Genomic DNA, 113603 nt, shown 5'->3' with positions numbered 1-113603 from the left:
GCTGCTGCGCGAGCAGGACGGCACGCCCGTGCGGGTCGCCGTCGGCCTGCCGGACGGCGACCGGCTGAACGCCCAGGTCTGGATCGCGAGCGTCGGCCGCGTGCCGCTGCTCCTCCTCGACTCCAACGTCGAGGAGAACTCCCCCGCGTCGCGCGACGTCACCGACCGGTTGTACGGCGGTGGAACGGACCATCGGCTTTTGCAGGAGATGCTCCTCGGCATCGGCGGCGTCCGCGCGATCCGCCAGTTCTGCCGCGTCACCGGGCACGCCGCCCCCGAGGTCTTCCACACCAACGAGGGCCACGCCGGGTTCCTCGGCCTCGAGCGCATCCGCGAGTACATCGACGAGCAGGGCCTCACCCTCGACGAGGCACTGGAGGCCGCGCGCGGCGGCACGGTGTTCACCACCCACACGCCCGTCCCGGCCGGCATCGACCGGTTCCCCCGTGAGCTGATCAAGAAGTACTTCGGCACCGACAACGAGGCGTCCTCCATCCCCAGCGAGCGCATCCTCGCCCTCGGCGCGGAGACGTACGAGGAGGGCGACCCCGACGTCTTCAACATGGCCGTCATGGGCATGCGCCTCGCGCAGCGCGTGAACGGCGTGTCGGTGCTGCACGGCGCCGTCAGCCGGGAGATGTTCGGCGGGCTGTGGCCGGGCTTCGACACCGAAGAGGTGCCGATCGGCTCCATCACCAACGGCGTGCACGCCGAGACCTGGGTCGCGCCCGAGATGGTGGACCTCGCCCGGCGGCAGCTGACCGGCGTCGTCGAGGACGGCGAGGGCTGGGACGCGGTCGCCCGGGTCCCCGAGGCGGAGATCTGGCGCATCCGCCGGACGCTCCGCGAGCGCCTCGTGCTCGACGCCCGGCGGCGGCTGCGCGAGTCGTGGCTGCAGCGCGGCGCGAGCGACGCCGAGCTCACCTGGATCGACGACGTCCTCGACCCCGACGTGCTGACCTTCGGGTTCGCCCGCCGCGTGCCGTCGTACAAGCGGCTGACCCTGATGCTGCGCGACCCGGAGCGGCTCAAGTCGATCCTGCTCGACCCCGAGCGTCCGGTGCAGATCATCATCGCGGGCAAGGCCCACCCGGCCGACGAGGGCGGCAAGCGGCTCATCCAGGACATCGTCCGGTTCACCGACGACCCGGCCGTACGCCACCGCATCGTGTTCCTGCCCGACTACGACATGGCGCTCGGCCAGTCCCTGGTCCAGGGCTGCGACGTGTGGATGAACAACCCGCTGCGGCCGCTGGAGGCGTGCGGCACGTCGGGTATGAAGGCGGCGCTGAACGGCGGGCTCAACCTGTCGATCCGCGACGGCTGGTGGGATGAGTGGTTCGACGGCAACAACGGCTGGGCCATCCCCTCGGCCGACCGCGCCGCCGACCCGGACCGCCGCGACGACGTCGAGGCGAACGCCCTGTACGAGCTGATCGAGGACCACGTCGCGGCGCTGTTCTACGACCGGACCACCGACGGCCAGCCGCGTCGCTGGCTGGAGATGGTCAAGCACACGCTGACCACGCTCGGCCCGAAGGTCCTCGCCGGGCGCATGCTCCGCGACTACGTCCGGGACCTGTACGCCCCGGCCGCCGTCTCGGGCCGGCTGCTGGCCGCCGACGAGCACGTGGCGGCAAAGTCCGTGGCCGCCTGGAAGCTGCGGGTGGCCAAGCTCTGGCCGGGCGTCACGGTCGAGCACGTGGAGTCCAGCGGCGCGGCGCAGAGCCCGCAGCTGGGCGGCACGCTCACCGTGCGCGCGACGGTGGAGCTCGGCGGCCTGGAGCCGTCGGACGTCGCCGTGGAGGTCGTGTACGGCCGTGTCGGGGAGACCGACACGCTCGTCGACCCGTCGTACGTCGAGCTGACGCAGGTGGAGAACATCGAGGGCGGCCGGCTGCGCTACGCCGGTGACGTCACCCTCGACCGCGCCGGAGCGTTCGGCTACAGCGTGCGAGTGGTGCCCAAGCACGAGCTGTTCGCCTCCCGCGCCGAGATGGGCCTGGTGGCCCTGCCGCCGGCCCCGACCGGGATGACCAACGGCGACCTGCGCTGAAAGAACGCCCGGAACCCTCGGCTGAGGGTTCCGGGCGTTTCTCTGTTCCTCGTCAGCGGCCACGGAAGGCGCCGCCGTTGACGTGGATCACCTGGGCGGTGATGTTGCCGGCCTCCGGCGAGGCCAGGAAGGCGACCGTGTCGGCGACGTCCTCGGGGCGGCCGGGACGGCCGTTGGCCGTCTGGTCGATCAGCCAGGCCCGGCGTTCGGTCCCCGGACCGCCTGCGCCGAAGAACTCGGTGTCCTCGATGTAGCCCGGGGCGATGGCGTTCACCGTGACGCCCCGGCCGCCGAGCTCGAAGGCCAGGTCGCCGGTCCAGGTGTGCAGCGCGGCCTTGGCCGCCCCGTACGCCCCACCGCCGCCGCTACCGCGCGCTCCCGCGATCGAGCCGATCGAGATCACGCGGCCGCCGGCGGCCAGCCGCGGCGTCAGCGCGCTCGTCGTCAGGACCGCGCTGATCAGGTTGCTCTCGAGTTGAGCGGCCCACAGGTCGCGCAGCCCGGCCAGGTCGCCCTCGGCGGGCGCGGGCCGGTGCCGGGCGATGTTACCGCCCGCGTTGTTGACCAGGACGTCCACCTGGCCGGGCAGGTCGGGCAGGGCGGCCTCGATCGCCGCGACGTCGGAGGCGTCGAAGGCGACCGCGCGGACGCCCAGTTCCTCGGCGGTCTGCTCGAGCACCTGCTTGCGCCGCCCGGTGATCACGACGTCCAGTCCGTCGGCGGCGAGCCGCCGCGCGACCGCGCGGCCGATGCCCGTACCGCCCCCGGTGACGATTGCCGTGCGTGGCATGACACTCCTTGTTTAGGTCTAAACAGCGTGCTCTACGCTAGGTCGGCATGACGCCACCACGCAACCCGGACGGAGCGGAGCGGATCCAGCTCGCCTGGACGCGCGAGCGCCCCGGCACGCCGGTCGAGTCGATCGGCGTGATCACCCGGATCTGGCATGCCGGCAAGCTCCTGGCCGACGACCGGCGCCGTACGCTCGCGCGGCTCGGCATCGACGCCGCCACTCTGGACCTGCTGTCCACGCTGCGCCGACACGGCGCGCCGTACCGGATGACGCCGGCGGAGCTCAAGGAGGCCTGCCTGGTCAGCGCGGGGGCGATCAGCCAGCGCGTCGCCCGCGCCGAGACCTCCGGCCTCGTACGGGCCCACCGCAGCAGCGGAGGGCGGACGAGCGCGGTCGAACTGACCGCGGAGGGTCACGCGCTGATCGAGGGGAGCGTCGACGAGCTGCTCCGCCACGAGCAGGCCCTGGTCGAGCACCTGACGCCCGCCCAGCGCGAGCAGCTCGCCGAACTGCTCCGGGCTCTTCTCGACGGCCTGGTCGCACGGCTCGCCGATCCGAGGACGGCGGAGCGCCCGCCGTCCTCGGGGGCCGGCTGACGAGGCTTCATCGCGGAGAGGCTCGACCGGCCCTACTCGTCGGCGTGGGCGTGGTTGGCCCGGTCGATCTCGGCCATGTGCTCCTCGGCCCAGGCCCGGACGGTGGCGAGCGCGACCTCCAGCGACAGGCCCAGGTCGGTGAGCCGGTAGTGGACCCTCGGCGGCACGGTCGGCTCCACCCGCCGGGCCACCAGGCCGTCGCGGGTCAGGCTCTGCAACGTCGCGGACAGCATCTTCTGCGAGACGCCGGGCATCCGCCGCCGGAGTTCGGCGAAGCGCACCTCGTCCGGGGAGGCCTCCGCGAGGACCTTGACGGCCATGGACGTCCACTTCGTGCCGATGCGGTCCAGCAGGCGGCGGGTCGGGCACGCGGGGTCGAAGAGGTCGCCCCGCGCCCCCTTCGCCGTGCGGGCCGGAGAGGTACGGGCGGGTGAGGAGGTCACCTGCGGCTCACCACCTGTCGCGAAAGTGCGGTCTTGGCCACGCGGTAGAGGTTACCTAACCTTTCCTGGTCACCATCGGTTACCACTGCACCAGGGAGACCTCATGCCCGGCACAGCTCATCCGCCCGTCTCCGGCCACCCCGCGATCTCCCTGCGACGGGTGGCGGCCAACGGCATCGAGATCAACGTGGCGGTCGCCGGGAACGGACCCGCCGTCCTGCTGCTCCACGGCTTCCCGCACACCTGGCGGCTGTGGACCGAGGTCCTCCCCGGGCTCGCCCGGCACCACCGCGTCATCGCCCCGGACCTGCGCGGACTCGGCGCGACCACGAGAGCGGCGGACGGCTACGACGCCGGGACCCTGGCCACCGACGCCGAAGAACTCCTCACCGCTCTCGGCGAACCGTCGGCGGCGGTCGTCGGCATCGACGCCGGCGCCCCGCCCGCGTTCCTGCTCGCGATGCGGCGCCCCGAACGCGTACGGCGACTGGTGCTCATGGAGTCGTCGCTGGGCCCGTTGCCCGGCGCCGAGGACTTCCTCGCCGGCGGGCCGCCGTGGTGGTTCGGCTTCCACGCGGTTCCCGGCCTCGCCGAGACGGTCCTGGCCGGGCACGAGGCGGAGTACATCGACTGGTTCCTCACGGCCGGCACCCGCGGCCGCGGTGTGCCACGCGAGATCCGGGACGCCTTCATCGGCGCGTACACCGGGTCCGAGGCCCTGCGCTGCGCCTTCTCCTACTACCGGGCCGCCCCGGCGAACGCACGCCAGATCCAGGACGCCGCCGGCGCCCACCGGCTCACCGTGCCCACGATGGCGATCGGAGCCCACCCCGTCGGCGCCGCCCTCGAACGGCAGCTGCGGCCCGTCGCCGACGACCTCACCGGCCATCTCATCGAGGACTGCGGCCACATCATCCCGCTGGACCGCCCCGACGCCCTGCTACCGCTGCTGACGCCCTTCCTCGGTGCGCGCTGAAGTGACGCATGTCACGCCGGGTGGTGTCTTGTGGGCATGACCGAACACGACACACGCCACAAGCGGAACCGGCGACGCGACGGTCGACTACGGCACGCTGCTCGGCGACGGCATCGCGTTGGTCGTCGACGGCGCCACGCGCATCGACACCTCCGCCAGGACGGTAGAGCTGGCGTCGGGCCGCGCGCTGGACTACGACCACGTCATCTACGCGGTCGGCAGCAGCGCGGCGATACCGTCGTCGGTGTCCGGGGCGGCCGAGTTCGCCCTCCCCATCGCTGAGTTCGAGCCCGCGCAGCGGCTGCGCGCCAGGCTGGGGGAGTCGCCGCTCGATGCTCCGGTCACCGTGGTCGGCGGCGGGCCGACCGGCATCGAGACGGCCGCCGAACTGGCCGAACAAGGACGCACGGTCACGCTGGTGTGCGGCGGCACCCTGATGCCGTCACTGAGCACGCCGGGTCGCCGGTACGTCGCCAAGTGGTTGACCCGGCACGGTGTCACCGTGCGCGAGGGCGACGTGGTGACCGAGGTCCGGCCGGACTCGGTCGTCTTCGCCGATGGTGCGGTGCGTCCCAGCGCACTCACCATCTGGACGACGGGTTTCGGCGTGCCGGACCTGGCGGCGCGAGCGGGCTGCGGACCGACGCGCTCGGCCGGCTGCTCACCGACGAGACGCTGACCAGCGTCGACGACGAACGTATCGTCGCGGCCGGCGACGCCGCCGCACCGTCGGGTCAGGCGGTGCGGATGAGCTGCCAGGCCGCCGGGCCGCTCGGGGCGCAGGCCGCCGACACCGTGCTGAGCCACATCGCGGGGACCGAACCCGCGCCGATCGACCTGGCCCTCACCGGGACGTGCATCAGCCTCGGCCGGCGCGTCGGCGTCCGGCAGCTCGCCCGCAAGGACGACGCCGTGGTGAACCTCTACATCGGCGGCCGCGTGGGCGCGAGGGTCAAGGAGATGACCTGCAGGCTCGGCGTGGTGAAGATCCGCCGCGAGGCCCGCAAGCCGGGTTCCCTGGTCTGGCTCAAGGGCGGCCCGAGGCCCGAGCAGCCGGTCTCCGCCGCGCGGGTGGTCACCTCCGAATGACGGCCGACGAGCACGCCGAACGGTTCACCCTGCTGCGGCCGCTGCTGTTCACGATCGTCTACGAGATCCTCGGCTCGGCGACCGAGTCCGACGACGTGCTGCAGGACAGCTATCTGCGGTGGGCCGGAGTGGACCTCGCGACGGTGCGGGACACCAAGTCGTATCTGGCGCGGCTGGTGACCCGCCAGGCGCTCAACGCGGTGCGGGCCGGCGCGCGCCGTCGCGAGGACTACATCGGCCCCTGGCTGCCCGAGCCGCTGCTGCTCGACGAGCACGACGCGTCGACCGACGTGGTGCTCGCCGAGTCGGTGTCCATGGCGATGCTCGTGCTGCTCGAAACACTCACCCCCGACGAACGAGCGGTGTTCGTGCTGCGCGAGGTGTTCGCCTTCGACCACGACGACATCGCCGCAGCGGTGGGTGAATCCGTGGCCGCAGTGCGCCAGGTGGCGCACCGCGCCCGCGCACACGTGCAGGCGCGCCGTAAACGCTTCGAGCCCGTCGACGCGGCGCAGATCACGCGGCTCACCGAGCAGTTCATGGCGGCCGCGGCCACCGGTGACACGGACGGGCTGCTCTCGCTGCTCGCGCCGGACGCCACCTGGACCGCCGACAGCGGCGGCAAGACCACCGCGTCGCGCCGCCCGGTGGTAGGCGCGGAGAAGGTCGCCGCGCTCCTCATCGACCTCTTCCGCGCGGACCGGAGCATGCCGGACATGCGCATGGAGTTGGTCAACTGCAACAACGCGCCCGCGCTGGCCGCCTACCACGGCGACCACCTCGAAGGCGTCTTCCTGATCGAGATCACCGACGGCGAGATCACCAACTTCTACGCCATCCGCAATCCGGACAAACTCCTCGCGGTGGCGGTCCCGCGTCAGATCAGCCGGTAGGAAGCTCGCGAGTGGCGCTCATTCGGCCTGCTCCGCCTCATCGAGGCCGGACAGGGCCTCGTACGCGGGGCGGAGCACGTCGGTCAGCTCCTTGCGGCGCACCTTGACCTTCGGCGGGTCGAGCAGCTTCAGCAGCAGCCCCGGCGGCATCGGGGGCGCCGGCGGGCGGTCGCGGACCGCGGCCGGGGTCCAGAAGTCGTCCAGGCGCTCGGTGATCGGTGTCTCCTCGATCTCCAGCGGGTCGGCCTCGGCCGCCGCGTCGGCGGAGTCGAGGCGGCGCAGGCTCGCCAGCAGGTCCTCTCGGGTGCGGCCGTTCCACGCGAGGATCAGGAACGGATCGTCGTCGAACGCCTCGGCCAGGAGGTAGAGGACGGCGGCGGTGTGCTTGCAGGGCTCGCCCCAGTCGGGGCAGCTGCACATCAGGTGCATGTCGCCCGAGGCCCCGGGGAACAGCGGGATGCCGAACGCGCCGAAGACGTCCTCGATCTCCGGCGGCATCTCGCCCGCCAGCAGCCGCGCGCGGAAGACCGCCTGCGAGGCCAGCGCCTCCTCGATCGCCGTCCAGGTCGGCTCGTCGATCGCGTCGATGCCGATCGCCACGTCGTACGGCTCGGCCTCCGAGCCCTGCACGCGCGCGGTGACCTCGTACGCGTCCACCTTCAGGTCGATCACCTGGCCCTTGCGGGCGTACGCGCGTCCCCGGCTCAGCCGGCCCTTGTCGGCGAACGACTCCAGCACGTCGATGAAGCGGCGCGACCACCACTCCTCGCCGATCGTGCCGCGTTCGCTGCGGGCGCGCAGCCCGCCCTCGACCGGGCGCGCGGGACCGTACATCGGCATCAGGCGCTCACCGCCTCGGACCCGAGGCGCACGACGTCGCGCAGCTCGGCGACGGACAGCTCGGTGAGCCAGCCCTCGCCGGTGCCGACGATGCGCTCGGCCAGGGCCTTCTTGCGCTCGATCATCTCGTCGACGCGCTCCTCCATGGTGCCCACGCAGATGAACTTGCGGACCTGGACGTTCTTGGTCTGGCCGATGCGGAACGCCCGGTCGGTGGCCTGGTCCTCGACCGCGGGGTTCCACCAGCGGTCGACGTGGATCACGTGGTTGGCGGCGGTGAGGTTCAGCCCGGTGCCGGCGGCCTTGAGCGACAGCAGGAAGACGGAGGGCTCGGCGTCCTGCTGGAACCGGCGGATCAATTCGTCGCGGCGTTTCTTGGTGGTGCCGCCGTGCAGCCACAGCACCGGCCGGTCGAGCCGTGCCTCCAGGTGGGGCTGGAGCATCGCGCCGAACTCGGAGTACTGAGTGAAGACGAGGGCCTTCTCTCCCTGCTCCACGACCTCGGCGCAGATCTCCTCAAGCCGCTCCAGCTTGCCCGAGCGGCCGGGCAGCCTCGAGCCGTCCTTCAGCAGGTGGGCGGGGTGGTTGCAGACCTGTTTGAGCTTGGCCATGGTCGCCAGGACGAGACCGCGCCGCTCCATGCCCTCGCTGTCCGCGATACGGTCGAGCATGTCCTCGACCGTGGCCTGGTAGAGCGAGGCCTGCTCGGGCGTGAGGTTGCACCAGACCTTGATCTCCTGCTTCTCGGGCAGGTCGGTGATGATCGACTTGTCCGTCTTCAGGCGCCGCAGGATGAACGGGCCGGTTGCTCGGGCGAGCGCCGCCGCGGCCTCCTGGTCGCCGTGCGCCTCGATCGGTGCGGCGAACCGCTCACGGAAGGCCTGCCGCGGCCCGAGCAGCCCCGGGTTGGCGAACTCCATGATCGACCACAGCTCGGTCAGGTGGTTCTCGACGGGGGTGCCGGTGAGCGCGAGCCGCCCGCGCGCGGGAATGCCCCGTACCGCCTGCGCCTGCCGGGTGCCGCTGTTCTTCAGCGCCTGCGCCTCGTCGCAGACCACCCGGTCCCAGTCGATGGCCGACAGGGCCTCGCGGTCGCGGGCGGCCGTGCCGTAGGTGGTGAGGACGAGGTCGGCGTCGCGTACGGCGCGCTCCAGATCCTCCCCGCGATGCCGCCCGACACCGTGGTGGACGTAGACGCGCAGCTTGGGCGTGAACCGCGCCGCCTCCCGCTGCCAGTTGCCGATGAGCGACATCGGCCCGACGAGCAGCGTCGCCCCCGCGGCGGCCGACGTGCGACCACGCTCCAGCAACGCCAGCGTCTGCGCGGTGTTGTGGCAGAACATCCCCGCCGCGACGTAGTTGTGGTGCTCGGGCACTTCGAAGTCGTAGACCCAGCCCTCGTAGTCGACGTCCTCCGCCGACACGACGGTCGCGTAGAACGCCTGCCGGTCCACTCGGTCGTTCAACGTTTCGCGGATGGCGATCAACCTGTCGCGGTCCAGTCGCGCGTACGCGGCGAGTGTCGCGGCAGTCCACCTGCTCTTGGGGAGGGCGGAGTACTCGGCCAGAGCCCGGCCGTCGAGGACTCGGTCCATCGCTCCGACGACAGCCTTTGCCGAGTTCTTGGAAAGCTCCTGGCTGCCGTCGAAGTACACCGGCTTCACGCCGAAATGCCGCATCGGAAGCCCGGTGAGGGTGTGAGCTGCGGACAGCAGATCACTTCCGGGTATGCCTTCGACGTTAGTGTTCGCAGGGAGTTCGCAGATCCTGTCGAGCTTTTCCTGCTTTTCTGGATCGGCGATGCCGATGTACTCGCGGAAGAGCCGAGCGCTCGACCCGCCGATAAGTCCGATGGCGTATGGTCGTTTGGTCCTCGTTCCATTGGTGGCACAGTTCATCCTGATTGAGATGCGCAACCATATGCCGAACCGTCTGAGCATCGTTGCCAGTTGCTGCATCAAGAGCGGGGATGCTGAGGCGATCTCTATAAGGCGGGTCCGAGTACCGACTGATCCCTCGGCGGCGAAATAGTGGCGGAGAAAGAGGCGAAGTGTGTCATCGTCCGCTGAGACGATGAAGTCAGGGATCTTCTTGTGGGCCGCCACGCGGCCCCAGCGGTATCCGAGTTCTTCAAGGAAATAGGCGTACGACTTACTGTGCATTCGCAGCGTCGGACAGGAGTGGTGGGTATCCGGCTCCAGTATTCTCGGTGTGTTCAGCTTGAGATCGAACCGGTGTCCCACCCGGAGTAGGCGCTGATGGAGATCGTCAAGTACCTCGCTCTTTTTCTGGGTGATGCGCAGTACCCAGCCGTCGCCTTCGTACCCCTCGCTGATCTGCCAGGCGAGAAGAATCGTTAGATCCGGGTCGACTGATCGGCCGACGTGGAGAAGGCGCGCCGGTACGCATACGCGGTCGCCGGGCTTGAGATCATTCGTCCAGCCGTCGCGTCCCATTAGCCGATGGCGTCGCGTCACCATGATCGAGCTGCCATCGGAAAGGCTGATGCGGCGGACGGGCTCACGAATGTGCTGCCGATATAGTCGGCATATCTCGGTTTCAACGACCTGACCGTTGCCGTCGAGAGAGTTCGTCGTCAACCGCTGTGTAGGCTGGGCCCACTCGCCCTCTCCATCCGGCTCGATCGGACCGGCGAAGCGGGCCCACATGTCCTTCGCTTTGATCAATGCCCCGTTCGACAAAACAGGCGTTTCTGGTAGCAAACACTTTCCGAGTCCCATGTCGTCCGCAAGCACCGCACCTAGCCCCAAGCTGTCCAAAAAGGACAGCCAGGCCAGGCCGCGTTCCTGGTACGGGCGCAGGGTGCCCTCGAAGCCCTCCGGGGTGGGGATCGGCTCCAGGCGGCGGTCGGCCTCGCCGGACAGCAGGTCGCCCAACGCGCCGTCGGCGTCGATCTCCAGCAGCGGCAGTGTGTCGTCGCCCGCGTGGATGGCGGCGCGTACGGCCTGGGCCGCGCTCATCTCTCCCTCGCGGCCCCGGCTGAGGAACTCCAGCGCCGCGCGGAGCTGCGCGTCGTCCAGCTCCACCCAGCGGCCGCGCAGCCGGACCAGCGGCGCCTTGAGCCGGGCCAGCTCGGCCAGCTCCTCCTCGGTGATGTCCTCGCCCTCGACCGCCAGGTCCCACCGGAAGTCGACGAGGTCGCCGAGGCCGAACCCAGAGGAGACGGTGGCGCCCGAGGACTCGGTCTTGGTGCGCGTCGTCAGCTTCATGCCGAGCCGTGCCCGCCCGGCCCACTGGGGCAGCTGCACGCCGAACCCGGCCGCCGACAGCAGCGGCGCGACCTCGCGCAGGAACGCGAACGCGCCCGCGGCGTCCGTGGTGACGCTCGTCGGCGTGGCCATCCGCAGCGCGTCGGCGATGCGGGGATAGAGCCGCAGCGCGCGGCCCAGGCCCGCGAGGAGCGTCTCCTCGGCGTCGGCGACCGAGGTGACCTCGCCGGTCCAGATCGCGGCGGCCGGGACGTAGAGGCTCGGGTCGTCGGTGCCCTGCAGCGCGAACTGCACCGACCACGGCCCGCCGGGATCGTCCTCGGGCGGCTCGGTGAGCCGGAAGCAGACGCGCAGCGGGCCCGACGGACGGCTCGCGGCCGCCGCCCAGTCGTCGAGGGCGGCGCCGAGAGTGGCCGGGTCGTCGCCCGGCTCGCGCGCCACGGACGGATCCGGGCCGGTCAGCGCCGCCGCCCAGCGCTCGGCGAGCGGCAGCCGGTCGGGCACCCGGCCGGTGCGGTCGGCCAGCAGCGGGTGCGGGACGATGCCGCGCACCGCCGCGTCGGCCAGGCCGGTCAGCGCCTCCAGCAGCAGCTCCGCCGCGGGACGGCCGCCGTCGGCGGCGCGGCAGGCGGGCGGCATCGCGCGGGCCAGCTCGCGGAACCGCTCGGCGTCCGCGCCGGTGACCACCGGCCGCCAGCGGGCGGTCAGGTCGCCGTCCTCGCGCAGGAGCGCGGGCAGCACCCGGCCGCGCCCGGCGAGGTGCACCGCCTCGTCGGCGACGAGTGCGAAGAACCGCAGGTCGGAGCCGCGTACGACGTCGTCGGCCTCGCCGGTGGAGGAGAGCAGGGCCATCGCGGCGAACGGGTCGAGGGCCAGCGCCGGCACCCGCCACACGTGGGCGGCGGGACGCTTGGCCGACGGCTCGCGGGCCAGCTCCGGTGAGGGCAGCGGGCCGTCGGCCGAACCGGGCAGGAGCAGGGACAGCGTGACCCGCATGGCCCCGGCGGTGAGCGGCGCGTACGAGGTGCCGGTGAAGTCGGCCGCGGCGAACGGGTGCGGCCGTGGAGTGACGCGGACACGCGTGGTCGCCGGCAGCGCAAGATCCTCCGCCCACAGGCACAGCGCACCACCGTGCCAGGTGGCGTGCGCGACCAGCATCCCCCGTGCCTCCCAACGTGACGGACCCCGGCGAAGCTACCAGCAGCCTCCGACGCCCGCGGTCCGTGACGGCGTACGGGTCAGGTTCCGGACGAGCGGAGGCACTTCTCGTCGCCCGGCATCGGCTGGGACTGGTCGTACGGGTCGTGCGCCGGGCCGGTCCCGGGCGACCGCTCCGGCGCGGAGTCGTGATAGGCCGGATGGATGAACCCGTCACGTACGTCGCACCGGGCCGGGTCGGAGAAGAACTCCCAACGCGACGTGTGGCTGTGCAGGGTGCCGCCGCTCGAATAGAAGAGGACCTCGCCGCTGAGCCGCACCACGAGCCGCTCCAGCGTGGCGGGGGAGCCGGGGCGTTCGATCGGATAGACGAACAGGTAGTCGAACCGCACACCCGCGCCGCGGAGGTGGTTCACGGCCGACGGGTGCGCCGACATGGTGCCGTGCACCTTGATGACCGGGCCGGAGAGCGCGGCGGTGTTCGGCGCGAACGTCACGACCCACGAGCGGGTGCGCTTGTCGAGGTCGGGGTTGTTGAGGTTGGTGACGAAGTACGACCGCTCGTCCGGGCCGACCGCGCGGGCGAAGGCGTCCGGACTGCCGCCGAGCAGCGTCGGCCGGTCCAGCCCCGCCGCGACGAGGCGCTTCCGGGTTCTCGCGTACGCCGCCTCGACGTCGCGCGCGGACAGGCCGCCCGTCGCGGTCGCGGCCGGCGGCGTGATGCCGGCGGCGCCGTCGGCGTACGCGGCGGCGGGCGAGCCCTCGAACGGGTCGGCGGCGCGCAGTGTCGGCACCGCGCCCCGCCGGACCGGCGTCGTCTCCGGGGACAGCCCCCGGCCGCCGCGGACCTTCCAGCCGAGCGCGCCGACCGCGGCGAGCGCGACGAGGACCGCGAGCACCGTGCCGGTCGTCTTCAGCCGGGAGCCGCGCCGCTGCCGTTTCATCGCGCGCCGTCGCCGCCGTTCCGCGCGGGCGAGCCGCCGGCGCTTCCGCCATCCGGGGCGCTTGCCGCGTTCCCGCGCCGAGGGTTCGGTGAACGCTGCGTTCTTGACGAAGTCCTCGTCGAAGAGGAGGTGGTCGGGGTCGCCCGGCATGGCGGTGTTCCATTCAATGATCAAGGATGAGCGGCTGAACCCTAGCGACCACGGACGCCTTGACGGAAGAGGTGACCGCTCGCGGCCGTCGGGGTTGACGTGCCGCTACGCCGAGAGGCGCCGCGCGTTAGGCTCGCGGACGCAGCGCAGTCGATCGTTTGGAGGGGCCGTGGGGGAGTTCGTGCGTCTCGAGGTCGCCGATGGGGTGGCGACGATCCGGCTGGACCGGCCGAAGATGAACGCCATCAACGCCCGGCTGCGCGACGAGCTGGCCGAGGCCGCGCGCGCCGCCGACGCCGACCCGGCCGTGCGCGCCGTGATCCTCTACGGCGGCGAGCGGGTCTTCGCGGCCGGCGCGGACATCAAGGAGATGGCCGAGCTCTCCTACGTCGAGGCGGCCGGGCACTGCCGCGCCCTGCAGGGCGCGCTGGACGCCGTCGCCGGGATCGGCGCGCCCGTCGTGGCCGCGATCACCGGTTACGCGCTCGGCGGCGGGCTCGAACTCGCGCTGTGCGCCGACTTCCGGGTCGCCGGCGAGTCGGCCAAGGTCGGCCAGCCGGAGATCCTGCTCGGCGTCATCCCCGGCGCGGGCGGCACGCAGCGGCTGCCGCGGCTGATCGGCCCGTCCCGCGCCAAGGATCTGATCTTCACCGGCCGCCACGTCCCGGCGGACGAGGCGCTCGACCTCGGGCTCGTGGACAAGGTCGTGCCGGACGACCGGGTGTACGAGGCCGCCAAGGAGCTGGCCGCGCGGTACGCCGGCGGGCCCGCGGCCGCGCTGCGCGCCGCCAAGGAGGCCGTCGACGCGGGCCTGGAGGTCGACCTCGCCACCGGTCTGGAGATCGAGCGGCTGCACTTCTCCGCCCTGTTCGCCACCGAGGACCAGAAGATCGGGATGCGCAGCTTCGTGGAGGAAGGACCGGGAAAGGCGAAGTTCGTCGGCCGCTGACCGGAACCTGCCTCCCGGCCCGTACGTCACACGTCGTGGACCCGTACCGAAGACTCAGGAGGTGAGCGTGGTCCAGCCGCAGTTGCCGCCGGCGGCCATGGCCCGGCTCGGCCAGGCACGGCAGGCCGGCACGTGGACCTCCAGCCTGAGCGTCGGTGAGTTCGCCGGACTGCGCGCCATCGGGTTCGAACCGGTCGGCCAGGTGATGGGCAGCACGGTCCACAACCTCGGCTGGTGGTACGGCGCGAGGGTCGACTGCGGTTACCGCAGCGGGCTGTTCGGGTCGGGCGCCGCCGTCACCGTCACCTCGGGCATGCAGGGGGCCTGGGGCGGATACGGCACCTACGTCGACACGCTCTACCGCGCCCGGCACACCGCGATGAGCCGCATGGCCGCGGAGTGCGCGGCGCTCGGCGGCGACGGCGTCGTCGCGGTCGAGCTGACCATCGCTCCGTTCCAGGGCGCCTCACACCACCTGGAGTTCCAGGCGGTCGGCACGGCCGTGCGCGCGGTCGGTCCCGTACGGCCCGGCCGGGTCTTCCTGTCCCATCTGAGCGGCCAGGACTTCGCCAAGCTCATCCAGGCCGGCTGGGTGCCGGTCGACCTCGTGATGGGCGCCTCGGTGGGCGTACGCCACGACGACTGGCGCACCGGCTGGTCGACCGGGACGTTCGCCCCCGCCCAGGAGGTCATGGGCTGGACCGAGCTCGTCTCGGTCACCCGGCACGAGGCGCGCGGGCACTTCCTGTCCGACACCGCGCGTACGGGCGCCGACGGCGTCGTGGTGTCCGGCATCGACCTGCGCGTACGCGAGCGCGAATGCTCCTACAACGACCACCAGCACGACCACGTCGTCGAGACGACGATCATCGGCACCGCCGTCGCCGAGTTCCGCACCTCCCACCATCCGCCCTCCTCGCTGACGATCATGAGGTTGTAGCCACATGACCGAGCGAAGCGAGGGAACCGGCAAGCACAGCACCGTTGGTCATGAGGCCGACGAAGGAGGTCACATGACCGATCCCATTTCCCAGGGGGTCCCCGCCGACGCGATGGCGCGCCTCGCCGAGCTGCGGCCGGGCGCCCCCGGGTCACTGTTCACCAGCGACCTGTCCGTCAACGAGTTCCTGCTGGTCCGCGAGGCGGGCTTCCGGCCGCTCGGCCTGGTGCTGGGCAGCTCGATCTACCACGTCGGCATCCAGGTCGGCCGGTGGAGCAAGAACATGGAGCTGGACCAGCTCTCCGGCGCGATGTACCACGCGCGTGAGCTGGCGATGACCCGCATGGAGGCCGAGGCCGACCAGCTCGGCGCGGACGGCATCGTCGGGGTGCGCCTGCGCGTGGAGTTCCGTGACTTCGGCAGCGACATCGCCGAGTTCATCGCCATCGGCACCGCGGTCAAGGCCGACGACACCTCGCAGAACTGGCGCAACAACAAGAACCAGCCGTTCACCTCCGACCTGAACGGCCAGGACTTCTGGACCCTCATCCAGGCGGGCTACGCGCCGCTGGGCATGGTCATGGGCACGTGCGTGTACCACGTCGCCCACCGGCGGCTCGGGTCGGTGCTGGGCAGCATGGGGCAGAACGTCGAGATCCCGGAGTTCACCCAGGCCCTGTACGACGCGCGGGAGCTGGCGATGAGCCGCATGCAGGCCGAGGGTCAGGCGCTGCACGCGGAGGGCGTCGTCGGCGTGTACCTGGACCAGTTCCACCACCAGTGGGGCGGCCACACGATGGAGTTCTTCGCCATCGGCACCGCCGTACGCCCGCTGCGCGCCGATCATGTGATCGCCAAGCCGCAGATGGTGCTCGGCCTCGACCGCTGATTCACTGGACGTCGTGACTCCACTCACGCGGGAACGCGCGGGCTTCCTGCGGGTGTGGCTAGGCCGCGTCGCAGAGGGCCAGCCCGGCCCTGTTGAGGATGTTCGTCGCGCCGACGTGGTCCGCGTTGGCGGTGAAGCCGCACGCCGTGCACTGGAACTTGGCTTGGGTGAGGCGGTTGTTCGCGCTGACGTGCCCGCAGCCTCCAGCCGAGGGCGGGCAGGTGCGGGAGGTGTTGCGGGCGTTCACCGGGATCACGAGCCGACCGGCGCTTTCAGCCTTGTCGGCCAGGATTCGGAGGAACTGTCCCCAGCCCGCGTCGAGGATGGTGCGGTTGAGCCCGGCCTTGGCGGCGGCGCCGTTGGGCAGGAACGCGCCATCGTTTTCAGGGTCGGGTTTGGGTTTGGGTGCGCGGGTCATGCCCGCTGTGTTCAGTCGCTCGTGGGCGATCACGTCGTGGTCACGGACCAGCGCGCGGGCGGTCTTGTGGTGGAAGTCGAGTCGCTGTCGCCGGATCTTGGCATGCAGCTTGGCGACCTTCCGGGCGGCGGCGCGCTGGGCCTTGGTGCGTCGCCGGGTGCGTTCGGGGAACGTCGCGAGGTGCCGCTGGGCTTCGGCGAGTTCACCGGCTACCGTCGCAAAGAACTTCGGGTTGGCGACATGGGCGCCGCCGGAGGTGGTCAAAAAGTGCGTCGTCCCCATGTCGATACCGACGAGGGCGCCGGTGGGCGCGAGCGGTTCGGCGGGGACGTCGTCACAGGCCAGGACGATGTACCAGCGTTTGCCCTCACGCTTGACGCTGATCGTTTTCACGCGGCCCCGTACGGGCCGGTGCTGGTGTACGCGCACATGCCCGACACTTTGCAGGCGTACCCGGGCCTGGGTGGCGTGGGGGCTGGAGTCCCAGCGGCAGCCGTCGCCGTCCTTGGGGAAGACGACGGTGTCGAAGTGCCCGGACCCTTTGAACCGTGGGTAGCCCGGCGTCTGCCCGGCCTTGATCCGGCGGAAGAACGCGGCGAACGCCTTGTCCAAGCGACGCAGCGTGGCCTGCTGGGAGGAGAACGACCACCGGCCCTGACCGTCGGGGTCATCCGCACGGATCGCCTTCAGCTCCGCCGACTGCTCGCCGTAGCGGACCGTCACACCCGCCCTGCGGTAGGCCGTACGACGGTGTTCCAAAGCGGCGTTGTACAGCGAACGGTGATCCCGCAGCATCTCACCCAGCACGACCGTCTGACGGGCCGTCGGACGCAAGAGGAACTTATAAGCGCGGATCACGAACCGTCCTCTTTCGTATTCTCCCATCCACGTTCGTCGGCCTTGGCGTGGATCAGCTCCTCTAGACGTGCCGCGGCCTGGCCGTCGAGGACCGGGCGGCGGTACTTCGGACACGACACCATGTGCAGTCCGAGGTCGTACACGGCGCCCGAGAACCGGCGAACCCTCCCGGCCGCAGCCGCACCGCTAACATACAGACATCGCCTGTTCACGAAGCGTGTAATTTCTGAACCGGCCACACCCGGGCGGGGTGGCCGTCCCGGCTACGCCGGGCAGCCCCTAGGGGACCTTCGATTCCCCCACCGGCTAGAGCCGGTAGTCCCTCTCGAAGGAGACCTGATGGAATTCGACACGGTGGCCGCCGCCCTGCGGCAGGACGCGGCGGACGTCGCCACCTACGCGCGCGTGCTCACGGTGACACTGGCCGACGTGCTGCCGCCGGGCAGCGTGACGGTCGAGTACGAGCGCAGCCTCGGTGACCGTCTCAAGGGCCGCGAGGGTCATCCCAGCCGGATCGTGGTCCGGCTGGGCGAGCGCACCCTCTCGCTGACCGGCGGTCACCGGCCGGTCGCCGAGATCCACCACGAGGTACGCGGCGTGGTGCTGTCCCGCGACCAGGTGAGCCTGGACGTGTGGGTCCAGGCTCTGGCCCGCGAACTGGTCGCCCAGGCGGAGGCGGACGCCCGCGCCGCCGAGGCCCTGCGCCGCCTGGTCACCGGCGCCTGACGCGCCCGATCGGCCTCACACGGTGGGCCGCCGTGCGTACACCTCGATCTCGATCTTCATCCGGGGGTCGGCGAGGCCGCACATGAGCATCGTGGCGGCCGGCCGGACCTCGCCGAAGCAACGGCGCAGGACCGGCCAGCAGGGTTCGAAGTCCGCCCGGTCGGGCAACAGATAGCGCACCCGCACCACGTCGGCGAAGGTGCACTTCGCCTCGGCCAGCGCGGCCTCGATGTTGCGGAGGGCCTGCTCGGCCTGTTCCACGACGTCCTCGGAGATCGTCATGGTGGTGTAGTCGAACCCGGTGGTCCCGGACACGTGGACCCAGTCGCCGTCGACCACGGCGCGGGCGTAGCCGATCTGCTCCTCGAAGGTCGAGCCGCTGAGGATCGCGCGTCGCTCTGTCATGCGCCGAACGCTAAGGGGACCAGCACGGATACGTCTAATACCGCCTTCGGCACCGCTTGATATCTCTAGGCGTATGGAGCGCCCCGAACTACCGCTGGCACAGTTGCACGCCTTCGTCGTGCTCGCCGAGGAACTCCACTTCGGCCACGCCGCCGCGCGTCTGGACATCGCCCAGCCGCCGCTGAGCCAGCAGATCCGCCGCCTGGAGGACAAGGTCGGCCATCCGCTGTTCGACCGCGGGCCCAGACGCGTCACGCTGACCCCGGCGGGCCGCGAACTTCTCCCGGCCGCCCGGCGGGCCCTCGCCGACCTCACGGCCGGCCTGGCCGCGGCGCGGGCCGTCGGCAGCGGGGAGGCGGGCCGCCTGCGGATCGGCTTCGCCGCCTCCCTCGCCCTGACGGTCCTGCCCGGCCTGCTGCGCACCTTCAGGCAGCGGTTTCCCGAGGTGCACCTGGACATCCACGAGATGACCACCGCGCCGCAGATCGCCGCCCTGCACGACGAGACCATCGACATCGGACTGCTGCGCGAACCCCCTGCCGACGAGACGGAACTCCGCTTCGAGACGGTACTCAGCGAACCCTTCGTGGCGGTGCTGCCATCCGCCCACCCACTGTCCGCCGGGCGCACCGTGAGGCTCTCGCAGCTGGCGGACTCGCCGTTCGTGCTGCTGCCCCGCGAGGCCGGCCCGCGACTCCACGACCAGATCACGGGCCTGTGCGCCGCCGCGGGCTTCTCACCCCGGATAGCCCAGCACGCAGTGGAATGGCAGACCGTGTGCGCGCTCGTGAGAAGCGGACTGGGCGTCTCCCTGGCCCCGGCGAGCATCCGGCACATCCGCCTGAAAGGCGTCGCCTTCCGCCGGATCGAGCCCGGCACCGCCCGCACGGGAGTCGCCGTCGCCTGGCGCGAGGGCGACCAGAATCCCCTGGTCGCGCACCTGCTGGCGGCCGTCGGCCACGATCCGGCGGAGGAGCCACCCGCTCGTCGGCCGTCGGGCCGTGCGAGCCGGTGCTCGCCTCGATCCCGGTGACCGGGCCGTCGTCGCTCGCGGCGGGTGCGAAGGCGACGCTCACCGGGACCGGCGCGGCCGTCAGTGGTGACAACCTGCCGACGCTCACCCTGCCGATCGCCGACCCTGCTTCGCCCGTGTGGACCTCCAGCGACTCGCGAGTGGTCTCGGTCGACCGGGCCACCGGCGGGCTCACCGCGCACCGGCCGGGCACGGCGACCGTTTCGGTCACCAGCGGAGGCGTGACCGGAAAGCTCATCTCGACCGTGACCGGGTGAACCATCCACCCCCCGCGCGGTACGGTCGTGCTTGCCGTATCGCGAGGGGGGTTCTCCACCATGAGGGTTTTCGTTTCGGTCGACATGGAGGGCGTCTCCGGGCTCACCGATCCGGACGAGATGCGCGCCGAGGGCCGAGGCTACGAGCGCGGCTGCGAGCTGATGACCGCGGACGCGAACGCCGCGGTCGCCGGGGCGTACGAGGCCGGCGCGGTCGACGTCGTCGTCACCGACGCGCACGGCAGCACCAAGAACATCCGCGCCGACCTCATCGACGAGCGGTGCACGCTGATCCGCGGGCCGTACCGCCCGCTGCGGATGGGCCAGGGCATCGGCCCGTCGCACGACGCGGCCATGTTCGTCGGCTACCACGCCCGCGCCGGCGTGCCCCACGGCGTGCTCAATCACACCTGGATGGGCTATGAGATCCAGAACCTCTACCTCAACGGCGAGGTCTGCGGCGAGATCGGGCTGATCGCCGGGCTGGCCGGCTCGATGGGCGTGCCGGTCGTGCTGGTCACCGGCGACGAGGCGGCCTGCGCCGAGGCCCGCGTACTGCTCGGCGACGTGGAGACGGTCGAGGTGAAGAAGGGCATCGACCGTTACTCCGCCGAGGTGCTGCCGCCCGCGCGGGCCCAGTCGCTGATCCGCGCCGCGGCCGCCCGCGCGCTGCGCGACCTCGACCGGTTCCGCCCCCACGTGGTCGAGCCGCCGTACACCCTCGGCATCGACTGGGCGTCGACGTCGATGGCCGAGTCGTGCGCGATGATCCCCGGCGTCAAGCGCGCGGGCACCCGCTCGGTGGAGTTCACCAGCGACGACTACGGTCAGATCATGTCGGTGCTCGGCATCCTGGCGACCATCGGCGGCAGCGTCGGCTGCAGCGGGCAGCAGTACGGCTGACCCGGCGTCTGGCACGGAGACGGAGCATGACGGACATCCGAGATCTCTTCCTCACGGCGGCCGACGGGGCGGCCGGCCTGCTGGCCGCCCCGGAGGTGGCCGACGCGTGGGACGAGCCGAGCGCGCTCGACCGGCTCAGCGTGCGGGGCCTGGCCGGTCACCTCGCCGGCCAGATCCTCTTCGTCTCCCAGGCGCTCGACGGCCCCGAGGCGGCCGAGGAGACGATCGGGATCCACGCCTACTACGCGCGGGCGGCCTGGATCGGCTCCGACCTGGACGACGAGTTCAACCAGGGCATCCGGGCCAAGGGGGAGAAGGACGCCGCCGACGGCCCGCGGGCGCTCGCCGAGCGGGCCGCGACGGCCGTCGCGGCACTGCGCGTCGCGCTCCCGGACGCGCCGTCCCGCCGCGTCCGCCGCGCGGGCTGGCCGTTCTCGCTCACGCTGGACGACTTCGTGACGAGCCGGCTGCTGGAGATCACGGTGCACAGCGACGACCTCGCCTGCAGCGTCGGCGTGCCAACGCCCGAACTGCCCGCCGAGGCCGTCGAGACGGTCGTCGATCTGCTGTCCCGCATCGCGATCCGCCGGCACGGCGCCGTCGAAGTGCTGCGCGGCCTCAGCCGCGCCGAGCGCGCGCCCGCCTCCATCTCGGCCCTGTGAGAGAGTTCGACACATGTGGGGACTGACACTCGAACCCGCCCTCGACCGCACCGACCTGCTCGCCGCGCCCGTCGCCGAGGCGCTGCGCGGCTGGAAGGGTGAGGGCTCCTTCCAGGTCGCCGAGATCGATCCCGAGCTCGCCGACACGGCCGCGTTCTGCGAGCGGTACGGGACTCCGCTCGAAGCCTCCGCCAACTGCGTGATCATCGCGGCCAAACGGGGCGGTGAGGTGCGCCTCGCCGCCTGCGTCGTGCTGGCGACGACCCGCGCCGACGTGAACGGCGTGGTCCGCCGGCGCCTCGACGCGCGCAAGGCGTCGTTCGCCCCGCAGGACCAGGCCGTGGCGGAGACCGGGATGGAGTACGGCGGCATCACCCCGTTCGGCCTCCCGCCGGCCTGGCCGGTGCTGGTGGACGCGGCGGTCGTCGAGCAGCCCTACGTCGTGGTCGGCAGCGGTGTGCGCCGCTCCAAGCTCGTGGTGCCCAGCGCGTCGCTGGCCGAGATCGCGACGGGCGAGGTCCTGCCGGACCTCGCCCGCCCCGTGGCCTCCTGACCGTCTCTCACCGGCAGGCCGTGCCGGAGCACTTCTCCAGGCGGTGCAGCATCGACTTCAGCTGGGCCAGACGCTTCGCGGGCACCTGGCTCACGGTGTTGTCCAGCTCGTCCGGGTCCTTGGCGAGGTCGTAGTACTCACGCTCGCCGTCGGCGTACTCCACGTAGACCTCGTGGGCCGTGCGGATCGCCTCGTAGCTCGGCGGGTTGCCGCTCGCCCTGGTCGGCCGGTCGGGGTCGTTCACCGCGTTGTCGGGACCGTGGTGCTCGACCAGGACCGCGTCACGTGTGTCCTTCACCGTGCCGCCCGTGAAGAACGGCGTGAGCGAGCGTCCGTCCACCGTGTCCGGCACCTTGACGCCGCCGAGAGTCTCGAAGGTCGGGCACAGGTCGGTGTTCTGGGCGAGCGCGGAGGTCTTGTGGCCGGCGGCGACGCCGGGCCCGGCGACCACGAGCGGCACGTTGACGTCGGTGTCGTAGGCGGTCATCTTCCCGGAGGCGAGGCGGTGCTCGCCCATGTGGAAGCCGTTGTCGGAGCCGAACACGACGTAGGTGTCGCGGTCGACGCCGTTCGCCCTCAGGGCCGTCTGGAGGTCGCCGAGCATCTTGTCGACCGCCTGCACGGCCTGGGCCCGCTTGCGGAACGAGGTGTCGATCTTGTTGATCTGTTTCGCGGTGAGCTTGGGATGGTCCTTGATCCACGCGGGCTTGTCGGACATGTCCGCCTCATTGAATGAGGGCCCGCGCGGGGCCTTGAGCCCCGGGAACTTGTTCGCGTCGCGCGGCGCCGGCGTGAACGGGCCGTGCGGGGCGAAGGTCGCCAGCTCCATCATGAACGGCCGCCCGGACCTGGCCGACGCGGCGATGAAGTCCTGGCCCTTGCGGTTCAGCACGTCGGTCAGGTAGTCGCCCGGCCGGTGGCCGTACTTGACGACGCGGCCGTTCTCGTTGAGCGAGTAGTCGAACTCGGGGTAGCCGTCGCCCGCGACGTCCCACTCGCTCCAGCCGGGCGGCACCGGGTCGGCCGGCTGGTAGCCGTTGAGGTACTTGCCCATCATGGCGGTGCGGTAGCCCGCCGCCCGCAGCGCGGTCGCGAACGTGTTCCGCTGGTTCCCGTGGGCGTTGAACGCCTGGTAGCCGCCGTCCGCGCCGCTGTTGGTGAAGACGCCGGTGTCGTGCGGGAACTCGCCGGTGAACGTCGTCGACCGTGAGGGGCAGCACAGCGAGTCGGTCACGAAGTAGTGCGTGAAGGTCGTCCCCTGCCGCCGCATCCGCGCGAGCTCCGGCATGTACGGGAGGAGGTTGGTCGCGAGGTCGTCGGTCAGCACGAAGACGATGTTGGGCCGGTCCGCCGCGTGCGCCGCCGACCGGGAGGTCCGCTCGGTGGCGTCCGCCCGGCAGGAGGCGAGCGCCAGGCCGGCCGCGAGGGTCAGTGCCACGAGCCGCTTCATCTCTGGCCTTCCGTCGGTGACATGACAGACCGTCAGCGTGACCGAAGAGCCTTGGAAGACCGTGGGATCACCCTGGCACGCGCATGGGAGGCCCACGGGGATCGGTCAGGGGCCCGTCAGAGCGCCGGAGTACGCTCCCGGGTCATGCTGCCGCCCGAACCCGGCCCCGAGGGCTCCGAGCCCGGCCGCGCACCGGTCCGCCGTGCCCGTACGGTCGGCCGGCGCGGCCGGCCCCTCTCGCTGGTCGTCGCCATCCTCCTCTTCGCGGCCTTCTGGATCTGCTCGGTGGGCACGGCGGTGTGGGGCCTGGCCCACGACCGGAAGGGCGGCCATGGCGGTGACGTCGCCTACATCGTGTTCTGGACGCTGGTCTTCGCCCTGATGGTCTGGCGCCTGTGGCGCGGCGGGCGCGTGGCGATCGCCTTCATGTCCAGGGTCGGCACGCTGATCGGCGGCCTGTTCCTGGTCGCGACGGTGGCCTTCGCCGTGCTGTTCGCCACCGATCCGCCGGGCGGGTCGGCACTGGACTTCGTGCCCTACCTGCTGCCGACGCCGGTCGCGGGCGGCGCGCTGCTGACCGCCGGCCTGCTCCTGCGCCGCCGCGAGGTCTCCCGCTGGAGCGGTTCCTAACGGGAGATCGCGGCTCAGCCGTGCTTCAGCGCGTTGCCCAGCAGGCCGAGCGGCGGTGAGCCGAGCTCGAACAGCGCACGGTGGAAACGCTGCGGGGAGTACCCGTCGCCCCACTCGCTCCGGGCGCGTTCGCGCAGGCGCAGGATCTCCAGCTTGCCGTGCGTGTACCGGCCGTACGTCGGGTCGAACACGGCGCGCGCGGCCTCCGCGTGCGCCGCCGATCCGGCCAGGTGGGTGTCGGCGGCGAAGCGCCGGGCCCCGTCCTCGACCGTCATGGCGCCCGTGTGCACCCCGATCGCGCAGGCGAGCCGGGTGACGCGGACCAGCGACTCCAGCCACACGCCGATCTCGAACCGCGGGTCGTCGGCCTGGAAGCCCTCCTCGACGCAGAGCTCCTCGGCGTAGTGGGCCCAGCCCTCGACGAAGGCGAGGGAGAACAGCGTCCGGCGTACGACGGTCGGCGCGTGGCGCAGCGCGCGGCCGTGCGAGAAGTGCCCGGGGGCGACCTCGTGCACCGTCACGCCCGGCAGGGTCGTGGCGCTGAACACCTGCAGCCAGTCCTCGATGTCCTCCTCGGGCCAGGAGGGGTCCGGCGGCGTGATGTGGTACCAGGACGGCGAGTCCGGCTCGCCCGGCGCCGCCCACGACATCATCGCCATGCCCCAGCGGCGTGACTCCGGCGCCAGGCCGACGAGGCACTCGCCGTCGTGGTACGGCACCAGGTCGTGTTCGCGGGTGAACGCCAGGGCCTGCCGGGTCCAGTCGCGGGACGCGTCGATGACGCCGTCGATGTCCGGGTGGTCCCGTACGAGCTCGCGGCACAGGTCCAGGGCCGGCCGCGCCGGGTCCAGGCGCGCGCAGGCCTCGGTCAGCCGCGCCATCAGCCGGTCGCGTTCGCGGTCGGCCTCGGCGGCCAGGGCATCGAGGTCGAGGTCGAGCGCCTCCGAGGCGCCCATCAGCCGGGCCAGCGCGGGGCCGCCGAGCGCGGCGTCCGGGTCGCCGTGCTCGGCCAGGTGCTCCAGGTGCGCGACCAGCCGCGCGTGCGCCGTACGGGCCTTGTCTCCGGCCTCACCGGCGTCGGCCGGGATCCCGGCGGCGAGGCCGCGCACCGGACCCAGCAGCGCACGTGCGACCGGCGCCGGCACCCGGTCGAGCGTGCGGACGGCGACGTCGGCCGCTTCCGGCCAGCCCGCCAGGTGCCGCGCCCGTGCCGCCTCGCGCTCGGCGGCCGGGGCGTACTCCCGGTCATAACAGGCCAGGTCAAGGGCGTCGAGATGGTCGAGCGGGTTGCGGCGGTGCATCTCCAGCTCGCCGTAGGAGACCCGCAGGAACTCCTCGAACGCGCGTAGGTGAGCCTCGTCGTGCGGGTCGTCGAGAGGGTCGCCGGCGCCGACCCGGCTCAGTGCGTCCGCCACCCCGGCGGCCGAGTAGTCGGGCAGCCGGCCGTCGTATTCATGCCGGCCCGCCCCTTCGCGCGCCCAGGGCATGAGAAGGTCGCAGACCGCGCGCAGCCGCGGAGGTAGATCGTTCATGTCCCGACATTACTCGGAACCCGCGGCCGTGATCTCGCGTCGAACCGGGCATGAACGTCATAGGGGTTCGGCATCTGGGCTCCTACGACCTGCTGGAGCCGGTCGGGGAGGGCGCCACGTCCGTCGTGCATCGCGCGATGGACCCTTATCGACGCGTGGTCGCGGTCAAGGAACCACGGGGGGACCTGGCCGCCGACCCGGCGATCCGGCGCCGGCTGGCCCGCGAGGCGCAGACGATGGCGCGGGTGCGCAGCCCGTATGTCGCGGAGGTGTTCGACGCCTGCCTGGAGGGGGAACGCCCGTTCATCGTGACCGAGTTCGTCGCGGGCGTGCCGCTGCGCGACCTGGTGGCCAGGTTCGGCCCGATGCGGGGTGAGATGCTGACCGGGTTCGCCGGCCGGCTCGCGCAGGGACTCGCGGCGATCCACGGCGCGGGCGTGCTGCACCGCGACCTCAAGCCGGGCAACGTCATGGTCGCGGCGGGCGCGCCGAAGATCATCGACTTCGGCATCGCGCAGGAGTCGGGCGCGGCGCAGCACACCCAGGTCGGCGTGCTGACCGGCACGCCCGGCTACGTCGGGCCGGAGCTCATCGACGGCGGGCGGTCGAGCGAGGCCTCCGACGTCTTCTCGTGGGCGGCCACGGTCGCCTTCGCCGCGACGGGCCGGCCGCCCTTCGGCGCCGGGTCGTTGCACGGCGTGTGCTTCCGCGTGCTGCGCGGCGCGGCCGACCTCGACGGTGTGTCCGAGCCGGTCGTGTCGCTGCTGCGGCTCGCGTTGCGCCGGGACCCGGCCGCGCGGCCTTCGGCGGCGTGGCTGGCCACCCGGCTTACGGTAGGGGAACCAGGCCTCGCGTTCGCCGCGATGTCCTGATTGCCGCCCGCTTGACCGCACTTGCACGGGTATCGTGGCGGAACTATGGAGGGGGTAGACACGTCCGGGCAGATGATCGGCCGGTACCGCTTGCTCGACAAGATCGGGGAAGGCGGGATGGGCGTCGTGCATCTGGCGACCGACCCCCAGGGGCGGCGGGTCGCCGTCAAGGTGCTGCGTCCGGGGGTCGCCTCCGACCAGACCGCGCTGCGCCGCCTCGCCCGCGAGGTCGACTCGATGCGGCGGGTGCGCAGCTCGCACGTCGCCGAGATCGTCGACGCCGACGTGACGGCCGAGCCGCCTTACGTCGTCACCCAGTACGTCCCGGGCCGGACGCTGGAGCAGACCGTACGCGACCGCGGCCCGCTGGGAGTGCGGGAGCTGCGGCGGCTGGCCACCGGCCTGGCCGAGGCGCTCGCCGCGATCCACGCGGCCGGGATCATCCACCGCGACCTCAAGCCCGGCAACGTCATGTTCGACGAGAACGGCGAGCCGGTCGTCATCGACTTCGGCATCGCGCAGGGCGTCGACGCGACACGCCTCACCGCGACCGGCCTGGTCATCGGCACCCCCGGCTACCTCGCACCGGAGATCATCGAGGGGGAGGACGCCGCGGCGCCGGCCGACATCCACTCCTGGGCCAGCACCATCGCCTACGCCGCCACCGGCCGCGCGCCCTTCGGCGCCGGCACCTTCGAGTCGATCTTCTACAAGATCATGGAGGGCCGGCCCGACCTCGACGGCGTGCCCGCGGCGCTCCTGCCGCTCATCCGCGCGGCGATGTCCCGCAACCCGGCCGAGCGCCCCACCGCGCAGGCGCTCGTCGGGCTGACGTCCCGGCTCGACGTCGAGCGCACGACCTTCGACGCGCCGGTGCCGCCGCACACCAAGCCGCTGACGGCCGTGGCCGCGCCGCCGCTCGCCAACCCGCGCGACTTCCGCGGGCAGCTGCCCCCCGCGCCGCCGCCACAGCCACCGCCGCCGATGTACGGGCAGCAGCCCTACACCGCACCCGCGCCGACGCCCGAGCGCCGGCCGGAGCGGCCGCCGAAGCCCGAGGGGCCCAAGCCGTACGGCCTGTACCGGCTGCTGAGCTTCCTGCTGCTCGCCGGAGCGGTCGGTCTCGCGATGGTGGTCCCGTCGATCGCACTGATCATCGTGCTGATCGCCATGCTCCTGCTGCGAACGGCCGACCGCGCGTCACAGGACCTCGCCTCCCGGCGCACCCGCCGGGGCCCGCGGCCCGCCGACGTCGCGGGCGTTATCGTCCGGTCGCCGTTCTCGGTGGTCCGGTCCGGGCTGGTGATGGCGCTGATCAGTCCGATCGCCATCCTCGCCGGCGTGATCGTGCTCATCATCTCGATGCTGGCCAAGTCGGAGATGACGATCGCGCGCGCCCTGTCACTCAGCGTGGCCGCCTTCGTCATCGTCACGTGCCTCGGCCCGGGCAGCGAGCCGGCTCGCCGCCAGCTCGTCCGGATCTGGGGCGCCGTCGCGCCCCAGCGCGAACGCGCGTGGATCGTCGTGGGCGTCGTCGGCCTGCTCGTGTTCTTCCTCGTGTCCTTCTCGCTGAGCCAGTCGCCGGAGTTGCGGCCCTTCGACTTTCCGCAGTTCAACCATGCCCTGAAGGACCTGCGCCACCAGCTGCGCAACCTGCGCGGCGGCTGAGCCCTGTCCGTGTGCGGACGACCCGCCCGAGCCTCACCCCCGAAGGGTCGCCGCGCCGGTAGTGTTGCCTCGCGATGACGTCGGACGAGACACACCCGGTCCCCGCCCACCCGCTCGCGGACGAAGACGCCGCCGACGCCGTGATCGAGGGATGGTCGCGGCTCTTCGCCTACCTGGTGGTCGCGATGGTGGTCGCCTTCACGGTCGTGCTGCCCTTTTTCGGGCTCCTGCTCGCCCTGGCCGGCGCCTCGTACCTCCGGGCCGGTGAGGTGCACACGCGCCGCCACCGGGGCGGCCTGCTGCGGTCGCTGGCGGGGCCGCTGACGGCGCCGCTCGACCTGGTCCGCGGCGTGGCGGGCACCCTCGTCACGCTGCCGTACGCCGGGCTGTTCGCCGTCGTGGTGCCGTTCGCGGTGATGCTCGGCGCGGCGGTCGACGTGCAGGTCTCCCCGATCGTCGGGGCGGCCTGGGGCGCGGGCGCGGCGGCGTACGTCCTGCTGGCGGCGCCCGGCATCCGCACGCCGCGCCGTTACCTGGTGCGGGTGTTCGTCATGTTCGCCGACGACCCGCGGCGGATCGCGGGCGCCGGGGTGCTGCTGTGCGCCCTGGCCCTCGGGGCGGTCGCCGGCGCGATCGTGCTGCAGCCGAGCTTCGCCCCGATGTACGAGCTGGAGAACTCCATCGTGCAGGAGCTGTCCCACTTCCAGCACTCGGTGCACCGTTACGCGCTGTGACCTGAGCGCGACCGGCAAACCCGCCCACCGGGGTTTTGCGCCTTCGCTACTCATGGGTAACATCAGGACGGTACACCTGCCGTGCCCCCGAAGCCGAATGTCCTTCGGGTGTTTGGCAGGCTTATGGTGCGAACCCCGCGCCGGCCCGACCGGGCGGCGTCCGCCCCAGGCGGGCGAGGCGGGAGGGAGAGAGGCGCGTCATGGAGTGTGCAGGGAGGGCGTACACGGAATGAACATCGTCGTCTGCGTTAAGCAGGTGCCCGACACGGCGAGCGAACGAAAGTTGAAGTCCGACGACAGCACCCTCGATCGCGAGGCCGCCGACGGTGTCATCAACGAGCTCGACGAGTACGCCGTTGAAGAGGCCCTGGCGATCAAGGAGTCCCAGGGCGGTGAGGTGACGGTCCTCACCATGGGCCCGGACAAGGCCTCCGAATCGATCCGCAAGGCCCTCGCGATGGGCGCCGACAAGGCGGTCCACGTGACGGACGAGGCGCTCGTGGGCTCGGACGGTCTTTCGACCTCGTACGCCCTCGCCCAGGTGCTGAAGAAGATCGGGTTCGACCTGGTCATCCTGGGCTCGGAGTCGACCGACGCGCGCATGGGCGTGCTCGCCGCGATGCTGTCCGAGCGGCTCGGCGTTCCCCAGGTGACGCTCGCCAACAAGGTGGAGATCGACGGCACCTCGCTCAAGGCCCAGCGGCTGACCGACTACGGCTTCGACCGGGTCGAGGCCACGCTGCCCGCGGTCGTGAGCGTCGTGGAGAAGATCAACGAGCCGCGCTACCCCTCGTTCAAGGGGATCATGGCGGCCAAGAAGAAGCCCGTCGAGAAGCTCGCCGTCGCCGACGCCGAGATCGACGCCGCGCTGGTCGGGCTCGCCGGAGCCTCCACCGCGGTCGTGGACTTCGCCGACGCGCCGCCGCGTGAAAAGGGTCAGATCATCAAGGACGAGGGCGACGGTGGCGTGAAGGCCGCCGACTTCCTCGCGTCGAAGAAGTTCGTCTGAGGGGCGGGGAGATGGCGGAGATTCTCGTCCTCGTCGACCATGTCGACGGGGAGGTCAAGAAGGTCACGTTCGAGCTGCTGACGCTCGCCCGTGCGTACGGCGACGCCGCCGCGGTCTGGGTCGGACCCGGCTACGAGGGCGCCAAGGACAAGCTGGCCGAGTACGGCGCCGGCAAGGTCTACGTCGCCGCCGACGAGGAGCTGACCTCCTACGTCGTGGCGCCCAAGGTCGAGCTGCTCGCGCAGCTCGTCGCCGACAAGTCGCCCGCCGCGGTGTTCGTGGCCGCGACCGGCGAGGGCAAGGAGATCGCCGGCCGGCTCGCGGTCCGCACCGAGTCGGGCGTCCTCACCGACGTCGTCGGCCTCCAGGAGGGCTTCGTCGGCGAGCACTCGATCTTCGGCGGCGCGATCGTGACGCACGCGAAGGTGACCAAGGGCACGCCGATCATCGCGGTACGGCCCAACTCCGCGGCGGCCGAGGCGTCCCCCTCCACTCCGGAGGAGGAGCAGGTGTCGGTGACGCTGTCCGACGCCGCCAAGGGCGCGCGGGTGGTCGAGAAGGTCGTCCAGGAGAAGGGCGAGCGGCCGGAGCTGACCGAGGCCGCGATCGTGGTCTCCGGCGGCCGTGGCGTCGGTGGCGCGGACAACTTCAAGCTCATCGAGGAGCTGGCCGACTCGCTCGGCGCGGCGGTGGGCGCCTCGCGCGCCGCCACCGACGCCGGCTGGTACCCCCACACGTTCCAGGTCGGCCAGACCGGCAAGACGGTGTCGCCGCAGCTCTACATCGCGGTCGGCATCTCCGGTGCCATCCAGCACCGGGCCGGCATGCAGACCTCCAAGACGATCGTCGCCATCAACAAGGACGCCGAGGCGCCGATCTTCGAGCTGGTCGACTACGGGGTGGTGGGCGACCTGTTCCAGGTCGCGCCGCAGCTCACCGAAGAGATCAACAAGCGCAAGTAGTCGCATGCGACGGTGCCCCGGCGAGTGTTCGCCGGGGCACCGTCGTGTGCGCGGCCTCCGTCAGCGCGGGCAGCCGGCCGCCAGACGCCTCTGGTACGCGGTCGCGCCCGGGGAGAGCTTCGGCATCGTCGGCTGGGTCCACAGCAGGACCTGACCGGGCGCCCAGGGGTCCGCGTCCGTGACGTACCACGATCCAGCGATCTTTCCGCGGTTCGGCGTGGTCACGCCGTAGGGACCGGTCGGACGCTTCTCGTCGTAGTGCCACTGCCCGACGGCGACCTTGTGACGCCGCAGGATCGGCAGCGCCTGATCGACGGTCAGGCCGCGGATGTTCACACAGTGCAGCGCCTCGCCCGGCGCGAAGGCGCTGTTCGTGCTGTTGTACTGTTCGCCCGGCCGCGCCGCCCGGCCGAAGACGATCGCGCCGCTGCCGTGGAAGCCGACCGGGATCCGCACACCGACGGGGCAGGCGCCACCGCCGCTGTAGCACTTCCCCTTGGCCGGGATCATCTTGACGTTGGCCGGCAGGTCCGTCATCACCACGGTACCCACCACCGACGGGGACGCGGGGACCACCTTCAACGTGATGTTCATGCCGTGGGCGGCGAACTCCTTCTTGTACCGCGCCGGATCGGCCAGCGGGTCCTCGACCTTGACGACGAGGTACTTCCCCCGGGTGGAGAAGGAGAGGGCGGCCGGCTGCACCTTCCGCGGGCCGAGGGACGTCGTCGGCGTCGGCGAGCCCGAAGACCCGGTCAGTGTGACGGCGGCCACCGTCGCGGCGGCCGTCGCCACCGCCAGCGGCAGGCCGAACAGCACCAGGCGGCGCCGGCGGCGCGGTGCCGGAGCGGTGTCGGCCGCGGTCGTCATGATGCGCTCGGCCAGGTCGGTCTTGGTCTGCGGGCTCACCATGTGCGCGATCTCCTCGTCGGTGACGGGTGCGAGCCGCCCGATCAGCTTGTCGTGGTTCATGCGTGTTCTTCCTTCACGATCCGCGCCTGATGCGGGTAGGCCTCCGTGTGGGCGTCGCGTGCCTCCAGCGCGCGGGCCAGGCGTTTGCGCGCCCGGTGCAGCCGGATCCGTACGGCGTTGCGGGAACAGCCGAGGACCGTCGCGATCTGACCGGCGTCCAGGCCCTCCCAGCCGACCAGGGACAGCAGTTCCCGGTCGTCGTCGGACAGGCTGCGGAACGCGTCCGCGACCGCACCGGACTCGGCGAGGCGGTCCGGCGGGCGCACGGCCGACGCCAACTCGGCGCGCAGCCGATCGCCGAGAGCGGTGCGCCGCCGCTCGCCGCGATGGTGGTTGGCCAGCACCCGGCGGGCGACGCCGTACAGCCAGGGACGCGCCTGGTCCCCGGGCGGGACGTCGTCGAGCCGCCGCCAGGCGACCAGGAACGTCTCGGCGAGGACGTCGGCGGCGTCGTGACCGTCGCTCGTACGGCGCATGACGTAGCCGAGCACCGGGTCATGGCAGGCCGCGTAGATCTCCTCGAATCGTCGTCTTCTCTCATCGGGAGGTCGCAAGCCGTCTCCTCTCGGTCGGTGCGGAGCCGCGGGGAGTACCGCGGTCACACCTCCGAACGTGTCCGGCCGATCCGCACCATTTCACCGCCCGTCCGCGGACCTGTCAGGCCGCCAGGTCGACGGTCTCCGGCTCCAGGTCGCGTTCGGGCACCGTGAGGAGGAAGCGCCGCACTGGGACGAACCGGGCGCCGGCCGCGATGAGCAGCGCCAGGACGACCGCCACCGTGAGGCCGGCCCGCAACGAGGCCGCGTCGGCGAGGAATCCGATCACCACCGGGCCGAGCACCAGCCCGCCGTACCCCATCGCGCCGACCTGGGCCACCGCGGCGGCCGACCGGCCGGGCACGACCGTACCCGCCACCGAGATCGTGGTCGGGACCACCGTGCAGACGGCCAGCCCGGTCAGCAGGAACCCGGCCAGCGCCACGTACGCGGTCGGCGCGGCGACGACGACGCCCATCGCGGCCGCCGTGGCCAGCCCGGCGTACGTCATCAGGCGGCGCGTGCCGAGGCGGGTCCGCAGCCGGTCGCCGACGAGCCGCCCGGTCAGCATGGCCGCCTCGAACAGCGGGTACCCCAGGGCGCCGATCGCCTCGCCGGCACCGAGCTCCCGGCTCAGGTACAGCCCGCTCCAGTCGGCGATCGAGCCCTCCATCATGAACGCGGCGAACGCCAGCGCGCCGACGAGGTAGACCACGAGCGGCAGCCGTGCGCGCCGGGACCTCGCCGTGGGGGAGCCGCCCGCGGACGCCGGGCGCTCCGGGACGTAGGTGCGGCCCAGCACCAGCGCGGCCGGCAGGGCGACGAGCCCGCCGCCGAAGAGCGTCTGGCCGAACGACATCCCGGCGGAGGCGCTGAGCGCGCCGAGCAGGCCGCCGGAGATGGCGCCCGCGCACCATCCGGCGTGCATGCCGTTCATGACGGGTCGCCCGTAGGAACGTTCCACGGCGCTGCCCTGGGCGTTCATGCCGATGTCCGTCAGGCCGAAGGTCATGCCGAACATCGCGACGGCGGCCAGCAGCAGCGGCCACGACGGGGCGAGCGCGATGAGCAGCAGGCTCACCGCGGTCAGCGGCGCCGCGACCCGCAGGACGGCGGCGCTGCCGGCGCGGGCCATGACGCCCCGCAGACCCTGCATCGCGATGATCGCGCCGACACCCCAGACGAGGATGGCGACACCGACGGAGCCGTCGCTCAGGCCGAACCGGTCGGCGAGCGCCGGTGTGCGTGACACCCAGACTCCGCAGAGCATGCCGGCCAGGGCGAACGTGAGAACGGTGCCCAGGCGCGCCCGGCTGAGGACGCGAGACGTCATGATTTCACCTCTTTCAACTGGTTTCGCGTTGCGCACGAAACGACCGGCACCCGTCGGGTGCCGGCTCGTCACTTCGTCATTCGGCTGTTAGAGCAGGTCCAGCAGCCGGGTGCGCAGCTCTTCGAGCTGCGTCTCGTCGTAGAGGCCGGGGTCGTGCATGGCGACCTCCCAGAGCCCCTCGGCGGCGAGCCGCGCTATTCGCGCGGCGACGGGATCGGGATCGTCCGCCGGATCGCGGTCGTGCCAGCGATGCATCGCCTCGCGGATCTCGGCGAGCAGTCCCGGGTCGGCGGCGGCCGCGCTCACCGTCGCCCATCGTCGCAGCAGCCGTGACTGGTCGCGGTCCATGACCACGGCCAGGTTCGCCTCGACGAAGGCCCGCGTGTACGCCCCGGGGCCGCCGGTGTCGAACGACGCTATGAGCGCGTCGAACTCCTCGATGAGTCGTTCGACGAGACCTCTGATCAGCGCTTCCTTGGTGTGGAAGTGATACAGCAGCCCGCCCTTGCTGACCCCGGCGCGGTCGGCGACCGCGGCGAGGGTGAGCGCCTGCGTGCCCTGCTCGCAGAGCAGGGCCTCGGCGGCGTCGAGGAGGGCGTCTCGTCTCATGGCGTTCCTAACTATACCGTCCGGACGGTACAGTTGGCCAAACCGGAAAGACGGCGCTTTTCTTCCCAGAAGTGGGAAGATCCGGATGACCTCGTACGGCCAGACCGCGCCGTCGCCCCGTGGGACGCGCGCCGATAGGCTGATGCCGCCATGGTGTACCTGGATCACGCGGCGACCACGCCGATGCTGCCCGAGGCGATCGAGGCGATGACCGCCGAGTTCGCGCAGGTCGGGAACCCATCGTCACTGCACGCCTCCGGCCGCCGGGCCCGGCGTGTCGTCGAGGAGTCGCGCGAGATCCTCGCCGAGGCGATGGGCGCGCGGCCCAGCGAGGTCGTCTTCACCAGCGGCGGCACCGAGGCCGACAACCTGGCCCTCAAGGGCATCTTCTGGGTGCGCCGCGGCGCCGACCCCGCCCGCAACCGCGTGCTCATCAGCGCGATCGAGCACCACGCCGTCCTCGACTCCGCCGACTGGCTGGCCGAACGCGAGGGCGCGGTCGTCGAGACCCTCCCGGTCGACGAGTACGGCCGGGTGCTGCCCGAGACGCTGCGCGCCGTCATCGAGCGCGACCCGGGTTCGGTCGCCGTCGTCAGCGTGATGTGGGTCAACAACGAGGTCGGCACCGTCCAGCCGGTCGACGAGCTGGCCGCGATCGCCCGCGAGCACGGCATCCCGTTCCACACCGACGCGGTCCAGGCCACCGCGCAGCTGCCGGTCCGGTTCACCACGGACGCCATGACGATCACCGGGCACAAGATCGGCGGCCCGGTCGGCGTCGGCGCGCTGCTGCTGGCCAAGGGCCTGGACCCGGTCCCCGTCCTGCACGGCGGCGGTCAGGAGCGTGACGTGCGCTCCGGCACGCTCGACGCCCCGGCGATCGCGGGCTTCGCCGCCGCCGTCAGCACCTCGGTGTCCCGCCGCGACAGCGAGGCGGCACGCCTGGCCGGCCTGCGCGACGAGCTGATCTCACGCGTCCGCGCGGAGGTCCCGGACGCCGTCCTCAACGGCGATCCGGTCCACCGCCTGCCCGGCAACGCGCACTTCTCCTTCCCGGGCTGCGAGGGCGACGCGCTGCTGATGCTGCTGGACGCCCGCGGCATCGAGTGCTCCACGGGCTCGGCCTGCTCGGCGGGCGTCGCCGAGCCCAGCCACGTACTGCTGGCCATGGGCGCCGACCTGGCCCGCGCGCGGGGATCGCTGAGGTTCTCCTTGGGCCACACCTCGACCCGGGCGGACGTGGACGCCACCGCCAAGGAGATCGCCCCGGTCGTCGAACGCGCCCGCCGCGCCGGCGCCGTCTGACACCGCCGGCGGCAGGCGGAGATCACGGCACTGGGAGAACCGGACGGTCGGACCGGGCGATGACGAAGCGGGTCAACGTGAATCGCGGGCCGGTGGTCAGGGGCGGTACGGGGCGAGCGCGGACCAGGCGGGGTCGGACTGGGACGTGACCTTGGCGCGGCCCTCCGACCAGGCGGCGGCGAGCTGGTCCAGCTCCGCGACCGCGCCCGAGTCCGGGTCGGCGTACACGTGCAGCACCCGGCGCCCGTCGCCGGTCTCGTGGGCCGCCAGGACCGCTCGCGGGCCCATCGCCTCCACCGCCTCCTCGAAGCGTCGCAGCGTCGAGGCCGACGGCTCGACCGGCAGCCGGTCGGGGTTGGCGCTGGCGTACGGCAGGGTCACCGCGACGTACACGTCGCACAGCGGATAGTCCTGCCGGTGCAGCGGGAAGCGCACGGCGACGCGCGCCGCGTGCCCCAGGGGCGTGCGGCCCTCGCCGACCAGCCACGCCGGCTCGCCGAACGGCGCGGCGATCTGCTCCACCACCGGCGGCAGCATGCTCGCCGGCAGCGCGTCCATGGGCTCCTCCTCGGCCGCCGTGACCTCGCCGATCCACCGCGCGACGTCGTCCTCGCCCAGTGCCCAGTCGAGCACCCGGTGGGTGAGCGCCAGTTGGGTCTCCTCCGGTACGAACAGGAAGTCGGGGTGGTAGGCGACCACGTCGACGCGGGCCCGCGAGGAGTCGGCGCGCAGGCCCATCCGTACGTAGTCCAGGTCGAACTCGTGGTCGTCGAGCTGGAGCTTGCCGGTGAGCATCGCCGGGTCGGCGGGCCGCGCGGCGCGGTACTTCCAGTTGTCATCGCCGGGCGCGCCGAGCCGCCAGCGTTCGGCGATGCCGCGCAGTTCGTCCACGCCGCCGCCGCTCACGGTGAGGCTGGGCCCGGGACCGATCTCCCATTCGAGGTCGGCGTGCATCGCCTCGACGTGCGCGGACATCTCATCGGCGATGTCGGCCGGCACCCCTTCGTCCAGACGCCGGCGGGCCTGCGGCCACCACTCCCAGAAACGGGCGATGGCTTCGACGTACGGCGCGGGCGCGTCGGATGAGCGACGGAAGATTCCCATCAGTGCCTCGGCAAGGGGCCGTCGCCTTTAGGCGAGCGGGAAATGCCGTCCTTGGCTGGTTTTCTTCCTTCTTGAGTCACGGCGGGTTGCTCCCTTTGCTGAACATCAAATTCATGGGACTGTTATGACGGTCGTGTGACCTGTCAGGTACGCACAGCCCTCCGCTCGGCGTATGGCCTCGGATACCACGTGGGGTGGCCGAATTACCGCCACCCGGTTCTCGGCGGGCGGGTGAGGACCCGTCTGGAGGAGTCGATCCGCGCCAAGGCGTACGAGCGAGCGTTCGTGGGCGGTGGTCGTGCGTAGGTCCTACAAGTTCCTGATGCGTCCTACCAGCAGGCAGAACGTCGCATTGTCGGCATGCCTGCAGGACCACCGAGAGCTGTACAACGCGGCTTTGGAGCATCGGCGCACCGCCTACCGCAAGGCCGGCGTGAGGGTGCGGTACGGCGATCAGTCCGCGGAGTTGAAGCACATCCGCGCCGACGACCCCGCCGGTCAGGGCCGATGGTCGTTCTCCTCCCAGCAGGCCACCCTGCGCCGCCTTGACAAGGCGTTCACCGCTTTCTTCCTTCGCTTGAAGGCTGGGCGCAAGCCGGGATTCCCCCGTTTCAAAGGACGCGGCTGGTTCGACACCGTGGAGTGGCCCAAGGACGGGGACGGCTGCCGCTGGGATTCCCAGCCCGAGCATCGCGCGGCGACGTTCGTTCGCCTTCAGGGCATCGGACATGTCCGGGTCCACCAGCACCGGCCGGTAGCCGGCCGGGTCAAGACGATCAGTATCAAGCGGGAGGGTTCCCGCTGGTACGTGGTGTTGTCGTGCGACGACGTGCCCGCCGGGCCTTTGCCCGCCACAGGTGCGGCGGCCGGTATTGACATGGGCGTCGCCTCGCTTGTCACAACCAGCGGTGGAGAACACCTGGTCAACCCGCGCCACCTGGCCGCGTCCGCAGGCCGTCTCGCGGCGGCCCAGCAGGCGTTGGCGCGGAAGAAACGCGGCTCCAAGCGCCGCCACAAGGCTGTAGCCCGTGTCGTCGCGCTGCATACCAAGGTGCGCCGCCAGCGCTTGGACGGCGCGCATAAAGCGGCCCTCGCGCTGGTCCGCGGTTACGACATGATCGTGCATGAAGACCTGCGGATCGCGAACATGACCCGATCGGCCTCCGGAACCCTCGAAGCGCCGGGCCGCAACGTTGCGGCCAAGGCCGGATTGAATCGCTCGATACTCGACGCGGGTTGGGGGGGTTTCCTGACGATCCTCACGCACAAGGCTGAAAGCGCCGGTCGTGAGCTGATCGCAGTGAACCCCGCCAACACCTCCCGCACGTGTGCCCGATGCGGGCACCGCGCGAAGGAGAACCGCCCCACCCAGGCCCAGTTCGCCTGTACGGCGTGCGGGCACACCGCGCACGCCGACGTGAACGCGGCGATCAACATCTTGAGGGCAGGGCTTGCCCTTCGCAAGGCTGCGGGAGCGGCTTAGCGAGAAGCCGTTCCCTTCACGGAGCGGAGGAGTCACAGTGTCGCCAATCGTATTCGCGTGCGGGCGGCCTCGCGCGTGGGCGGGCGCGTTTTCCCTCAGCGGCCTCGGGTGCGTACCCTCGATGACGTCATGACTCTTCGCGTACTCGCCGCCATGTCGGGCGGGGTCGACTCCGCCGTGGCCGCCGCACGGGCCGCCGAGGCCGGCCACGAGGTGACCGGCGTCCACCTCGCACTGTCGGCCAACCCCAAGTCCTACCGTACGGGCGCCCGCGGCTGCTGCACCCTCGAGGACGCCCGCGACGCGCGGCGCGCCGCCGACGTGATCGGCATCCCGTTCTACGTCTGGGACATGGCCGAGCGCTTCGACCGCGACGTGGTGCAGGACTTCGTCAGTGAGTACGCCGCGGGCCGTACGCCCAACCCGTGCCTGCGCTGCAACGAGAAGATCAAGTTCTCCGCGCTGCTGGACCGCGCGCTCGCCCTCGGGTTCGACGCGGTCTGCACCGGGCACCACGCGCGGCTGGACGACGGTGTGCTGCGGCGCAGCGTCGACCTCGCCAAGGACCAGTCGTACGTCCTGGCGGTCTGTACGAAGGAGCAGCTCGCGCACGCGATGTTCCCGCTGGGCGACACGACCAAGGCGGAGGTGCGCCGCGAGGCCGACCGGCGTGGCCTGGCCGTCGCCGACAAGCCCGACAGCCACGACATCTGCTTCATCGCCGACGGCGACACCCGCGGGTTCCTGGCCGAACGCCTCGGCGCGGAGAAGGGCCCGATCGTCGACACGTCCGGCGAGGTCCTGGGCGAGCACGACGGCGCGTACGCGTACACGATCGGCCAGCGGCACGGCCTGCGGCTCGGCCGGCCCGCGCCGGACGGGCGGCCGCGCTACGTCCTGGACATCTCGCCGGTGACCAACACCGTGACGGTCGGCCCGCGCGAGGCGCTCGACGTCCACGAGATCGTCGCCGAGCGTCCGGTGTGGCTGGCGTCGCCGCCGGATGAGCCGCTCGCCTGCCGGGTCCAGCTGCGGGCGCACGGCGAGGTGTACGACTGCACCGCCCGGCTCGACGGCGACCTGCTCCGCGTGACCCTCGACCGCCCGGCGCGCGGAGTCGCCGCGGGCCAGGCCGCGGTCCTGTACGCGGGGGACCGGGTCCTGGGCTCGGCCACGATCGCGGTCGCGGAGCACTCCCCGGCGTGATCCGCCCGCCGTGGCGGGTAAAGGGCGTTCGTGAGCAGTATGAGATTCGGCGTGTCGACGTTCGTGACCGATGAGGGGATCGCGCCGTCCGTGCTCGGTCGTGACCGATGAGGGGATCGCGCCGTCCGTGCTCGGTCCCGCCCTGGAGGAGCGCGGTTTCGCCTCGCTGTACCTGGCCGAGCACACGCATGTCCCGGTCGCCCGCGCCACCCCCTACCCCGGGGGCGGCGACCTGCCGCGGCAGTACTACCGGACGCTGGACCCGTTCGTCGCCCTGACCGCCGCCGGGGTCGTCACCGAGCGCCTGGAGCTGGGTACGGGCATCGCCCTGATCAACCAGCGCGACCCGATCCTGCTCGCCAAGGAGACCGCCTCACTCGACCTGGTCACCGGCGGCCGCGCCGTCCTGGGCATCGGCGCGGGCTGGAACCGCGAGGAGATGCTCCACCACGGCACCGACCCGAAGACCCGGATGGCGCGCATGCGGGAATACGTCGTCGCGGTGAAGGAGATCTGGGCGAACGACCAGGCCGAGTTCCACGGCGAGTTCGTCGACTTCGACCCGATCTTCTCCTGGCCCAAGCCCGTACGCCGGCCGCCCGTCCTCGTCGGCGGCTGGGGGCCGAAGACGCTCGACCGGGTGGTGGAGTACGGGGACGGCTGGATGCCCGTGGCCGGCCGCGACCGCGACGGAGTCCTGGCCGGGGCCATCGCCGACCTGCGCGCCCGCGCCGGACGGCACGTGCCGGTCGTCGCCTACGCGGCCCGGTCCGAACCGGACGCGGTGGAGCAGCTCACCTCCGCGGGCGTGGACGAGATCCTCTTCTTCCTGCCGACCGAGCCGGCCGACGAGACGTTCCGCCGCCTCGACCGGATGGCCGAGCTCATCTGAGGCCGCACTAGGCTCACGCTGTGAACTTTCCCTGGGCCGCCGGCGCCGCCACGGGCGTCGGTTCCTACCCCGGCACGGACCCCGCGGAGACCCTGCGGGTCGTCCTCGGCGAGCTGCCGGACCTGCCGCACCTGCCCGAGCTGCCGTCGCGTGGCCCCGGCGCCGACATGATCGGCCGTACCGCCGGGCTGCTCGTCGACCTCGCCGTCGCGGTACAGCCGTCCGGCTGGCGATTCGCCGACCGCCCCGGCCGCGACGCCTCACGTACGCACGGCCTCCTCGCCCAGGACCTGGACACGCTCGAAGAGCAGGCCGGCGACGTGGCGGGCCCGTTCAAGATCCAGGTGACCGGGCCGTGGACGCTCGCCGCGTCGATCGAGGTGCGCAGCGGCGAGCGCGCGCTCGCCGACCCGGGCGCCGTGCGTGACCTGGCGGCGTCCCTGGCCGAGGGCGTGGCCGCGCACGTGCGCGACGTACGCCGCCGGCTGCCGCGCGCCGACCTGCTCGTCCAGTTCGACGAGCCGTCCCTGCCGGGCGTCCTGGCCGGAACGGTGCCGACCGCGAGCGGCTTCTCCCGCATCCGCTCGGTCGAGGCGCCGATCGCCGAGGACACGTTGCGCCGGGTCATCGAGCGCGTGGAGGCGTTCCCGATCGTCCACTGCTGCGCCCCGCGTGTCCCGTACGGCCTGCTGCGCGCCGCCGGTGCGAAGGCCGTGTCGGTGGACGCGTCCCTGCTCCGCGACGAGGAGGCCATAGGCGAGGCCGTGGAGGCGGGCACCGGTTTCCTGCTGGGCGTGATCCCGGGCACCGACGCGAGGCTGCCGAAGCCGGAGCGCTCGGTGGCGCGGGTACGTGAGCTGTGGCGCCGCCTGGGCTTCTCCCCGAAGTCCCTGGCCGAGGCCGTGGTGGTCACCCCGTCGTGCGGCCTGGCCGGCGCCACCCCGGCGTACGCCCGAACGGCCCTGAAGCACTGCCGTGAGGCCGCCCGCGTCCTCCTGGAGACCTCCGAGGACGGGTAACGCCCCCGTCGCAGGCGTCGATTTCGGAGTGTCGTCGCGAATCGGCGCCCGGGGGGCGAAGATGACGGGACTCGAAGTGGCCGCTGCCGCCGCCGGCCGGACGGTCGCCAGGCGCGCCGGCCGCGAGTGGCTGGCCGCCCGCGCCGCCGACTCCGACCGCGGCAAGGACCTGACCGAACTGATCAGGGTGTCGTTCCCGGACCGCTTCGCCCGCCGGAAGGTCGAACGGCAGCTCGCGGACATCGCCGACTCGGTGGAGCGCCGCCTGACGCCGTTGATCGAGCAGGAGTACGGCGGCCTGTCCGACGAGGACCGCGCCGCGGCGCTGGCCGAGGCGGAGCGCGCGCTGGGCATGATGGATTTGTCCGACGAGACGCTCTTCGCGGCCGACGCGGACCCGGTGAAGCTCGCCCGGCGTGTCCGCGCGCTGGTACCCGCCCCGGCGGGACAGCTCGGCGAGGCGGCCGCGCGCCTGTACGACGTCGCGCTCGACGAGTGCTGCGACTGCCTGGTCCGCATCGTGCTCGGCCTCGCCGAGTTCACGCCGCGCGCGCTCGCCGAGACGCTGGCACGCCTGTCGGATCTGGGCGACCGGATCGCGGTCGCGCTCGACCGGATCCCGGCCCGGTCGCTCGACGCCCCGTCCGGCACCCGGGACGACGCGGAGTTCGAGCGCCGGTACCTCGAACATCTCGGCCGCACGCTCGACGAGATCGAGCTGTTCGGCCTCCGCGTGGAGAACTACCGTCCCCGCGCCACCCTGAGCGTCGCCTACATCAGCCTCACCGCGACCGCCGAGGACCGCGTACGCGACGACGGCGGCCCGCTGAAGATGGCCGCGCTCACCGGGGACCGCGCGGACCGGGAGCCGTCGACCGCGCCGGCCGAGTCGATGCTCGCCCGCTCGTCCCGTACGCTCCTGCGCGGCCAGGCGGGGTCGGGCAAGAGCACGTTACTGGGCTGGATCGCGGTGACGGCGGCCCGCGGCGCGTTCACCGGCGACCTGCGGGACTGGAACGGGCGCGTCCCGTTCCTGATCAAACTCCGCAGCTGGAGCGACGGACCCCTGCCGCAGGCGGAGGACCTCGTCGCCGGGCCGCTCGGCGGGCTGGCGCCCGCCGGATGGGCGCACCGCGTCCTCGACACGGGCCGGGGGATCCTGCTGATCGACGGCGTCGACGAGGTGCCGTACGGCCGCCGGGAGACGCTCCGGCGCTGGCTGCGCGAGCTCCTCGACGTCTACCCGAGCGTACGGACCATCATCACGTCCCGCCCGGCGGCGGCGGACAGCCGCTGGCTGACCGGGGAGGGCTTCCGGCCGGTGATGCTGGAGCCGATGACCCCGGACAACCTGCGCGAACTCGTGAGGCAGTGGCACGAGGCGGTCCGCCACGCGGGGAACCTGCCGTGCGCCCCGGAGGACCTGCCCGCGTACGAGGGCGGCCTGCTCGCCCGGCTGGAGGGCGGCCCCCACCTGCGCGCGCTGGCGACGACGCCGCTGCTCGCCGCGATGCTGTGCGCCCTCAACCTCGACCGCGTGACCCATCTTCCGCGCGACCGCATGGGCCTGTACCGCGCGGTCCTCGACCTGCTGCTGGAACGCCGGGACGTCGAACGCGGCATCCGCAGCCACCCCGGCATCGTGCTCGAACGCGAGCAGAAGGAACGGCTGCTCCAGGAACTGGCCTGGCGCCTCACCGTCCTCGGCCGCGCCGAACTGTCCAGGACCACGGCCCTGCGACGCGTCGAGGCCAGGGCGGAGGCCATGCCACGCGTCGCCGCGACGGCCGAGGAGATCCTGGACTACCTGATCCAGCGCAGCGGCGTGATCCGCGAGCCGGCGCCGGGCCGGGTCGACTTCGTGCACCGCACGGTCCAGGAGTACCTCGCCGCCCGTCAGGCGGCCGACGACGCCGACATCGAGACGCTCGTCGCCAAGGCCCACCTGGACCAGTGGCGCGAGACGGTCCTGATGGCGGCCGGCCACGCCAACGGCCCACTGCGCCGCGAACTCCTGACGGGCCTCCTCGACCGCGCCGAGGCGGAACCGAGGTACGGCCACCGCCTGCGGATGCTGGTCGCCGCGTGCCTGGAGACCATCCCGGACGTACCCCGCGAGTCAAAGGACCGCGTGGAACGCTGCGTGTCCCGCCTGATCCCACCGAGGAACGCCGCGGAGGCCCGCCGCCTCGCGTCGGCAGGCGAGGAGATCCTGCGGCGCCTCCCGGAGTCGCTGGAAGGGTTGTCGGACGCCGAGGCGGTCGCCACGGTACGGACGGCCTGGCTGGTCAACGGCCCGCGCGCCCTGGAGATCCTCTCCCACTACGCCACCGACCCGAGGCCGAGGGTGCAGAAGGAACTGGTCACCGCCTGGGACTACTTTGAGCCGCATACCTATGCAGAACGCGTCCTCGCCCACGCTCCGCTCTGCAAGGGCGAACTGGCAGTGGAGAATGCTCGTCTGTTTCCCGCTCTCGGAGCGCTGCGGCATCTCACCCGGCTGGAAGTGAGCCTGCGGCGAGAGGTCGGCCTGGAGGCCCTCGCCGGCCTTCCCGCGCTGACCCAAGTGAGCGGTGACGCGGCACCTGAGTCGTTGCCTCTGCTGATGGGACACTCCGGACTTGAGCGGGTGAAGCTGCAGATCGACGGTGTGGTCGATGATCCGTCGCCGTTTCTGGCGTTGCCGTCCCTGAAGGAGCTGTACGTCTACCCGAACCGGTTCACTGCCGACCTCGACTTCGTGTCGGAACTCCCTCCGCTTCAGGGGCTTGGGCTCAGTGGGTTGGAAGACGCCGGCGATTTCTCGGTGCTCGCCACGCACCCCGGTTTGGCGACTCTTCATCTCTACAACTGCAAGATGCTGATCGGTATCGGCCCGCTCCGAGAGTTCGAGGACCTTCGCCACCTGACCTTGGGGGGAAGCGATCTCAGCGATGACCATCTAAGCGAGATAGCGGACGTCCAGCCCAGGCTCTGCGTTCTCTCGCTCATCGACCATGAGCGGACCAGCGATCTGAGCCGCATCGCACACCTTCCCCTGAAGACGCTGGCGATTATCGACTGTCCCCGGATCAGTGACCTCAAGCCCGTGTCACGGCTCCGCACGCTCCGCACGCTTCAGCTCTGGGGTCCCTCCTTCACCGATCTGTCGCCACTCTCGAGCCTGCCGTCGCTGCGAACTCTGTGGTTCAAGAACGTGGCCGATGGCCTGGACCTGACGCCTCTGGCCGGTATGCGCGACCTGACCATTCAGATCGTCGAGGGAGCGAGAGTGGTCGGGCTGGAACGCCTGCACCGGACGACCAAGGTGAAGTGGGGGGCCAGGTGAGTCCTACGGGCTCGCGGCATCGAAGGTGGACTGGGCGGCGAGGATGTCCGGGGCGTGGTCGCGGATCCAGCCGGACAGGCCCTCCAGGGGCTCGGTGATGCCCTTGCCCAGTGTCGTCAGGCCGTAGGTCACCTTCGGCGGGGTGGACGGTTCGACCGCACGGGACACCAGGCCGTCCCTCACCAGCATGCGCAGGGTCTGGGACAGCATCTTCTCGCTGATGCCCTCGATCTTCTCGCGCAGCTCGGAGAAGCGCAGGTCGCCTTCGCGCAGGGCGGTGAGGATCAGCACGCCCCACCGGCTGGTGACGTGGTCGAGCACCATGCGCGCCGGGCAGTCCCTGTGAAACACGTCACCCACCACTCGCTCCATCCTGCGAGCCGTCTCCGACGTACGGAGCTTACCTCAGGGTATGTACTTACCAAGAGTTAGCGCGCACCTCTACCGTGAGCCCCCGCAGGCAAGGAAAAGAGGAGGATGAAGTGTCGAAGACCGCCCTCATCACCGGCGGCGGCCGGGGGATCGGTGCCGCGACGGCCAGAGAGCTGGGACGCCGCGGCTACCACGTCGTCGTCAACTACCGCGGCGACGCGGCGAGCGCCGAGAAGGTCGCCGAGGACATCACGCGGGAAGGCGGCACGGCGGAGCCCGTCCGGGCCGACGTCTGCGATCCGGAGCAGGTCGCCGCCCTCGTACGGAGCCGTGACACCGTCGACGCGCTCGTCTGCAACGCCAACATCAACCCGCCGTTCGCGTCGCTCGACGCCATGACCTGGGACGACTTCATCGGCAAGGTGGAGGGCGAGATGGCCGCCGTCTTCCACCTGACCAAGCGCGTGATGACCGTGATGCGCGGGCAGGGGAGCGGCCGGATCATCTACGTCTCCAGCCTCAGCGCCGACGGCACCAGTCCCGGCGCGATCGCGCACGCCACAGCCAAGGCGGCGCTCGACGCCTTCGCGCGGCACGTCGCCGCCGAGGCCGGCCCGTACGGGATCGGGGTGAACGTCGTGGCGCCCGGCGCGGTGCGTACCGACGCCACGGCTCACCTGACGCCGGAGATGGAGAAGGCCCGCGCCGAGCGTTCGGTGTTGCGCCGCATGCTCGAACCCGAGGACGTGGCGAAGGTGATCGCGGCGGTCGTCGGCGGGGACTTCCAGGCGACGACCGGCGTTCGCATCCCCGTCGACGGCGGTTTCCGCGTGCTCCCCGCTCCCTGACGCCGCTTTCGCCGGTGAACGGGCCCGGCGACGGGCGAGCCGCAGGTCAAACTGTCACAGCCACGCGAGAGACTATCTCTCAGCGGCACCCGCACGGCAGGGAGACAGACGTGGCGACATCCGTACCCGACGAGGCCCGGCAGCGGCACGGCGAGCTGACCCAGGAGCTCGACGAGGCCAACTACCGTTACTACGTCCTCGACTCGCCGACCATCAGCGACGCGGAGTACGACCGCCTGATGCGGGACATCCGCGCGCTGGAGGACGAGCATCCCGAGCTGGTCACGCCCGACTCGCCGACCCAGAAGGTCGGCGCGCCGATCACCACCGACTTCGAGACCGTCGAGCATCTGGAGCGGATGCAGAGTCTCGACAACGCCTTCAACACCGACGACCTGAGCGCCTGGGTGACGCGCGCGGAGAAGGAGGTCGGCACGCTCGCCTCCTTCCTGTGCGAGTTGAAGATCGACGGGCTGGCGGTCAACCTGACGTACGAGAACGGCCGGCTCGTACGCGGCGCGACGCGCGGCGACGGCCGCACGGGCGAGGACATCACCAACAACATCCGCACCATCGACAGCGTGCCGACCCAGCTGAGCGGCGACGACGTGCCCGACCTGCTCGAGGTGCGCGGCGAGGTCTACCTGCCGGTCGAGGCGTTCGAGAAGCTCAACGAGAGCCTGGTCGAGGCCGGCCGGGCGCCGTTCGCCAACCCGCGCAACGGCGCGGCCGGCTCACTGCGGCAGAAGGACCCGCGCGTCACGGCCCGGCGCCCGCTCAACATGATCGTCCACGGCTTCGGCACGTGGAACGGCGGAAGGCAGCCGCGGAGCCAGTCCGAGGCGTACGAGCTGATGCGCGGGTTCGGGCTGCCGGTGAGCGACCGCTACACCGTGGTCGACGGCCTCGACCAGGTCCGCGAGTACATCGAGCACTACGGCGAGCACCGGCACGAGCCCGCGTACGAGATCGACGGCGTGGTGGTCAAGGTCGACCAGCTCGCGCTCCAGCGGCGGCTGGGGTCCACGAGCCGGTGGCCGCGCTGGGCGATCGCGTTCAAGTACCCCCCGCAGGAGGTCAACACGCGGCTCCTCGACATCCGGGTCGGCGTCGGCCGCACCGGGCGGGTGACGCCGTACGGCGTGATGGAGCCGATCAAGGTGGCCGGCTCGACCGTCGCGTACGCGACGCTGCACAACGCCGACGAGGTCCGGCGCAAGGGCGTCAAGATCGGCGACATGGTCGTGCTGCGCAAGGCCGGCGACGTCATCCCCGAGATCGTCGGGCCCGTGAGCGACCTGCGCGACGGCACCGAGCGTGAGTTCGAGATGCCGACGCACTGCCCCGAGTGCGGCACCGAGCTGCGGGCCCAGAAGGAGGGCGACGTCGACATCCGCTGCCCGAACGCCCGCACCTGCCCGGCCCAGCTCCGCGAGCGCCTCTACTTCGTCGCCGGGCGCGGCGCCTTCGACATCGAGGCGCTCGGCTACGTCGCCGCGACCGCGCTCACGCAGCCGCTGGAGCCCGAGGACCCCCCGGTCAAGAACGAGGGTGACCTGTTCCACCTGACGGTCGAGCAGCTCCTCCCGATCAAGAGCGTCGTCCGCGAGCAGCGCACCGGCCTGCCCAAGATCGACCCGAACACGGGGGAGGAGAAGGTCGTCACCTTCTTCGCCAACAAGGCCGGTGAGCCGAAGAAGACCGTGGAAAAGCTGTTCGAGGAGCTGGAGAAGGCCAAGGAGCAGCCGCTGTGGCGGGTCCTGGTCGCCCTGTCGATCCGGCACGTCGGGCCGACGGCGGCGCAGGCACTGGCGCGGGAGTTCCGGTCGATGGACCGCATCATCGAGGCCTCCGAGGAGGAGCTGACGGCGGTCGAGGACGTCGGCCCGACGATCGCGGCCTCGGTCAAGGACTGGTTCCAGGAGGAGTGGCACCAGGAGATCCTGGACAAGTGGCGCCGGGCCGGGGTGCGCATGCAGGACGAGGGCGGCGACGGTCCGCGGCCCCTTGAGGGCGTCAGCGTGGTGATCACCGGCTCGCTCGACGGCTACAGCCGCGACTCCGCGACCGCCGCCGTGCAGAACCTCGGCGGCAAGGTGTCGAGTTCGGTGTCGAAAAAGACCGGCTTTGTGGTGTTCGGCGACAGCCCAGGGTCCAAATACGACAAGGCAGTCAAGCTGGGCGTATCTCTTCTAGACGAGGCCGGCTTCGGCGTTCTGCTGGAAAAGGGGCCGGATGCGGCCAGGGAGGTGGCGGTCGCGTCTGAGGAGTGACGGCGGCCGTTCGTCGCTTTCTGACCTGCGACAACATACCGTACGGTATCGTTCGATCACTGTCGTACCGTGGACCCCTAGATTTCGGACGTAACAGAACGTGCCCAACCGGTTTCGCGAAGTTGCCCGAACGTCGTAGTCTCCCCTCAACACAACCTGTGTCCGTCCAAACACCACCGCAGACATCGAAAGCGGAGCGTTTGGTGTAACCCCTCGAGGACGTGATGAAGGACCCGAACAACACGCGAGACACGGTCCCTCGGCGCGGATCGCCGCTGTGGGTCTACGTCGTCAGTGTCACTTCGGCCGGCATCGCGGCGCTCGCCGCCTCGGTCGCCTTCCTTCGCGGCGTCGACGTCCAGGAGCTGGTCCGTAACCCGCTCTTCTGGATTCTCGCCGGCCTGATCGTGCTCGGCGAGCTCAAGCCGATCGTCACACCGGGCGCCACGGAGACGACCGGCGCCACGATCTCGACCACCTTCACGTTCGCGACCATGATCTACGCGGGCCTGCCCACGGCCCTGTTGTTCCATGCGTTCGCGGCCGCGGCCACCGGCGTCCTGCGCCGCCGTGCGCTGCACCGCACCGTCTTCAACGTCGGCCAGTACACCCTGAGCTTCACCGCGGCCGGCCTGACCCTGCTGGCCTTCGGCATCACGGCCTCGCCGAGTCACGTGTGGATCCCCGACGGAGCCGACCTGGTGCCGATGGCGCTCGCCGGCACGGCGTACTTCCTCGTCAACTCCGTGCTGGTCAACGGGGCGATCGCGTTCCACGAGCGCGGCTCGATGCTGAAGGCGATGCGCTGGAACCTCGGGCTCCAGCTGCTCGTCAACGCCGCGCTGCTCGGGCTGGCGCCCCTCGTCGCGGTGGCGATGAGCCGGTCGGCCGCGTTCATGCCGCTGTTCGTGCTGCCGTTCATCGCCGTCTACCTCAACGCCTCGGTCTCGGTCAGCCGCGAGCACCAGGCCATGCACGACGCCCTGACCGGCCTGCCCAATCGCAAGCTGCTGATCGTCCGTACCGAGGAGGCGCTCGCCGAGGCGCGCCATCGGGCCGAGCGGCGGGCGGCCCAGGGCCGGGGGGCCGACGAGGAGCCGCAGCAGCGGGTCGGCCTGTTCCTGCTGGACCTCGACCGTTTCAAAGAGGTCAACGACACGCTCGGCCATCCCACCGGCGACCGTCTCCTGCAGCTGGTCGCGCACCGGCTGACGCACAGCGTCCGGCCCGGCGACCTGGTCGCCCGGCTCGGCGGCGACGAGTTCGCGGTGCTGCTGCCATCCGTACGCGACGCGCGCGCCGCCCGCGAGGTGGCGGCCCGGCTGCGCGCCGCGCTGGGCGAGCCGGTCCGTCTCGACGGCAACTCCTTCGACCTCGACGGCAGTGTCGGCATCGCGCTCCACCCCGACCACGCGCCCGACTTCGAACTCCTGATGCAGCGCGCCGACGTCGCGATGTACGTGGCGAAGGAGAACCGCACCGGGGTGGAGATCTATTCACCCGACCGCGACCGCAACTCGCCCGAGCGCCTGGGCCGGCAGGGCGAGCTGCGCCGCGCCATCGACCGCGGTGAGCTCGAGCTGCACTACCAGCCCAAGATCTTCCTCGACGACGACCGCCCGGCCGGCATGGAGGCGCTGCTGCGGTGGCGGCACCCGACCAAGGGCCTGCTGCCCCCCGACCAGTTCCTGCCGATCGCCGAGCAGACGTACCTCATGCGCGGCATCACCGGCTTCGTGGTCGAGGCCGCCCTCGCGCAGGTGGCCGAGTGGTGGCAGGCCGGGCTGCCGGTCCAGGTCTCGATCAACGCCTCGGGGCGCGACCTGCTCGACTCGACGCTCACCGAGACGATCGCCTCGGGTCTGATGCGCCACGCCGTGCCGCCGCACGCGCTCCAGCTGGAGATAACCGAGCGGATCCTCATGACCAAGCCGGCCTACGCCGCCGACACGGTCGCAGCGCTCGCCAAGCTCGGCATCCCGCTCAGCCTGGACGACTTCGGCACCGGCTACTCCTCCCTCGTACGCCTGAGGAGCCTGCCGGTCGAAGAGATCAAAATCGACTCCTCGTTCGTGGGACGCCTGTGCGACACCGGTGACGACGCGGTGATCGTGCAGTCCATCGTGGATCTCGTCCGCACGCTCGGGCTCCGCTCGGTCGCCGAGGGCGTCGAGGACGCCGCGACCGCGGACCTCCTGCGCAAGATGGGCTGCGACGCGGCCCAGGGCTACCATTTCCGGCCGCCGATGACGGCCGACGACGCCACCGTCTGGCTGCGAGGGCGGTCACACCAGCTCGCCGCCCCGGAAGAAGCCGCCTGCTGACGATCAGCGCTGGGTAAACCGGTCGGTGCCAGGGGGCCACGCCCTCTAGGATTGAGACGAATCCATCGATCGCAGAAACGGTTTCCCTATGCCTGATGAGCACGCCGCCACGGGCTCCGCCGAAGAGCGAGCGTCCGGCGGTGCCATCACCCGCGACGAGGTCGCGCACCTCGCCCGGTTGTCCCGGCTGGCCCTCCGCGAGGACGAGCTCGACCATCTCGCCGGCCAGCTCGGCGACATCATCTCCGCCGTCGCGCGGGTCCAGGAGGTCGCGGCGCAGGACATCCCGCCGACCTCGCACGCGCTGCCGCTGACCAACGTCTTCCGCACCGACGAGGTGCGGCCGGGCCTCACGCCCGAACAGGCGCTCGCCGCCGCTCCGGCCGCCGAGCAGCAGCGCTTCAAGGTCCCGCGGATTCTCGACGAGGAGGCGTGATGAGCCGGACCGAGCGCAGTGGACGGATGAGGCACCAGCTCATCCGCGGAGCGAGTGAGGAGCCGGTGAGCGACCAATGAGCACCATCAAGAAGACCGCGGCCGAGCTCGCGGAGCTCTTCGCCTCCGGCGAGGCGTCGGCGGAGGAGATCGCGCGGGAGCACCTCGGCCGCATCAGGGCCGTCGACGGCGACGTCAAGGCGTTCCTGCACGTCGACGAGGACAACGTCCTCGCGCAGGCGCAGGCGGTCGACGCCCGCCGCGCGGCCGGTGAGCGGCTCGGCCCGCTCGCGGGCGTGCCCATCGCGCACAAGGACGTCTTCACCACCAAGGACATGCCGACCACCTGCTCGTCCAAGATCCTTGAGGGCTGGCAGCCGCCGTACGACGCGACGATCACGGCGCGGCTGCGCGAGGCGGGCCTGGTCATCCTCGGCAAGACCAACATGGACGAGTTCGCGATGGGCTCCTCCACGGAGAACAGCGCGTTCGGTCCGACCCACAACCCGTGGGACCTGACGAAGATCCCCGGCGGCTCGTCCGGCGGCTCGTCGGCGGCCGTCGCCTCGTACCAGGCGCCGCTCGCCACCGGCACCGACACGGGCGGCTCGATCCGTCAGCCCGCCGCGGTGACCGGCCTGGTCGGCATGAAGCCGACCTACGGCGGCTCCTCCCGGTACGGCGTCGTGGCGTTCGCCTCCTCGCTCGACACGCCGGGGCCCATGGCCCGTACGGTGCTGGACGCGGCCCTGCTGCACGAGGCGTTCTCCGGGCACGACCCGATGGACTCCACCTCGATCGACCGGCCCGTGCCGCCGGTGGTCGAGGCCGCGCGCCGCGCCGACGTCGAGGGCCTGCGGATCGGGGTCGTCAAGGAGTTCGGCGGCGACGGCTACCAGCCGGGCGTCCTGGCGCGCTTCCGCGAGGCGGTCGAGTTGCTCGAGTCGCTCGGCGCGAAGGTCGTCGAGGTGTCCTGCCCGCACTTCGGCCACGCGCTGCCCGCCTACTACCTGATCGCGCCGTCGGAGTGCTCGTCCAACCTGGCCCGGTTCGACGCGATGCGCTACGGCCTGCGCGTCGGCGACGACGGCACCCGCTCGGCCGAGGAGGTCATGGCGCTGACCCGCGCCGAGGGCTTCGGGCCGGAGGTCAAGCGCCGCATCATGCTCGGCACCTACGCCCTGTCCAGCGGCTACTACGACGCCTACTACGGCAAGGCCCAGCAGGTCCGCACCCTCATCGCCCGCGACTTCGACGCCGCGTTCGAGCAGGTGGACGTGCTGGTGTCGCCGACCACGCCGACGACCGCGTTCCCGATCGGCGAGCGGGCCGACGACCCGATGGCGATGTACCTCGCCGACCTGTGCACGATCCCGTCGAACCTCGCCGGCAACGCCGCGATCTCGGTGCCCTGCGGCCTGGCCGACGAGGACCGCCTGCCGGTCGGCCTGCAGGTGATGGCGCCCGTGCTGGCCGACGACCGGACCTACCGCGTCGCCGCCGCCGTGGAGAGGGCCCTGCAGGATCGCTGGGGCGGCCCGCTGCTGGCGCAGGCCCCTGACCTCACGGAGGCTGTGAAGTGACCACCACGCTGGTGCCGTACGACGAGGCGCTGACCCGGTACGAGCCGGTGCTGGGCATCGAGACCCACATCGAGCTGGGCACCAAGAGCAAGATGTTCTGTGGCTGCTCCACCGAGTTCGGCGCCCCGCCGAACACTCAGGTCTGCCCGGTCTGCCTCGGCCTGCCGGGGTCCCTGCCGGTGACGAACCAGGCCGCCATCGAGGGCATCATCAAGATCGGGCTGGCGCTGAACTGCTCGATCGTGGAGTGGTGCCGGTTCGCCCGGAAGAACTACTTCTATCCGGACATGCCGAAGAACTTCCAGATCTCGCAGTACGACGAGCCGCTGTGCGTCGACGGCCACCTCGACGTCGAGGTCGACGGCGAGACGTACCGCATCGAGATCGAGCGGGTCCACATGGAGGAGGACACCGGCAAGTCGCTGCACGTCGGTGGCGCCACCGGCCGCATCCAGGGCGCCGACCACTCCCTGGTCGACTACAACCGCGCCGGCATCCCGCTCGTGGAGATCGTCACCAAGCCGATCGTCGCCACCGGTGACAAGGCGCCGCTCGTCGCGCGGGCGTACGCCACCGAACTGCGCGAGCTGGTCCGCGCCCTGGGCGTGTCCGACGTGCGGATGGAGCAGGGCTCGATGCGCTGCGACGTCAACGTGTCGCTCATGCCCGCCGGCTCCTCGGTCTGGGGCACCCGCTCGGAGACCAAGAACGTCAACTCCCTGCGCTCGGTCGAGCGCTCCGTACGCCACGAGATCGAGCGGCAGGCGGGCGTGCTCGACGCGGGGGAGCGGGTGATCCAGGAGACGCGTCACTTCCACGAGGACACCGGCACGACGACGAGTGGCCGGAGCAAGGAAGAGGCGCAGGACTACCGCTACTTCCCCGAGCCGGACCTGGTGCCGATGGCGCCGCCGCGCGAGTGGGTCGACGAGCTGCTGACCGATCGGCCCGAACTCCCCGCGGCCCGCCGCGCGCGGGTCCGTGCGGAGTGGTCCCTCAGCGACAAGGAGCTCCAGGACATCGTCAACGCGGGCGCGCTCGACCTCATCGAGGAGACCGTACGCGCCGGCGCGGAGGCCTCCGCGGCCCGCAAGTGGTGGATGAACGAACTGTCCCGCCGCGCCACCGAGCAGGGCGTCGAGCTCACCGAGCTCCCGGTCACCCCGGCCGACGTCGTCCGCGTGAGCGCACTGGTCGCCGAGGGCGCGCTGAACGACAAGCTGGCCCGTCAGGTGTTCGACGGCGTCCTCGCGGGCGAGGGCACCCCGGACGAGGTCGTGGAGAAGCGCGGGCTGAAGATCGTCAGCGACGAGGGTGAGCTGTCCACCGTCATCGACGAGGTCATCGCCGGCAACCCGGACATCGCCGAGAAGATCCGTGGCGGCAAGGTCGCCGCGGCCGGAGCCCTGGTCGGCGCCGTGATGAAGGCCACCCGAGGCCAGGCCGACGCCGGCCGCGCCCGCGAGCTGATCATCCAGAAACTGACCGGTTGACGACAACGGCGCGGTCCCCGGAAACGGGGGCCGCGCCGGTGGCCGGTCACCCCGCGGGCTCTGCCACGGGGGTGGCCTCGGTGCCCGAGGCATCGGGTTCCGGCGGTACGTCGCGGAAGGCCGCGCGATGGGTCAGGAGGCGTTCGATCTCGACGTTGATCTCGGCGCCCAGCAAGATGATGTAGCACGACATGTACAGCCACGTCGCGATGGCCGCCGCGCCGGCCAGAGTCCCGTAGGTCGAGCTTCTCCCGCCCGTGTCGGCGGTGTAGACGGCCAGCGCCACCGACATCACGGCCCAGGCCGTCATCGCGATGCCCGCGCCCCAGCGGACCGCGTGCCAGTCGGCGTTGTTGCGGTCCGTGCCGTAGCGGTACAGCAGGATCAGGCCGATCACCGCCAGGACGGCCAGCAGCGCGCAGCGGAGGGCGAAGCCCACGACGACGTCCGCGTCGCGCAGGCCGATCCTCGGCACCGAGGCCACCAGCCACAGCGCGCCCATCACCGTCACCAGTGCCCCGGCCGTCAGGCCGACCGCGGTCGCGCGTTTGCGGATCACGTTCCGTGTGTCCTCCGCGTCGATCACGACGTGCAGGCCGTTGATGAGCGCGCCGAAGCCGCGGGAGCAGGTCCACAGCACGCCGAGGAGGCCGATGATCAGGCCCAGCGTCCGGCCCTGGCCGCTCATCGCGCTGACCGCCTCGGTCAGCTGGTCGGTCAGGGACCGCGCGACGGGGCGGGGCAGGATCGCGGCGAGCGGGCCGAGCTGTTCGCGGACCCACGCCGGTCCGGCGACCAGCGAGGCGACGGCCATCACTCCGATGAGCAGCGGCACGATCGACAGGATCGCCCAGAAGGCGACGCCGGCCGCGATCAGCCCGACGTTGTCCTCCTTGGCCTCCTTGCGTACGCGCTGCAGGACGACGATCCAGTCGCGGGCGGTGAAGCCCTCGCCGGGACCGGCGACCGCCCGGCGCATGGCGTCGGCGCTGAGGACCCGCCGCAAGAACAGCGTTATCCGCACATGCCGCTGATCTTCTGACATTGGATTGACGATAGGGGCAGAAGAGACACGGCGCCATACCGTTCGGTGACCGGGCGGTCACCAGGGAGGGTCAGGCGGCGGACGGGCGCCGCAGGTCCAGCAGGTCGGTGCCGGCCGACTCCCACAGCTCGAACAGCTCACCGGTCTCGTGGTCCCGCAGGTACGCCCCCTCCGGTCCGGTGATCGGCACCAGCGTGACGAACTGCAGGCTCAGCGTCCCGTCCGCGTCGCGGACCAGGTTGAACATCTCGTCCGCGTACGGGTGCGGCGCCGCCAGCAGTCCGCGGATCTCCGTGTCCGGCACCAGCGGCTCCTCGACGATCAACCCGTCGTCGTACTCCAGTTCGACGTCGCCGAGGACCGAGAGCCGGGCGAACCGCTCCACGAGCCGCTCGGCGTGCTCTTCCTGCCCCGGGCGTACGGAGCAGGCCAGCTCCAGCGGAAGCGGCGACTGCAGCATCCGGGAGCGCAGCCCGACGGTGACCACGCTCACCATCGACGGCGACGCGAAGAAGAACACACCGAGACCCAGGTCACGGCCGGAGTCGTTCTCCAGGGGGTGCGTGCGGAGGAAGGGGCCCAGATGGCGTTCGGCGTGCTCAATCACCTCACGGTCGTCCATCCGCCACAGCCTAGAACCCGCCTAACGCACCGGGATCACCAGGATCCGGTCATCCCCCTGAGCCGGGGAGCCCCGCCCGTCGCGGTTGCTCGTGCTGACCCACAGCGAGCCGTCGGGCGCGGTGACGACCGCCCGCAGGCGGCCGTACCGGCCCTCGAAGTGCGGCACCGGAGTGCCGGTCGTCCCGTTCGCGGTGACCGGTACCTGCCACAGCCGCCGCCCGGCCAGCGCGCCCGCCCACAGCGACCCGTGGTCGTAGGCCAGTCCCGACGGCGACGCCTCCGAGGTCCGCCACGTCAGCAGCGGCGGCGTGTACCGCCGGCGGTCGCCGCCGAACCCCTCGACCACCGGCCAGCCGTAGTCGTGGCCGGGCAGGACGCGGTTGATCTCGTCGAACCGGTCCTGGCCGAACTCCGTGGCGAACATCCGCCCCTGCGAGTCCCACGCGAGGCCCTGCACGTTCCGGTGCCCGTAGGAGAAGACGAGCGTGCCGTACGGGTTGCCGGGCGCGGGCCCGCCGTCGAGCGTCATCCGGAGGATCTTGCCGCCGAGGGAGGACCGGTCCTGCGCCAGCCCGCCGCGTCCGGTCTCGCCGGTCGAGGCGTAGAGGTAGTGGTCGGGGCCGAACGCGAGACGGCCGCCGTTGTGGATCCGGCCGCGCGGAATGCCCGTCACGATCGTCCGCAGGCCGCCGATGCCCTTGTCGTGATACTGGAACCGGGCGATCCGGTTGTCGGCGGAGGCGCTGTAGTAGACGAACACCCAGTGGTCCTTCGCGTACGACGGGGAGACGGCGACGCCGAGCAGGCCTCCCTCGCCGGCCGGTGACACGCCCGGGACGGTCCCGACGGTGGTGACCTTTCCCGCAGGGGTGACGCGCAGGAGGCGTGCGGTGTCCCGCTCGGTCACCAGGGCGTCACCGCCGGGCAGGAACGCGATCGCCCACGGCACCGACAGCCCCGTCACCAGGGCGCGCGGCGTCCCGAGCCGAACCCCGGATGCCGACGCCGAAGCGGGGGCCGCCGACGACCTACCGGATGACCCGCCGGACGAACATCCGGCGAGCGCCAGGGCGCACACGATGACGAGCGTGTTAAGCCTCACTTTGGTCAAATTCCCGTCTCAATCCGGAACGAAGTTCTCCGGCCCGAGTTGACTCTCCGTGGTCGTCGGCCGGGGTGGTGGGACAGGGCGATCCGTACCCCTCCATGCCGCATCGTCACACCTCGGCGTCACGGCCCGAGACCGACGGTCGTACGATCCTCTTCCACAGGGATCGGGAGGGTCAGTGAGAATCTGGGTGCCGGACCGCGAACTCGCCGACGCCGTCGAGGGCGTCGAGGGCGTGCACGCGCGGATCTACGACGGCCGGAGCGACGAGCCGCCCGGCGACCCGGCCGAGGTCGACGTCTACGTGCCGCCGTTCGTCGCGACTCCGCGCAGCCGCGAGATCGTGGCCGAGATGTCGAGCCTCCAGGTCATCCTGTTGCAGGTGGCGGGTGTCGACACGTTCCTGCCGGTGGTGCCCGAGGGCGTCATCTTGTGCAACGCCCGCGGCGTGCACGACGCGAGCACGGCCGAGTGGGTGGTCGGCGGCATCATCGCGGCCCAGCGGGAGTTCCCCGGCTTCCGCGACGCCCAGCGCGAGGGACGCTGGGACTGGCACATGACAGACGCCTTGACAGACCGCACCGTGATGATCGTCGGGTACGGCTCGGTAGGGGAGGCGATCGAGCGCCGTCTCACCCCGTTCGAGACGCGGATCATCCGCGTCGCCCGATCCGCCCGCGACGGCGTACACCCCGTGAGCGCGCTGCCCGAAATCCTGCCCGAGGCCGACGTCGTCGTCCTCATCGTGCCCTCGACCGCCGAGACCACGGGACTGGTCGACAAGGCGTTTCTGGCTCGCATGAAAGACGGAGCGTTGCTGGTCAACGCGGCGCGCGGCACCGTCGTGGACACCGGGGCGCTGCTGGACGAGGTGACCGGCGGCCGGCTCCGCGCGGTACTCGACGTGACCGACCCCGAGCCGCTGCCGGCCGGTCATCCGCTCTGGACGGCGCCCGGGGTGTTCATCACCCCGCACGTCGGCGGTTCCACCCCGGCGTCGCGCCGCCGGATCGTCGCGCTTGTTACTGACCAGGTCACACGGCTTGTCACGGGGGAGCCCCCGATCAACGTCATCAGGGGCGACTACTGATCGGGTAAACACTGCCCGGCGGGCCTTTGCCCGCCGGAGACCGATTACAGGCCGCTACGTTTCCTCTCCGGCCGTCATTTCCGGCAAAACGCCTAAAAGGTCAGGGTTGTGATTACTCACGGTGGCCATCCGTCGCCTGCTGGACGCCCGGCCTCAATCGCTCCGTGACATACGGCCCGTAGATTGAGCCGCGAAGCTGACCAGCCCGACCACCGCGCGGACCATGCCGGAAGACCCCGGCCTTGATTCGCGGGGTTCGCAACTCAAAACCCGGTGCCCCGCTCAGGCGGGACACCGCCTCGCAAGGATGACAAAGCACTTGACAGACCACCGGAGAACCGCCCGGGTTCGGTGGAGAACTCGGGAGTCATGTGCGCCCTGCGAGGCGTTTCCAGAGCGGGACGGCTAATGATCAAGTCGCGGGGAGCAAGTTAGATGACCGGGGAGGGAGCGGAGCGGCGGCGCTGGCACGTACCGGCACCGGTGCGGCCGTTCGGAGCGCTCGTGGCGCTCGCCTTGATCTATGCCCTCGCGCTCGGGCTGGGCTGGGGCGGAGGGCTGTCCGGAGCATGGCTCGCCGCGTGGGCCGCGGCCGCCGCCGCGTCGTCGCTCATGTACGCCGCCGTGCGCGCGCCCCAGACGGCCGCCGGAAAGATCGACCGGGACATGTGGCGGTGGTTCGGCGTGGCCGCGCTGGCCTGGTGCGCCGGCGCCACGGTGAACGCCGTCTCCCGGCTCGTGATCAGCCGCGCCGTCGTGACGGTCTCACCGGCCGACCTGTTCCTGCTGGTCGCGCCGATCGCGATCACCGCGGGCTTCCTCGCGCCGATACGCCTGCCGCGCAGCGCGCGTCCCTGGCTGCGCTACCTGGCCGACACCTACGTCTGCGCCTGCGCCCTGTTCGTGGTCGGCTGGGTCGCGATCTTCGATCGGCTCTACCATGCCTCCGGCGAGGGCTGGGGCCAGTTCCTCATCGAGCTGCGCTACCCGGTGCTGGACGCCGCGCTGGTCTGCGCGCTGTTCCCGATGGCCCTCGTCGCCGTACGGGCGAACCACCGGCCCGCCGCGCTCGCCTACTGCGCACTGCTCGTGCTGTCCGCGGCCGACGTGGTCTACGCCGTGCTCCGGCTCAACGACGACGCCACCCACGGCATCCCGGCCGACGTGGTCCGCGCGGCCGGACTGCTGCTCCTGGCCGCCGTGCCCTGGCTCGGGCGCGGGGAGGGACCGGCCGAGGACACGCGCCGGCCGCTGGTCGGGCCGGGCCTCGCGCCCGCCGCCACCGCCGCCGCGGCAGCGATCTTCGTGGCCGGCCACACGCTCACGGGCGCCCGCGGGCTGCGGCCGATCGTGCCGATCGTCGCGGGCTCGGCGGTGCTCGTCCTGCTCGCCCGCCTCGCCGAGCTCGTCCGCGAGAACGACCGCCTCGCCCGCGCCGCCGCGAGCGGCGAGGAGCACTTCCGCGCGCTCGCCGAGAGCATCAACGACGTCGTGCTCATCTGCGGCCTCGACGGCGTCGTGCAGTACGTCAGCGCCGGACCCCGCCGCTCGTACCACTACACCGCCGAGGACCTCCTCGGCCGCCCCGTGTACGACGTCGTCCACCCCGAGGACCTGCCGCGCGTCGTGGACGCGGTGACGGCCTTCCTCGACACCGACTGCGACCTCGACGTCGCGCGCATCGCCTGCCGCATCCGCGCCACCGACGGCACCTGGCTGCCCACCGAGTCGACCATCTCCCGGTACGGCCGGGCCGGCGACGGCACCGACCAGCTGCTGGTCACCACCCGCGACTTCAGCGAGCAGGTGGCGCTGGAGCGCCAGGTCGCCCACCTGACCTTCCACGACGGGCTGACCGGCCTGCCCAACCGCGCCTACCTCGAAGAACGCGCCCGGGAGAAGGTCGGACGCAGCCAGGGCCCGGTCGCGGTCGTCTTCGTCGACCTCGACGGGTTCACCGCCGTCAACGACTCCATCGGCCACGCCGGCGGCGACCAGCTGCTCGCCCAGGCGGCGCGGCGGCTCCGCGCGGGCGTGCTGGCCGACGACACCGTCGCGCGCTGGGGCGGCGACGAGTTCGCCGTGCTCATGGAGAGCGCGGCCGAGGTGCAGACCGTCGTCGACCTCGGCGAGCGTCTCCTGCGGGCCCTGGCCGGCGAGCCGTACCGCGTCGCCGACCGCGCCATCGTGCTCACCGCCAGCGTCGGCATCGCCTTCACCGAGGACTGCATCGAGGGCGCCGAGCTGATCCGCAACGCCGACATCGCGCTGTCGCGGGCGAAGGATCTCGGCGGCGGCCGGGTCGAGGTCTTCGCCGCCAAGATGCACGCCGACGTCATGCGCCGGCTCGAACTCGGTAGCGACCTGCAGCGCGCGCTCACCGAGCAGCAGTTCGCGGTGGAGTTCCAGCCCGTGGTCGAGCTGGCCACCTCGCGGGTCACCGGGGTCGAGGCGCTGGTCCGCTGGTGGCGGGACGGCGTGTCCGTGCCGCCCGAGGAGTTCATCGGCACCGCCGAGGAGTCCGGGCTCATGGTGCCGCTCGGCAACTGGGTGCTGCGCGAGGCGTGCGCCCAGGTGGCCCGGTGGCGGGAGAACGGCTGGGAGATCGGCCTGTCGATCAACCTCCGGCCGCGTGAGATCGCGGCGGCGCACTTCGTCGACTCGGTCGCGGCCGCGCTCGCCGACAGCGGGCTGCCGCCCGGCGCGCTGACGCTGGAGGTCAAGGAGGAGGTGCTGGTCGACGGCTCCGACGAGCTCATCGAGCGGTTGTCGGCCCTGCGCGACCTCGGCGTGCGCCTGGCCATCGACGACTTCGGCACCGGCTACGCCTCGCTCGCCTTCCTGCGGCAGCTCCCGGTCGACGTCATCAAGATCGACCCGTCGTTCGTGTCCGGGCTCGGCCGCGACGAGACGCTCACGCTGCTGACTCGCACCATCGCCCGGGTCGGCCGCGATCTCGGGCTTACGGTCGTGGCCGAGGGGGTCGAGCGGCCCGAGCAGCTCGAACTGCTCCGCGAGATGGGCTGCCCCCGGGGCCAGGGCTATCTCGTGTCCCGGCCGATGGCGCCGAGCGGCATCGAGGCGCTCGTGCAGCTCAATCCTCGCGGCGAGGCGTCCATCCCCCTCCACGGTTCGGTGATCTCCGCCAGCTGACCGGGGACCGTTCGCCTGCGAACAGCTCCAATGTCGTTGACGACGCATCGTGATCTTCGCCATCCTTACCGTGATCCTTACCAAGATCATGACTTTCTCCCACAATGGCGAAGGAACTCCATATGCGCGCGCGACGACACCTCCTCGTCGCGGCAGCCGTAGGGCTCGCCGGTCTGGCGACCGGGCAGGCCTACGCTGCCTACCAGCCGAAACCCGTCCCCGTGACCCGGCAGCAGGCCTTCGCCGACGCGGCCAGGGCCGAACACGTCCCCCTCAGGCTCCTGCTCGCCGTCTCGTACCTGGAGTCGCGGTGGGACGCCAACCAGGGCCGGCCGAGCGTCAGCGCGGGGTACGGCCCGATGCACCTGACCGACGGCACGCTCGTCCCCGCCCGGGAGCACTTCTCCGGCGGCACCGAGGACCCGCGCGGCGACACGTCCCGGCCGAGACGCCGGCCCCGGGCGAGCGGCGTGCGCCCCGGCCACGTGGCGCAGACGTTGCAGCAGGCCGCCGAGCTGACCGGCGCGAGCGCCGACGACCTGCGCACCGACGCCACCGCCAACATCCGTGCCGGGGCCGCGCTGCTCGCGCACTACCAGCGCCGGCTGCGCAGGCCGCTCAGCTCGAACCCGTCCGCCTGGTACCAGGCGACCGCCCGCTACGGCGGCACGAGCTGGTTCGCCGACCAGGTCGTGAACGTCCTTCGCACCGGCGAGTCCCGTACGACCGACGACGGCCAGCGGGTCACGCTCGCCGCGACACCCGGCCTGAAGGCCGTCCGGACGGCCGCCAACGCCGCGCAGACCGAGTGCCCGCCCGACCTCGGCTGTGAGTGGATCCCCGCCCCGTACCGGCAGCTCGATCCGAAGGACCAGACGAAGTACGGCAACCACGACGAGGCGCGGCGCCCGCTGAGCCAGCGGATCCGCTACATCGTCATCCACGACACCGAGGGCGACTACGCCTCATCGGTCAAGCTGGCGCAGGACCCGACGTACCTCGCGTGGAACTACACGGTCCGCTCCTCCGACGGCCATGTCGCCCAGCACGTCAAGAACAAGGACATCGGCTGGCACGCCGGCAACTGGTACATCAACGCCAAGTCGATCGGTGTGGAGCACGAGGGCTTCCTCGCGCAGGGCGGCACCTGGTACACCGAGGCGATGTACCGCGGCTCGGCGGAGCTGGTGCGCTACCTGACCCGTGAGTACGGCATCCCGGTGGACCGCGCGCACATCCTGGGCCACGACAACGTCCCGGGCGGCGTGCCGTCCGACGTCGCCGGCATGCACCAGGACCCCGGCCCGTACTGGGACTGGGCGCACTACTTCGACCTGCTGGGCCGGCCGCTGCACGCGACCGGCGGCGCGAACGCGGGCCTGGTCACCATCCGGCCGGACTACGCCACGAACACCGTCCCGTACACGGGCTGCGACGCGAAGAACCCGAGCGCCGCGTGCCCGGAGCACGGCGGCGGCGACGTCCTGCTCCGCACCGCGCCGTCCGCGGACGCGCCGCTCGTGAAGGACGTCGGCGCGCACCCGCCGAACGGCGACGCGACGATGAGCGTGTACGACTTCAGCGCGCGCGCCTCGACGGGCCAGACCTACGCGGTGGCCGGCCGGCAGGGCGACTGGACCGCGATCTGGTACCTCGGGCGGAAGGCGTGGTTCCACGACCCCGCGAGCGCACCCGTCGCCGTCGGCGCCCGCGGCCTGGTCGCGACGCCCAAGCCGGGAGCGAAGTCGGTGCCGATCTACGGGCGGGCCTATCCGGAGGCGTCGGCGTACCCGGCGAACATCCCGGTGCAGGACCTCACGCCGATGCAGTACACCTTCGCCGCGGGCCAGAGCTACCCGGTGGCCGACGTGGCGCGCGGCGAGTACGCCTACTCGAAGACCTTCGACGTGTCCACCCACGCCGTCGTGAAGGGCAGGTTGAAGTACTACGAGATCCAGTTCGGCCACCGCGTGTACTACGTGAAGGCCACTGACGTGGTGCTCAGACGCGTCTCGTGACGCGTGTCCGGAAGTGGAAAATTGCTGTGGTGTCTCGAATGATCGAAAGTCATTGACGAGGCCTCCGGGCTTCGGCACTCTTACCGCGACCCTCACCGTCAGCGGAGGCTGCCGATGCCCGTGCGACGTCACGCTCTCGTCGCGGCGATCGTGGCCCTGGCCGGTCTAGGTACCGGCCAGGCCCATGCCGCCCAGCAATCCAGTCCGGTCCCCACCACCCGGCAACAGGCCTTCGCCGACGCGGCGAAGGCCTACCACGTTCCCGAGAAACTGCTGCTCGCCGTGTCCTACCTGGAGTCGCGGTGGGACGCCAACCAGGGCCGGCCGAGCGTCGGCGCGGGCTACGGCCCCATGCACCTGACCGACGGCACCCTGACCTCCGCCGGAGAGCACCTGTCCGGCGGGGGTGAGGACCCCCGCGGCGACACGGCGCGCCCGGCGCTGCGCCCGAAGGCGACGGCCGCTCCCGCCGCGAGCCCGGACGGGCAGACGCTCCAGCGGGCCGCCGGACTCACCGGGACCGCCGCGACCACCCTGCGCACCGACCCCACCGCCAACATCAGGGGCGGCGCCGCCCTGCTCGCCCGCTACCAGCGCGACCTCGGCAGGCCGCTCGCCGCCGACCCCGCCGCCTGGTACCAGGCGACGGCCCGCTACGGCGGCACGGCCTGGTTCGCGGGCCAGGTCTACGACGTCCTGCGCACCGGCGAGTCCCGTACGACCGACGACGGCCAGCGGGTCACGCTCGCCGCCACGCCCGGGATCAAGCCGGCCGGGGCGGGCGCCGACGACCCGCGGACCGAGTGCCCGCCCGGCCTCGGCTGTGAATGGGTGCCCGCGCCGTACCAGCAGCTCGACCCGAGCGACCCCACGAGCTACGGCAACCACGACCTGGGCGACCGGCCCAAGAGCCAGCGGATCCGCTACATCGTCATCCACGACACCGAGGCGGACTGGGCGACCACGCTGAAGCTCGCCCAGGACCCGACGTACCTCGCGTGGCACTACACCGTACGGTCCGACGACGGGCACATCGCCCAGCACGTCAAGACCAAGGACGTCGGCTGGCACGCGGGCAACTGGGACGTCAACGCCCGCTCGATCGGCATCGAGCACGAGGGCTTCCTCGCGCAGGGCGGCAGCTGGTACACCGAGGCGATGTACCGCAGCTCCGCGGCGCTGGTCCGGTACCTGACCAGGAAGTACGACATCCCGGTCGACCGGGCGCACATCCTCGGCCACGACAACGTCCCCGGCATCACGCCCGCCAACGTGCAGGGCATGCACGAGGACCCGGGGCCGTACTGGGACTGGGCGCACTACTTCACCCTGCTGGGCCACCCGCTCCACGCCACCGCCGGGCCGCGCTCGGGCATGGTCACGATCCTGCCGGACTATGACAAGAACGTCGTGCCGTACACCGGCTGCGACGCGAACGCTCCGAGCGCCCCGTGCCCGCCGCACGGCGGCGGATCGATCATGCTGCGTACCGCGCCCAGCGACGACGCGCCGCTCGTCAAGGACATCGGCAAGCACCCGCCGAACGGCGACGCGACGATGAGCGTGTACGACCACAGCGCACGCGCCGCGACCGGCCAGACCTACGCCGTGGCGGACCGCCAGGGCGACTGGACGGCGATCTGGTACCTCGGCCAGAAGGCGTGGTTCCACGACCCGAAGAAGCAGCCCACCGCCGTCGGCGCCCACGGCTTCGTCGTCACGCCCAAGCCGGGCGCCGCGTCGGTGCCGGTCTACGGGCGCGCCTACCCGGAGCCGGAGGCGTACCCGGCGAACATCCCGGCGCAGAGCCTGGTGCCGATGCAGTACACCTTCGCCGCCGGCCAGAGCTACGCCGTGGCCGACACGGTGCGCGGGGAGTACGACTACTCCACGACCTTCGACGTGTCCACGCACGCCATCGTGCGCGGCAAGCTGAAGTACTACGAGATCCAGTTCGGCCACCGCGTCTACTTCGTCAAGACCGGTGACGTGGTGCTCAAGCGCGTCTTCTGAGGCGCCTGAGGGCCGCACCGCCCGCCGTGATCGCCCGATCACGGCGGGCGGTCTCGTATGCTGAGATTTGTAGTCCACAGATTTGACGTGAGGCGGCAAATTCGCCATGGTTGGGAACGTGAAACGCAATCTGATTCTCGTACTTGGTCGGCGCGCAGGCTGACCAGGTTCGACCGCTTGCGCGCTCCCCTCGACCGCCACCCGGCGCGAGGGGTTTTTTGTTGGCCATGACCCCTGGGCTCGTGACAGGCCGTGAGTGCACGATCACCGAGCCCGAGCCCTCAGGAGCACAAGGACTTGCGATGACCGAACGGATGACCGGAGCCCAGGCGCTCGTCAGAGCCCTGGAGCAGGTCGGTGTCGACACTGTGTTCGGAATCCCGGGAGGCACCATCCTCCCGGCGTACGACCCCCTTTTCGACTCCCAGCAGGTACGCCACATCCTTGTCCGTCACGAGCAGGGCGCAGGCCACGCCGCGGAGGGATACGCCCAGGCCACCGGCAAGGTCGGTGTCTGCATGGCGACGAGCGGTCCGGGCGCGACCAACCTCGTCACCCCGCTCGCGGACGCGTACATGGACTCGGTGCCGATCGTCGCGATCACCGGGCAGGTGGTGAGCGGTGCGATCGGCACGGACGCCTTCCAGGAAGCCGACATCGGCGGCATCACGATGCCGATCACGAAGCACAGCTTCCTCGTCACCGACCCCGCGGACATCGGCCGTACCATCGCCGAGGCGTTCCACATCGCCTCCACCGGCCGGCCCGGCCCGGTGCTGGTCGACATCGCCAAGGACGCGTTGCAGCGCGAGGTCGACTTCGTCTGGCCGCAGCCGATGCAGCTCCCCGGCTACCGTCCGGCGGTCCGGCCGCACGCCAAGCAGATCCGCGAGGCCGCCCGGCTCCTGGCCTCGGCGAAGCGGCCGGTCCTGTACGTCGGCGGCGGCGTGATCAAGGCCAGGGCCGCCGACGAGCTGCGTGCGCTCGCCGAGCTGACCGGCGCCCCGGTCGTCACGACCCTGATGGCCAAGGGCGCCCTGCCCGACAGCCATCCGCTGCACATGGGCATGCCGGGCATGCACGGTAACGTCGGCGCGGTCGGCGCCCTCCAGCAGTCCGACCTGCTCGTCGCGCTGGGCGCCCGCTTCGACGACCGCGTGACCGGCCGGCTCGACACCTTCGCCCCCGACGCGAAGGTCGTGCACGCCGACATCGACCCGGCCGAGATCTCCAAGAACCGCCACGCCGACGTGCCCATCGTCGGCGACTGCCGCGACGTGCTCACCGACCTGATCACCGCGGTGCGGAACGAGCACGCCGCCGGCCGCAAGGGTGACCACGCGGACTGGTGGCGCCAGCTCAGCGCGTGGCGCGAGACGTACCCGCTGGGCTACGAGACGCCGGCCGACGGGTCGCTGGCACCGCAGCAGGTCATCCAGCGCATCGGGCAGATCGCCGGTCCGGACGCGCTGTACGTCGCGGGGGTGGGCCAGCACCAGATGTGGACCGCCCAGTTCATCGGCTACGAGCGGCCCGGCGCGTTCATCAACTCCGGCGGGCTGGGGACGATGGGCTTCGCGGTGCCGGCCGCGATGGGCGTCAAGCAGGGGCGGCCGGACACCACGGTCTGGGCGATCGACGGCGACGGCTGCTTCCAGATGACCAACCAGGAGCTCGCCACCTGCGCCATCGAGGGCATCCCGATCAAGGTCGCCGTGATCAACAACGGTAACCTCGGCATGATCCGGCAGTGGCAGACGCTGTTCTACAACGAGCGGTACTCCAACTCCGACCTGCAGTCCCGGCGGATCCCGGACTTCGTCAAACTGGCGGAGGCGTACGGCTGCGTGGGACTGCGGTGCGACAACGCGGCCGACGTGGATGCCACGATCAACAAGGCCATGGAGATCAACGACGTGCCCGTCGTGATCGACTTCATCGTCCACCAGGACGCGATGGTCTGGCCGATGGTCGCCGCCGGCACGAGCAACGACGACATCAAGATCGCGCGAGACCTGGCGCCGGAGTGGGGGAGCGATGACTGAGCTGGGAGAGAACACGAGATGAGCAGGCATACGCTTTCGGTGCTGGTCGAGAACACGCCGGGCATCCTGGCGCGTGTGGCGGCGCTCTTCTCCCGCCGCGGCTTCAACATCGACTCACTGGCCGTCGGCACGACCGAGCACCCGGAGATCTCCCGGATGACGATCGTGGTCAACGTCGAGGAACGCCCGCTCGAGCAGGTCACCAAGCAGCTCAACAAGCTGATCAACGTCATCAAGATCGTCGAGCTCGACCCGGCGGCGTCGGTCCAGCGCGAGCTCGTTCTGATCAAGGTCCGCGCCGACCACGAGACCCGTTCCCAGGTGCTGGAGACCGTCGAACTCTTCCGCGCCCGGGTCGTCGACGTGGCCCCGGACGCGGTGACGGTCGAGGCGACTGGTAGCAAGGACAAGCTCGAAGCCCTGATCCGGGTGCTCGAACCCTTCGGCATCAAGGAACTCGTGCAGTCGGGCATGGTCGCCATCGGCCGAGGTGCCCGTTCCATCACCGACCGCTCGCTGCGCGCCATCGAGCGCAGCGCGTGAGCCGTTTTTTCAGAGAGGTAAAGGCAAGTGGCTGAGATCTACTACGACAAGGACGCCGACCTGAGCGTCATCCAGGACCGCCATGTCGCGGTGCTCGGATACGGCAGCCAGGGACACGCGCACGCGCTCTCGCTGCGCGACTCCGGCGTCGACGTCCGCGTCGGCCTGCCGAAGGACTCCAAGAGCCGCGAGAAGGCCGAGAACGACGGCCTGCGCGTGGTCACGCCGGAAGAGGCGTGTGAAGAGGCCAACGTCACGATGGTGCTCATCCCCGACCACCTGCAGCGCGAGCTGTACACCTCGGCGATCGCGCCGTCGCTGGTCGAGGGCGACGCGCTGTTCTTCGGCCACGGCCTCAACATCCGCTACGGCCTCATCGAGCCGCCCGAGGGCGTCGACATCTGCATGGTCGCCCCCAAGGGCCCGGGCCACCTGGTCCGCCGCCAGTACACCGAGGGCCGCGGCGTGCCGGTACTCGTCGCCGTCGAGCGCGACGCCACCGGCAACGCCTGGCCGCTCACGCTCTCGTACGCCAAGGCCATCGGCGGCACCCGTCCGGGCGCGCTCAAGACGACCTTCACCGAGGAGACCGAGACCGACCTGTTCGGCGAGCAGGCCGTGCTCTGCGGCGGCGTGTCCGAGCTGATCAAGGCCGGTTTCCAGACGCTCGTCGAGGCCGGCTACCAGCCGGAGGCGGCCTACTTCGAGTGCCTGCACGAGATGAAGCTGATCGTCGACCTGATGTACGAGGGCGGCCTGTCCAAGATGCGCTGGTCGATCTCGGACACCGCCGAGTTCGGCGACTACACCCGCGGCCCGCGCATCGTCACCGACGCCACCCGCGAGGAGATGCGCAAGATCCTCGGCGAGATCAAGGACGGCACCTTCGCGAAGGAGCTCGTGGAGGAGTTCGACGGCGGCCGCAAGAACTTCCTCAAGCGCCGCGAGGAGGAGCAGAACTCGCCGATCGAGCAGACCGGCGCCAAGCTCCGCCCGATGATGTCCTGGCTCCAGGACGACTGATCTCTTTCTGAGAGCCGCCCCGGGCCCGTCAGGCGATCCCTCGACGGGCCCCGGGGGCGGTCCCCGGCTCTACTCCGGGGATTCCTCGACCCAGCGGCGGAGCCGGTCTTCGGACACGCCGTAGATCTGTGCGGCGGTTGAGATCGGCCAGGTGCCCTCGACGACGTCGCGTACCGCTTTCGGTCTGCACCTGGCGTCCCACGCCTGAAGGATCGCCTCGGTCCTCTTCCGGAACTGCGGAAGCCGCGCGACGAGCTTCGTGAAGGCGGTCTCGCTCTCTTCACGGGTACGGAAGAGAAAGCCGTCGTTGATCGTCAGCGCGGCCTCGATGCGGCGGATATCGTCGCCGTCCAGCCAGCTCCGGACGGTATCGAGCATCTCGGTGCCGTTGTCCTGGAATTTCCAGGAGAGCGTGTCGCATACCTCGGCGAGATCCTCGTCGTCCAGTCGCTCCAAGAGACCGCTGAGAAGCGTCTCCATCGGTACTTGGCGCATCCGCTCATTCTCCGCCTCCGCTTTGTCGAGACGGACACTGGTCGTGATTCCCGTTGATACGGTCACGCCCATGTCAAGCGATCATGATGAAACGGAGCTGCCGCTCGATGCCGCGTTTGAGCGCCTGCACGCCGACGCGGCCGCCGGGGATCCGCGGGCGGCCGGCGAACTCGGGCGGCTGTTGTGTCTGTTGCCGCAGGACGGATCACTGACCGCGTGGAGCTGGTTAGCGCCGGAATGGCCCGCCGAACCGTGGCTGCGCGCCGCGCTCGCGTCGCGGCCGGACGACATCGACTCCGCCGCCCTGCTCGCCGGTCTCCTCACGCAACGGTTCGAGACCGGTCTCCAGGTGCACGACGGCGATTCCGATACCGCGCTACAGGACGAAGCGACGGCATTGTACTCCCGGATCCTGGGCCGGGATCCCGACAACGCGACGGCGAAGGCCGGCCTCGCCGCGATCCAGGACCTCCTCGAGCCGGCCGGCACCACGCCGGTGTCCGGATACGGCTTCTACTGTGCCACGTGGTCGGCCCACTCTGGCTCGGCCGGTTGGGTCAGCCTCCTGGTCGCCACCGATCCGCGTGAGTTCCGGTGGGCGTTCGACCGGCAACTACGGTGCGGACTCGACGGCGACGACGACCCGGCGGTGTTCTTCGCCGACACTGAACCGGCGATCACCGTCTACCGTTCAGGAGAACCGACCAGGCTGATACGACTCGAACGCCATCTCGGCAGGAGCGCGGAACGACCTGTCGAATGGTCGGAGTTCACCCTGCCGTCTCTCACCGGTGACCTGCTGCCGGTCGGCCATCCGGCCCAGGTCCGCCTCGGCCACGGGAGCGAGCGGCTCGCCTTCTACGGCTCCAGCGTCTACAACGACTACTGAATCATGAAGCGTGCTGTGCGCTCTCATGGGTTCGTCCGTATGCTCGGGAAGCGTGCGAGTTGATCTTGTCACGCTGGTCGTGGACGACTATGACCCCGCCATCGAGTTCTTCGTCGACGTGCTCGGCTTCGAGCTGGCCGAGGACTCGCCGTCGCTGACGAACGACGGCCGTCCGAAACGGTGGGTCGTCGTCCGGCCGCCAGGGGCCGAGACGGGCGTCCTGCTCGCCCGCGCGGACGGCGAACGGCAGTCCCTGGCCGTCGGGAACCAGGTCGCCGGCCGGGTCGGGTTCTTCCTCCAGGTGGACGACTTCGAGGCCGAGTACGAACGGATGGTCGCCGCGGGGGTCGAGTTCGTGACCTCGCCTCGCACCGAGCCGTACGGCCGGGTCGCCGTGTTCCTCGACATCTCCGGTAACCGCTGGGACCTGCTCGGCCCGGCCTGACCGGATCCGGTGTGCTCATCACCCTCTCTCCGTACGCGCGCCGGGAGGTCTCAGGGGCGCACGCCGCAGGAGGATGCGGCGCATGGCGCCGTAGCCGCGGTCGAATTTCTCCGCCACTTCGCGGATGGTCCAGCCCTCCCGGTAGAGGCGGGCGGCCTCTTCTTCCAACCATTCGAGTTCCGGATCGGTCTTGGCGTCGCGGAGTGCGCGAATGTCGGCCCATCGGTAGCGGCGGTGCCCGCCCGGGGTCGTCAGCGACGTCAGGCGGCCCGCTCTGGCCATTTGCGCGAGCGTTCCCGTGGCGATGCCGAGCGCTCGCGCGGCCTCGTACGGTTTCAGCAAGTGGTCGTCGGGGAGATCGCGGTCGTTCACTTCGCGACCGCCGCCCATACCGTTTTCCCGCCGTTCTCCTCGCCGCGCACTCCCCATTCTTCGCAGACGGCGTCGACGAGGAACAGGCCGCGTCCCGTGGTGTCCGTCTCGCCGGCGTTCCTCACCGTGGGAAGACCGGGGCCCATGTCCGTGACCTCGACCAGGACGGTGTCGCCGCGGCGTTGAAGCGCGAACAGGAATATATCGCGCTGCTTTATGGCATTAGTCACTAATTCGGACACCACGAGTAGCGCATTGTCCCTCAGCGGCGTGAGATCCCAGTCGTCCAGGACCCTTTCGGTGAGCGTACGGGCCTGTTCGGCGGCGATCGCGTGTGGCGGCATGCGAATGCGCAGGTCGCGATTCTGTGCCGGATGGCGGAGGATATTCGAAAGGTCCACGAATGCTCTCCTGGTCGGTGATAATCGGGATTCAGGAGAAGGATTGACCCGTCCCCGTCGACGTGTCGATGTTTCTCGGAAACATCCGCAACACTCGGAAACACGGAGGGCCTGTCAATGCATGCGAAACCGTCACCGGACCCGATGATCTCGATGTGGACCTGGCTCGCGCACGATGTGCGCTTTTATCGCACTCGCGCGAAAATGTCCGGTACGCGGCTGGGGGAGCTGCTCGGCTGCGACCGCTCGACGATCTCCCGCATCGAGTCCGCCACGCTCAAGATCGACGACAAGCAGGCGAAGATCCTGGACCGGATCTTCGACACCGGCGGCCACTTCCTCCGCCTCCTGAGGTACGCCGAGCTGGGCCACGACCCCGACTGGTTCAAGGCCTTCATCGGGTACGAAAAGACGGCGGCGAGTATCCGCATCTACGAGGCGTTGGTCATCACTGGCCTTCTGCAGATCGAAGAGTACAATCGAGCTTTGCTGATGGCTGCGAGAATCGTCGATGACGTAGAGGAGGCATTAGCGACTCTTGTCGCACGTCAGGCGGTGCTCGACAGAGACCCTCCTCCGAATATGTGGGTGCTGCTCAACGAATCAGCCCTGCGTCAACCGGTAGGCGGGGCGGAGGTGATGAGAAAACAGCTTGCCCACCTGCTGGAGATGAGCGAGCATCCGCATATCTCCCTTCGGGTCATCTCCACGGAAGTAGGCGCCCACGTCGGTTTGGACGGCTCGTTCAGCGTCCTGGAATCCCCTGCCAGTCGAGCAGCCTATACTTCGGCCCTGCCGCAAGGGCGATTGATTCTCGCCGCCGCCGAGATTGAATGGTACAAGGACCGGTTTGAGCAGATCGGATCGGACGCTCTGTCGAGGAGTAGCTCTCGGCAGATGATCAAACAGGTTTTGGAGGAATTTCAGTGAGTGAGACTCCCTGGAGGAAGAGCAGTCGCAGCGGTGGCTCCGGCGGAGCGAACTGCGTCGAGGTCCGCATCGAGGAGAAGTCCGCTTAGTCTTCGGCTCAGTGGCCCAGGAAGATGGGGTTGGTGAGGGCGGCCATGGAGCCGTCCGGGTGGCGGACCTCCGCGCGGACGTACGGTGACACGCGTGGTGTCGTCCGCCACGTCGCCGTGCCGGCCGGGCCTTCGAACACCTGGCCTTCGTCGGTGAACAGGCGGATCATGCCCGTCGGCACGCCCTCCGTCCGTACCGACACCTCGACCTGATCGCCCGGCGCGGCGTTCAGGCGCTCGCCGATCCCCGCCGTACGCGAACCCACGGCGGCCGTGAACGACAGGGCGACCGCCGAGGACTCCGCGACGTACAGCCGCCCCGCCTTCACCGCCGACAGGATCGCGTCACGCTCCAGGTCGTCGGCGAGTACGACGTTCTGTGGCAGGCCGATGACCTGGCCCTCCTTGTGGGAGTCGCTGTCGCCGACGGCCGGGATCCAGCGGCGTCCCTCGACCAGCAGGCCGTTCCACATCTGCAGGGCCGCCTCGTCGTCGAGCGTCCACGGACCGTTCCACACCTCGATGGCGTCCACCTGGTCGTAGCCGAACTTCCACTGGCAACCGACGAACGGGCAGAACGGGTGGGCGGCCACCGCCAGCGCGCCGTGCCGGTGGATCTCCTTGAGGAAACGCGGGATCACGCCGTCGACCGCGCGGTACCGCCAGTCGATCCACGTGCCCGGCGGGAGCCCGAGCGCGGTGTAGTGGCCGTTGCGGGTGGTGATCTCCTCGCCGTCGATGATGAGCAGGTCCTCGCGTGCGTGATGACCCCAGATGCCGGCCGCGCTGGAGGTGTTGTGCTCGGTGGAGACGATGAAGTCCAGTCCGGCCGTACGGGCGCCGGCCACGATCTGCTCGGGCAGCCACGCGCCGTCGGAGTGCACCGAGTGCAGGTGCATGTCGCCCCGGTACCAGGCGCGGCCCCGGCCGTTCGCACGCGTCGGTGCGTGGGAGGGCACGAACGCCGGCCCGGGTTCGCCGAACCGCAGCGTCACGGTCACCGTCCAGTTCATGCCCTGGGGCGCGACCGTGTACGGCCCGAGGGTTACGCGCCACTCGCCGGGCCGTACGGGACCGGGCAGGTAGCCGGGGGTGGCGGAGGAACGGCTGATCGTGAACGAGTCGCGCGCCCCGCCGGACCAGCCGCGAAAGCCCGTCTCGTCGAACGCCCCGAGGTCCAGGGCGTTGCCGGGCACGCCGGCGGGCACGGCGGGCCGGTCATAGGTGGAGGAGACCGCGATCGAGCGGACGCCGGGCGGCACCCGTACCGGGACGTACACCCAGTCGGGCGCTCCCGGTTCGAAGCGGCCGGAGATCGTTAGGGTCTGCTCCGCGCCGGCCTCGGCGGCGGCGAAGCGCAGCGGGTCAAGCGTCACGGCCGCGCCCGTGACCCCGGTGACCAGCAGGAACCTTCTCCGGTCCAGTGCGGCGGACATGAGATCTCCCCTCGGCCGACAGGGTCGATCTTGATCGTCCGGCGCGGGGGCGAGAAGGCGGGCGGCCGGGACCGGCCACCCGCCTCAGAGTCCCTAGCGCCGTACGACGGTGGCGTTCATCTCGGTGAGGAAGCCCTCGGTCTCCTCGTCGCCGATGTGCGCGAAGACCGGGACGTTGCTCGGCGGCAGGTCCTCCATGGTCGACTGGAGCAGCTCGTTGGCCAGCTGCGGGTCGGCGCCCTCCTGCACCATGACGTGCAGCATGATCCCCTCGACGCCGCTGGGCATCCGCACGTCGGAGATCCACACCCGCTCGACCGCGGGGAAGTCCTTGAGTCGCGCGGCGATCCCCTCCTGGAGGCTGGGCACCAGCTCGTGCTCGCTCGGCCGGAACGCCACCTCGACGTCCTCGTCCACGCTCATGCCCTGGGCGATCAGGAAGCCCTGCACGTCGCTGAACGGGATGAGGGCCGCGTCCTCGCCCTCGGGGTCGACCACGAGGGCCTCGACGTCGCCCGTACGCGCGATCTCCAGCAGCAACGCGGCGTCAGCCTGCTGAAAAGTCTCGTTCTCGGGCTTTTCTGAGTATTTGTCGGGAGAGGTGAACGCGGCCAGCACCACGCTCTCGTCCTCAAGCTGCCCGACCAGGACCGAGCCGTCGGGGTTGGTCACGATGAGCACCCCGCCGTCGACCAGCGCGCGCAGGATCTCCTCGGGTTCTCCGCGCTGCGTGAGGACGTCGGCCAGCTTCGGGTTTCCATTCGCCATGCGCCCGACACTAGTGCGTACGCGGCACCTCCCGCGGCCGTACGGGCACGGGTTCCGGACACGCCTTTTCCTGGTCGGGCCGACGGCGCCGTCGGCCGCTTGTGGTTACGCGCATTGCGCTCATGGCACCCGCCGCCGGAGAGTCGGTAAGCGATCCCCGTCACAGGGGAAGCACCGTCACAAGGGGGCCCACGTTGAGCAAGCCCGTCGTCCTCGTCGCCGAGGAGCTGTCGCCCGCCGGCATCGCCCTGCTCGAGCCCGGCTTCGAGGTGCGCCGCGCCGACGGCGCCGACCGCGAACAGCTGCTGGCGGCCGTCGCCGACGTCGACGCGATCATCGTACGGAGCGCGAGCCGGATCGACGCGGAGGTGCTCGCGGCGGCACGGCGGCTGCGGGTCGTCGCGCGTGCGGGCGTCGGCCTGGACAACGTCGACGTCGAGGCGGCGACCCAGGCCGGCGTCATGGTCGTCAACGCGCCGACCTCGAACATCGTCACGGCCGCCGAGCACGCGATCGCGCTCCTGCTGGCCACGGCCCGCAACGTCCCGCAGGGGCACGCGGCGCTGAAGCGAGGGGAGTGGCAGCGGTCGCGGTACACCGGTGTCGAGCTGCGGGACAAGACGCTCGGCGTGCTCGGCCTCGGCCGCATCGGCGTGCTCGTCGCCAAGCGGCTCGCCGCCTTCGACATGAACGTCATCGCCTACGACCCGTACATCCAGGCGCCGCGCGCGGCCCAGCTCGGCGTACGGCTCGTGCCGCTGGACGAGCTCCTGCGCGAGAGTGACTTCATCACCGTGCACCTGCCCAAGACCCAGGAGACGCTCGGGCTGATCGGCGACCGGGAGCTGCGGATGGTCAAGCCGTCCGTGCGGATCGTCAACGCCGCGCGCGGCGGCATCGTCGACGAGGACGCCCTGGACCTGGCGCTGAAGGAGAAGCGGGTGGCGGGAGCCGGCATCGACGTGTTCCGCAGCGAGCCGTGCACCGACAGCCCGCTGTTCCACCACGACAACGTCGTGGTCACCCCGCACCTGGGCGCGAGCACGTACGAGGCGCAGGAGCGGGCCGGCACCCAGGTCGCCCGGTCGGTGCTCCTGGCGCTGTCGGGGGAGTTCGTGCCGGACGCGGTCAACGTCCGCGGCGGCGTCGCGGCCGAGGAGGTCAAGCCGGGCCTGCCCCTCACCGAGAAGCTCGGCCGCGTCTTCACCGCGCTCGCGGGCGGCGTGCCGGCGCGGCTGGAGGTGGAGGTGCGCGGCGAGATCGCCCGGCACGACGTGAAGGTGCTGGAGCTGGCCGCGCTCAAGGGCGCGTTCACCGACATCGTCGAGGACTCGGTGACGTACGTGAACGCGCCGCTGCTGTCGCGCGACCGCGGCGTGGAGGTGACGCTCACCGCCGGCGAGGACAGTCCCGACTGGCGGAACCTCATCACGGTGCGCGGCACGATGGCCGACGGCGCGGTCGTCTCGGTGTCCGGCACGCTGACCGGGCCCCGGCACGCCGAACGGCTCGTGGCGGTGAACGGCTACCCGATGGAGATCGCGCCGACCGCGCACATGGGCTTCTTCACCTACACCGACCGGCCCGGCATCGTCGGCGTCGTGGGCCGGCTGCTGGGCGACGCGGGCATCAACATCGCGGGCATGCAGGTCGGCCGGAACGCCAAGGGCGGCAAGGCGCTCATCGCGCTGTCCGTCGACTCGGCGCTCGGCCCGGACCTGACCGAGGCGATCGCGGCCGAGATCGGCGCCGACCAGGGACGACGGGTCGACCTGGACACATAAGCCGTCTACCAGGCATTTCGCGGTCCGCGTCTCACATAGTGGGATTTCTGACCGTGAGTCGAGACATCACCGAGGGCCGCGGGTACCGTGGTAATGGTCATGCGGCGCTCCGTGTTCATCCTTCGCAGCCGCGGCGGGGCCTGATCCTTCGGGTGGGCCGGCGACCCGCCGCGGAGTCAGCCGCTGGCCGAACGTCCCGATCGCTCTCGACATCCACGGAGACGTATCCCATGGACTCGATGTACGTGCTGAAGCCTGCCGAAGACGCCGCCGAAGAGGCCGCCCGCGCGATCCAGATCGCCCTGGACCGCCGCGACAACGGCGGCGCCGCCAGCAAGTGACGACCTGAACGGCGCCCCGCCGGCACGACGCCGGTGGGGCGCCGTTCGTTTCTCGCGGGTGTCCGAAACCGTGCGCATGTTGGCGTTTGCGACGGTCGTCGACCGTCATCCCCGCCGCCAGCATGAGCGGCATGTACGACACAGCGCACGTCATCCCCGCCGCGCGGCGCCCGGCGACGCCCCGCGTGTGGTGGCCGGCCGGGCTCGCCGTCGTGGCGGCCGGCTGGGGAGCCCAGCAGTTCACGCCGCTCCTGCTGATGTACCAGGGCCGCCTGCATCTCACCGCCACCACCGTCCGGGCCGCCTTCGGCCTCTACGTCGCGGGACTGATCCCCGGACTGCTGCTGGGCGGCCCCGTCTCGGACCGGTTCGGCCGCCGGGGCGTCATGGCTCCCGTCCTCGCCCTGTCCGTCCTCGCCACCTCCCTGCTCATGTTGGGCGGGGGAGCGGTCGGCTGGCTGTTCGCCGGTCGCCTGCTCACCGGTGTCGCCGGTGGCGCGGCCTTCAGCTCCGGCGCGGCCTGGATCAAGGAACTGTCCGCTCTCGGACCCTCCGGCGACGCCGCTCACGCCCCCCGGCGGCTGACCGTCACGATGAGCGCCGGTTTCGGGCTCGGCCCGCTGACCGCCGGCGTGCTGGCCCAGTGGGCGCCCGCGCCCACCGTGCTGCCGTACGCGCCGCATCTGGTGCTGACCGTCGCGGCCCTCGCGGCGGTGCTGCGCGCCCCTGAGACGCGGCTGGGCGCCCCGGGCGGGATGCTGCGGGCGTTGCGCCTGCCCGAACTGCGCGAACCCCGGTTCCGGGGCGTGGTGGCGCCGCTCGCGCCGTGGGTGTTCGGCTCCGCGTCCGTGGCGCTGGCCTACCTGCCCGGCGTGGTCCGGCCACGGCTCGGCGGGTACGAGCTCGTCTTCAGCGCCCTGGTCATCCTGCTGACCGCCTTCGCCGGCATCTTCGCGCAGCCGCTGGCGCGCCGGATGGACGGCGCCCCCGTGCGCCTGGTCGCCACCTCGCTGACCCTCGTCGTCGCCGGCCTTCTCGTCGCCGCGCTGGCCGCCGCCGTCGTACGGCCGTGGCTCGTGGTCGTGGCCGCGCTCGTGCTCGGCGCCGGGTACGGCTGCTGCCAGGTCTGCGGTCTGACCGAGGTGCAGCGTCTGGCCCGGCCCGAGCACCTCGCCGGGCTCACCGCGGCGTACCAGGCGGTCTCCTATGTCGGCCTGGTACTGCCGTTCCCGCTCGCCGCGGCCGGACGGCTCGCGTCCCCGGGCGTACTGCTGCTGGTCGTGGCGGGGCTCGCCGCCGTCACGCTGGCGTGGACGGCTCCGCGGGCCCGTCGCGGAACGTCCGCCGGTAGGTGTCGGGCGGTACGCCGATCGCGCGGTTGAAGTGCCGCCGCAGCGTGGCCGCCGTGCCCATGCCGGTGCGGGCGGCGATCCGCTCGACGCTGTCGTCGGTGGTCTCCAGGAGCTCCTGGGCACGGTGGATCCGCTGGGTCAGCAGCCACCGCAGCGGCGTCGTGCCGGTCGCGGCGTTGAAGTGCCGAGCCAGGTTGCGCGTGCTCATGTTCGCCGCGCGGGCGAGGTCCTCGACGGTCAACGGCCGGTCCAGCCGCGCGAGCGCCCACGGGAGCAGGTCGGCGAGCGGACGGCCGGGTCCGCCCGCGGCGACCGGGGCGGGGATGAACTGGGCCTGCCCGCCGGGCCGGTGCGGCGGCACGACCAGGCGCCGGGCCAGGTCGTTGGCGACGGCCACACCGTGGTCGAGCCGGACCAGGTGCAGGCACAGGTCCATCCCGGCGGCCTTGCCGGCGGAGGTGAGGACGTCGCCCTCGTCGACGTAGAGGACGTCCGGGTCGACGGTCACGCGGGGATACCGGGCGGCGAGCCGCCCGGCGTGCAGCCAGTGCGTCGTCGCCCGGCGTCCGTCGAGCAGCCCGGCGGCGGCCAGCACGAACGCCCCCGTGCAGATCGAGACCACCCGTGCGCCCGCCTCGTGCGCCTTCCGTACCGCCGCGACGAGGTCGGCGGGCGGATCCTCGGAGACGTCGCGGCAGGCGGGGACGATCACCGTACGGGCGGCGGCGAGCCCGTCCAGCCCCTGCGGCGCCTCGGCCCGGAACCAGCCGCCGAACCGTACGTCGCCCGGGCCGCAGACGGTGAAGTCGTACCAGCGGTCGGTGATCCCGCGGTCGACGCCGAAGACCTCGCAGACCGCGGCGACCTCGTAGATCGTGATGCCGTCGTGGAGCGCGAGCGCGACCGAGCTCATGTCCGGAAGTGTACGACCGTACTGTTACGGACGGAGCGTTCGATGGTCGAGTCAGTCACCGGTCCCGCAGGTCGGGCAGGGCACCTCGGTGTACCGGACGGGGGAGCGGTCGGCGTCGCAGTCGATCTGGGCGACCGCGCCGGCGCCGAAGCAGTCGGTGCACATGCCGACGCCGGCCACCATGCGGCGTACGGCGAGCTGTCTTCGGGTCGGCGGCAGGCCGCGGACGACGTCGTCGACCTCGTGCTCCTCACAGTCGATGTGGACGTGCCCCGACCCGTGGCACTGCGGACACTCGCCCACCCGCAGCACCTGTGGCGGCCGCCCGTCCAGGGTGACCAGCTCACCGACTTCCAGGCACATGTCGCAGGGGGCCAGCACGCCCCCGAACGGTCCGTCGTCCTTGCTCACGATCGCCGGCCCCACACGTGATCGCGCCCCATGTCGCACCTCCCCGTTCAGCGTCCACAGCGGGGTTTCGCGCGTCAAGCCCCCGGCGGCGTGGCAGGGCGTCACAGTGCGGCGGCTCACGGTGCTTTGGCGAACGCGATACCGAGCGGTGCGGCGTCGAGCGGCTTGGTTCCGGTGCCGCCCACGACCGTGGCGACGACCTGGCCGGAGGCCACGTCGATCACCGAGACGCTGCCGGAGAAGCCGTTGCCGACCCACGCCTGCGTGCCGTCCGGCGTCAGGGCGACCGACTCGGGCAGCTTCCCGACGGCGATCTCACCCGTGATCCTCCGGCTCGCCGTGTCGACCACCGCGACGGTGTTGTCGTTCATCTGCGTCACGTAGGCCCGGGAGCCGTCGGGCGTCACGTCGACCGCCCACGGCTGGTCCCCGGCCGTGATCCGCTGCCGCGTCCGGCCGGTGTCCGCGTCGATCACCGCCACCTTCCCGGCGAGCGGCTCCGTCACGTACAGGGTCCGGCCGGCCGGATCGACGGCGACGCCCCGCGGTCCCGCGTCGTCGCGGAAGGCGTCGATCACTCGATCCTTCTTCACGTCGATGACGGAGATGCGATCGTCGCAGGTCACGTACGCACGGGCGCCGTCCCGGCTGAACACGACCTGCCGGGGCGCCGTTCCCACCCGGATCCGGTGGGTGACCGTGTCGGTCGCGGTGTCGATCACGGCGACCGTGTCGGCGCCGCCCGGCCCGCTGTCACCGCCGGTCACGGCCACGTACGCCTTCGTGCCGTCGGGGGAGACCGCGACGTCCTTCGGGTACGGGCCGACGTGGACGGTCCGCTCGGCATGGCTGACGGCGTCGACGGCGAGCACGTCGTACTGGCCGGTGTTCGCGACGTAGAGCTTCTTGCCGTCCGGTGTCGCGGCCACGCCCTGGGCGGCGTCGGTCTTGATGTCCGTGGCCAGGATCGTGTGGGAGGCGACGTCGACGGTGGACACGTTGTATCCGCCGGCCAGCGCGACGTACGCCAGGTAGCCGGCGGTGGCGCGCCTGGCCCCCGGCGATGACGGCGCGTCCCACTTGGGCCCGCCGGGAGCGCTGTTCGTCGGGCTCGGCCTCGCCTGCGGAGACGATGACCCGGTCAGCCCGAGGGCGGCACTCGCCGGCACGGCCAGCATGACGAGGCCCGCCGCGCCCGCTGCCGCGAGGAGCCGCCGCCGTGAGATCTGCTTCAGCACGGTCGAAAGTCCCTTCTCGTCTGCCGGTTCAGCCCCGCGGCCGTGGCCGCGGGCCCTTCTCCTGCCGTGGCGGCGTCTGGACGCCGCCGGGGAACTGCGGCGAGGGCAGGGTCGCGATCTCCTCGACCGCCTGCCTCAGCCGCCGCTTCGTGTGCGGCAGCCGCGGCGGGCGAGCGTGGGTCGCCATGCCGAGCGCCGAGGTCAGGTCGCCGAACGCGGACCGGCGCCACGCGCTCAGGTTCGGGATCCGCACTCCGGTGAGCCGTTCGAGGAAGCGCAGCGTGGAGGTGTGGTCGAACGCCTCGCGGGCGACCCACCCGCCGACGGTCCATGGCGACACGATCACGCACGGCACCCGGAAGCCGCCGCCGATGGGCAGCCCCTGCACGAACTCGTCCGGTGTGCCCGGCGGCGGCACCGGAGGCGGGACGTGGTCGAACAACCCGTCGTTCTCGTCGTAGTTGAGGATGAAGACCGTCTTGCGCCACACGTCCGGGTTGGACGCGATGGCGTCGATCTTGCTGGCCACGAAGTCCGCCCCGGCCGCAGGCGTGTAGTCGGGATGCTCGGACTGGTAACTCGTCGGGATGATCCACGAGACCGCCGGCAGCCGGTCGTGCGCCGCGTCGTATTCGAACTGCCCGGCCGAATAGGTGCGCAACCCATTGCGGAAGAGCGGGGACTGCGCGCCGGCGTTCTGGAATGAGGCGAAGTACTCCAGCACATTACAGCCGTAGTTGTCCACCTCCTGGTAGACCTTCCAGTCGATGCCCGCCTCGGTGAGCGCCTCCGGATAGGTCTTCCATTGGTAGGGGACCGGGTCCTTGTTGCTGGTGACCGGACCGCCCATGGTGCCGCCCGGGTCGATGGTCCCGCTCATCAGGTAGAGCCGGTTCGGCCAGGTCGGTCCCATCTGTGAACAGAAATAGTTGTCGCAGATGGTGAACGACTCGGCGAGAGCGAACTGAAAGGGGATGTCCTCGCGGGTGTAGTACCCCATGACATAGGGGCCGTTGGCGCCGTCGGCCGCCCGGTGTGCGGGCAGCCACCGGTCCATCTTCCCGTTGTTCCACGCCTGGTGCTGCACCGCCCACGCGTGGCTGGTCGACGGGATCGCCTGGGCGCTGGTCCTGCGGGTGTCCAGGTGAAAGGGAAGCAGGTAGCCGGCGGGGTTCTCGACGTCGGGCTGGTAGAAGACCGACCTGCCGGTGTCCAGCGTGAGCGCGTCCGGATCGGAGAAGCCGCGAACGCCGGGAAGGGTCCCGAAGTAGTGGTCGAACGAGCGATTCTCCTGCATGAGAATCACGACATGCTCGATGTCGTGGAGTTTTCCGCTCACGTGTGCGGGCGTTTCGGCGACGGCGCGTCGTACGTTGGGCGGCAGGAATTCCGCCGCGAATGCCGCCGCGGCCGTGGCGCCCGCCGCACTGAACAGGCGACGACGGGTCAAATCAGGCATCTAACACGCTCCCGGCCCGCGGGCGCCCGGAAAATACCATGCGAAATGGCATTGCGGAAGCCCGGCTTGACAGGATGAGTCAACTGGCAGTGATGATCATCTGCCGGGACATTAAGGTGTTAAAGAGCTCGAAGAATAGGGTTATGGCCGGACCCGGACAGGCATGGGGTAATGCGGTCCGGGTGGGTTGACGAGCGGGAAGGCGCGCCTCAGAGCGCCGCGACGGCGAGGGCGATGGCGCCGATGAGCGGGGCGTCGTCGAGGAACCGCGCCGCCTCGACCGGAGGCGGGAACGGCACCGCCCGTTCCACCGCGCTCTGGATCGCGGGCAGGAAGGCGTTCGCCATGCCCCCGCCGACGACGACGCGCTCGGGGTCGAGGAAGGTGGCCAGGTTGGCGACGGTCATGCCGAGCGTGGCGGCGGCGTCGTCCAGGAGGCTCGCGATGGCGGGCTCGTCCCGGCCGGCGGCCAGGTCGACGGCGGTCACCGAGCGGCGCAGGAGCGTCGTGCCGCGCGCGGCCAGGCCGCTGCCGGACGTGTACTCCTCCAGCGGAGCGTGGCCGTGGGCGTACCCCGGCTCGCCCGGTTCCCGCAGCAGGTAGCCGATCTCGCCCGCCGCGCCGTGCATGCCGGGCACGACGCGGCCCCCGACGATGAGGGCCGCGCCGGTGCCGGTGCCGAGGTTGACGTACAGGCCGACGTCGGTGCCCTGGAGCGCGCCCCAGTCCAGTTCGGCGGTGGCGGCCGCGTTGACGTCGTTCTCGATCTCCAGTGCGGTCACGCCGAGCCCCTCGCGCAGGATCGCGGGCAGCGGCAGGTCGTCCCAGCCGATCACGTTGGGCGCCAGGTGCACCCGCCCGTCCCGTACGACGCCGAAGGTGGAGATCCCGGCCGCCCGGAGACGGCCGGGTGTCGCGTCGCCCAGCCGGTGTGCGGCGTCGAGCGTGCGCCGCAGCACCTCCTCCGCGCCGTCCGCGGCGCGGGTCTCGATGCGGGTGTACCGCAGCCGTTCACCGGTCGTCGTGGCGGTGGCAAGGGCGATCTTGGTGCCGCCGAAGTCGATGCCGAGGACGAAACCGGCCTGTTCATCATGCTTCATGGACCGCCTCCTCGGCGTTCGGCAGGAACGACTCCTTGATCTCCTTGGGGCCGAACGGCCAGGTCCGCTCGGCGCGGGCCCAGATCAGGAAGGCCACGACACCGGCCGCGAGCCATGCGATGGACAGCAGGATCGGCTTGGTGCCCGCCGACTTGTAGATGTAGAGCCAGCCGACCAGCGCGACGATGCTGGGCAGCGGGTAGAGCCACATCTTGTACGGCCGGGGCAGGGTCGGCTGCCGCCGGCGCAGCACGGTCAGGGCGACGACCTGGGCCACCGACTGGATGAGCACGAACACCGCGGTGAGCATGCTGATCACGTCGGTCAGCGTGAAGAGGCTGCCGACCGCCGTGATGATCCCCATCGCGAACAGTCCGGCGGTCGGGAAGTTCAGGCGCGGGTGCAGCCGTCCGAACCAGGACAGGAACACCTTGTCGCGCGCCGCGTTGTAGGGCACCCGCGAGCCGCCGAGCAGGCCGGCGAACACGGAGGCGAAGGCGGTGACGATGATCCCGACCGTGAAGATCTGCGCGGCGCCCTTGCCCCACGCCGTCTCCAGCACCAGCGAGGCCACGGAGCTGGAGTGCTGGGCCTGCTGCCACGGAACGACGCCGAGCACGCCCACCTGGAGCAGGAAGTACAGCCCCATGATCCCGAGGATGGAGATGACGATCGCGCGCGGGATCACCCGCCCCGGGTTCTTCACCTCGGCGCCGAGGTAGGCGGCCGTGTTGTAGCCGAGGTAGTCGTAGATGGCGAGGACCAGGCCCGCGCCCAGGCCGGTGAAGAACTTCGAGCCGCCGTTCTCGGGGAAGGTGAAGGCCAGGTGCGGGCTGAAGTGCGTGAAGGCGGCGAAGATCACGCCGAGCACGGAGACGAGCATGACCACGAAGAAGAACGAGGTCAGCTTGCCGATGTCGCCGATGCGCCGGTACAGCGCGATGACCACGAGCACGACGACGCCGAGGGCGACCAGGTGGCCCTTGGCGGACAGGCCGCCGCCGTGGACGAGCGAGGGCCACAGGTATCCCGCGTACTGCACGAGACCGATGACGCCGGTGGACATGATCAGCGGAATGAACAGCACCGCCGACCAGACGAACAGGAAGGGCATGAGCCGCCCGGTGCGGTACTGGAAGGCCTCGCGGAGGTAGAGGTAGGTGCCGCCCGCGCCCGGCATGGCCGCGCCGAGCTCGGCCCAGACCAGCCCGTCGACGATCGCGATGAGGGCGCCGACGACCCAGCCGAACATCGCCTGGGGCCCCTGCATCGTGCTGATCATGAGGGGGATGGTGACGAACGGTCCCACGCCGCACATCTGTGTCATGTTGACGGTCGTCGCCTGGAACAGCCCGAGGCGCCGCTCGAACGACGGCGCGGTGGGACTCGCCATGGATGCTCTCCGTTCACCGGGGGTCGCCATACCCAGGGAAGATGTCTCCCCTCAAGGTAAGGGAGACTTCCTAACAAAGAAACCGCATCGGGGCCGCCCAAGGCGGACCGTTACGTGATATGCCAGCTTGTGCAGATCGGCGTCGGAGGGGACACGTGTCGACGGGGACTGGTGGGACGGGGAACGTCAATCCCACCGCGAACACCACGAGTGTGTTGCGGATCATGAACGAGCGGGCCGTGTACGACCGGATCCGCGTGCTCGGCCCGGTGTCGCGACCCCAGCTCGCCGCCGCGACCGGCCTGTCCAAGCCGACGATCTCCCTGGCCCTGGCCGACCTGGAGCGCGCCGGGCTCGTGCTCTCCGTGGGCCATCGCACCGGAAACGCCGGACGCGCCGCGGCGCTCTACGAGATCCGCCCCGAGGCCGGCTGGGTCATCGGACTCGACGTCGGCCGCGAGTGGATCCGCGCCGCGCTCGTCGACCTGAGCGGAGAGATCGCCGTACGCGAGGACGTCCCGGCGCGCGCCGGCGGCGCCACCGCGCTGATCGACCGGCTCGGCCGCATCGTCGACGACCTCGCCGCGGCGGCCGACGGCGAGATCACCAACATCGTGCTCGGCACACCCGGCGTGCACGACGCCGACCACCGCCGTCTCCTGCTCGCGCCGAACCTGCCCGGCTGGGACCGCCCCGGCGTCATCGGGCGGCTGGCGGAGCGGCTGCCGGCGCCGATCGCGATCGAGAACGACATCGCGCTGGCCGCCCTGGGGGAGCAGGGGTACGGCCTCGGCGCCGGGCTGCGGCACTTCGTCTACGTGTCGATCGGCACCGGCATCGGCATGGGGATCATCGTGGACGGCGAGCTGTACCGGGGTGCCCGCGGCGCGGCCGGGGAGATCGCGTTCCTGCCGATGGGCGAGGCCGACCCGCTCGCGCACGCCCCCGGCACCCGCCGGCACGGCATGCTCGAGTCGGTCGCCTCCGGCCCCGGCGTCGTCGCGACGGCCCAGCGGCTCGGCATGTCCGGACGGATCACCGCCAAGCGGGTCTTCGACGAGGCGCGCGACGGCGACGAGGTCGCCGTGAACGCGGTCGTGCACGAGGCCGACCACGTCGCCCACGCCCTGGCCGGGGTCGTGGCACTGCTCGATCCGGAACTGATCGTGCTGGGCGGCGGCATCGGCGGACACGGCGCGGACGTTCTGCTCGGCGCGGTCCGCGAGCGGCTGGAGGCGATGACGCCGCTGGGCCCGCCGCGGATCGAGGTGTCGCCCCTGGGCGATGACGCGGTCGTGCTGGGCGCCCTGGCGACCGGCCTGGCCACGGCCCGAGCCCTCGTCTTCGACCGGGCCATCGCCGGCGACCGGTCCGCTTAGGGCCCTTAGTGTCGGTTCATGGTGTGAGACGAGTGTTCAGGCACTGAGACGCTCCGCTAAGGTACCTCCATGGCTTCTCGCAGCATCAGGCTCGCCGTGGTCCCAGGTGACGGCATCGGCCCCGAGGTCGTGGCCGAGGGCCTCAAGGTCCTCGACGCGCTCGGCCTCACGATCGAGCAGACGGTGTACGAACTCGGCGCCGCCTACTGGCACAAGACCGGTGAGGTGCTGCCGGACGCGACGCTCGAGGAGATTCGCGGCCACGACGCGATCCTGCTGGGCGCGGTCGGCGACCCGAGCGTGCCGAGCGGCGTCCTGGAGCGCGGCCTGCTGCTCAAGCTGCGATTCGAGCTCGACCACTACATCAACCTGCGTCCCGTGCGGCTCTACCCGGGCGTCGGCACGCCGCTGGCCGGCGTCCGGCCCGAGGACATCGACATGATGGTCGTGCGCGAGGGCACCGAGGGCCTGTACGCGGGCGCCGGCGGCGTCCTCCGCAAGGGCACCCCGCAGGAGATCGCGACCCAGGAGAGCATCAACACCGCCTTCGGCGTCGAGCGGACCGTCCGGTACGCGTTCGAGCTCGCGGCCCGCCGCCCGCGCAAGAAGCTCACCCTCGTCCACAAGAACAACGTCCTGGTCTATGCGGGCGACCTGTGGTCGCGTACGGTCGATGCCGTGGCCAAGGAGTTCACCGACATCGACGTCGACTACTGCCACGTCGACGCCGCGACCATGTACTTCGTGAGCCAGCCGGCACGTTTCGACGTCATCGTCACCGACAACCTCTTCGGCGACATCATCACCGACCTGGGCGCGGCGGTGGCCGGCGGCATCGGCCTGGCCGCCAGCGGCAACCTCAACCCCTCCGGCGCCGCGCCGAGCATGTTCGAGCCGGTGCACGGGAGCGCGCCCGACATCGCCGGGCAGGGCAAGGCCGACCCGACCGCCACGATCCTGTCCGTCGCGCTGCTGCTCGACCACCTCGGCCTGGCCGACGAGGCCCGCCGGGTGGAGCAGGCCGTCGCCGACGACATCATCGAGCGGCAGGGTGCCTGGGCCGCGCGTTCGACCCGCGAGGCCGGCGACGACATCGCCGAGCGAGTAGCCGGCTAGGGCGCGCCTTCCTTTCGGACATCTCCGGGCGCGCCCCACGGCGCGCCCTTTTAGCGCTGCCGTGACGAAGGAGATAGTAGGACGTCAAAATAAGAAAAGATGGGCAAGGGCGGCACGGGGCCGCGCCGCGAGAGGACCTCCTGATGAGCAACACCTTCGACATCCGGCTCTCCCAGAACCGTACGCCGGCCGAGGAACGGCAACGGATCCTCGACAACCCCGGCTTCGGCCAGTACTTCACGGACCACATGATCACCATCCAGTGGACCGAGGAAGAGGGCTGGCACGACGCGCGTCTGCAGCCGTACGGGCCGTTGACGCTGGACCCGGCGACGGCCGTCTTCCACTACGGCCAAGAGCTGTTCGAGGGCCTCAAGGCGTATCGCCAGGCCGACGGCTCGATCGTGACGTTCCGGCCGTACGCCAACGCCGCGCGCTTCAACACCTCCTGCGAGCGGATGGCGATGCCGCCGCTGCCCGAGGAGCTGTTCGTCCGCTCGCTGGAGCTCCTCGTCGACACCGACCGCGACTGGGTCCCCACCAATGTGGACTCCAGCCTCTACCTGCGCCCCTTCCTGATCGCCACGCAGCGCGGGCTCGGCGTGAACAGCCCCTCGTCCTCCTTCATGTTCGTCGTCATCGCCTCGCCCTCCGGCGCGTACTTCACCGGCGGCATCAAGCCGGTCTCGGTCTGGCTCTCGGAGGACTACACCCGCGCCGCTCCCGGCGGCACCGGCGCGGCCAAGTGCGGCGGCAACTACGCCGGGGCGTTCGTCGCCCAGTCCCAGGCGGTCCGCGAGGGCTGCGACCAGGTGGTCTGGCTCGACGCCACCGAGCACCGCTGGGTCGAGGAGATGGGGGGCATGAACCTCTTCTTCGTGTACGGCTCGGGAGCGGACGCCCGCATCATGACGCCGGCCCTCACCGGCACGCTGCTCCCCGGCATCACCCGTGACTCGTTGCTGCAACTCGCCCCCGACCTGGGCATCCCCGCCACAGAAGGACGCATCTCCACCGACGAATGGCGCGAGGGCAACGCCTCGGGCGAGCTGACCGAGGTCTTCGCGTGCGGCACCGCCGCGGTGATCACCCCGGTCGGGCGCGTGAAGGGCACCAACGGCGAGTGGCTGGTCGGCTCCGGCGAGCCGGGCCCGGTGACCATGCGCCTGCGCGACGAACTCGTCGGCATCCAGTACGGCGAGCGCACCGACTCGTACGGCTGGATCCACAAGACGGCCTGACCCGCGCCTGAGGTCAGCCGCCGAGAACGGCGGTGTTGAGGGTGAGGCTCCAGGGGGCGGGCAGTTCGAGCGGCTCGCCGAGCCTCACCTCGACCTCGTGGTCGTATCCCTTGTCGCCGGGCCGGCTGAGCAGCCGTACCCGTCCGGCGAACGTGTCGATCACCAGATGGAGCGGCACCTTGCCGCGGGCGCATCCGCGCGGCTTGACCTCATGGTCGTCGTGCGCGCTGCTCTTGGAGACGACCTCGGCGACGAGCAAGGTGTCCTTGCCGAACACGTGGCCTTCGCCCCAGAGCCCGGGGTCGGGCGGCACGACCAGGACGTCCGGGCGGTAGCGGCCCAGCTGCGGGCCGAGGAAGAGCGCGACGTCGTTCCATGCCTCCCAACCCCGCTCGGTCATCACCGGGATGAGCTGGAGCAGCAGGCGGAAGATGAGCTTGGCGTGTTGCGTGGTGGGCACTTCTCTCACCACGATCCGGTCATCGACGATCTCGACCTTGCGGTCCGGCCATTGATCGCTGAGCTGTTGGTAGCGCTCTTCGAGAGAAGGGCCCTCGCCCGTCTCGGCGTCCGTCGGCGTCTCCAGCACGATGGACATGCTGCCATCATCTCCCCCCGCATCTCTATCCTTCGTGTCCGTTCGACGACGGAACGTAGCGGCGGGGATGGCGTTCTGTCCCGGAGATTCGAGTGTGGTTTCGATTCCTCGCTGGATCCGCATGCGGCCGTCGGCGTCGCCTGCCGCGCCCGGCCTGCCCGGATCTGATCTCGTCTCAGAGTGTGGAACGCGAGGTGTCACTTGTCGTACACATGTGGCAGACTCGATCGCATCATGCGCTGCGGCCTTCTCATTATCGGCGGGCGCGTCGGCTGATAGCACCACATCGCCGGCGCGCAGACCTCTCACGTCCGTGAGGGGTCATTTTGCTTTTCGGAGCAGTGCGCCTCTCGTATCCCAAAGGACTCATACCCCATGCATGACGACGGCTTCCACGTCTACGACACGACGCTTCGTGACGGGGCCCAGCAGGAGGGCCTCAACCTCTCTGTGGCCGACAAGATCGCCATCGCTCGTCACCTCGACGATCTGGGGGTCGGTTTCATCGAGGGCGGCTGGCCGGGCGCGAACCCCAAGGACACCGAGTTCTTCCGGCACGCCCGGACCGAACTCGATCTCAAGCACGCGCAGCTCGCCGCGTTCGGCGCGACCCGCCGGGCCGGCGCGAAGGCCGCGGACGACCCACTCGTGGCCGCGCTGCGCGAGTCCGGCGCGCCGGTCGTGACCCTTGTCGCCAAGAGTCACGACCGGCACGTCGAGCTGGCCCTCCGTACGACTCTGGAGGAGAACCTCGCGATGATCCGCGACACGGTCTCCCACCTGCGTACGGAGGGCCAGAGGGTCTTTCTCGACGCCGAGCACTTCTTCGACGGCTACCGGTCCAACCCGGCGTACGCCCTGGAGGTCGTACGGACCGCGGCCGAGGCCGGCGCGGACGTCGTCGCGCTGTGCGACACCAACGGAGGGATGCTCCCGGACGAGCTGGCCGACGTGGTCGCCGCCGTCGCCGAGGCCGGCGCGCGCCTCGGCGTCCACTGCCACGACGACAGCGGCTGCGCGGTGGCCAACACGCTGGCGGCCGTGAGCGCGGGAGTGACGCATGTGCAGGGATGCGCCAACGGGTACGGCGAGCGCAGCGGGAACGCCAACCTGTTCACCGTGGTCGGCAACCTCCAGCTCAAGCGGGGGTACGACCTCGGCGTCCGGCTCGGCGAGATGACGCGTGTGGCCCACGCGGTGTCGGAGGTGACGAACGTCGCGCCCTCGTCGCAGCAGCCGTACGTCGGGACCTCGGCGTTCGCGCACAAGGCGGGCCTGCACGCCTCGGCGGTCAAGGTCGACCCGATGCTCTACCAGCACATCGACCCCGAACTCGTCGGCAACGACATGCGGATGCTGATCTCCAGCATGGCCGGCCGGGCGTCGGTGGAGCTCAAGGGCCGCGAGCTCGGGTACGAGCTGTCCGGCGAGAAGGCCAAGCAGGTCGTCGGCCGGGTCAAGGAGCTGGAGGCCTCCGGGTACACCTTCGAGGCCGCGGACGCCTCGTTCGAACTCCTGCTGCGCGAGGAGGTCGAGGGCGCGCGGACCCGGTTCTTCACCGTCGAGTCGTGGCGGACCATCGTCGAGCGCCGCACCGACGGGACGCTCATGAGCGAGGCCACGGTCAAGCTCAACGCCAAGGGCGAGCGGATCGTCGCCACCGGCGAGGGCAACGGCCCGGTCAACGCCCTCGACCGCGCGTTGCGGCTGGCGCTCGAACGCATCTACCCCGAGCTCTCCGCGCTCGAACTCGTCGACTACAAGGTCCGCATCCTCGAAGGGACCCACGGCACGGAGGCGCGCACCCGGGTGCTGATCGAGTCGAGCGACTCGACCGGGGAGTGGGGCACGGTCGGTGTACAGGACGACGTCATCGCCGCGTCCTGGGACGCCCTGGAGGAGTCGGTGACGTACTGCCTCCTGCGCGCCGGCCACACACCGGCCTAAGCGCTGTCCGCGCCCGGCGCGGCGGTCAGCCTCTCCTTCGCCACCGCCTCACCGGCCCCGGACCGACGCGGTCGGCAACGAGCAGGAGCAGGCGGTGCGTGCCGCGTTCGCCGGGCACGACCGGCAGGCGCCCCGCCTGCCGGAGGCGATGAGCCGGTCCACGTGGACCGCTGGTCACACGGCCGCGTTCAGCGCGTACGAGGCGGAACCGCGGCCCTACGGCGCGGATGACCGGGCGGAGGGCCGGCAGGCGGCGGCGACGTTCGGTGGTGGAGGCGGCTCGGCGGACGCGGGTCCGGCCTGAGCGGTGATCAGGCCTTGGGCGTGGCGCGTTCGACGACCTCGAAGGACCACAGTTCGGAGCCGGTCGCCGCGGGGCCGCCGTGGCCATGGCCGTGCCCGTGGCCTTCGGCGGCGTCGTGTTCGGCGTCGGCCCGTGCCTGCTCGTGGCCCTTCTGGAACGACTGGCTCTCCGTCCAGCGCTGGAAGTCCTCCTCGCTGCGCCAGCGCGTGTAGACGAGGTAGCGGTCGTTGCCACCGGCGGGCCGGAGCAGCGCGAACTCCTCGAAGCCTTCGGCGTTCTCCACGAGACCGGCCCGCCCGGCGAACCGGCGCTCCAGCTCGTCGCGCATGGGCTCCGGGACGGTCAGGACGTTGATCTTCACGACGCTCATGAGGGCATTGTCGCGCGCGCCGTCTCCGCTGCGGATGAGGGGTGTCTTGTGCGGTGGTTATGAAGAGCGCAACGAAGAGAAAATGTCCAATTTGGGAGGCGTCGGGGGGTTCTGTGGTTGCAACACGTGCGTCTGCACGTGCAGGTCCGTTCGGATGCGAGTTTTCTTGGTGAAGGATGCTAAATAAGTGGCGGGGTGGAAATGTCTGACGGCAGACTCTTCCTCCTGCGGCGCTGGGGGCGCCGCGCGTACTTGGTTCTTGTTGATTCGGGGGATGTGTCGGCGTTGCAGACTTCTCAGCACTGGTTGCGGTACGACCGCGACATCGAGCTCCTATTGATCGCCGAGGCCAGCCGCCGGCTGACGACGCGCTCCGGCGACCAGGAGACGATGGAGTCCGTCATGGCCCTGCTGGAGCGCCAGCAGCACGTGGCCGCCTGCCGGGCCCTCGACGTTCCCGTCGAGGCCTGCGGAGCGTGAACCGTCGGGTCGCCGGGTGAAACCATCCGGGTCGCATCGCCGTCGAAGTCCGAGATATCGGTAGAGACTGGAAGACGGTGACACGGTGACGAACACTCCGGGCGACCCGGAAGCCCCCTGGGTCTCACCGGACGAAGAATCCCCCGGCGAACCCGAGAACAGGCGCGACGTCCCGGCGAAGCCGGGCGGTCCGGTGCCGACGGACGTCGTCACGGTGACCGATCTGAGTACGGGAATGATCGCCGGCGGCCCCTCCGGGGCGGCGGTGACTCGTGAGGTTCCGCTGACGCCGGGCGGCCGACCGGGGAGCGCCGCGCCGACGCGTGAGACACCGGTCGGCGAAGCGGTACGGCCGGGCGCCCCCGTACGGTCGGGCGGCGTACCACCAGGCGACGGATCGGCGCAGACCGAGGGCGAGGCGCGTACCCGGGAGGTACCCAGGCCGTCCGACACGGCCGCGGTACCTGCCGACCTTCCGATGCTCACCCGCGAACTGCCCGCGCCCGGCCACGACCTGCCCAAGGCCGCGAGTGACCGGCCTGAGGCCGTGAACGACGTCCCCGAGGCGCCGGGCAGCCGGTCCGAGGCGGCGAACGACGTTCCCGAGGAGACGGGCAGCAGGTCCGGGCCCTGGGACGCGGTCGTGGCGCCGTTCACGGCTCCGGCGACGCGGCACGATCAGTCGGCGCCCCGATACCGCGGGCGGGCCGCGCGAACCGCCGAATCGCGCGGCGAGCCGCCTGCCGAACCCCTGCCGCCCGGCGGGCATCCGCCGTCCGGCACCGGTGGGTGGCCTACTCCCGGTCCAGCCGGGCAGGGCAACGGTCCCGCGTCCGGAGGCGCGCCGATCCGACCGGCCGCGGGTCCTCCCGGCGGCCGTACGTCCGGAATGCCCATGGACGGTACGCCGAGCGGGCCTCACGTCGGCCCACCCGGTGGCCCCGTCGGGGGACGCGCTCCCGGCGAGGGACGGCGCCGGATGACCATGGCGATCGTCGCGGCCGGCGTCGCGGTCGTGGTCGCCGGGGGCATCGCGTTCGCGTTCGGGCGGCTCGGCGGCGCCTCTCGACCCCAGGCCGGGTGCGCGGGTGAAGCCTGTTCGCGGACGGGCAGCGCCGCGGCCGGGCCCCGGTTCCGCTACCGCACCGTCGAACGGGACACCGGGTACTTCGAGGGCACCGTCACGCTCGCCAACCGCGGCGCGACGCCTTGGCGTTCGTGGACGCTGACGTTCACCTATCCCGGCGCCGACGTGCACAACGCTTGGGAGGTCGTCCTGCGGCAGACGGGGCAGAACGTCGCGATCGCCAGCGCCCCGACCGCCGAGCCGATCGCCCCCGGCGACGACTTCGAGGTGCGGTTCGGCGGCGCGGGTCGTCCGGGTATGCCGACGAACTGCCGCTTCAACGGCGCGCCCTGCACCTTCGTACGGTGACCGAGGTCGTCCACAACCCGCCCACTGGTTGCGACGTCACCCTCCCGGGCTCGATAGCCTCAGTCTCGTGCGTATCGCGAGGTTCACCAAAGACGGCGACCTGTCCTTCGGGGTGGTCGAGGACGACGACACCATCGCCACCGTGGCCGCCCACCCCTTCGGCGAGATCCAGTTCACGGGGGAGCGCCAGCCGCTGGCCGACGTACGGCTGACGGCGCCGATCCTTCCGAACAAGGTGATCGCGGTCGGCCGTAACTACGCCGAGCACGCCAAGGAGATGGGCAACGAGGCGCCGGCGGAGCCGTTGATCTTCATGAAGCCGTCCACGTCGGTGATCGGGCAGCGGGAGGCGATCGTCTACCCGTCGCTGTCCGAGCGCGTCGACTACGAGGGCGAGCTCGCCGTGGTCATCGGGCGGCTGTGCCGTGACGTGCCGGCCAAGCGGGCGGCCGAGGTCATCCTCGGCTACACCTGCGCCAACGACGTGACAGCGCGCGACCTGCAGAAGAAGGACGGCCAGTGGACCCGGGCGAAGGGCTTCGACACGTTCTGCCCGCTCGGTCCGTGGATCGAGACCGAGCTCGACCCGTCCGACCTCGCCATCACCACGACCGTCAACGGTGAGACCCGTCAGGACTCCCGTACGGACAAGCTGCTGCACCGCATCCCCGAGCTGATCGAGTACATCACCCGGGTGATGACCCTGCTTCCCGGAGACGTCATCCTCACCGGCACGCCCGAGGGCGTCGGCCCGCTGGAGGTCGACGACGAGGTCTCCGTCACCATCGAGAACATCGGCACGCTCACCAACCGGGTGATCTCACGTGACTAACGACAAGCCCCGCGTGCGCTTCGCGCCGTCGCCGACCGGCATGTTCCACGTCGGCGGCGCGCGATCGGCGCTGCACAACTGGCTCTACGCCCGCCAGCACGGCGGCACTCTCGTGCTGCGCATCGAGGACACCGACGCCTCCCGCAACCGGCCCGAGTGGACCGAGGGCATCATCCGGGCGCTCGGGTGGCTCGGCATCGACGAAAACCAGTACGAGGGCCCGTTCTTCCAGTCGGCCAACGCCGAAGAGCACCGCAAGGCCGTGGAGCGCCTCCGCGTCGCCGGCCGGGCGTACTTCTGCGACTGCACCCGCGACGACGTGATCGCCCGCACCGGCGACTCCTACAAGGGCTACGACGGACACTGCCGCGACCGGGGCCTGGAGGCCGCGCCGGGCCGGGCGCTGCGCTTCCGCACCCCCGACGAGGGCACGACGGTCGTCATCGACCTGATCCGCGGCAAGCCGGCGTTCGAGAACGCCACGATCGAGGACTTCGTCATCGCCCGCGGCGACGGTTCGGTGCTGTTCATGCTGGCGAACGTCGTGGACGACATGACCCAGGGCATCACCCACGTGATCCGCGCGGAGGAGCACCTCTCCAACACCCCCAAGCAGCAGCTGCTGTGGGAGGCGCTGGGCGCGCAGCCGCCGATCTGGGCGCACGTGCCCGTGGTCGTCAACGAGAAGCGGCAGAAGCTCTCCAAGCGCCGCGACAAGGTCGCGCTGGAGGACTACCAGGCCGAGGGCTACCTCGCCGAGGCGATGCGCAACTACCTGATGCTGCTGGGCTGGGCCCCGTCGGGCGACCGCGAGATCGTGCCGTGGAGCGTGATCGAGGAGGAGTTCCGGCTCGAGGAGGTCAACCCGTCACCGGCGTTCTTCGACGTCAAGAAGCTCCGCGCGTTCAACGGCGAATACATCCGCGCCCTGCCGCTCGCGGACTTCATCGCCCGCTGCCGTCCGTGGCTGGTCGCCCCGCAGGCCCCGTGGACCGCGGAGCAGTACGACGAGGACGTCTTCGCCGCCCTGGCCCCGCTCGCCCAGACCCGCGTCGCGGTCATGTCCGAGATCACCGCCATCGTGGACTTCGCGTTCCTGGACGAGCCGGAGATCGACGAGGCCTCATGGAACAAGGCGATGAAGGAGCCCGCCGCCGCGATCCTCGCCGCCGCCATCGAGTCCTACACCGACGCCCCCTGGACGGCCGAAGAGCTCAAGTCCCGCACGGAGGCCATCGGCGTCGCACACGGCCTGAAACTCGGCAAGACCCAGGCCCCCATCCGCGTGGCGGTCACCGGCCGCACGGTCGGCCTGCCCTTGTTCGAGTCCCTGCAGGTCCTCGGCAGAGACCGCACCCTCGCCCGTCTCCGGAAGGCCGCCACCGCCCTGGCCTGACGTCCCTCCGAGAGAGACGCGCCGAGGATCCGCCGTGTCAGCGGATCCTCGGCTGCGGGTCGTCATACCTGTGGGCCGGATTGGTGGGTGACGGGGCGGACCTCCATGGCGTAGTGGCGGGCGTCCGGCCAGCGGGTGGCGATCTCGATGGCGCGTTCCTGGCTGTCGCAGTCGACGAGGAGGTAGCCGGCGAACTGTTCGGCCGTGGCGATGAACGGTCCGTTGGTGACGGCGGGGAGGCCGTCGCGGACCCTGACCGTCCGGGTCTGGGACGGGTAGGCCAGGGCCTCGCCGCGGATCAACTCTCCGGAGGCCGACAGCTCCTTCATGACGGTGTCGACCTGATCGATCAGCTCGGCGCGGTCGGCTTCGGGCAGCTCTTCGACGTATCCAGGTCGGTTGTGGATCAGCAGCATGTACTTCATGACGATGCTCCTTCGAGTTCGACCTGGGTTTCGGGGAGTTCGACGGCGACCTGTGCGCTCTCCCGGCGGGTCGTCGCGGTGAGCACCGCGAGCGCGGCGAAGAGCGCGGCGGCGATCGCGCCGGTGAGGTTCAGGCCGGAGGTGAAGGCGTCCTTGGCGGTGTGGAGCAGTTCGGCCGCCTGGCCGGACGGCAGGTTCCGGGCGGCGGTGACGGCACCGGCGAGTGTTTCGCGCGCGGCGGGCACGCCGGCGTGCGCCATGTGGTGCCGGTAGACGCTCGCCGCGGTGACGCCGAGCAGCGCCAGCCCGAGCGATGAGCCGAAGTAGTTGCTGGTCTCCGACATCGATGCCGCCGATCCGGCTCGTTCGGGCGGAACGGAACCGACCACCATGCCGGTGCCGAGCGCGAAGAGCGGGCCGGTGCCCAGAGCCAGGACCGTGATGCCCACGATCACCAGTGGAAGCCCGCCGGTGCTGGAGACCTGTGTCAGCAGCAGGCAGCCCAGCACTGACACCGCCAGCCCGGCGGCGATGGCGGTGGTCGGCCGCATCCGCGAGGCGAGCGCGGGCGCGGTCATCGTACCCACCGCGACGCCCAGGCCCATCGGCGCGAACAGCAGGGCCGATCCGGCGGGCGAATGCCCCAGGACGCTCTGCAGGTACTGGGTGACCAGCAGGCCCGTCCCCGCCATCGCGACTCCCGCCAGCACGAGCGCGACCAGGACCGCGGTGAACGACCGGTTCCCGAACAGCCGCAGGTCCAGCAGCGGGGTGTCGAGTGTGAGCTGACGGCGGACGAAGACCACGCCGACCGCCGTTCCGACGACGATCGCGGCGAGCGGCACCGCCAGGTCGTGTGCTCCCTCCACGGCCAGCTGCTTGAGGCCGTACACCACCGCGAGCACCGCGCCCAGGGACAACGCGACGCTGACCGGGTCCGTCTGGCCGGGCGCCGGATTGCGGTACTCGGGCAGCAGGACCGGACCGGCGAGCAGCAGGACCACCATCGCGGGCACGGCGATCAGGAACACCGACCCCCACCAGAAGTGCTGCAGCAGCACCCCGGCCAGGACCGGGCCGAGCGCACCGCCGGCGAACTGGCAGGTGGCCCAGACCGAGATGGCCTTCGCGCGCTGCCCGTCCCGGCGGAACATGTTGCTGATCAGGGCCAGGGTCGAGGGCATCAGCGTCGCCCCCGCCACGCCCAGCAGCCCCCTGGCAACGATCATCATCTCCGGGGTGGGGGCGTACGCGGCGGCGACCGACAGGACCGCGAACGCCGCACCGCCGAGCAGGAGGAGGCGACGGCGGCCGATCCGGTCCCCGAGCGTCCCCATCGTGATCACGAAGCCGGCCACCATGAAGCCGTAGGCGTCGCTGATCCACAGCTGCTCGGTGCCGTTCGCGCCCAGATCGGCGCTCAGCCGCGGGAGCGCGAGGAACAACGAGGTCATGTCCATTGCCACCAGCAGCGTCGGCAGCACCAGTACGGCAAGCCCGATCCACTCGCGACGCCCGGCCGAGGGGGCACGTGCCCCAGCCACATCCGACATCGACGTCTCCTTTCTGAAAGACCCTCCGGTGCGAGGCCCGCGCCGGTTCATTCAGCATCGGGGGGCCGTCAGGCGACGATCAACGACGGATTCGATAAGACGCTTATAAGCGGAGCTAATGAGTGCCTACAATCATCAGGTGGAACTCCGCGAAGCAGAGATCTTCCTGGTGCTCGCCGAGGAGCTGCACTTCGGCCGTACGGCCGAGCGGCTCTACCTCACCCAGCCGCGGGTCAGCCAGACCCTTCGCACGCTCGAAGAACGCATCGGTGGCCGGCTCGTCGAGCGGACCACCCGCCGCGTGCGCCTCACTCCCCTGGGCGAGCGGCTGCGCGATGAACTGATTCCCGCGCAAGAGCAATTCCGCCGGGCGATACGCATTACCACCGACCTGGCCAAGGGCGTCAGCGGTGTCCTGCGCATTTGCCTGCCCACCTATTCCATGGCCGGCCCCTCGTTCACCGGGATCGTCCGTACCTTCAAGAACCGCTACCCCGATTGCCAGGTGACGGTGACCGAGGATTTCCCAGGTGACCTCGCGCTGCTCCGCAAGGGGACCTACGACCTGATGTGCCACCGCGTACCGACGGACGAGCCCGGCCTGTCCGTCGGACCGATCATGAGCGTGGACGACCGGATCCTCCTGGTCCACACCGGCCACCCGCTCGCAGAACGTGGCCACGCGACGGTCGAGGACCTCGCCGACTACGCCGTCATCTCCCGCAGCGGAATCCCGAAGCCCACGTACGACGAGTCATACCCCGCCACCACCCCGTCCGGTCGCCCCATCCGCCGCGGCCCCGAGATCACCATGAGCAGCGACGTCCTGCAACTGGTCGCCCGCGGTGAGGTCGTACACCCCACCGTCGCGCCCTTCATGGACTACTACCGCCACCCCGACGTCACCCAGGTCCCCCTTTACGGGCAGCCACCGGTCAAGAGCGTCCTTGTATGGGCCACCGCCCGCGAGAACGCAGCCATCCGCGCCTTCACGGCCATGGCCACCGACCTCCTCGAACACCCCGCCGACACCACCACATCGGGCTGATCTCGCCCGTGCCGACGGTGGTGGGTCATCTGTGCGAGGGCACCTTCGGGACGATCCGCGATGCGTTTTCGGGCAGTGGGAGGATCCGGCCGGCGAGCAGCGCGCGGCCCAGCGTGGTGAGGCTGTGCAGCACCGCGCCGCCGTGGCGTCGTGAATCGATGAGCCCGGCCTCACGCAGAACGGCGGCGTGCTGGCTGACCGACGCCGCCGAGACGTGCACCGCCCGGCCGATCTCGGTCGTGCTGCGCGTGTACTGCGCTTCCTGGAGCACTCTCGCCCGCGTCGTACCCAGCAGCCGGATCAGCGTTGGTTCGATGACGTGGTCCGGGCAGGGTTCGGTGGTGTCCCATCGCCGGAGTTCTGGCGCGATCGGATAGATCATGGTGGGCGCCAGAAGGGGGTCGGCCAGGGCGACGGGTATGCGCCAGCAGAAGTACGACGGGATCAGCAGAAGGCCGCGCCCGTCGAGGTGGATGGATCGTTCGGCGGGATGCTGGACCTCCAGTATCGGAGACCGCCAGCGCATCATCGGGGCGAAGCTCTCCAACAGCGCGTGGACTCCGCCTGTCTGGAGGGCGCGGATGCGAACGGCGCGGTCGGTGGCCACGCTTGCTTCGATCAGTGGCCAGTGCGGTGCGACCGCGGCCTGGTGGTATGCGTGCAGCGCCCGGCCGACCGTGGTGCGGATCTCGCCATCGCCGTCGGCCAGGCCGCGGGCCCAGACCGAGCGGCCCTGCTGGGTCTGCAGCCGGGCGAGTTCGCGGCGGACACGCCTGCGTGGGGTGGCCAGGACCGCCTCGACGCCAGGCTCGACGCCGAGCAGCCCCTGGGGTGGGGTGAGGAAATCCGGGAAGTAGGCGGCGCGGGGCGCGAGCGGAAGCAGCAGGTGCTGGACGGTTCGGAGCAGTTCTCTCTGCCGCAGGTCGTCACGGGCCTGGTTGAGCCAGCCGGTGAACGCGACCCGGCCGCTGCGGGTCTGCAGGCGGTGCAGGCTCGACACGATCTCCCACATCGCATCCGCGGTGTCCGCGATGCGCGTGCGTGCAAGATCGTCTGTGCCGAAGTGAATGCGTAACATCGCTGCCCTAGGCGGGGTGACCACATCTCCTATTGAGGTACGCGACGAAGAAGGTGGATCACCACTTGTCGCCGGTGATCATTTTTCGCCACATCCACAGATGACGATATTGCTCCCGCCGGGGGAGTCCGAACATCGTGGAGAACCCTGACTTCTCTGCTGTGCGAACAACGCGGCATCGCGTGGTGCTGGGTCTTTAAGCCATGCCTGAAAGGGTCTGTGGAACGGCCTGACTCTGACGCATGTTTGTTGAACACGAGCTGACCCTCATGAATCGACCAACATGAACGGAGGAAAAGCATTGTCCGGAAAACGCGCCAAGCTCTGCATCGCAGCGACGACCCTGGCCGGTTCCGCACTGACGGCAGGGACCGCGAACGCCGCGGCGCCGGCCCGTCCGGTCGCCGCGCCCGCCTACTCGTGCACCTATGACTCGCTCACCCACGTCAACGGCGCGGACTGGCTACTCGTTCACACGTCGCCGTCCACATCGGCACCACGAGTCGGCGAGCTGCCCTACGGGGCCCAAGTCAAATTCTGCAGCAGCTCGTACACCAGCGGCAGTGGATATGTATTCGTGTACGGCTACGGCTACAACGGCTCGACGAAGGTCACCGGCTGGATGGTGACAGCCTATCTCGCCTTTCCTTGAGTCTGACCGAGTCGTGACATTTTTCAGGCCGGCACCGAAAACGGATGCCGGAACGGGGAAGAAGGAAAGCAGGGTTCACATGGGGAAAATGCGCCGTATCGGCTCGGCCATGGTCGCGACCGCCGCGGTGGCCGTCGCCACCACGGCGGTGAGCGGCGCGGCACACGCCGCGACCTCCGCTCCGCACGACACCGCCGGAGCGACCGTGGAAAGCCAGGTCGCCGGGCTGCTGAAGTACAACAAGGGGGCGAAGCGCATCGCCGCGGACAAGGTGGACCTGGGGCAGGGTGCCGTCGTCACGGTCCACCCCGACAGCGCCGTCTCACCGGCGGTGTCGGTCAGCCTGTGCAGCTTCCGGCACGGCGACGCGGTCGGCTGGTTGTGCCTGTACCAGAACGACAACTGGGGCGGTGAGAACCTGGACCTCACCGTCTGCACGAACGTCAACCTCAGCACCAAGTACATGTCGAACGGTCGTCCGTGGAATGACCAGATCTCTTCCATCGACAACGACCAGACTTCCAACGTCACATCGGTCTTCTACAACTACGACGGCTCCGGTGACCCCAACTCATCGAGCAACTGGCAGGTCCTCCTCCGGCTCCCTGCCGGCCATTACCTGCGCGATCTATCGAAGGACAAGTCACTGTCCAATCCCCCCGGAGGGTACGCCAACGACAAGATCGACATAGTCCACGTGTGCTGATCAGGCCTTCCGGTGGACCGGCCGGGCCGTACGCGGCCCGGCCGGTCGTCGCGTCTAAGCTCGACGGCGGTGTCGTCGCGCAGATCATTCCGGACAACGAGGAGTTCGACAACGCGTTCAAGGTCCAGGGGGAGATGTTCGTCCGGCACGTCGTCGAGGACGCGCCGTTCCCGCACGACTTCAGCGCCGGGGCCCGTGGGGTGTACGTCGCGGAGGCGGGCCTGCGATCCTCGGCGGAGGGCCGCCGAATCGAACTGGAGACGCTTGATGATCACTCGTGAGAACCGGGTCCTGCGCCGGCCGGGCCGCCGTTTCCTCCTTCTCCCGGCGCCGGGGGGAGCGCTGGAGTCGTACGCGCTGAAGGGCCCGTACGTCTGGCCGCGGTCCGAGGGCCTGCCCACCTCACGCGTCGCGTACGCGGCGGCGCACGTCGTCGCCGACCCGCTGGCGGAGCCGGCGTCGGCGCGGCTCGACTGGGACGCCACGCTCGCCTACCGCCGCCACCTCTGGTCCTGGGGCCTGCGCGTGGCCGACGCGATGGACACCGCCCAGCGCGGCGCGGGCCTCCACTGGGACACCGCCCGTGAGCTGGTCCGCCGCAGCGCGGCCGAGGCGAAGGACTTCGGCGATCCGTACGACCTGCTCGCCTGCGGCGCCGGCACCGACCACGCGCCGGAGGCCGATTCGCCGGCGGCGGTCGCGCACGCGTACGAGGAGCAGGTCGCGGCGGTCGAGGAGACCGGCGCCCGTGTGATCCTCATGGCCAGCCGGCAGCTCGCCGCCACCGCCCGCGGCCCGGAGGACTACCACGAGGTGTACGGGCGGCTGCTGGGGCAGGTGTCCCGGCCGGTGATCCTGCACTGGCTGGGGGAGATGTTCGACCCGAGGCTGGCCGGATACTGGGGGAGCGGCGACATCGAGGAGGCGACGTCGTCGTTCCTGGACCTGGTGAACGCGCACGCCTCGGTCATCGACGGCGTCAAGGTGTCGCTCCTCGACCCCGAACGCGAGGCGCGGCTGCGGGCGGCGCTGCCCGCCGGCGTACGGCTCTACACCGGCGACGACCTCGACTACCCCTCGCTGATCAAGGACGGCAGCGACGCGCTGCTCGGCGTCTTCGACGCGATCGCCCCGGCGGCGTCCGCGGCCCTGGCCGCCCTCGACCGGGACGAGACCGTCGAGTACGAGGCGATCCTGGACCGTACGCTGCCGCTGGCCCGCAAGATCTTCGAGCCGCCGACGTACCACTACAAGACCGGCCTGGTCTTCCTCGCCTGGCTGGCCGGCCACCAGGACGCGTTCGTGATGGTGGGCGGCGCCCAGAGCGCCCGGTCGGTGCTGCACCTGACCGACGTGTTCCGGCTCGCGGACCAGGCCGGCCTGCTGCCCGACCCCGACCTGGCCGTACGCCGGATGCGGTCGTTCCTGACCACCACCGGGGTGCTGTGAACGCCTGTCGCTGAACCAGTGGACGACGCGGCGCTGGTCCGTAGCCGAGGCCGTGGACGGTTGCGTACGCCACGGTCTGGAGGCGATCGGACTGTGGCGCGAGCACGTGGCCGACCACGGCCTTGAGGCGCCCGCCGCGCTCGTACGCTCCGCGGGCCAGCGCGTCTCCTCGCTGTGCCGCGGCGGTTTCTTCAACGAGCCGGACCGGCGCGAGCAGAACCGGCGGGCCATCGACGAGGCGGCGGTCCTGGAGGCGGCCTGCCTCGTCCTGGTGCCGGGCGGGCTGCCCGCCGGATCCCACGACCTCGCCGGCGCCCGCGCCCGGGTGGCGGACGCGCTGGCCGAGCCGGCGCCGTACGTACGCGGAACGGGTGCTCGGTTAGGGCGTGTCCCGGGCGGCGAGCGTACGGGCCACGAGGGCGGCCAGCAGCAGCGGGACGACGAGGTAGGCGATGCGCAGCCCGATCAGGTCGGCGAGGTGGGCCAGCACGAACGGCGCGCCGCCGATCGCCACACCGGACGCCAGCGCGGCGCGGGCCGCCGCCCGGTCGGGTGCGTGCGGCCAGGCGGCCACCGTACGGCTGACGGTCGTGGGATAGAGCAGGGCGACCCCGAGCCCGGTCACCAGGAGCCCGGCGCCGGCCAGGAGCAGGTCGGGCGCGGTCCAGAAGACGGCGAACCCGGCCGCGGCCGCGGCGACGCACACGAGCATGAGCGGCCGGGCCCGCGGCAGCCGCCGGGTCACCGGCACCGCCAGCGACCGCCCGGTCGCCATGCCGACCAGGAACAGGGAGGCCACCGCCGGCGCCAGCCCGTCCGACGCGTGGTGCCACTCGGTCACCGCCGAGGCCGCCCAGAACACCATGCAGAACTCCACGCTCACCGCGAAGAGCACTTCGACCCAGGGCCCGATGAGCCGCCGAACGTCGGCGCGCGGCGCGTCGTCCGCCGGGACCTCGGCCGCCGGCAACGGAACCCGCCAGGCGGGCACCAGCACGAGGACGAGCATGACGAGCGGCACCACCAGGTACCCGGCCCGCCAGCCCATCCCGGCCGCGAGCGCCCCGCCCACCATCAGGGGAGCGAGCACGGACGCCGCGCTGGCGAGCCCGTTCGCCTCCCCGACCGCCGCCGCCGGGGCGTGCGGGTGAAGAGCGGACAGCAGAGCGGGGATCAACTGGATCAGCAGCGCCCCGCCGATGCCGATGAGCAGCGCGCCGAGGAGCGTGAGCGCCTGCGCCGAGGTCGCCAGGAGCAGCCCACCGGCGATCATCCCGCCGATGGACAGCCGCAACGCCACCGCCCGGCCGACCCGCCCGACCAGCAGACCGCCGAAGACCCCGACGATCAGCAGCCCGACGGCGAAGAGAGTGGGGTAGAAGGCGACCTGGTCCCGGCCGACCCGAAGATCCTTCTGAAGGGGCACGAGGATGGCGCCGAGCCCGTTGAGGAGGAAGCCGAAACAGCTGAGAACGGCGTACAGCAGCCAGGTGGCCCTGCCCCGCGACAATCCCCCCGAACGATCCACAGGGGGAGACTAGCCCGAAGGGCGACCGTCCTCGACGCGCTCCCCGGCGGCCGGCGAGACGCACGGGACGACAGCGGCCGCCCGTTCGCGAGGAGTGGTGCAAGTCCGCTAAACTCGCTGAGGCGCCACGGACCAGGGGTTCGCGGCCTGTGGGGTATGGTGTAATCGGCAGCACGACTGATTCTGGTTCAGTTAGTCTAGGTTCGAGTCCTGGTACCCCAGCACAGCATCTGACCTGCGGCGGGAGCCTCTGATGAGGCCCCGCTTTCGTCGTTTCTGGGCCCGCGCGGGAACGAACAGGGCGCTGTAGACGTGCGATGCTTCGCCTCAGGAGCCCAAAAGATCGCGTGGCAGGGTTAACCGATCCGGACGCCGGTTCCACACCGCCCTGCCCCTGCCATACGTCGGACGGACGCTACGTCGCAGCGCCCTGCGAGCTGACAGAGGAAGGTCTCGCCGATCTGGCCTTCCTCGGCGACAGCGGCTAACCCGGTGTGGGACGGCGGTGGAAGCAGGTGGGCGATGAGGAGGAGACCGGGAGCATCGTCCATCTGACCGACGTTGAGGTCGAGTTCGCCCGAGGCCTCGTCGTCCGTGTCCGTTGGGCGAGGGGGCGCGACGATGGCTTCCCGTCCTCGGAGTGGTCGACCAAGGAGCGGCTCGCCGACGCCCTTGTGCTGGGCAATCAGGATTACCTCGCGGCACAGGGCTACCGGATGAGTCCTGCGCTTGATCGTGTTTGTGCGGGGATGGTCTCTCGCTACGGCGACCGTATCGCCTGGCTCCACAAAGTCGGGACGTTGCTGAATCGCCGCATCCGCCGCCTCAGGTAGCCGGCGAACGCCACCGTTGCGCCGCTGGTTCCTGCGTAGCCTGAAAGGCTTGGGCATTGTCGTTGTCGGGGGACAGATATGTTTGTCGGCATGGACGCCGAGGTGAGCCAGCAGGAACTGAATGACCTTCTCTCCCAGGCCGACGTGCTGCCGGTGGCGACCGGCGACCGAACCCTGTCCGGGGAGCCGGTGCTGGTCTTCGTCCAACTGCCGACCGGGCCGGGCGAGGGCTTCCGGTACGTCTACCTGACGCCGGATGGCACCGTCGTGGCCCGCGCCGCCGAGGCCGTCGGTCCGCCGCCGAGCCCAGATGGCGCGTCCATCGCCGAGATGACCGAACACATCAACACTTCGGTGGTCACCGTCAGCGCACCGGACGGTTCCGCGCTGCTGTACCTGCGACACAAGAAGGTGTGGAAGAGCACCGTCAGCATCGCCGACGCCGACGGCCGACCGATCGGCGAGATGCGGCAGCGGAACGTGCTGGGCAAGGTGAAGTTTCAGCTCGAGGCGTACGGGCGGCCGTACGGCCGATTCATCGCGCACAGCACCCGGATGCTCGGCTTCGACCTGGAGGACGCCGACGGCAGTGGCTACGGCCGGCTGACCAAGGTCGGCTCGCCGTCCTATGGCGCACGCAGTGGCGTCGCCCCGTTCGCCGCCACCCAGAAGGTCGCCGGAGCGTTCGTGCTGCAGCTGACCCGGCGTCCGGACTGGCCGCTGATCACGGCGACCATTCCGCTCGCACTCGACCTGTCCATGAACCTCGCGGCGCTCTCCGGGGTGGAGAAACGTGGGTTCCAGACCGGGCAGGGATAAACCGACTCTTTTCGAATGCCCGACTTGTCCTGCTGGTCAACACATGCGTGTTGACCGATGCGGGCTTACGTATGCAGGCTCAAGGCGGTCGGCTCGTTCTGGGGTCGTTGAAGGAGCCCATCTGGCAGCCCTTGCCGGCTGAGTCGGCGAATCCGGTGAAGGTCGCTCGCCGGTGCGTGGCGAGCGTCCTCGCAGAAGTCGCCAAGATCGACGCCGATCACGTGGACGACGTCGTCCTGGCCGTCTCCGAACTCGTCGCCAACGCCATCTGCCACGCCGTCGGCGAAGGGCAGTCGTCGGTCTGGCTCGACATCCGGCCTCGGTGGACGCATCTGTACGTCGTCGACCCGGACCAGACCGTCCCGGGGCCGGTGCCGGCCTTCGGGGGCCGCCTGTCTCCCCGGCGGCTTCTGCTGCGGCCTCGGCAGGCGGGCGGCCAGTTCCGTAAAAGCCCGCAGGTCCGGGCCAGGTGCCGGGCGGCTGGTGTCGCGTACCAGCGGGTGCGGCCGCGCGACCGGCAGCGCGTCCAGCCCGGCCGCCGAGTGCCACGTCAGCTTGACACTTCCTCCCGCCGCCGGTCGTCGCCGGTTGTGGCGGGGATGGCGTTGTCGATGAGGACGGTGGCGATGGCGGCGGCGGTGGGGAAGGCGTCGGCGTCGAGGACCCGGGTGCGGGCCGCGGCGCCGTCGATGAGCAGCGCGAGCTGCTCGCCGAGCTGTTCAGGGTCGGCGGCGCCGGCTTCGCGGGCGGTGTCGGCGAGCCGTGCGGCGACGGCTTTCTTGTACTCGCGTGCGTACTGGGACGCCGGGTGCTGGGGGTCGTGGAGTTCGACGGCGGCGGCGATGTAGGGGCACAGAGGGGTGGTGGGGGGGATGTCGAAGGCGGCGAGGAGCCGTTCGCGGGGCGTGAGGTCGGTGCGGTCGAACACGCCGGACAGAACGGAGGGGTCGAACCGGCGCAGGTACTCGGCGACGATCTCGTCCTTGCTGGTGAAGTGCTGGTAGGCCGTGCGCTTGGACACCTCGGCCGCCGCGCAGAGCTCGTTCATGCCGGTGCGGTTGATGCCCTGCTCGCGGAACAGCTGCTGGGACGCACTGAGGATGCGCTCGCGGGCGCCCCGACCGCGACGGCGGCCCGTGGGGCCCTTCTCCGACTCCGTCATGGGTCCATCGTACCGCAGTTGGGTAACGACCGGTGTACATAATTTGCGCCCCGGTCGCCCGCCGCGTACCTTAAGCACACAGATCGGTGTACATAACATCGTCATCCCCGGTGCGCACGGCACCACGGACCCAAGGGAGCGGCCATGGGAAAGCTTGACGGCAAGGTGGCGGTCATCACTGGCGGTACCACCGGCATGGCGCTGGCCGGCGCGAAGCTGTTCGTCGACGAGGGAGCGCACGTCTTCATCACCGGCCGCCGCCAGGACGCCCTGGACGAGGCCGTGAAGCAGATCGGCCGCAACGTCACCGGCGTCCAGGGCGACGCCGCCGACCTGGACGACCTGGACCGCCTGTACGACACCGTCAAGCGGGAGAAGGGCGGCCTCGACGTGCTGTGGGCCAGCGCGGGCGGGGGCGAGCCCGCCCCGCTCGGCGAGATCACCGAGGCCCAGTTCGACACCTGGTTCGGGCTCAATGCCCGCGGCACCCTGTTCACCGTCCAGAAGGCCCTCCCGCTCTTCAACGACGGCGGCTCCATCCTCATGACCGGCTCCAACGCCTCCCTCGGCGCCTTCCCCGGCTGGAGCGTCTACGCCGGCAGCAAGGCCGTCCAGCAGGCCTGGGCCCGCGTCTGGCTCAACGAGCTCAAGGACCGCCGCATCCGCGTCAACGTCCTGACCCCCGGCCAGGTCGCCACCGCCAAGCAGGAAGAGCTCTTCGACGAGGCCACCAAGCGGCAGTTCGAGTCCCTCATCCCCCGCGGCCGGATGGGCCGCCCCGACGAAATCGCCACCGCCGCCCTCTTCCTCGCCTCCGACGACTCCAGCTACGTCAACGGCATGGAACTCGTCGCCGACGGCGGCACCACCGCCATCTGAACCGAACAACGCACCAGGGCAGGACATCTCATGAGCAACATCAGCATCATCGGCACCGGGAACATGGCGCGCACCATCGGCGCGCGGGCGGTGGCGGGCGGCAACACCGTCGAGGTCATGGGCCGCGATCAGTCCAAGGCCGCTGACCTGGCCAAGGCTCTCGGCGGGGGCGCCCCGGCGGGAGAATGGGGCGCCGCCCCGGCAGGGGACATCGTCATCGTGGCCCTGCTGTACGACGGTGTCGTGCCGGTCGTCGCCCAGTACGGAGACGCTCTCGCGGGCAAGGTCATCGTCGACATCAGCAATCCCTTCAATTCCACGTTCGACGGGCTGGCCCACCGCGAGGAGACCTCGATCGCGCGGGAAGTCGCCAAGGCGGCCCCGGCCGGCGCCAGCGTGGTGAAGGCGTTCAACACCATCTTCCGTCATGTCCTGGAGAAGGGCCGGCCCGACGTCTTCATCGCCGGCGATAACGCGCAGGCCAAGGCAAGTGTGGAGGCGTTCATCGAGAGCCTCGGGCTGCGCCCGCTGGACGTCGGCGGCCTGAGAATGGCGCACTGGCTGGAAGGAGCGGGCGTGGTCACGGTGGGCCTCGCCAACCACGGGATGGGGAACTTGGACTTCTCCCTCAGCATCACCGAACTTCCCGTCTGAGCAAACGGTTGACGGATCACCGAAAGGACTCGCCAAGTGAGCCCGTGGCGAGTCGGTGGGGTGGCGGCGGCCGACCGCTGAGGACGCCCTGCGGGTCACCACCAGCCGAAGGCGAGCCAGGCGAAGGCCGGCGCGACCACGATCGAGGCGGATCCGTAGGCGAGCAGGTGGCGGAAAAGGCGGGGTCGCACCGACGGCTCGGCGGCGCCGAGGATCAGGCCGCCGGTGATGCCGAGCGGGTTGATGTCGACCAGGACCGAGGCCAGGGCGAGGGCGAGCACGCCGCCGACAGGGGACACTCCATCGGCCACCAGCGGAGGCAGCAGCGGCATGACGGTCACGAACACCGCGATCGAACTGGCGGCGAAGGACGTGACCCCGGCGATGTAGCACAGCACCAGCAGGCTGAGCCACGGCGCTCCCTCCACCTGCAGCAGATCGCTGATCTTCTTGAAGGCGCCCAGGTGCTGCATCAGGCCTACGTAGGTCAGCAAGCCGCCGATCAGCAGGACCACGTTCCACGGGATCCTGGAGACGATCGCGTCGGCCGGCAGCCGTAGCGCCACCTGCAGGACCAGTGCCGCGGTCAGGCCGAGGTAGCCCACGTTCAGGTCGAAGCCGACCGAGAGGACGACGACGGTGAGCAGGCAGAGCACGGTGAGAGCGCGGACTCCGGGCCGCGCCCGCGGCGTCTTGGGCTCTGCCGCGACGGCCGTGGCCGTCTCGGCACCGCCCGAGACGCGGGTCCCGTGCTCGGGTTCCGGCGCGGCGGCGTCGGGTCCGGCCGGCGCGGCGAGGGCGGTGGCACGGCCGCGCGGCACCGCCCCGACGCGCGTCCCGACGACGAGCCACGCCGCGCAGACGACCAGTCCGGTCAGCAGGCCGCCGAGCAGGAAGGTCACCGGGGCTGAGCCGGGCAACCCGACGCCGAGCCTCGTGCTCAGCTCGCGGGCGGTGACACCGTAGACGGCGAGCGGCGACAGCAGCCCGCTGATGATGCCGGTGATGCCGAGCACGGCGGCCACCAGTGGGGAGATCCGGTACCGCGCGGCGAGGCCCAGGGCGATCGGGGAGACGATCGCGGTCGCGGCGGCGGGCAGGGTGCCGACCGCGGTCAGCACCGCGCCGACGACGAACGGGACCAGCACGATCAGCACCAGGCGACCGCCGACGAGCCGGAGCAGCAGGTCGAGCAGCCAGTCGAGGGTCCCGTTGAGCTGGGCGGCGGCGAACAGAGCCGTCACCCCGACGATGAGCACGAAGAAGTCGCCCGGGAAGAATTTCGTCACCTCGTCCGCCGGCACACCGGAGACGAGACCGAGGAGGAACGCCGCGGACAGGGCGGCCGGCCCGAGGTCGAATCCGGGGACGAGGGTCGCGGTGAAAAGGACGATCAGGATGAGGATCGAGAGGGTTGCCATGGTCGTGAGCTCGCTTTCTCGGTCAGACCACTCCTCGGTGGCGCAGATCATGGATCTCCGATTCCGCCAGCCCGGCGAGTTCCCGCAGTACTTCGGTGGTGTGCTCGCCAAGGGCCGGTGCGCCGCGGCCGACCGTGCCCTCGAAGCCGGAGAAGCGGCCGGCCGGGGCCTGCATGAGGCGCGGACGGCCGGTGTCCTCGTCCGGTACCTCCATCACCGACCCACGGGCGCGGATGTGCGGATCGGCGCAGACGTCGGCCGCCGAGTTCACCGGGCCGGCGGCGACCCCGGCGTCGACGAGCAGCGACATCAGCGGTTCGAGGTCGTGCGCCGCGACGAACGCGGAGACGCGCGTTTCGATCTCCTCGCGGTGCTCCAGCCGGGCACTCATCGAGTCGTGGACGGCGAGGTCCGCGGCGTCCATGACCTTGACCAGTCGCCGCCACATCGGCTCGGTCGAGGCGGGCAGGGCCAGCCAACGACCGTCGCGGGTGCGGTACAGGTTGTTGGGGCTGATGTGCGGGTTCTCGTTGCCCTGGCGCTCGCGGCTCTCGCCCGTCGCGCCGTACTCGACGACGAAGTCCTCCATCATCCGCAGTAGCGGCTCGTACAGGGGGATGTCGGCCAACTGGGCCTCTCCGGTGAGGTCGCGCTGACGCAGGGCGAGCATGGCCGCGAACGCGGCGTAGATGCCGGTGACACCGTCGGCCACGGGGTAGCCCGCGAAGACCGGCGGCCGGCCGGGTTCGCCCGTCCGGTAGGTCAGACCGGCGAAGGCCTCCGCGACGCGGGCGAACCCGGGGCGGTCGGCGTAGGGCCCGGTGCGGCCGAACGCGCTCACGTGGACCATCACCAGGTCCGGCCGATACGCGCGAAGGTCGTCGAAGTCGATGCGGTACCGGCGCAGCGTTCGCGGCCGGAAGTTGGTCACCACGATGTCCGCCGCCGCGGCCAGCCGGCCGACCAGGCCGGCCGCCTCGGGGTGGTGCAGGTCGATGGTGACGCTCCGCTTGACGCGGCCGAGCATCCGCCAGCCGGACGAAACGCCGTCCTCCAGCGGTGGGTACAGGCGCGCCGGGTCGCCCCCGACGGGATGCTCGATCTTGATCACCTCGGCACCGAACTCGCCGAGGAGCGAGGACGCCAGCGGACCGGCCAGGATCGTCGACACGTCCAGGACGCGTACTCCGCTCAGCGGGCCATTGGACACCAGGTATGCCTTTCATGCGGCGAGAGGTTGCCGTCACCATGCCGTGCCGGTGAGGTGCGAGGAAGACGCGAAAGCGGCTCGCGGGTGAAAGGCTTCGCCTTTATAGTGACGCGATGCGCGTGGAACGGGCGCGATACCTCCTGGCCGCCGTGGAGACCGGGTCGCTGCGAGCGGCGGCGGCCCGGTGCGGGGTCAGCCAGCCCACCATCGGCCAGCAGATCGCGCTGCTGGAGGAGGACCTCGACGTCGTCCTGCTCACCCGCAGCCGGCACGGCGTGCGACCGACGCCGGCCGGCCACGCACTCCTCGAACCGCTGAGCCGGCTCGTCGCGGCCGAGGACGCGTTGCGCGAGTCGGCGATGGAGTCGAGCGGCGCCTACCGCGGCCGGGTCCAGATCGGCGGCGTCTCGGTGACCGCGGAGACGATCATCGCGCCGGCCGTGGGCCGTCTGCGCGAGGACCATCCGGAGCTGCGGTTCACCGTCCGCGAGGGCGCCTCGACCGCCGTCGAGGCCGCCGTGCTGGACGGCGAGCTGGACTTCGGAGTGATCACGATGCCGCTCGGCCCGGCCGCGCCGGGACTGCGGCGGACGTCGCTGCTCTCCGTCCCCGTCGGAGTCTTCGCGCGCACCGACCATCCGTTGGCCGGGCGCGACCACGTCCACTGGCGCGACCTGGAGGCCTGGCCCATCGTCACCATGCGGCCGGGCACCGTGCTGTGGGAGACGCTGCACCGGCACGTGGCAGCCCCCGACGTCGTCGTCGAGGCCATGTCGGCGCGCACCGTCAAGGTGATGGTCGGCCGAGGGGCCGGACTCGGTGTCCTCGCCCGGACGGAGACCTCGGCCGACATCACCGGCCTCGTGTGGCTGCCCCTGCGTGACGCGCGGCCGATCGAGCTGTGCCTGACCCAGCGCCAGGACAGCCGGCCCTCGCCGGCGGCCCTGATCGTGCGGCGGCTCATCCGGGCCATCGCCGAGGAGATGACGTCCCCGGTCAGCTGATGGAGCAGGTGTTGGCCACGTCGCCGGAGGTCTGGCGGGGGATGGTGGCGCTGGGCGGAGGCGCGTGGCCGCCGCCCGGGGCCGTCCAGCGTTCGAGGGCTTCGAAGGCCGTCCGCATGCAGGGGAGCAGCGGGCGCATTCTGTCCGGGAACATGTCGTACTCGATGTCCAGGTGGGAGGCGCCCTCGATCCGGTAGTAGCGGTGCAGCGCGCCCGCGCCCCGCGACCGGACCATCGCGTCGTACCGGTCGCCGTGAACACGGATCGGCAGCAGGCTGTCCAGCGTCCCCTGCACGGTGATCATCGGTTTGCCGATGCGACCGCTCAGCGATGCCCGCCGTACGGCCCGGTGCACGCTCATCGGCCGCCGGTAGTAGTCGTAGTCGGCGTCGCAGTGGGGTGTGCCGCTCTGGCAGAACGGGATGCCCGCCTCCAGGTCGCCGTCGTAGGACGGGTCGAGCTCCTCGCGGGCTCGGCGCTGCGTGCCGTCCCAGAGCACCCGGTAGTTGAAGTCCCACAGGAATTCCGACCCCGGCGCGAACCCGGCCCGCAGCATCGCGGCGTGCGCCGCGGGGTCGCCGGTCGCCGCGTACTTGGGATACTCGCGCAGCGCCACCGGCAGGTAGACCAGCGCGTTCGGCGCGTCGTCGGGCGGCCAGAGGGTGCCTTCGGAGTCGACGCCGCCGTCGTAGAGCTCGGGGTGGTTCTCCAGCGCCCAGCGCACCAGCTGGCCGCCGTTGGAGATGCCCGCCGCGTACGTCCTGCGGAGGGGCCTGCCGTAGTGCCGGGCGACGGCCGCCTTGGCGGCGACGGTGACCTGGGTCATCCGGCGGTACCACTCCAGGTAGGCGTCGCCCGGCCGCCGGCCGTCCAGGTAGAACCGCCCGTCGACGTTGCCCTTGTCGGTCGAGGCGAAGGCGTACCCCTTGGCCAGCACCCAGTCGGAGATGGTCACGTCGTTGGCGTACTGGCGGTGGTTTCCCGGCGCCCCGGAGACCACGAGCCCGCCGTTCCAGCGTTCGGGCAGCCGGATCACGAACTGGGCGTCGTGGTTCCAGCCGTGAGTGGTGTTGAACGTGGAGGTGTCCGGGAAGTAGCCGTCGATCTGGATGCCCGGCACTCCGCTCGGGTTCCGGGTGGCCGTCGACTGCAACCCCGCCCAGTCGGAGGGGTCGGTGTGGTCCGTGCCGACCGTGCCGGCGGTGGTGAGGTCGTCCAGGCAGGCGGCGACCTGCCGTTCGGCCCCGGGGACGTGGACGTGGTTCATCGTGCAGCGGGTGCCGGCGTGCGCGGGCGGCGCGGCCATCATCAGCGGGGCCGCGAGGAGCGATCCCAGCAGGGCCGACAGGACGGACGGTCTGCGAAGCGTGGGCATGGCAGCTCCCGGGAGGTGGAGACGGAACACATGTTCCTCGACCTGTGACGGGGCGCACCACGTGGCGGAGGCCACTGTTCGCCCGTGTCCGGTGGGGCCGGCGCGGTGTGCGCCGCCTCATACCGGACCGCCGGAATATGTGGGCGATCACCTGGTTCGCCGGCCCCGCCGCCACTTAGCGTTCACGGTCACGGCGTCCGAGTGTGGCTCGGGTCACACCATGAATCGTGAGGAGGGCGTATGGGAGCGCCCATGGCCGGCGACCGCGAGCACGGCGCCCTCTCCGTTCCGGTTCTGAAGGCGCGTGGCCTGGTCAGGGAGTTCCGCGGGTTCCGGGCGGTGGACGGCGTCGACCTGGACGTGGCCGAGGGCGGCGTGCACGCCCTGGTGGGCCCGAACGGCGCCGGCAAGACCACGCTGTTCAACCTGCTCACCGGGTTCTTGAAGCCGACCGCGGGCAGTGTACGGCTCGGTGAGCAGGAGCTGGCAGGCCGCAGC

General features: G+C 70.9%; 104 protein-coding genes, 1 tRNA gene and 4 pseudogenes (2 of these 109 cut by a window edge). 68 read left to right on the top strand and 41 right to left on the bottom strand.

Annotated features, from left to right (window positions below; genetic code table 11):
• A protein-coding gene (gene glgP / locus QSK37_RS05540; RefSeq protein ID WP_285617992.1) for an alpha-glucan family phosphorylase crosses the window boundary here: on the top strand, window positions 1-2056 show its 3' portion. 542 nt of this gene lie to the left of the window's left edge; 2056 of the gene's 2598 nt are visible here — the last part of the coding sequence; its start codon lies beyond the left edge, outside the window; it ends in the stop codon at window positions 2054-2056.
• A 52-nt stretch (window positions 2057-2108) separates the two neighbouring features.
• Here glgP and QSK37_RS05535 read toward each other — a convergent pair whose 3' ends face one another.
• Complete coding sequence (locus QSK37_RS05535; RefSeq protein WP_285617990.1) at window positions 2109-2846, bottom strand: SDR family NAD(P)-dependent oxidoreductase; 738 nt, start codon at window positions 2844-2846, stop codon at window positions 2109-2111.
• Between the two features lie 47 nt (window positions 2847-2893).
• Here QSK37_RS05535 and QSK37_RS05530 point away from each other — a divergent pair, with 47 nt between their 5' ends.
• Window positions 2894-3445 (top strand): MarR family winged helix-turn-helix transcriptional regulator, encoded by a 552-nt coding sequence (locus QSK37_RS05530; protein WP_285617988.1) that lies wholly within the window; start codon window positions 2894-2896, stop codon window positions 3443-3445.
• A 32-nt stretch (window positions 3446-3477) separates the two neighbouring features.
• Here the strand turns inward: QSK37_RS05530 and QSK37_RS05525 are convergent, their stop codons facing one another.
• Window positions 3478-3888, bottom strand: a complete 411-nt coding sequence (locus QSK37_RS05525) for a winged helix-turn-helix transcriptional regulator (protein WP_285569693.1) — start codon at window positions 3886-3888, stop codon at window positions 3478-3480.
• 103 nt (window positions 3889-3991) lie between these two features.
• Here QSK37_RS05525 and QSK37_RS05520 point away from each other — a divergent pair, with 103 nt between their 5' ends.
• The 4 genes from QSK37_RS05520 (at window position 3992) to sigJ (ending at window position 6846) form a co-directional block, all read left to right on the top strand.
• Entirely contained in the window at window positions 3992-4864 is an 873-nt protein-coding gene (locus QSK37_RS05520) for an alpha/beta fold hydrolase (protein ID WP_285617986.1), read from the top strand.
• 118 nt (window positions 4865-4982) lie between these two features.
• Window positions 4983-5543, top strand: coding sequence for an FAD-dependent oxidoreductase (locus tag QSK37_RS05515; protein ID WP_285617984.1), 561 nt, complete (start codon window positions 4983-4985; stop codon window positions 5541-5543).
• Window positions 5544-5611: 68 nt separating this feature from the next.
• A complete protein-coding gene (locus tag QSK37_RS05510; RefSeq protein ID WP_285617982.1) occupies window positions 5612-5953 on the top strand; it encodes a hypothetical protein in 342 nt (113 codons plus the stop codon).
• Complete coding sequence (gene sigJ / locus QSK37_RS05505) at window positions 5950-6846, top strand: RNA polymerase sigma factor SigJ (RefSeq protein WP_285617981.1); 897 nt, start codon at window positions 5950-5952, stop codon at window positions 6844-6846. The genes QSK37_RS05510 and sigJ overlap by 4 nt, the downstream gene beginning before the upstream one ends.
• 18 nt (window positions 6847-6864) lie before the next feature.
• Here sigJ and QSK37_RS05500 read toward each other — a convergent pair whose 3' ends face one another.
• From QSK37_RS05500 to QSK37_RS05485, 4 genes and pseudogenes are all read right to left on the bottom strand, one after another.
• Window positions 6865-7686: an SWIM zinc finger family protein gene (locus tag QSK37_RS05500; RefSeq protein WP_285569679.1), complete on the bottom strand. Its 822-nt coding sequence runs from the start codon at window positions 7684-7686 to the stop codon at window positions 6865-6867.
• A pseudogene (locus tag QSK37_RS05495) lies at window positions 7686-10439 on the bottom strand (SNF2-related protein); the annotation flags it as partial. The gene QSK37_RS05500 and the pseudogene QSK37_RS05495, both read right to left, overlap by 1 nt.
• Before the next feature lie 258 nt (window positions 10440-10697).
• A pseudogene (locus QSK37_RS05490) lies at window positions 10698-11048 on the bottom strand (SNF2 helicase-associated domain-containing protein); the annotation flags it as partial.
• Between the two features lie 1106 nt (window positions 11049-12154).
• Window positions 12155-13192 (bottom strand): SCO2583/SCO2584 N-terminal domain-containing protein, encoded by a 1038-nt coding sequence (locus QSK37_RS05485; RefSeq protein ID WP_285617980.1) that lies wholly within the window; start codon window positions 13190-13192, stop codon window positions 12155-12157.
• A 145-nt stretch (window positions 13193-13337) separates the two neighbouring features.
• Between QSK37_RS05485 and QSK37_RS05480 the strand changes: the two genes are divergently transcribed.
• The 3 genes from QSK37_RS05480 (at window position 13338) to QSK37_RS05470 (ending at window position 15946) form a co-directional block, all read left to right on the top strand.
• Window positions 13338-14117: an enoyl-CoA hydratase/isomerase family protein gene (locus QSK37_RS05480; RefSeq protein ID WP_285617978.1), complete on the top strand. Its 780-nt coding sequence runs from the start codon at window positions 13338-13340 to the stop codon at window positions 14115-14117.
• 61 nt (window positions 14118-14178) lie between these two features.
• Window positions 14179-15057 (top strand): heavy metal-binding domain-containing protein, encoded by an 879-nt coding sequence (locus QSK37_RS05475; RefSeq protein ID WP_285617976.1) that lies wholly within the window; start codon window positions 14179-14181, stop codon window positions 15055-15057.
• A gap of 73 nt (window positions 15058-15130) precedes the next feature.
• On the top strand, window positions 15131-15946 hold the full coding sequence (locus tag QSK37_RS05470; RefSeq protein ID WP_285617975.1) for a heavy metal-binding domain-containing protein: 816 nt from the start codon (window positions 15131-15133) through the stop codon (window positions 15944-15946).
• A gap of 58 nt (window positions 15947-16004) precedes the next feature.
• Here the strand turns inward: QSK37_RS05470 and QSK37_RS05465 are convergent, their stop codons facing one another.
• The gene (locus QSK37_RS05465; RefSeq protein WP_285617973.1) at window positions 16005-17222 is read right to left on the bottom strand and encodes an RNA-guided endonuclease InsQ/TnpB family protein; all 1218 of its coding nucleotides are present in this window, start codon (window positions 17220-17222) and stop codon (window positions 16005-16007) included.
• Between the two features lie 20 nt (window positions 17223-17242).
• A pseudogene (locus QSK37_RS05460) lies at window positions 17243-17365 on the bottom strand (transposase); the annotation flags it as partial.
• A 196-nt stretch (window positions 17366-17561) separates the two neighbouring features.
• Here QSK37_RS05460 and QSK37_RS05455 point away from each other — a divergent pair.
• A complete protein-coding gene (locus QSK37_RS05455) occupies window positions 17562-17948 on the top strand; it encodes a hypothetical protein (protein WP_285617971.1) in 387 nt (128 codons plus the stop codon).
• Between the two features lie 15 nt (window positions 17949-17963).
• Here the strand turns inward: QSK37_RS05455 and QSK37_RS05450 are convergent, their stop codons facing one another.
• The gene (locus tag QSK37_RS05450; protein ID WP_285617970.1) at window positions 17964-18353 is read right to left on the bottom strand and encodes a RidA family protein; all 390 of its coding nucleotides are present in this window, start codon (window positions 18351-18353) and stop codon (window positions 17964-17966) included.
• A 73-nt stretch (window positions 18354-18426) separates the two neighbouring features.
• Here QSK37_RS05450 and QSK37_RS05445 point away from each other — a divergent pair, with 73 nt between their 5' ends.
• From QSK37_RS05445 to QSK37_RS05425, 5 genes are read left to right on the top strand one after another with little or no spacing between them, the layout of a single operon-like run.
• Window positions 18427-19386 carry a LysR family transcriptional regulator gene (locus tag QSK37_RS05445; protein ID WP_285617969.1) on the top strand — a complete coding sequence of 320 codons (960 nt, stop codon included), beginning with the start codon at window positions 18427-18429 and terminating at the stop codon, window positions 19384-19386.
• Complete coding sequence (locus tag QSK37_RS05440) at window positions 19365-19643, top strand: Ig-like domain-containing protein (protein ID WP_285617968.1); 279 nt, start codon at window positions 19365-19367, stop codon at window positions 19641-19643. The genes QSK37_RS05445 and QSK37_RS05440 overlap by 22 nt, the downstream gene beginning before the upstream one ends.
• A gap of 60 nt (window positions 19644-19703) precedes the next feature.
• Complete coding sequence (locus QSK37_RS05435) at window positions 19704-20546, top strand: M55 family metallopeptidase (RefSeq protein ID WP_285617966.1); 843 nt, start codon at window positions 19704-19706, stop codon at window positions 20544-20546.
• 26 nt (window positions 20547-20572) lie between these two features.
• Entirely contained in the window at window positions 20573-21208 is a 636-nt protein-coding gene (locus QSK37_RS05430; RefSeq protein WP_285617964.1) for a maleylpyruvate isomerase N-terminal domain-containing protein, read from the top strand.
• 13 nt (window positions 21209-21221) lie between these two features.
• Window positions 21222-21761 carry a YbaK/EbsC family protein gene (locus QSK37_RS05425; RefSeq protein WP_285617963.1) on the top strand — a complete coding sequence of 180 codons (540 nt, stop codon included), beginning with the start codon at window positions 21222-21224 and terminating at the stop codon, window positions 21759-21761.
• 7 nt (window positions 21762-21768) lie between these two features.
• Here QSK37_RS05425 and QSK37_RS05420 read toward each other — a convergent pair whose 3' ends face one another.
• Window positions 21769-23211 carry a sulfatase family protein gene (locus QSK37_RS05420; RefSeq protein WP_285617961.1) on the bottom strand — a complete coding sequence of 481 codons (1443 nt, stop codon included), beginning with the start codon at window positions 23209-23211 and terminating at the stop codon, window positions 21769-21771.
• 144 nt (window positions 23212-23355) lie between these two features.
• Here QSK37_RS05420 and QSK37_RS05415 point away from each other — a divergent pair, with 144 nt between their 5' ends.
• Window positions 23356-23841, top strand: coding sequence for a hypothetical protein (locus QSK37_RS05415; protein WP_285617959.1), 486 nt, complete (start codon window positions 23356-23358; stop codon window positions 23839-23841).
• A 14-nt stretch (window positions 23842-23855) separates the two neighbouring features.
• Here the strand turns inward: QSK37_RS05415 and QSK37_RS05410 are convergent, their stop codons facing one another.
• Window positions 23856-25373 (bottom strand): DUF885 family protein, encoded by a 1518-nt coding sequence (locus tag QSK37_RS05410; RefSeq protein WP_285617957.1) that lies wholly within the window; start codon window positions 25371-25373, stop codon window positions 23856-23858.
• A gap of 50 nt (window positions 25374-25423) precedes the next feature.
• Here QSK37_RS05410 and QSK37_RS05405 point away from each other — a divergent pair, with 50 nt between their 5' ends.
• From QSK37_RS05405 to QSK37_RS05385, 5 genes are all read left to right on the top strand, one after another.
• Entirely contained in the window at window positions 25424-26245 is an 822-nt protein-coding gene (locus QSK37_RS05405) for a serine/threonine-protein kinase (protein ID WP_285617955.1), read from the top strand.
• 45 nt (window positions 26246-26290) lie between these two features.
• Window positions 26291-27913 (top strand): serine/threonine-protein kinase, encoded by a 1623-nt coding sequence (locus QSK37_RS05400; RefSeq protein ID WP_285617953.1) that lies wholly within the window; start codon window positions 26291-26293, stop codon window positions 27911-27913.
• Window positions 27914-27987: 74 nt separating this feature from the next.
• A complete protein-coding gene (locus tag QSK37_RS05395) occupies window positions 27988-28647 on the top strand; it encodes a hypothetical protein (protein WP_285617952.1) in 660 nt (219 codons plus the stop codon).
• Window positions 28648-28876: 229 nt separating this feature from the next.
• A complete protein-coding gene (locus tag QSK37_RS05390; protein ID WP_285617950.1) occupies window positions 28877-29656 on the top strand; it encodes an electron transfer flavoprotein subunit beta/FixA family protein in 780 nt (259 codons plus the stop codon).
• A gap of 11 nt (window positions 29657-29667) precedes the next feature.
• A complete protein-coding gene (locus QSK37_RS05385) occupies window positions 29668-30618 on the top strand; it encodes an electron transfer flavoprotein subunit alpha/FixB family protein (protein WP_285569576.1) in 951 nt (316 codons plus the stop codon).
• A 60-nt stretch (window positions 30619-30678) separates the two neighbouring features.
• Here the strand turns inward: QSK37_RS05385 and QSK37_RS05380 are convergent, their stop codons facing one another.
• The 4 genes from QSK37_RS05380 to QSK37_RS05365 all read right to left on the bottom strand — a co-directional run bounded on the left by QSK37_RS05380 (window position 30679) and on the right by QSK37_RS05365 (window position 34068).
• Window positions 30679-31590, bottom strand: a complete 912-nt coding sequence (locus QSK37_RS05380) for a hypothetical protein (protein ID WP_285617948.1) — start codon at window positions 31588-31590, stop codon at window positions 30679-30681.
• A complete protein-coding gene (locus tag QSK37_RS05375) occupies window positions 31587-32144 on the bottom strand; it encodes an RNA polymerase sigma factor (RefSeq protein WP_285569569.1) in 558 nt (185 codons plus the stop codon). The genes QSK37_RS05380 and QSK37_RS05375 overlap by 4 nt, the downstream gene beginning before the upstream one ends.
• A 103-nt stretch (window positions 32145-32247) precedes the next feature.
• Window positions 32248-33459 (bottom strand): MFS transporter, encoded by a 1212-nt coding sequence (locus tag QSK37_RS05370; protein ID WP_285617947.1) that lies wholly within the window; start codon window positions 33457-33459, stop codon window positions 32248-32250.
• 87 nt (window positions 33460-33546) lie between these two features.
• The gene (locus QSK37_RS05365) at window positions 33547-34068 is read right to left on the bottom strand and encodes a TetR/AcrR family transcriptional regulator (RefSeq protein WP_285569563.1); all 522 of its coding nucleotides are present in this window, start codon (window positions 34066-34068) and stop codon (window positions 33547-33549) included.
• A gap of 150 nt (window positions 34069-34218) precedes the next feature.
• Here QSK37_RS05365 and QSK37_RS05360 point away from each other — a divergent pair, with 150 nt between their 5' ends.
• The gene (locus tag QSK37_RS05360) at window positions 34219-35373 is read left to right on the top strand and encodes a cysteine desulfurase family protein (protein WP_285617946.1); all 1155 of its coding nucleotides are present in this window, start codon (window positions 34219-34221) and stop codon (window positions 35371-35373) included.
• Between the two features lie 96 nt (window positions 35374-35469).
• Here the strand turns inward: QSK37_RS05360 and QSK37_RS05355 are convergent, their stop codons facing one another.
• Window positions 35470-36477 (bottom strand): DUF695 domain-containing protein, encoded by a 1008-nt coding sequence (locus QSK37_RS05355; RefSeq protein ID WP_285617945.1) that lies wholly within the window; start codon window positions 36475-36477, stop codon window positions 35470-35472.
• Window positions 36478-36799: 322 nt separating this feature from the next.
• On the opposite strand from QSK37_RS05355, the gene QSK37_RS05350 reads away from it, so the two are divergent.
• From QSK37_RS05350 to QSK37_RS05330, 5 genes are all read left to right on the top strand, one after another.
• A complete protein-coding gene (locus tag QSK37_RS05350) occupies window positions 36800-37960 on the top strand; it encodes an RNA-guided endonuclease InsQ/TnpB family protein (protein WP_349497942.1) in 1161 nt (386 codons plus the stop codon).
• Between the two features lie 129 nt (window positions 37961-38089).
• Window positions 38090-39166, top strand: coding sequence for a tRNA 2-thiouridine(34) synthase MnmA (gene mnmA, locus QSK37_RS05345; RefSeq protein ID WP_285617943.1), 1077 nt, complete (start codon window positions 38090-38092; stop codon window positions 39164-39166).
• A 100-nt stretch (window positions 39167-39266) separates the two neighbouring features.
• On the top strand, window positions 39267-40058 hold the full coding sequence (locus QSK37_RS05340) for an LLM class F420-dependent oxidoreductase (RefSeq protein WP_285617942.1): 792 nt from the start codon (window positions 39267-39269) through the stop codon (window positions 40056-40058).
• A 20-nt stretch (window positions 40059-40078) separates the two neighbouring features.
• Entirely contained in the window at window positions 40079-41077 is a 999-nt protein-coding gene (locus tag QSK37_RS05335) for a methionine synthase (protein WP_285617941.1), read from the top strand.
• 61 nt (window positions 41078-41138) lie between these two features.
• Window positions 41139-44405 carry an NACHT domain-containing protein gene (locus tag QSK37_RS05330; protein ID WP_285617940.1) on the top strand — a complete coding sequence of 1089 codons (3267 nt, stop codon included), beginning with the start codon at window positions 41139-41141 and terminating at the stop codon, window positions 44403-44405.
• A 3-nt stretch (window positions 44406-44408) separates the two neighbouring features.
• On the opposite strand, the gene QSK37_RS05325 is transcribed toward QSK37_RS05330, so the two are convergent.
• Window positions 44409-44765 (bottom strand): winged helix-turn-helix transcriptional regulator, encoded by a 357-nt coding sequence (locus QSK37_RS05325; RefSeq protein ID WP_285617939.1) that lies wholly within the window; start codon window positions 44763-44765, stop codon window positions 44409-44411.
• A gap of 122 nt (window positions 44766-44887) precedes the next feature.
• Between QSK37_RS05325 and QSK37_RS05320 the strand changes: the two genes are divergently transcribed.
• The 6 genes from QSK37_RS05320 to gatB all read left to right on the top strand — a co-directional run bounded on the left by QSK37_RS05320 (window position 44888) and on the right by gatB (window position 53733).
• Complete coding sequence (locus tag QSK37_RS05320) at window positions 44888-45625, top strand: SDR family oxidoreductase (RefSeq protein ID WP_285617938.1); 738 nt, start codon at window positions 44888-44890, stop codon at window positions 45623-45625.
• Window positions 45626-45735: 110 nt separating this feature from the next.
• Window positions 45736-47898 (top strand): NAD-dependent DNA ligase LigA, encoded by a 2163-nt coding sequence (gene ligA / locus QSK37_RS05315; RefSeq protein WP_285617937.1) that lies wholly within the window; start codon window positions 45736-45738, stop codon window positions 47896-47898.
• A 224-nt stretch (window positions 47899-48122) separates the two neighbouring features.
• A complete protein-coding gene (locus tag QSK37_RS05310; protein ID WP_285617936.1) occupies window positions 48123-50222 on the top strand; it encodes a putative bifunctional diguanylate cyclase/phosphodiesterase in 2100 nt (699 codons plus the stop codon).
• Between the two features lie 88 nt (window positions 50223-50310).
• A complete protein-coding gene (gene gatC, locus QSK37_RS05305; protein WP_285617935.1) occupies window positions 50311-50658 on the top strand; it encodes an Asp-tRNA(Asn)/Glu-tRNA(Gln) amidotransferase subunit GatC in 348 nt (115 codons plus the stop codon).
• A 76-nt stretch (window positions 50659-50734) separates the two neighbouring features.
• Window positions 50735-52240, top strand: a complete 1506-nt coding sequence (gene gatA, locus QSK37_RS05300; protein WP_285617934.1) for an Asp-tRNA(Asn)/Glu-tRNA(Gln) amidotransferase subunit GatA — start codon at window positions 50735-50737, stop codon at window positions 52238-52240.
• On the top strand, window positions 52237-53733 hold the full coding sequence (gene gatB / locus QSK37_RS05295; RefSeq protein ID WP_285617933.1) for an Asp-tRNA(Asn)/Glu-tRNA(Gln) amidotransferase subunit GatB: 1497 nt from the start codon (window positions 52237-52239) through the stop codon (window positions 53731-53733). The genes gatA and gatB overlap by 4 nt, the downstream gene beginning before the upstream one ends.
• A 46-nt stretch (window positions 53734-53779) precedes the next feature.
• Here the strand turns inward: gatB and QSK37_RS05290 are convergent, their stop codons facing one another.
• The 3 genes from QSK37_RS05290 to QSK37_RS05280 form a co-directional block, all read right to left on the bottom strand.
• On the bottom strand, window positions 53780-54778 hold the full coding sequence (locus tag QSK37_RS05290) for a YihY/virulence factor BrkB family protein (protein ID WP_285617932.1): 999 nt from the start codon (window positions 54776-54778) through the stop codon (window positions 53780-53782).
• Between the two features lie 70 nt (window positions 54779-54848).
• Window positions 54849-55400: a suppressor of fused domain protein gene (locus tag QSK37_RS05285; protein ID WP_285617931.1), complete on the bottom strand. Its 552-nt coding sequence runs from the start codon at window positions 55398-55400 to the stop codon at window positions 54849-54851.
• A gap of 21 nt (window positions 55401-55421) precedes the next feature.
• The gene (locus tag QSK37_RS05280; protein WP_285617930.1) at window positions 55422-56504 is read right to left on the bottom strand and encodes a PQQ-dependent sugar dehydrogenase; all 1083 of its coding nucleotides are present in this window, start codon (window positions 56502-56504) and stop codon (window positions 55422-55424) included.
• Between the two features lie 184 nt (window positions 56505-56688).
• Here QSK37_RS05280 and QSK37_RS05275 point away from each other — a divergent pair, with 184 nt between their 5' ends.
• The 7 genes from QSK37_RS05275 to ilvC all read left to right on the top strand — a co-directional run bounded on the left by QSK37_RS05275 (window position 56689) and on the right by ilvC (window position 68395).
• Entirely contained in the window at window positions 56689-57600 is a 912-nt protein-coding gene (locus tag QSK37_RS05275) for a 2-hydroxyacid dehydrogenase (protein ID WP_285617929.1), read from the top strand.
• A gap of 435 nt (window positions 57601-58035) precedes the next feature.
• Window positions 58036-60753: a putative bifunctional diguanylate cyclase/phosphodiesterase gene (locus tag QSK37_RS05270; RefSeq protein ID WP_285617928.1), complete on the top strand. Its 2718-nt coding sequence runs from the start codon at window positions 58036-58038 to the stop codon at window positions 60751-60753.
• Window positions 60754-60875: 122 nt separating this feature from the next.
• Complete coding sequence (locus tag QSK37_RS05265) at window positions 60876-62771, top strand: N-acetylmuramoyl-L-alanine amidase (RefSeq protein WP_285617927.1); 1896 nt, start codon at window positions 60876-60878, stop codon at window positions 62769-62771.
• 114 nt (window positions 62772-62885) lie between these two features.
• Window positions 62886-64784: an N-acetylmuramoyl-L-alanine amidase gene (locus tag QSK37_RS05260; RefSeq protein WP_285617926.1), complete on the top strand. Its 1899-nt coding sequence runs from the start codon at window positions 62886-62888 to the stop codon at window positions 64782-64784.
• Between the two features lie 227 nt (window positions 64785-65011).
• Window positions 65012-66829, top strand: a complete 1818-nt coding sequence (locus QSK37_RS05255; protein WP_285617925.1) for an acetolactate synthase large subunit — start codon at window positions 65012-65014, stop codon at window positions 66827-66829.
• Window positions 66830-66847: 18 nt separating this feature from the next.
• Complete coding sequence (gene ilvN / locus QSK37_RS05250) at window positions 66848-67372, top strand: acetolactate synthase small subunit (protein ID WP_285569495.1); 525 nt, start codon at window positions 66848-66850, stop codon at window positions 67370-67372.
• Window positions 67373-67408: 36 nt separating this feature from the next.
• Entirely contained in the window at window positions 67409-68395 is a 987-nt protein-coding gene (gene ilvC, locus QSK37_RS05245) for a ketol-acid reductoisomerase (RefSeq protein ID WP_285571326.1), read from the top strand.
• 69 nt (window positions 68396-68464) lie between these two features.
• Here the strand turns inward: ilvC and QSK37_RS05240 are convergent, their stop codons facing one another.
• Window positions 68465-68962 carry a hypothetical protein gene (locus QSK37_RS05240; RefSeq protein WP_285617924.1) on the bottom strand — a complete coding sequence of 166 codons (498 nt, stop codon included), beginning with the start codon at window positions 68960-68962 and terminating at the stop codon, window positions 68465-68467.
• Between QSK37_RS05240 and QSK37_RS05235 the strand changes: the two genes are divergently transcribed.
• A complete protein-coding gene (locus QSK37_RS05235) occupies window positions 68961-69779 on the top strand; it encodes a hypothetical protein (RefSeq protein ID WP_285617923.1) in 819 nt (272 codons plus the stop codon). The genes QSK37_RS05240 and QSK37_RS05235 overlap by 2 nt on opposite strands.
• Window positions 69780-69831: 52 nt before the next feature.
• Window positions 69832-70224: a VOC family protein gene (locus tag QSK37_RS05230; RefSeq protein WP_285617922.1), complete on the top strand. Its 393-nt coding sequence runs from the start codon at window positions 69832-69834 to the stop codon at window positions 70222-70224.
• An 18-nt stretch (window positions 70225-70242) separates the two neighbouring features.
• Here the strand turns inward: QSK37_RS05230 and QSK37_RS05225 are convergent, their stop codons facing one another.
• Both QSK37_RS05225 and QSK37_RS05220 read right to left on the bottom strand, forming a co-directional pair.
• Window positions 70243-70614, bottom strand: a complete 372-nt coding sequence (locus QSK37_RS05225; RefSeq protein ID WP_285617921.1) for a helix-turn-helix domain-containing protein — start codon at window positions 70612-70614, stop codon at window positions 70243-70245.
• Window positions 70593-70997 carry an ATP-binding protein gene (locus QSK37_RS05220; protein ID WP_285617920.1) on the bottom strand — a complete coding sequence of 135 codons (405 nt, stop codon included), beginning with the start codon at window positions 70995-70997 and terminating at the stop codon, window positions 70593-70595. Before QSK37_RS05220 ends, QSK37_RS05225 begins: the two co-directional genes overlap by 22 nt.
• Before the next feature lie 117 nt (window positions 70998-71114).
• On the opposite strand from QSK37_RS05220, the gene QSK37_RS05215 reads away from it, so the two are divergent.
• Both QSK37_RS05215 and QSK37_RS51635 read left to right on the top strand, forming a co-directional pair.
• Window positions 71115-71927 (top strand): helix-turn-helix domain-containing protein, encoded by an 813-nt coding sequence (locus tag QSK37_RS05215; RefSeq protein ID WP_285617919.1) that lies wholly within the window; start codon window positions 71115-71117, stop codon window positions 71925-71927.
• Entirely contained in the window at window positions 71924-72016 is a 93-nt protein-coding gene (locus QSK37_RS51635; protein WP_432705524.1) for a DUF397 domain-containing protein, read from the top strand. Before QSK37_RS05215 ends, QSK37_RS51635 begins: the two co-directional genes overlap by 4 nt.
• 8 nt (window positions 72017-72024) lie before the next feature.
• On the opposite strand, the gene QSK37_RS05210 is transcribed toward QSK37_RS51635, so the two are convergent.
• Together QSK37_RS05210 and QSK37_RS05205 are read right to left on the bottom strand one after the other, a co-directional pair.
• Window positions 72025-73452: a CehA/McbA family metallohydrolase gene (locus QSK37_RS05210; protein ID WP_285617917.1), complete on the bottom strand. Its 1428-nt coding sequence runs from the start codon at window positions 73450-73452 to the stop codon at window positions 72025-72027.
• A gap of 93 nt (window positions 73453-73545) precedes the next feature.
• Window positions 73546-74220 carry an SseB family protein gene (locus QSK37_RS05205; protein WP_285617916.1) on the bottom strand — a complete coding sequence of 225 codons (675 nt, stop codon included), beginning with the start codon at window positions 74218-74220 and terminating at the stop codon, window positions 73546-73548.
• A gap of 194 nt (window positions 74221-74414) precedes the next feature.
• Here QSK37_RS05205 and serA point away from each other — a divergent pair, with 194 nt between their 5' ends.
• Both serA and QSK37_RS05195 read left to right on the top strand, forming a co-directional pair.
• Window positions 74415-76004 carry a phosphoglycerate dehydrogenase gene (gene serA, locus QSK37_RS05200; RefSeq protein WP_285617915.1) on the top strand — a complete coding sequence of 530 codons (1590 nt, stop codon included), beginning with the start codon at window positions 74415-74417 and terminating at the stop codon, window positions 76002-76004.
• A 472-nt stretch (window positions 76005-76476) separates the two neighbouring features.
• The gene (locus tag QSK37_RS05195; RefSeq protein ID WP_285617914.1) at window positions 76477-77727 is read left to right on the top strand and encodes an MFS transporter; all 1251 of its coding nucleotides are present in this window, start codon (window positions 76477-76479) and stop codon (window positions 77725-77727) included.
• Here QSK37_RS05195 and QSK37_RS05190 read toward each other — a convergent pair.
• The 6 genes from QSK37_RS05190 to QSK37_RS05165 all read right to left on the bottom strand — a co-directional run bounded on the left by QSK37_RS05190 (window position 77645) and on the right by QSK37_RS05165 (window position 84211).
• The gene (locus QSK37_RS05190) at window positions 77645-78610 is read right to left on the bottom strand and encodes a helix-turn-helix domain-containing protein (RefSeq protein WP_285617913.1); all 966 of its coding nucleotides are present in this window, start codon (window positions 78608-78610) and stop codon (window positions 77645-77647) included. The genes QSK37_RS05195 and QSK37_RS05190 overlap by 83 nt on opposite strands.
• A 51-nt stretch (window positions 78611-78661) precedes the next feature.
• A complete protein-coding gene (locus QSK37_RS05185) occupies window positions 78662-79021 on the bottom strand; it encodes a hypothetical protein (RefSeq protein WP_285617912.1) in 360 nt (119 codons plus the stop codon).
• 116 nt (window positions 79022-79137) lie between these two features.
• Window positions 79138-80259 carry a YncE family protein gene (locus QSK37_RS05180; RefSeq protein WP_285617911.1) on the bottom strand — a complete coding sequence of 374 codons (1122 nt, stop codon included), beginning with the start codon at window positions 80257-80259 and terminating at the stop codon, window positions 79138-79140.
• Between the two features lie 28 nt (window positions 80260-80287).
• Complete coding sequence (locus QSK37_RS05175) at window positions 80288-81718, bottom strand: alkaline phosphatase family protein (protein ID WP_285617910.1); 1431 nt, start codon at window positions 81716-81718, stop codon at window positions 80288-80290.
• Window positions 81719-81927: 209 nt separating this feature from the next.
• Entirely contained in the window at window positions 81928-82818 is an 891-nt protein-coding gene (locus tag QSK37_RS05170; protein WP_285617908.1) for an ROK family protein, read from the bottom strand.
• Window positions 82808-84211, bottom strand: a complete 1404-nt coding sequence (locus tag QSK37_RS05165) for an APC family permease (RefSeq protein ID WP_285617907.1) — start codon at window positions 84209-84211, stop codon at window positions 82808-82810. The genes QSK37_RS05170 and QSK37_RS05165 overlap by 11 nt, the downstream gene beginning before the upstream one ends.
• Before the next feature lie 224 nt (window positions 84212-84435).
• Here QSK37_RS05165 and QSK37_RS05160 point away from each other — a divergent pair, with 224 nt between their 5' ends.
• The 3 genes from QSK37_RS05160 to QSK37_RS05150 all read left to right on the top strand — a co-directional run bounded on the left by QSK37_RS05160 (window position 84436) and on the right by QSK37_RS05150 (window position 87947).
• Complete coding sequence (locus tag QSK37_RS05160; RefSeq protein WP_285617906.1) at window positions 84436-85590, top strand: ROK family transcriptional regulator; 1155 nt, start codon at window positions 84436-84438, stop codon at window positions 85588-85590.
• 69 nt (window positions 85591-85659) lie between these two features.
• Complete coding sequence (locus tag QSK37_RS05155) at window positions 85660-86706, top strand: 3-isopropylmalate dehydrogenase (RefSeq protein ID WP_285617905.1); 1047 nt, start codon at window positions 85660-85662, stop codon at window positions 86704-86706.
• A gap of 143 nt (window positions 86707-86849) precedes the next feature.
• On the top strand, window positions 86850-87947 hold the full coding sequence (locus tag QSK37_RS05150; RefSeq protein ID WP_285617904.1) for a branched-chain amino acid aminotransferase: 1098 nt from the start codon (window positions 86850-86852) through the stop codon (window positions 87945-87947).
• A 13-nt stretch (window positions 87948-87960) separates the two neighbouring features.
• Here QSK37_RS05150 and QSK37_RS05145 read toward each other — a convergent pair whose 3' ends face one another.
• The gene (locus QSK37_RS05145; RefSeq protein WP_285617903.1) at window positions 87961-88545 is read right to left on the bottom strand and encodes a Uma2 family endonuclease; all 585 of its coding nucleotides are present in this window, start codon (window positions 88543-88545) and stop codon (window positions 87961-87963) included.
• A gap of 375 nt (window positions 88546-88920) precedes the next feature.
• Between QSK37_RS05145 and cimA the strand changes: the two genes are divergently transcribed.
• Complete coding sequence (gene cimA / locus QSK37_RS05140) at window positions 88921-90492, top strand: citramalate synthase (RefSeq protein WP_285569449.1); 1572 nt, start codon at window positions 88921-88923, stop codon at window positions 90490-90492.
• A gap of 94 nt (window positions 90493-90586) precedes the next feature.
• A complete protein-coding gene (locus QSK37_RS05135; protein WP_285617902.1) occupies window positions 90587-90796 on the top strand; it encodes a hypothetical protein in 210 nt (69 codons plus the stop codon).
• A gap of 7 nt (window positions 90797-90803) precedes the next feature.
• Here QSK37_RS05135 and QSK37_RS05130 read toward each other — a convergent pair whose 3' ends face one another.
• Window positions 90804-91166 (bottom strand): antibiotic biosynthesis monooxygenase family protein, encoded by a 363-nt coding sequence (locus tag QSK37_RS05130; protein WP_285569446.1) that lies wholly within the window; start codon window positions 91164-91166, stop codon window positions 90804-90806.
• Window positions 91167-91451: 285 nt separating this feature from the next.
• On the opposite strand from QSK37_RS05130, the gene QSK37_RS05125 reads away from it, so the two are divergent.
• From QSK37_RS05125 to gltX, 4 genes are all read left to right on the top strand, one after another.
• On the top strand, window positions 91452-91646 hold the full coding sequence (locus QSK37_RS05125; protein ID WP_285617901.1) for a hypothetical protein: 195 nt from the start codon (window positions 91452-91454) through the stop codon (window positions 91644-91646).
• Window positions 91647-91731: 85 nt separating this feature from the next.
• A complete protein-coding gene (locus tag QSK37_RS05120; RefSeq protein ID WP_285617900.1) occupies window positions 91732-93081 on the top strand; it encodes a cellulose binding domain-containing protein in 1350 nt (449 codons plus the stop codon).
• Between the two features lie 67 nt (window positions 93082-93148).
• Entirely contained in the window at window positions 93149-93913 is a 765-nt protein-coding gene (locus tag QSK37_RS05115; RefSeq protein ID WP_285617899.1) for a fumarylacetoacetate hydrolase family protein, read from the top strand.
• Window positions 93906-95309: a glutamate--tRNA ligase gene (gene gltX / locus QSK37_RS05110; RefSeq protein ID WP_285617898.1), complete on the top strand. Its 1404-nt coding sequence runs from the start codon at window positions 93906-93908 to the stop codon at window positions 95307-95309. The genes QSK37_RS05115 and gltX overlap by 8 nt, the downstream gene beginning before the upstream one ends.
• A 62-nt stretch (window positions 95310-95371) precedes the next feature.
• Here gltX and QSK37_RS05105 read toward each other — a convergent pair whose 3' ends face one another.
• Window positions 95372-95734 carry a YciI family protein gene (locus QSK37_RS05105; RefSeq protein ID WP_285617897.1) on the bottom strand — a complete coding sequence of 121 codons (363 nt, stop codon included), beginning with the start codon at window positions 95732-95734 and terminating at the stop codon, window positions 95372-95374.
• Entirely contained in the window at window positions 95731-97287 is a 1557-nt protein-coding gene (locus tag QSK37_RS05100; protein WP_285617896.1) for an MFS transporter, read from the bottom strand. Before QSK37_RS05100 ends, QSK37_RS05105 begins: the two co-directional genes overlap by 4 nt.
• Before the next feature lie 139 nt (window positions 97288-97426).
• Between QSK37_RS05100 and QSK37_RS05095 the strand changes: the two genes are divergently transcribed.
• Window positions 97427-98335: a LysR family transcriptional regulator gene (locus tag QSK37_RS05095; RefSeq protein ID WP_285617895.1), complete on the top strand. Its 909-nt coding sequence runs from the start codon at window positions 97427-97429 to the stop codon at window positions 98333-98335.
• 25 nt (window positions 98336-98360) lie between these two features.
• Here the strand turns inward: QSK37_RS05095 and QSK37_RS05090 are convergent, their stop codons facing one another.
• Window positions 98361-99347 carry an ArsR/SmtB family transcription factor gene (locus tag QSK37_RS05090; RefSeq protein WP_285617894.1) on the bottom strand — a complete coding sequence of 329 codons (987 nt, stop codon included), beginning with the start codon at window positions 99345-99347 and terminating at the stop codon, window positions 98361-98363.
• Window positions 99348-99696: 349 nt separating this feature from the next.
• Here QSK37_RS05090 and QSK37_RS05085 point away from each other — a divergent pair, with 349 nt between their 5' ends.
• The 4 genes from QSK37_RS05085 (at window position 99697) to QSK37_RS05070 (ending at window position 102220) form a co-directional block, all read left to right on the top strand.
• On the top strand, window positions 99697-100065 hold the full coding sequence (locus tag QSK37_RS05085) for a hypothetical protein (protein ID WP_285617893.1): 369 nt from the start codon (window positions 99697-99699) through the stop codon (window positions 100063-100065).
• Between the two features lie 88 nt (window positions 100066-100153).
• Window positions 100154-100771, top strand: coding sequence for a hypothetical protein (locus tag QSK37_RS05080; RefSeq protein WP_285617892.1), 618 nt, complete (start codon window positions 100154-100156; stop codon window positions 100769-100771).
• Window positions 100765-101052, top strand: a complete 288-nt coding sequence (locus tag QSK37_RS05075; protein ID WP_285617891.1) for a hypothetical protein — start codon at window positions 100765-100767, stop codon at window positions 101050-101052. Before QSK37_RS05080 ends, QSK37_RS05075 begins: the two co-directional genes overlap by 7 nt.
• A complete protein-coding gene (locus QSK37_RS05070) occupies window positions 101039-102220 on the top strand; it encodes a DUF993 family protein (RefSeq protein WP_285617890.1) in 1182 nt (393 codons plus the stop codon). The genes QSK37_RS05075 and QSK37_RS05070 overlap by 14 nt, the downstream gene beginning before the upstream one ends.
• Before the next feature lie 379 nt (window positions 102221-102599).
• On the opposite strand, the gene QSK37_RS05060 is transcribed toward QSK37_RS05070, so the two are convergent.
• Window positions 102600-103748 (bottom strand): MFS transporter, encoded by a 1149-nt coding sequence (locus QSK37_RS05060; protein WP_285617889.1) that lies wholly within the window; start codon window positions 103746-103748, stop codon window positions 102600-102602.
• 150 nt (window positions 103749-103898) lie between these two features.
• On the opposite strand from QSK37_RS05060, the gene QSK37_RS05055 reads away from it, so the two are divergent.
• From QSK37_RS05055 to QSK37_RS51630, 4 genes and pseudogenes are all read left to right on the top strand, one after another.
• Window positions 103899-103970 (top strand) — tRNA-Gln (locus tag QSK37_RS05055).
• A gap of 293 nt (window positions 103971-104263) precedes the next feature.
• A complete protein-coding gene (locus QSK37_RS05050) occupies window positions 104264-104581 on the top strand; it encodes a hypothetical protein (RefSeq protein WP_285617888.1) in 318 nt (105 codons plus the stop codon).
• Window positions 104582-104671: 90 nt separating this feature from the next.
• Window positions 104672-105400 (top strand): hypothetical protein, encoded by a 729-nt coding sequence (locus QSK37_RS05045; protein WP_285617887.1) that lies wholly within the window; start codon window positions 104672-104674, stop codon window positions 105398-105400.
• 71 nt (window positions 105401-105471) lie between these two features.
• Window positions 105472-105747, top strand: a pseudogene (locus QSK37_RS51630) (ATP-binding protein); the annotation flags it as partial.
• Window positions 105748-105950: 203 nt separating this feature from the next.
• On the opposite strand, the gene QSK37_RS05040 reads toward QSK37_RS51630, so the two are convergent.
• Window positions 105951-106562, bottom strand: coding sequence for a TetR/AcrR family transcriptional regulator (locus QSK37_RS05040; RefSeq protein WP_285617886.1), 612 nt, complete (start codon window positions 106560-106562; stop codon window positions 105951-105953).
• A gap of 144 nt (window positions 106563-106706) precedes the next feature.
• On the opposite strand from QSK37_RS05040, the gene QSK37_RS05035 reads away from it, so the two are divergent.
• Together QSK37_RS05035 and QSK37_RS05030 are read left to right on the top strand one after the other, a co-directional pair.
• The gene (locus QSK37_RS05035) at window positions 106707-107441 is read left to right on the top strand and encodes an SDR family NAD(P)-dependent oxidoreductase (RefSeq protein WP_285617885.1); all 735 of its coding nucleotides are present in this window, start codon (window positions 106707-106709) and stop codon (window positions 107439-107441) included.
• A gap of 30 nt (window positions 107442-107471) precedes the next feature.
• Entirely contained in the window at window positions 107472-108095 is a 624-nt protein-coding gene (locus QSK37_RS05030; protein WP_285617884.1) for an NADPH-dependent F420 reductase, read from the top strand.
• A 95-nt stretch (window positions 108096-108190) separates the two neighbouring features.
• Here the strand turns inward: QSK37_RS05030 and QSK37_RS05025 are convergent, their stop codons facing one another.
• Both QSK37_RS05025 and QSK37_RS05020 read right to left on the bottom strand, forming a co-directional pair.
• Window positions 108191-109516: an SLC13 family permease gene (locus QSK37_RS05025; protein ID WP_285617883.1), complete on the bottom strand. Its 1326-nt coding sequence runs from the start codon at window positions 109514-109516 to the stop codon at window positions 108191-108193.
• Window positions 109517-109538: 22 nt separating this feature from the next.
• Complete coding sequence (locus QSK37_RS05020) at window positions 109539-110726, bottom strand: CaiB/BaiF CoA transferase family protein (protein WP_285617882.1); 1188 nt, start codon at window positions 110724-110726, stop codon at window positions 109539-109541.
• A gap of 113 nt (window positions 110727-110839) precedes the next feature.
• On the opposite strand from QSK37_RS05020, the gene QSK37_RS05015 reads away from it, so the two are divergent.
• Window positions 110840-111730, top strand: coding sequence for a LysR family transcriptional regulator (locus QSK37_RS05015; RefSeq protein ID WP_285617880.1), 891 nt, complete (start codon window positions 110840-110842; stop codon window positions 111728-111730).
• Here the strand turns inward: QSK37_RS05015 and QSK37_RS05010 are convergent.
• Window positions 111723-113105 (bottom strand): tannase/feruloyl esterase family alpha/beta hydrolase, encoded by a 1383-nt coding sequence (locus QSK37_RS05010; RefSeq protein WP_285617879.1) that lies wholly within the window; start codon window positions 113103-113105, stop codon window positions 111723-111725. The two genes, QSK37_RS05015 and QSK37_RS05010, sit on opposite strands and share 8 nt — an antisense overlap.
• A gap of 240 nt (window positions 113106-113345) precedes the next feature.
• Here QSK37_RS05010 and QSK37_RS05005 point away from each other — a divergent pair, with 240 nt between their 5' ends.
• A protein-coding gene (locus tag QSK37_RS05005) for an ABC transporter ATP-binding protein (protein WP_285617878.1) crosses the window boundary here: on the top strand, window positions 113346-113603 show its 5' end (the start). 540 nt of this gene lie beyond the right edge of the window; 258 of the gene's 798 nt are visible here — the first part of the coding sequence; its start codon is at window positions 113346-113348; the stop codon falls past the right edge of the window.

It is taken from the genome of Actinoallomurus iriomotensis, from assembly GCF_030269445.1.
Lineage (GTDB): Bacteria > Actinomycetota > Actinomycetes > Streptosporangiales > Streptosporangiaceae > Actinoallomurus > Actinoallomurus iriomotensis.
The sequence above is the reverse complement of the archived record's forward strand: the minus strand, read 5'-3'. Positions and strand labels throughout refer to the sequence as shown.

Excerpts from the sequence above, each read along its gene's own strand:
- QSK37_RS05535 (WP_285617990.1), bottom strand. The coding sequence starts at position 2,846 with ATGCCACGCACGGCAATCGTCACCGGGGGCGGTACGGGCATCGGCCGC.
- QSK37_RS05530 (WP_285617988.1), top strand. The coding sequence starts at position 2,894 with ATGACGCCACCACGCAACCCGGACGGAGCGGAGCGGATCCAGCTCGCC.
- QSK37_RS05520 (WP_285617986.1), top strand. The coding sequence starts at position 3,992 with ATGCCCGGCACAGCTCATCCGCCCGTCTCCGGCCACCCCGCGATCTCC.
- QSK37_RS05510 (WP_285617982.1), top strand. The coding sequence starts at position 5,612 with ATGAGCTGCCAGGCCGCCGGGCCGCTCGGGGCGCAGGCCGCCGACACC.
- sigJ (WP_285617981.1), top strand. The coding sequence starts at position 5,950 with ATGACGGCCGACGAGCACGCCGAACGGTTCACCCTGCTGCGGCCGCTG.
- QSK37_RS05500 (WP_285569679.1), bottom strand. The coding sequence starts at position 7,686 with ATGCCGATGTACGGTCCCGCGCGCCCGGTCGAGGGCGGGCTGCGCGCC.
- QSK37_RS05470 (WP_285617975.1), top strand. The coding sequence starts at position 15,131 with ATGACCGATCCCATTTCCCAGGGGGTCCCCGCCGACGCGATGGCGCGC.
- QSK37_RS05455 (WP_285617971.1), top strand. The coding sequence starts at position 17,562 with ATGGAATTCGACACGGTGGCCGCCGCCCTGCGGCAGGACGCGGCGGAC.
- QSK37_RS05450 (WP_285617970.1), bottom strand. The coding sequence starts at position 18,353 with ATGACAGAGCGACGCGCGATCCTCAGCGGCTCGACCTTCGAGGAGCAG.
- QSK37_RS05445 (WP_285617969.1), top strand. The coding sequence starts at position 18,427 with ATGGAGCGCCCCGAACTACCGCTGGCACAGTTGCACGCCTTCGTCGTG.
- QSK37_RS05435 (WP_285617966.1), top strand. The coding sequence starts at position 19,704 with ATGAGGGTTTTCGTTTCGGTCGACATGGAGGGCGTCTCCGGGCTCACC.
- QSK37_RS05430 (WP_285617964.1), top strand. The coding sequence starts at position 20,573 with ATGACGGACATCCGAGATCTCTTCCTCACGGCGGCCGACGGGGCGGCC.
- QSK37_RS05425 (WP_285617963.1), top strand. The coding sequence starts at position 21,222 with ATGTGGGGACTGACACTCGAACCCGCCCTCGACCGCACCGACCTGCTC.
- QSK37_RS05420 (WP_285617961.1), bottom strand. The coding sequence starts at position 23,211 with ATGAAGCGGCTCGTGGCACTGACCCTCGCGGCCGGCCTGGCGCTCGCC.
- QSK37_RS05415 (WP_285617959.1), top strand. The coding sequence starts at position 23,356 with ATGCTGCCGCCCGAACCCGGCCCCGAGGGCTCCGAGCCCGGCCGCGCA.
- QSK37_RS05410 (WP_285617957.1), bottom strand. The coding sequence starts at position 25,373 with ATGAACGATCTACCTCCGCGGCTGCGCGCGGTCTGCGACCTTCTCATG.
- QSK37_RS05405 (WP_285617955.1), top strand. The coding sequence starts at position 25,424 with ATGAACGTCATAGGGGTTCGGCATCTGGGCTCCTACGACCTGCTGGAG.
- QSK37_RS05400 (WP_285617953.1), top strand. The coding sequence starts at position 26,291 with ATGGAGGGGGTAGACACGTCCGGGCAGATGATCGGCCGGTACCGCTTG.
- QSK37_RS05395 (WP_285617952.1), top strand. The coding sequence starts at position 27,988 with ATGACGTCGGACGAGACACACCCGGTCCCCGCCCACCCGCTCGCGGAC.
- QSK37_RS05390 (WP_285617950.1), top strand. The coding sequence starts at position 28,877 with ATGAACATCGTCGTCTGCGTTAAGCAGGTGCCCGACACGGCGAGCGAA.
- QSK37_RS05385 (WP_285569576.1), top strand. The coding sequence starts at position 29,668 with ATGGCGGAGATTCTCGTCCTCGTCGACCATGTCGACGGGGAGGTCAAG.
- QSK37_RS05380 (WP_285617948.1), bottom strand. The coding sequence starts at position 31,590 with ATGAACCACGACAAGCTGATCGGGCGGCTCGCACCCGTCACCGACGAG.
- QSK37_RS05370 (WP_285617947.1), bottom strand. The coding sequence starts at position 33,459 with ATGACGTCTCGCGTCCTCAGCCGGGCGCGCCTGGGCACCGTTCTCACG.
- QSK37_RS05365 (WP_285569563.1), bottom strand. The coding sequence starts at position 34,068 with ATGAGACGAGACGCCCTCCTCGACGCCGCCGAGGCCCTGCTCTGCGAG.
- QSK37_RS05360 (WP_285617946.1), top strand. The coding sequence starts at position 34,219 with ATGGTGTACCTGGATCACGCGGCGACCACGCCGATGCTGCCCGAGGCG.
- QSK37_RS05355 (WP_285617945.1), bottom strand. The coding sequence starts at position 36,477 with ATGGGAATCTTCCGTCGCTCATCCGACGCGCCCGCGCCGTACGTCGAA.
- QSK37_RS05350 (WP_349497942.1), top strand. The coding sequence starts at position 36,800 with ATGCGTCCTACCAGCAGGCAGAACGTCGCATTGTCGGCATGCCTGCAG.
- mnmA (WP_285617943.1), top strand. The coding sequence starts at position 38,090 with ATGACTCTTCGCGTACTCGCCGCCATGTCGGGCGGGGTCGACTCCGCC.
- QSK37_RS05330 (WP_285617940.1), top strand. The coding sequence starts at position 41,139 with ATGACGGGACTCGAAGTGGCCGCTGCCGCCGCCGGCCGGACGGTCGCC.
- QSK37_RS05310 (WP_285617936.1), top strand. The coding sequence starts at position 48,123 with ATGAAGGACCCGAACAACACGCGAGACACGGTCCCTCGGCGCGGATCG.
- gatC (WP_285617935.1), top strand. The coding sequence starts at position 50,311 with ATGCCTGATGAGCACGCCGCCACGGGCTCCGCCGAAGAGCGAGCGTCC.
- gatA (WP_285617934.1), top strand. The coding sequence starts at position 50,735 with ATGAGCACCATCAAGAAGACCGCGGCCGAGCTCGCGGAGCTCTTCGCC.
- QSK37_RS05290 (WP_285617932.1), bottom strand. The coding sequence starts at position 54,778 with ATGTCAGAAGATCAGCGGCATGTGCGGATAACGCTGTTCTTGCGGCGG.
- QSK37_RS05285 (WP_285617931.1), bottom strand. The coding sequence starts at position 55,400 with ATGGACGACCGTGAGGTGATTGAGCACGCCGAACGCCATCTGGGCCCC.
- QSK37_RS05270 (WP_285617928.1), top strand. The coding sequence starts at position 58,036 with ATGACCGGGGAGGGAGCGGAGCGGCGGCGCTGGCACGTACCGGCACCG.
- QSK37_RS05265 (WP_285617927.1), top strand. The coding sequence starts at position 60,876 with ATGCGCGCGCGACGACACCTCCTCGTCGCGGCAGCCGTAGGGCTCGCC.
- QSK37_RS05260 (WP_285617926.1), top strand. The coding sequence starts at position 62,886 with ATGCCCGTGCGACGTCACGCTCTCGTCGCGGCGATCGTGGCCCTGGCC.
- QSK37_RS05255 (WP_285617925.1), top strand. The coding sequence starts at position 65,012 with ATGACCCCTGGGCTCGTGACAGGCCGTGAGTGCACGATCACCGAGCCC.
- ilvN (WP_285569495.1), top strand. The coding sequence starts at position 66,848 with ATGAGCAGGCATACGCTTTCGGTGCTGGTCGAGAACACGCCGGGCATC.
- QSK37_RS05235 (WP_285617923.1), top strand. The coding sequence starts at position 68,961 with ATGTCAAGCGATCATGATGAAACGGAGCTGCCGCTCGATGCCGCGTTT.
- QSK37_RS05240 (WP_285617924.1), bottom strand. The coding sequence starts at position 68,962 with ATGGGCGTGACCGTATCAACGGGAATCACGACCAGTGTCCGTCTCGAC.
- QSK37_RS05225 (WP_285617921.1), bottom strand. The coding sequence starts at position 70,614 with ATGGGCGGCGGTCGCGAAGTGAACGACCGCGATCTCCCCGACGACCAC.
- QSK37_RS05215 (WP_285617919.1), top strand. The coding sequence starts at position 71,115 with ATGCATGCGAAACCGTCACCGGACCCGATGATCTCGATGTGGACCTGG.
- QSK37_RS05210 (WP_285617917.1), bottom strand. The coding sequence starts at position 73,452 with ATGTCCGCCGCACTGGACCGGAGAAGGTTCCTGCTGGTCACCGGGGTC.
- QSK37_RS05205 (WP_285617916.1), bottom strand. The coding sequence starts at position 74,220 with ATGGCGAATGGAAACCCGAAGCTGGCCGACGTCCTCACGCAGCGCGGA.
- QSK37_RS05195 (WP_285617914.1), top strand. The coding sequence starts at position 76,477 with ATGTACGACACAGCGCACGTCATCCCCGCCGCGCGGCGCCCGGCGACG.
- QSK37_RS05190 (WP_285617913.1), bottom strand. The coding sequence starts at position 78,610 with ATGAGCTCGGTCGCGCTCGCGCTCCACGACGGCATCACGATCTACGAG.
- QSK37_RS05175 (WP_285617910.1), bottom strand. The coding sequence starts at position 81,718 with ATGCCTGATTTGACCCGTCGTCGCCTGTTCAGTGCGGCGGGCGCCACG.
- QSK37_RS05170 (WP_285617908.1), bottom strand. The coding sequence starts at position 82,818 with ATGAAGCATGATGAACAGGCCGGTTTCGTCCTCGGCATCGACTTCGGC.
- QSK37_RS05165 (WP_285617907.1), bottom strand. The coding sequence starts at position 84,211 with ATGGCGAGTCCCACCGCGCCGTCGTTCGAGCGGCGCCTCGGGCTGTTC.
- QSK37_RS05160 (WP_285617906.1), top strand. The coding sequence starts at position 84,436 with ATGAACGAGCGGGCCGTGTACGACCGGATCCGCGTGCTCGGCCCGGTG.
- QSK37_RS05155 (WP_285617905.1), top strand. The coding sequence starts at position 85,660 with ATGGCTTCTCGCAGCATCAGGCTCGCCGTGGTCCCAGGTGACGGCATC.
- QSK37_RS05150 (WP_285617904.1), top strand. The coding sequence starts at position 86,850 with ATGAGCAACACCTTCGACATCCGGCTCTCCCAGAACCGTACGCCGGCC.
- QSK37_RS05145 (WP_285617903.1), bottom strand. The coding sequence starts at position 88,545 with ATGTCCATCGTGCTGGAGACGCCGACGGACGCCGAGACGGGCGAGGGC.
- cimA (WP_285569449.1), top strand. The coding sequence starts at position 88,921 with ATGCATGACGACGGCTTCCACGTCTACGACACGACGCTTCGTGACGGG.
- QSK37_RS05130 (WP_285569446.1), bottom strand. The coding sequence starts at position 91,166 with ATGAGCGTCGTGAAGATCAACGTCCTGACCGTCCCGGAGCCCATGCGC.
- QSK37_RS05105 (WP_285617897.1), bottom strand. The coding sequence starts at position 95,734 with ATGAAGTACATGCTGCTGATCCACAACCGACCTGGATACGTCGAAGAG.
- QSK37_RS05100 (WP_285617896.1), bottom strand. The coding sequence starts at position 97,287 with ATGTCGGATGTGGCTGGGGCACGTGCCCCCTCGGCCGGGCGTCGCGAG.
- QSK37_RS05090 (WP_285617894.1), bottom strand. The coding sequence starts at position 99,347 with ATGTGGGAGATCGTGTCGAGCCTGCACCGCCTGCAGACCCGCAGCGGC.
- QSK37_RS05085 (WP_285617893.1), top strand. The coding sequence starts at position 99,697 with ATGAACGGAGGAAAAGCATTGTCCGGAAAACGCGCCAAGCTCTGCATC.
- QSK37_RS05080 (WP_285617892.1), top strand. The coding sequence starts at position 100,154 with ATGCGCCGTATCGGCTCGGCCATGGTCGCGACCGCCGCGGTGGCCGTC.
- QSK37_RS05070 (WP_285617890.1), top strand. The coding sequence starts at position 101,039 with ATGATCACTCGTGAGAACCGGGTCCTGCGCCGGCCGGGCCGCCGTTTC.
- QSK37_RS05045 (WP_285617887.1), top strand. The coding sequence starts at position 104,672 with ATGGACGCCGAGGTGAGCCAGCAGGAACTGAATGACCTTCTCTCCCAG.
- QSK37_RS05040 (WP_285617886.1), bottom strand. The coding sequence starts at position 106,562 with ATGACGGAGTCGGAGAAGGGCCCCACGGGCCGCCGTCGCGGTCGGGGC.
- QSK37_RS05035 (WP_285617885.1), top strand. The coding sequence starts at position 106,707 with ATGGGAAAGCTTGACGGCAAGGTGGCGGTCATCACTGGCGGTACCACC.
- QSK37_RS05030 (WP_285617884.1), top strand. The coding sequence starts at position 107,472 with ATGAGCAACATCAGCATCATCGGCACCGGGAACATGGCGCGCACCATC.
- QSK37_RS05025 (WP_285617883.1), bottom strand. The coding sequence starts at position 109,516 with ATGGCAACCCTCTCGATCCTCATCCTGATCGTCCTTTTCACCGCGACC.
- QSK37_RS05015 (WP_285617880.1), top strand. The coding sequence starts at position 110,840 with ATGCGCGTGGAACGGGCGCGATACCTCCTGGCCGCCGTGGAGACCGGG.
- QSK37_RS05010 (WP_285617879.1), bottom strand. The coding sequence starts at position 113,105 with ATGCCCACGCTTCGCAGACCGTCCGTCCTGTCGGCCCTGCTGGGATCG.